Consider the following 114,546-nt stretch of genomic DNA (forward strand, 5'->3'; position numbering starts at 1 on the left):
CGCCCGCGAAGGCCATCAGCGGCAGCACGAGCCCCGGCACCGCCGACACCCCCAGTCCTGCCGCCACGAGACCGGCGACCGCGCTGATGTTGCGAGCCTCGATCGCGATGCGCGGCCGTTCGGTGGCGCCCGCGAGTGCGTGGTCGAGGTGCTGGCGGATGCTCGTGGTGCGGTCGAACGCGATGAACGGCTCACCGGCGAGCGCGGGCCACGGCACCTCTCCTCCTGCCTCGAACCGGTGCCCGCGCGGGAAGACGCACGAGAACCGGTCGGTGGTCACCGGCCGCACGTCGAGGTCGCCGAGCGGTTCGGTCAGCGCCGACACCACGGTCACCGCGAAGTCAACGGCGCCGGAGCGCACGCGGTCCAGCACCTCCGCCGACAGCGCGTCCTCGATGGACAGCTCCACCTCGGGGCGCTCGCGCTGGTAGGCCGACACCACCGGTGGCAGCAGGATCGCCGCGAGCGAGGGCAGCGTCGCGACCGACACGCGCCCGCGGTTGCCGTCGAGGAAACCGGTGAAATGCCGCAGGTTCGCGTCGAAGGTGTCCACAGTGGAGCGGGCGAGCGCCACGAACTCGCGGCCCTCCTCGGTGGGTACGAGCATCCGCGTGGTGCGTTCGAACAGCGGCACTCCGAGCTTGCGCTCGACGTCGAGCACCGTGCGGCTCAGTGACGACTGCGCGTGCAGCAGGGCCGCCGCCGCGGCCGTGAAGCTGCCCGCGTCGTGCACCGCCACCACCACGCGAAGCTGCTGCACCGTCAGGTCCATGCGCATAGTGCATCAATCTATCGGAAACCGATGTTTGACCGCGATAGGTGTGCCCCAGCAAGGTGAGCGCACCACACCACCGCAGTGAAGGCCACCTTCACTGCGGTCAACGCAGTGAAGGTGGCCTTCACTGCCATCCGGAGGTCAACGATGCTCGCCGCGAGTGGCTTCGTCATGATTGCCCTGTTCCTGCTCGCCGTCCTGTCCCGGCGGGTCTCCGTGCTCATCGCGCTCACCGCGCTGCCCGTGCTCGCCGCACTGGTCACCGGCCACGGCGGTGAGCTCGGCGGGCTGATCGCCGAGGGACTCACCACGGTCGCGCCGGTCGCGATCATGATCACCTTCGCCGTGCTGTACTTCAGCCTCATGGTCGACGCGGGCCTGTTCGACCCCGCGGTCGCGAGGGTGCTGCGCTGGGCCAAGGGCGACCCGCTCAAGATCACCGTCGGCACCGCGGTGCTCACCGTGCTCGTCGCGCTCGACGGCGACGGGGCCTCGACGTTCCTGATCATGGTCTCGGCCATGTTGCCGATCTACCGCAAACTCGGCATGCGGCCGCTGGTGCTCGCCGGCGTGGTGTGCCTCGGCGCGGGCGTCATGAACATGGTGCCGTGGGGCGGTCCGACCGCGCGGGCGATGGCCGCGCTCGACCTCGACAGCGGCGACCTCTTCGTGCCCGCGATCCCCGCCATGATCGCCGGGATCCTGTGGGTGATCTTCGCGGCGTTTCTCATCGGCCGCGCCGAGCGCAGGCGGCTCGGGCCCATCGAGCTGGACGAGACCATCGGCCCCGACCTGCCGCGGCGGACGCGCGCGGAGAGCGTACGCTTCTGGTTCAACGTCGTGCTCACGCTCGCGCTCGTGGTGGTGCTGCTGCTCCAGCTCGCCGACCTCGAGGTGGTGTTCGTCCTCGCGTTCGTGGCGGCGCTGCTGGTGAACCGGCCGAGCTGGCCGCGGCAGCAGGAGCTGTTCGAAAAGCACGGGCACAACGTCGTCCTCGTGACCACGATGATCTTCGCGGCGGGCGTGTTCACCGGAATCCTCGGCGGCACCGGCATGATCGAGGCGATGGCCCGCGCGCTCGTCGGCGTGATCCCCGAGGGCGCGAGCGGGATCCTGCCGGTCGCCGTGGCGATCACGAGCATGCCGCTGAGCCTCGTGTTCACCCCGGACGCCTACTACTTCGGCGTGCTGCCCGTGCTCGCCGAGACGGCGGCGGCCTTCGGTGTCGACCCCGCCGAGATCGGCACCGCCGCGATCCTCGGGCAGATGACCACCGGCTTCCCGTTGAGCCCGCTCACGGCGTCGACGTTCATCCTCATCGGCATGACCGGGGTGAGCCTCGGCGCGCACCAGCGGTTCATCTTCAAGTGGGCGTTCGGGACCACGCTGGCGATGACCGCGGTCGCGCTGCTCACCGGCGCGATCTCGTTCTGACGAAAGGACACGTGTGACCACCAGGATCGGCAGCGGAGCGGGCTTCGCGGGCGACCGGATCGAGCCCGCCGAGGACCTGCTGCGCCGGGGCGGGCTCGACGACCTCGTGCTGGAGTGCCTCGCGGAGCGCACGATCGCGCTCGGCCAGCAGCGCCGCCTCGCCGACCCGCGCGCCGGCTACGACCGGCGCCTGCCCGCCCGTTTCACGCGGCTGCTGCCGCTCGCCGTCGAGCACGGTGTGCGCGTGGTGACCAACATGGGGGCCGCCAACCCGCTGGAGGCCGGCCGCGTCACGCGGGAGCTGCTCGACGGCCTCGGCGCGACGGCGACGGTCGCCGTGATCACCGGCGACGACGTGCTCGCCGAACTGGACCTCGACGCGCCCGCGTGGGAGACGGGCCGCCCGCTGCGCGAGCACGGCGAGCTGGTCTCGGCCAACGCCTACCTCGGCGCCGACGCGATCCTGCCCGCGCTCGAGGCGGGAGCACAGGTGGTGCTCACCGGCCGGGTCGCCGACCCGTCGCTGTTCCTGGCGCCGCTCGCGGACCGCCTCGGCTGGGACCTCGCGGACCCCTCGGCCGCGGCAGCGGGCACGCTCGTCGGGCACCTGCTCGAATGCGCTGGTCAGCTCACCGGCGGCTACTTCGCCGACCCCGGCCACAAGGACGTGCCCGGCCTGGCCGAACTGGGCTTCCCGTTCGCCGACGTCGCCGCCGACGGCACGGCCGTCCTTGGCAAGCTGCCCGGCACCGGCGGTGTGCTCAACCGGGCGACGGTGTGTGAGCAGCTGCTGTACGAGATCACCGATCCCGGCGGCTACCTCACCCCGGACGTGACGCTCGACCTGTACGGCGTGCGCGTCGACGAGCAGGGCGCCGACCGGGTGCGGGTGCGCGGTGCGGCGGGCGGGCCGAGGCCAGGGGAGCTGAAGGTGAGCGTCGGCTACCGCGCGGGCTCCAAGGTCGAGGCGGAGATCTCCTACGCCGGGCCAGGGGCCGGCGCGCGGGCGGCGCTGGCGGGGGAGATCGTGACCGCCCGGCTCGCCGGCACGGCGTTGCGGCCCCGCGTCGAGGTGCGCGGCGCCGACGACGACTGCCGCCTTCGCGTCGCCGCCGCGAGCCACGACATCGCGTTGCTGGAGGCCGTCGGCGACGAGGTGGAAGCCTTGTACACCAACGGTCCCGCGGGCGGAGGCGGAGTCCGCGTGCACCTGTCCGAGGTGATCGGCATCGTCTCGACCCTCATCCCACGGGCCCGCGTGCGCGCGGGCGTGACCCTTCTGGAGGCAGGCCGTGCCGGTACCGCTTCGTGAGCTCGCCCATTGCCGTGCCGGGGACAAGGGCAACCTGGCCACGCTCTCGGTGTTCCCTTACGACGACGCGCTGTTCGGCGTGCTGCTGCGGGAGGTGACGGCGGAGCGCGTGCGCGGGCACCTCGCGGAGTGGCTCGACGGCGAGGTGCGACGCTACGAACTGCCGCACCTGCCCGCGTTGCAGTTCGTGTACGAACGGACGTCGGGAGCGGGAGTCACCACCTCGCTGGAGCTGGACACGCACGGTAAGACGCTGGGCACCCTGCTGCTGTCGTTTCCTGTCCACCTTGGACACGGGTGACGTTTTTCAGCCTTTCAGGTTGGGATCGCCCTGTGGTTTTTCCGCCGTCTCGTCGGGTATATCAAGATCATCGGTTTTTCTGGTGTGAAAGGAGCCCGTGATGCGGAGCCCCGATACCGAGCGACAGGCCGAGAGCGTCGAGACCGTCACGGCCGGCGCTCACGGCGGGGCGGGAGATTCCTCGGGCAACCTGCGTGTTCCCCTGCCCCGTGAGGACGAAGACGAACTGGAGCCCACCATCGTCCTCGGTCGCGAATAGTCCGGTTTCCCCTTCGCGCCCGATTGGTGTAGCGTGCTACGCAGTCACTGTGGGGTTCGAAGGGGTACCGACATGATCCGCCGAGACCGCGAGCTGCTCGCCCGGCTCTCCGCTGTGAACACCCATCTCGGCGAGGCCGTGGTGGAGCTGCTGCACCGCCAGGACGGCGGCCAGTTGCCCGCGGACGGCCTTCGCCTGCTCGGCAAGCATCTGCAGGAGCTGACCACGGACCTGATCGCCCGCGCCGACGAACTCGACGCGATCGAGAGCGAACCGCGCGTCCCCAGGCTCCACTGAGCCGGCCCACCCATCCGCGCCGGCGCCACCCATCCGCAGTGAAGGCCACCATGCCTGCGCCCACCCGTCTCCCGCCACCACCCAAACGGAGGCGCTCCGCGCCGCTGTGCCCGATTCCACGTAGTGAAGGTGGCCTTCACTGCAGTTGGCGCACGGGTTTGCCTCGGCGGGCGTGGGTACCCGGAGGCCATGACCACGCCACCACCTGATCCGGACCCGGCCTGGACGCCCGGACTCGAGGAGGGCGGCGGCGTCCGGCCTGGCGACACCCCGCCCGAATCCGGCCAGACGTCCGGCCTTTCCCATCGCGAGCCCCGGCAGTCGAAGGGGATGTCGATCGGATGGCTCGTGGTCGTCTTGGCGAGCATCGTGCTCGTCGCCGGATTCTTCATCGCCTACTTGGTGATTTACGTCAACGGTGGGTAGGAGGCTTCTCGCGTGTCGAAACGGATCGTGATCGTCGGCGGCGGCTACGTCGGGCTCTACGCCGCGTTGCGCCTGCAGCAGCGGCTGCGCAGCGGCGAGGCGCAGGTGACCGTGGTCAACCCGGAGAACTTCATGGTCTACCGGCCGCTCCTGCCCGAGGTCGCCTCAGGCACGCTCGAACCCCGGCACGCCGTCGTCCCGCTGCGTGCGGTGCTGAGCGGGACGCGCTTCGTCGCGGGCAGGCTCACGGGCGTGGACACCCAGCGCAGGGTCGCGTCGGTGGCGCCTGAGGCGGGCCCCGAACTGGAGCTGGAGTACGACGAGCTGGTGCTCGGCGTGGGGGCCATGTCGAAGCTGCTGCCCATTCCGGGGCTCGCCGACTGCGGGATCGGGTTCAACTCGCTGGCCGAGGCGGTGCACCTGCGTGACCACGTGCTGCGCCAGCTGGAGATCGCCTCCGCCACCAACGATCCCGAGCTGCGCCGCTGCGCGCTGACGTTCGTGTTCGTCGGCGGCGGCTACACCGGCGTCGAGGCGCTCGCCGAGCTGCAGGACATGGCCGTCGACGTGCTGGAGGGCTACCCCGAGCTCGACGTGTCGGAGATGCGCTGGGTGCTCGTGGAGGCGATGGACCGCATCCTGACCACCGTGAGCGAGGATCTCGCCGAGCGTGCGGTGTCCGAGCTGCGTGCCCGGGGTATCGACGTGCGCCTGAGCACGCAGCTGGAGTCGGCCGAGGGCGGACTGGTGCGCCTCAACGATGGAGACAGCTTCCGCGCGAGCACCCTCGTGTGGGTCGCCGGAACCAAGCCGCCGCCACTGGTCAAGGAGCTGGGGCTGCCCACCGACCAGCGTGGCCGGATCATCGTCGACGAGACGATGCGGGTCGAGGGACACCCCGACATCTGGGCGGCGGGCGACTGCGCCGCGGTACCCGACCTGGAAAACGGCGGCGTGTGCCCGCCGACCGCGCAGTACGCGGTGCGGCAGGCGCGCAGGCTCGGTGACAACCTCGCGGAGCGGCTGCGGGGTGGAGAACTGAGGCCGTTCCACTACAAGAGCAAGGGCGAGTTCGTGACGCTCGGCATGAACAAGGCCGTCGGTGAGATGCTGGGCCGGAAGGTGCACGGCAGGCTGGCGTGGGCCGCTCGCCGCGCGTACTACGCCACGCAGATTCCCACGTGGAACCGCACGATCCGGGTGCTCGGCGACTGGCTCGTCGGCATGCCGTTCGGGCACGATGTGGTCAATCTGGATTCCCGCGAGGAGCCGCGTGGCGCCTTCCAGGAGGCGGCAGGGCGGCGTGGGTAGCCCATGCTTGGTTCTACACAACCTTGACGCGGATGCGGTCAGGCGTAGAAACTTGGCAGGGTGACCGCCAACGATGTCGAGGACACCGCAGAGCCCACCACCGTGTCGTTCGACCGGCACCCGGACTCCTACCGCCATTGGAGACTCCGGGTGGACGGCCCGCTCGCGTGGCTGATGCTCGACGTCGACGAGCAGGGCGGGCTCGTCCCCGGTTACGAGCTGAAGCTCAACTCCTACGACCTCGGCGTGGACATCGAGCTGTACGACGCCGTGCAGCGGCTGCGCTTCGAGCACCCCGGTGTGCGGACGGTCGTGGTCACCAGCGGCAAGGACAACGTCTTCTGCGCGGGCGCCAACATCCGGATGCTCGCGGGCTCACCGCACGAGTGGAAGGTGAACTTCTGCAAGTTCACCAACGAGACCCGCAACGGCATGGAGGATGCCACCGAGTTCTCCGGGCAGACCTACCTTGCCGCCGTGAACGGAGCCTGCGCGGGCGGCGGTTACGAGCTGGCGCTCGCGTGTGAGCACATCGTGCTGGTGGACGACAATTCCTCCACCGTCGCGCTGCCGGAGGTACCACTGCTGGGCGTGCTGCCCGGCACGGGCGGGCTCACGCGCGTCGTCGACAAACGGCGCGTGCGCAAGGACAGGGCCGACGTGTTCGCCACGCGCAGCGACGGCGTCAAGGGCAGGACCGCCGTCGACTGGGGCCTTGTCGACGAGCTGGCGCCGCGCCGGGAGTTCACCGAGACGGTCACCCGCCGTGCCGGGGAACTGGCCGAGCGCAGCACCCGGCCCTCGGACGCCACCGGCGTCGAGCTGACCCCGTTGCGTCGCGAGGAGACCCCGGAAGGGCTGGAGTACGATCACGTCTCGGCCCGCTACGACCGCGGCGCCGGCACGGTGGAGCTGACCGTGCGCGGACCGTCGGCGGAACCGGGCGACCCGCACGAGCAGGGCGCCGGGTTCTGGCTGCTGGCCCTCACGCGGGAGCTGGACGACGCGATCCTGCGGCTGCGCACCAACGAGCCCGAGCTGGGCACGTGGGTGCTGCGTACCCAGGGTGACCAGGAGCTCGTGCTGAGGCACGAGGCCGTGGTGCTCGCGGGCGCCGGCGACGACTGGCTGTGCAACGAGATCCTCCACTACTACAAGCGGACCCTGAAGCGGCTCGACGTCACCAGCCGGAGCCTGATCGCCCTGATCGAACCGGGCTCGTGCTTCGCGGGTGTGCTCATGGAGCTGGCGCTCGCGTGCGACCGGCAGTACATGTTGGACGGTCCTCCCCCGCCGGCTACGCCCTCATTGGCGGGGGCACCCCCACAGATCGAGGACGAGGACAGCGGCGAACGCGCCTCGATCACGCTGTCCGACGCGAACTTCGGGCCGCTGCCGATGGGCAACGGGCTGACCCGGCTCGAGTCCCGGTTCTACCGCGAGGACGACCACCTCGCCTGGCTCGCCAAGGAACGCGGCCGCGCGCTGGCCCCCTCCGACGCCGTGGAGCTCGGGCTCGTCACCGACGCACCCGACGACATCGACTGGGAGGACGAGATCCGCCTGGTGATCGAGGGGCGCAGGAGCCTCTCGCCGGACGCGCTGACCGGCATGGAGGCCAATCACCGCTTCGTGGGGCCCGAGACCATCGAGACCAAGGTGTTCGGACGTCTCTCGGCCTGGCAGAACTGGATCTTCAACCGTCCCAACGCGGCGGGGGAGCAGGGCGCGTTGCGCCGCTACGGCACGGGACAGAAAGCCGTCTTCGACCGGAAACGGGTGTAGAGCATGCCGGAAAAGATCGACTACGACGCCAAGATCCCGAACAACGTCGACCTCTCGTCCAACCGGCGCCTGCAGCGGGCGCTGGAGGGCTGGCAGCCGAGGTTCATGAACTGGTGGGCCGAGATGGGACCCACCCTGGAGACCCACGGCGTGTACCTGCGCACGGCGGTCAGCGTCGGCCGCGAAGGCTGGGCGCACTTCGACCACGTGGTGCCCGAGGAGTACCGGTGGGGCATCTTCCTCGCCGAGCGCGACGCCGACCGCACCATCGGCTTCGGCGAGCACAAGGGCGAGCCGGTGTGGCAGCAGGTGCCCGGCGAGTACCGCGCCGACCTGCAACGGCTGATCGTGATCCAGGGCGACACCGAACCCGCGAGCGTCGAACAGCAGCGGCTGCTCGGCCTCACCGCGCCGTCACTGTACGACCTGCGCAACCTCTTCCAGGTCAACGTGGAGGAGGGCAGGCACCTGTGGGCGATGGTGTACCTGCTGCACGCCTACTTCGGCCGCGAGGGCCGCGAGGAGGCCGAGGCGCTGCTGTACCGCAACTCCGGCAGCCCCGACTCCCCGCGCATCCTCGGCGCGTTCAACGAGGAGACCGCCGACTGGCTGGCCTTCTACATGTTCACGTACTTCACCGACCGCGACGGCAAGTACCAGCTCGGCACGCTCAAGGAGTCGGCGTTCGACCCGCTGTCGCGCACGTGCGAGTTCATGCTCAAGGAAGAGGCCCACCACATGTTCGTGGGCACCACCGGAGTCGACCGAGTGGTCACCCGCAGCGCCGAGCTGATCCGTGAGCACGACACCCTCGACATCGCCTCGCACGGCGGCATCCCGCTCGACATCATCCAGAAGTACATCAACTTCCACTACAGCGTCTCGCTGGACCTGTTCGGCAGCGAGACGTCCACCAACGCCGCCAACTACTACACGTCCGGGCTCAAGGGCCGCTGGCTGGAGAACCGCCGCAAGGACGACCACAAGCTCACCGACGACAGCGCGCTGCTGGAGAAACCGCGCGACGACGGCACGTGGACCCAGGAGGAGCTGCAGGCGATCCTGCTGCTCAACCTCGACCTGCGCACCGAGTACATCTCCGACTGCCGCAGCGGGCTCAAGCGCTGGAACAAGATCCTCGCCGACAACGACATCGACCACCGCCTGTACCTGCCGCACCCCGGGTTCAACCGGCAGGTGGGCATCAACGCGGGCTACCACGTGACCCCCGACGGCACTATCGTCGACGAGCAGACGTGGCAGGCAGGCAGGGACAAGTGGTTGCCCACCAGCGAGGACCTCACCTTCGTCCGTTCGTTGATGAAACCGGTCTACGAACGTGGCAAGATCGCGAGCTGGGTAGCACCTCCGACCAACGGCATCAACGGCAAGCCCTTCGACTACGAATACGTCTACCTGACCTAAGGCGGGGCCCATGTCAGCGCTGACCGCTCCTCCCACCACCTTCAACGCCACCGAGTACCTCGTCGGCAGGCATGTCGCCGCCGGTGACGGGGCACGCACCGCCGTCGTGTCCAACACGCGCACGCTCAGCTACGCCGAGCTGGACGAGGAGGTCCGCAGGGTCGCGGGCGGGCTGCACGCGCTGGGCGTGCGGCCGGAGGAACGTGTGCTGATGTGCATGGCCGACGAGGTCGAGCTGTTCACCGCCATCCTCGCGGCGATGTACCTCGGCGCCGTCGCCGTCCCGTGCTCGACCATGCTCACCGCCGGCGAGCTGGGCAAGCTCGTCGCCGACTCGCGCACCCGGATCGTGCTCGGCTCCAGCGCGTTCGGCGACGTCGTGCTGGCCGCGGTCGAGAAGGCGGGAGAAGTGCAGACCGTCGTCCTCACCGACGACTGGCACCGCATGCGCGACGCGGGGGAGCGGGAGCGGCCGTACGCGACGTGGGCCGACTCGCCCGCGCTGTGGCTCTACACCTCGGGCACCACGGGCACGCCGAAGGCGGCGATGCACCGGCACGACGACATCCGGTTCGTGGCCGAGACCTACGGCCGTCAGGTACTCGGCATCACCCGTGACGACCGGTGCCTCTCGGTCGCGAAGCTGTTCTTCGCCTACGGCATCGGCAACTCGATGTTCTTCCCGCTGTCGGTCGGGGCGACGGCGCTGCTGGAGTCGGCGCGGCCGACGCCGCAGCTCGTCGCCGCGCGCGCGATGACCGACCGGGCGTCGCTGCTGTTCGGCACCCCGAGCTTCTGGGGACCGCTGCTGGCGAGCGACGTGCCGCGCGACGCGTTCTCCTCGGTGCGCCAAGGGGTTTCGGCCGGGGAAGCGCTGCCGGCGCGGATGTTCCACGGCATGCGCGACGAGTTCGGCGTCGAGGTGCTCGACGGCATCGGCTCCACCGAGATGCTGCACATCTTCATGTCCAACCGGCCAGGCGAAGTCCACCCGGCGTCGTCGGGTGTTCCGGTTCCCGGCTACGACGTGGAGATCCGCGACGAGCACGGTGCCGTGATCTCGGAGGCAGGCAAGCCGGGCGAGCTGTACGTGCGCGGTGCCAGCGCGGCCATCGGTTACTGGTGCCGGGCGGAGACGACGCGCAAGGTGTTCCTCGGCGAGTGGATGCGCACCGGCGACACGTACGTGCGCAACGAGGACGGGACGTACTCGTGCCTCGGCCGGTTCAACGACATGATCAAGGCGGGCGGAATCTGGGTCACGCCCAGCGAGGTGGAGGAGCGACTGCTGGAGCACCCGGACGTCGCCGAGGCCGCGGTGGTCGCGGTGCCCGACTCCGACGAGCTCGACAAGCCCGTCGCCTGCGTGGTGCCGAAGCCGGGCAGGCACGTGGACGGCGACGCGCTGATCGCGTGGTGCCGGGCGGGGCTCGCGTCGTTCAAGCGCCCGCGCGCGGTCGTGGAACTCACCGAGCTGCCCAAGACGGCGACCGGCAAGATCCGGCGCAACGTGCTGCGTGACCTCGTGCGGACCGACGCCGTGCCGGTCGCGGAGGCTCCGCCGGTCGAGGCGGTCACGTGATCGACGGCTACCCCGTGGTCGACGCGCACGTGCACGTGCCGCGGCTGTCGACCCTCAAACCGGCGTGGCTGGAGTGGGCGCGGCGGTTCTCGGGGCCGCACCCGTGGCGTTCCGTCTACGACTCCGACGGCGATCCCGTGCCCGAGCGGCTCGACGCGCTGTTCGAGGAGGAGGGCGTCGACCGGGCGCTGCTGTTCTGCGAGTACAGCCCGAGGGCCACTGGGATCCAGCCGATCGAGGACAACCTGCCGTTCGTGGAGTGCAACCCGCAGCGGTTCCGGCTCGTCGCCAACGTGAACCCGCACCTGCACCATCCGCTGGGGTCCGAAGTGGAGCGGCAACTGGACCTGGGCGCGGTGGCGCTCAAGCTGCATCCGGTGCACGGTGGGTTCTCCCCGGCCGACAAGGAGCTGTACCGCGCGTACCACGTGTGCGAGGAACGCGGCATCCCGGTGATCCTCCACTCGGGCACGAGCAGCTTCCCCGGCGCGAGAACGATCTTCGGCGATCCCCAGCTGCTCACCGACGTGGTGGAGGACTTCCCGGACGTGCGGTTCGTTTTCGCGCACGGTGGCCGTGGGTGGTGGTATGACGCGGCGGCGTTTCTGGCGCTGGCCAAGGACAACGTGTGGCTCGATCTGGCGGGCTTGCCGCCGAAGAAGCTCCCCGAGTACTACGCGCGGTTCGATTTCGAAAGGCTGGCGACCCGTTTCGTCTTCGGTACCGATTGGCCTGGGGTGCCGGGCACGGCCCGCAACGTCCGCGCCCTCGCGGCACTCGGGCTCCCCGAGGAGGTACTGCGTGACGTCCTGGCCGGTAACGCGGCGAAGCTGTACCCGGGGCTGGCGATCTGACGCAGGCTGACGCGCGAGTCGTGCGTTCCGGTTCGCGAGTCGTGCGTTCGGGTTCGCGAGTTGTGCGTTCCGGTTCGCGAGTCGCTCGCTCAGGCACGGCGTTTTCTGTTCGGGCACGCGAGGGCCCCGTACCGGCGCTCGAGTCGCGGCGAGGCTCGGGCCGAACGCACAACTCGCGATCGGGAGCGCACGACTCGCGGTCGGGAGTGCACGACTCGCGGTCGGGAGTGCACGACTCGCGAGTGAGGGGTCAGGCGGCTTCTCCGGCGGCCAGGCGTTCGTCCCAGCGGAGCTGGGCGGAGGGGCGCCATTCGGCATGCCTGCGATGGAAGAGCTCGGCCGCCTTGGCTCCGCTCCAGCCCGTCGGCAGGAGGGCAGTCGGAAGCTGGGGGTCCAGGAAGGGGAATCGGCGCCATTCGTGCACGAGACGGGTCTGCGCGTCGAGCACGGCATCCCCGTCGGCAGGCTCCAGCGCCGCGAAGGCGCCCACGAACTCCTCGTACCGCGTCTCCAGGTTCCGCAGGTCCCACGCACGGGAGACCATCGTGGCCTCCTCGCCGATGCGGCCGTACGGACCGGTGAACGACAGCGCGTCGCCGAGGCCCAGACCGGTGAGGATGTCGAGCGCCTCCGCCTCGCGCGAGGTATGGGGCGTGACCCACACGCCCGGGTCGGGCGAGCCGAAGCCCGCCCACGTCAGCTTGGTGCGCAGCTGGTGCCGAAGGTCCCGTTTGGCCTCGGGCACGGACACGAGCACCACGAGCCATTCGCCGTCCCACGTGCGCTCGGTGCTGCCGAAGTCGTAGATCCGCCGCGCGCCCTCGGTGAGTAGCTTGCGCCCCGGCTGCGTCAGCGACCACCGCACGCGCCTGCCGACGCGCTCCGACTCCAGCCAGCCCTCGGCGGCGGTGCGGGCCAGCGCCTGGCGCGCCGACTTCTCCTCCACGTCGAACATCGCCAGCGCGTCCACCAGCATGGACGTCCACACCGGACGATCACGGGGAAGCACGAACTCGCCGAGCAACGTCATGAGCAACGACCGCGCGCTCATGTGGCTGACCTCGCGCCGTCTGCTCAGCACCGGTCTGCCGCGCCGCCCCTCCGCCGCCGGCATCGCGTCACCACCCTCATCGCTGATCCTGCGTGCCACTGGGCAGGGTAGCGTTACCCGCCCTGCCAGTCGCGCACGGCGGTGACCAGCGCGTCCGTCCACGCCCCGAGCCGTGCCTCGCCCTCGGCCGCGGACGCTCCCGTGGGGTCGCCGAGAACGCCGTTTTCGCTGACGCTGCGCACACCACCGCTGACCAGCCGGTCCATCAGCGCGGGCAACGGTGACGTGTTGCCGGGGACGCCGGGCAGCACGTCGCCGGGCCGCAGGTGGAGCAGCACCGACGTTTCCGTTCGCCCGGCGTGCGTGTCGTCGGGCGGCCCGCCGGGTGCCCACGCGAGCACGCGCCTGCCCTCCGAGCGCAGCAGGCGCACGGCCCTGCGCAGGGGTTCGAGGTTGCCGCCGTGCCCGTTGACGAACACGACACCGGCGAAGTGGTCGGCGGAGCGCGCCAGCTCGACGAGCACCAGCTCCAGCGCCTCCTGCCCGATCGACAGCGTCCCCGGGAAGCCCGCGTGTTCACCACTCGACCCGTACGGCAGCGCGGGCGCCACGACCACGCCAGGAACCTGGGAGGCGAGCCTGCGCGCCAACTCCTCGGCGACGGTGGTGTCGGTGTCGAGCGGCAGGTGCGGACCGTGCTGCTCGGTCGCTCCCAGCGGCACGGCCAGCAGCGCGCGCGGCACCTCGGGCCAGCGCAGGCCCGACAGGGCCGTCACCGCAGTGCACCCTCGGTGAACGCGGGCAGCAGCGGTGCGGGCGTGCGCTCGCGGAGGCTGCCCGTCCACACGCCGGCGCCGTAGGCGAGGTCGTCGGCGATCCGCAGTGCGAGCCAGGCCGGTGAGTGCCCGAGCGCTTCGGCGGCACACGGGACCAGCGCCGCGAGCAGCACGCGACGGCCCCGGCGGGTGAGCAGCGCGGCGGGCCACCACGCGCGGCGGGTGGCCTCCGCGAGCAGCCTGCCCGCGCCGAGATGCCCGAGCGCGGCGAGCCGCAGCGACTCCGGCACCGGCACGCCCCGGCCCCGCAGCTTGCGCGGCAGCAGCGCCGTCGACCCTGCGGCGAGCGCGAGGGCGAGCCACGGCCTGCCGAGCGCCAGCAGCGCCCACGCCGCCGCGCTCCACGCCGACAGCCGCGCGGGGCTCAGCTTGCCGGGATGCCGCCGCGACAGCGGCGCCGCCGACGTGCCGTACTCGAACCGCTGCCGTAGCCACGGGCGCAGCGCGGCCCTCGGCTCGTGCGTCACCACGGCGGCGGGCTCGTAGCGCACGGCGCCGAATTCGAGCAGCCGCCACACCAGGTCGACGTCCTCGCCGAAGCGCAGGCCCGTGTCGAAACCGTCCACAGCGGACAGCGCGGAGCGGCGGACGACGAGCGCCGCGCTCGGCACGTAGCTCACGCGGCTCATCGGGCGCACCGGTGCGGGGCGGGAGCCGAGGTCGAGGCTCGACCGGTCCGCCTCGTACTGTGCGAGTGCGCCGTCGCCAGGAATGCTGCGGATCCGGGGCGCCACCGCAAGCACGGTCGGGTCGGAGAACTGCGGCAGCAGCGCGTCCAGCCAGCCCGGCTCGGGTTCGGTGTCGGAGTCGAGGAACGCCACCAGCTCGGTGCCCGCGAGCCGCCATCCCGCGTTGCGGGCGGCGGCGGGTCCGCCGGGCCGTTCGTGCCGGACGCGGGCGCCGGGCAGCGGCTCGCGGGAGCCGTCGTCGACCACGATCCGCTCGGCCACCCCGTCCGTCGCGTCGAGCACCCGCTTGACACCGCCGGGGTTGTCCCTGACGGGCACCACCACGGTCACGTCCGCCGTGGTCAGCAGCGGCGGCGGACTCGGGTGCACGAGCCCGGCGTCGAGCAGCCTGCGCGCGAGCCGTTCCTCCGACGGACCGTCACCCAGCGGCTCGCCCGCGAGCCACCGGTCGAGCAGCCCGGTGCCCGCCTTGCCGAGCCGCACCAGGCGCAGCGGCGAGCCGCCGATGAGCAGGGGGCCGCGCCGGCGCACGGAGTCGTCGAGCGTGAGCCGCGTACCGGGCTTCACGACGTGGGACCTCCCTCCGGACGTACGACTCGCGGCCGGGAGCGCACGACTCGCGGTCGGGAGTGCACGACTCGCGGTCGGGAGTGCACGACTCGCGGTCGGGAGTGCACGACTCGCGGGGCGGGCTTCATGGTGCGAAGCCTCCGTCCGCGTGCACGACGGTGCCCGTGATGGCTGAGGACTCCGGCGAGCACAGGAAGCACACCGCCGCCGCGATCTCGTCGGGTTCCAGCAGCCGCTCCACCAGCTGGTGTGAGGCGAACTCCTCGACGTCACCGAGGTCGTAGAGGCGTGCCGTGGCCGTGAGCATCTCGGTGCGGGTCGACCCCGGCGACACCGCGGTCGCGCAGATGCCGGTGCCGCGCAGGTCGGTGGCGAGCCCTTTGACCAGGCCCACCACCGCGTGCTTGGCCGCGTTGTATCCGGCGAGGTGCCACAGGCCGTGGTGCGCGGCGGCCGACGCGAGCGCCACGAACCGGCCCTGCCGCGGCTCGGGGCGGCGCAGCAGGGCGGGGATCGCGGCGCGCGCGAGGTTGGCGACCCCCGTGACGCCGACGGAGAACAGCGCGTCCCATTCGGTGTCGTCGCTCTCCCACAGCGGCCGCCCGCCCGCGATGAGCGCGGCGGCGGCCACCGCGGCGTCGAGCCCGCCGAAGCGGTCCTCGGCGAGCGCGACCGCCGAGCGCAGCGCGGCCGGGTCCTGCACGTCGGCTACGACGTCGAGCACGGCGTCCGGGTACGAGGCGGCCAGCGCGGCCAGCTCCTCCCTGGTGCCGAGCGGGTACGGCACGCGGGGGTCGTCGGCGCAGCGGTCGACGGCCACCACCTGCCAGCCCGTGGTGGCCAGGCGCCGGACCACCGCCGCGCCGATTCCGCGGGCGGCACCGGTGACCAGCGCGACGCTCACAGGTAGCCCTTGCCCCGCAGGTACTCCAGCAGCTCGTCGGCCGCCTCGGCCGGGTCGTCGGTGACGACGACGCGGGGCGGTTCGCGATGCTCATGCGCACCGGTGAGGCGCAGCAGCCGCAGCCGGGGGTCGGCCTCGGGTGGCGGGGGAAGCTCCTTGGCCCTCGGCCGGAACGGGCGCGCGGCGTGCGCGGTCACCGGTTCGGCGGCCACGGCGCCCGCGACCACCGGGATCTCGGCCCTGCGGGCGGCGAGCGTGGACGGCAGCGCGGCCCTGCGCAGTCGCACCCCGGCGGGTTCGACCGAGCACACGGCCGGCAGCGGCACGGCGAGCCGTTCCCTGCGGCCCCGGTCGAGCCTGCGCAGAGCCAGCAGCTCACCGTCGGCATAGGACAGTTCCACGAGACCGAGTGCCTGCGCGCAGCCCAGCTCGGCGGCGAGGAACGCGGGGGTGCTGCCGGTGCCCCGGTCGGCCGAGTGGTCGCCGGTGAGCACGAGCGACGGCTCGCCGAGTTCCGTCCTGATCGCGTGTGCGAGCGCCCGCGCCGTGGTGGCACCGGAGTCGGGGACGCGGGAGTCCCACGACGGCACGTCCACGCGCAGCACGGCGTCCGCACCGCAGGCGAGCGCGTCGCGCAGCATCTCCTCGGCCGGTTCCGGGGCGAGCGTCACGGCGGCACAGCGGCCACCCGCGGCCTCGGCGATGCGCAGCGCGTGCTCCAGCGCGCACCGGTCCGCCTCGCTCGGGCCCGCCCCGCGCGGGTCGGTCTCGACCTCGCCCGAGAGCGGGTCGATCCTGGCGCGCGCGTCGGTCCAGCGCAGGAGGGCGACGATCAGCGGCATGAGCGATTCAGCCATGACGGAACACCACGCCCTGGCCGCCGTCGGGGTAGCTCCAGCTGATCGCGTCGCCGCCGTCGCACATCAGGTAGCACGTGCCGCACTCGAAGCACTGCTCGTAGTTGAACAGGATCCCGCCCTCGGCGGTGGGCACGAACAGGTTCGCCGGGCACGCGTGCACGCACGTCTTGGTGGTGCACGACCGGCACACGTCGGTGTCGACGACGATGTGCGGCTGCTCGGCCACCCGGAAGTCCACATGCGACATCCGGTCCTCGAACGAGACGTCGCTGTAACGCTGGTTCACGGGCACCTCCTAGCTGCAGTGAAGGCCACCATGCCTGCGCCCATCCGTCTCCCGCCACCACCCAAACGGAGACGCTGCGCGCCACTGTGCTTGATCCATGCAGTGATGGTGGCCTTCACTGCGGATGGTTGGCTCATGGGGACACTCCTCACCCGAACGACCGCAGGCCGGTGAGCGCGTCCCTGGCCAGCTCGCGCATCTTCACGCCGTTGCGCTTCGCCGACGCGCGCAGCAGCTTCCGCACCCCGGGCTTGGGCCGGGGGTTCTCGACGGTGAACATCCCCTCGACCAGGTCGCACACCAGGCCCGGGTAGCGCTGCTGGACGCGTTCGGAGAGCACCAGCTCCGGCGCCTTGCGCAGCTTCTTGTGGTCGGCGAGCACGAACGACGACTCCAGCAGGGTCCGGTACGCGCGCAGGTCACCGAGGTCGCCTGAGGTCAGCGCCTTCGACGCCGCCCTGCCCGCGTACATCCCGGAGCCCATCGCGAAGTTCACGCCCTCCAGCCAGATCCCGGCCGCGAGGCACATCGCCGCCGCGTCGCCCGCGACGAGCAGGCCGTCGCCGACGAGCTGCGGCATGGTGTCGTAGCCGCCCTCGGGGATGAGGTGCGCCGAGTACTCCACCAGCTCGGCGCCGCGCACGAGCGGCTGGATCGACGGGTGCCGCTTCAGCTCGGCGAGCACCTCCTCGGGCCGCTTTCCGGCCTTCGCCAGCCCCTTCAGCCCCAGCACGAGCCCGACGCTGAGGGTGTCGTAGTTCGTGTAGAGGAACCCGCCACCGGGGATGCCCTGCGTGCAGCCGAGCATCTCGATGTCGACGCCCTCGTGCCCGCTGACGCCGAACCGCTCGTCGATGGTCCGCGCGGGCAGCGCGAGCGTCTCCTTGACGCCGAGCGTGGTGTGCTCGGCCTGGTCTCCGGGGAAGAGCCCGGCCTGCTTGGCGAGGAACGAGTTCACACCGTCGCACGCGATCACGACCTTCGCGGTGAGGTCGCCGTCGGGGCGGTCGGTGCGCACGCCCACGACCCGGCCCCGTTCCGTGCACAGCAGCCGCGTGGCCACGGTGGACGGGACGAGCACCGCGCCCGCCTTCTGCGCGTGCCCCGCGAGCCAGTCGTCGAACTCGGCGCGGTAGGTCGTGGCGCCGTTGTACGGCGCGCGACCCCAGTTCTGGCTGCGGAAGTCCACGGTCATCGAGCGCTCGCCGTCGAGCAGCATGGTCTGCCGCCGTGTGATCCAGCGCTGCACCGGCATCTCGTCGTACCAGCCGGGGATCAGCTCGTCGAGGATCCGGCCGTACACCACACCGCCGTAGACGTTCTTCGCGCCGGGGAACGGTCCGCGTTCCAGCAGCGCCACCGAATTCCCCGCGCGGGCCAGCTCCAGTGCCGCAGCCGAGCCCGCGGGGCCCGCGCCGACCACGATCGCGTCGAACTGCGGGCGCTCCGGTTCCGCCACGGTCACCGCGGAGCTCGCGGGTCCTGCCCTGTCACGCATCCTTGCTCCCGGGAGTGTCCAAGCGGCGAGCCAGTTCCCGCAGCAGCTCCTGCGCGTCGGTGACCAGCCCGAGGTCGGCCATCGCCGTCATGGGCGAGCTGCCGTCGGTGTTCACGGACACGACGTGGCGCGGGTTGCCGAGACCGCCGGTGTGCTGGGTGGCGCCGGAGACCCCGAACGCCACGTACAGATCCGGATCGACGACCACGCCGGTGGTGCCGATCTGCCGTTCGTAGGGCGCCCAGCCCGCGTCGGTGACCACGCGCGTCGCGCCGACGGACGCGCCCAGCGCCGAGGCGACCTCGCCGAGCAGCGCGAGCGACTCCGGCCCGGTGAGGGCACCCCTCGCCAGGCCGGCGCCCGCACCGAGGATGCGCGGGGCCTCCGCGAGGTCCGCGGTCGCCGGGTCGGGGTCGAGCACCTCGAGCACACGCGCGTCGGGAGAGTCCGGGACGTCCAGGTCGACGTGGGTGACCTCGGGCGTTCCCTCCGCGGGGGCGCTGCCGCGCACGCCGGGCACGAGCGTCGCGACGAACGGCCCCGACGTCTCCACGGTCACCGAGAGCCTGCCGTCCCAGCGGGCGAGGTCCGCGCAGCTTTCGCCGATCCGCACCGCACCGGCCAGCAGCGGCCGGTCGAGCTCGGCGGCGAGGCGGGGCGCGAAATCCCTGCCGTCGGCGGAAGCGGGCAGTACGACACGGCGCACGTCCCGCAGCAGCGGCGCGAGCGCGCTCGCCCACGCCCCCGCGGCGAAGTCACCGGCCTCGACGCACCACGCGCGCCGCAGCGGCAGTTGGCCGACAGCCTCGGCACATCCGGAGCCGACGAGCAGCGCGTGCCCGTCCGCCTCGGCCACGGCCTCGTCCCCGCCGAGCGGGGGCACACCACGGCGGATCACCAGCAGCGCAAGGGAGTTCACGTTCACAATGCCACCGCCACCCGGTGTCCCTCGACCACGGCGGCGTGGGCGCGGCGCGGGGCCACGCAGTCACCGGCGCGGTACACCTCGAACTCGGCCGAGCCCGAGAGCTCGTGCCACAGCCCGTCCTCCGGCGCCTGGTGCGTCGCGCACACCACCCAGTCACAGCGCACGTCGGTGGTTGATCCGGTGGTGTGCGTCAGCACCTGCAGCCGCACACCACCGGCGTCCTCCTCGGCACCCAGCACGACCTCGTCGGTGGTCTGGGTGATCCCTTTCGCGGCGGCCCGCACGTTGAAGGTCTCCATGTCCAGCGTCACGCCGAGGTCCTGGCCCACGACCATGCCCGACGTCGAGATCCGCACGGTGCAGCCACGGTCGGCGAGCAGCTCGGCCACCGACGTCGCCTGGTGGAAGCCGAGGTCGTCGATCACCACGACCTCGCCCTCGGGGGTGACCCGGCCCTCCAGCACGTCCCGCACGTCGACGATCCGCTCGATGCCGCCCGCCCACCACGGCGCCTGCGGTTTCGCGCCGGTCGCCAGCACCACGACCTCCGGCTTCAGCGCGCGGATCTCGTCGGCGGTCGCCGTGACACCCGTGCGCACGTCCACGCCGTAGCGGTGGCACTCCGAGAGCGAGTTGCGCACCACGTCGAGGAACTCGGCTCGGCTCGGCACGCTCGCGGCCTCACTCACCTGCCCGCCCGTGGTCTGGTTGCGCTCCAGCAACGTCACCTCGTGCCCGCGTTCCGCGGCCGTCGCCGCGGCCTGCAGCCCGGCGGGCCCACCGCCCACCACCACGACCCGGCGGCCCCGCCGCGTCGGCATCGGCAGCGCGACGCTCTCCTTGCCCGTGCGCGGGTTCTCGATGCAGCCCAGCCAGCGGTTGAGACCCATGCGGCCAACGCATTCCTGGTTGCACGACAGGCACGTGCGGATCTCCGTGGCGTGGCCCGCGCGGGCCTTGGCGACGAAGTCGGCGTCGGCGATCTGCCCGCGCACCACGCCGATCAGGTCCGCGTGGCCCTCGGCGAGCGCGCGGTCGGCCTGCAACGGGTCCTTGAACCGGCCGACGCCCACCACCGGCAGGTCCACCGCCTTGCGCAGCGCGCTCGGGATGAACATCGCGTAGCCGGGCGGGATGCTCATCGACGCCTCGATCATGTACAGCGTCGACGTGGCGACCCCGATCGAGGTGTTGATGTAGTCGACGTGCCCGCTCGCCTCGACCCACCTGGCGACCTCGACGGCCTCGTCGATCGTGGTGCCGCCCTCGATCAGCTCGTCGCCGCAGAGCCGCACGCCCAGCGCGAGGCCGGGCCCGATCGCCTCACGCACCGCGGCCACGAGCCGCAGCAGGATCCGCGCGCGGTTCTCCAGCGAACCGCCGTAGTCGTCGGTGCGGACGTTGGTGGCGGGGGAGAGGAAGCCGCGCACGATCGAGGAGTGCGAGCACTGCAGCTCCACGCCGTTGAACCCGCCCGCCCGGCAGTGCTCGGCGACCTTCGCGTACCCGGCCACGATCTCGTCGATCTCGGCGACCGTGACGGCCTTCGGCACCTCGCGGAACAGCGGGTCGGGCACGGGCGAGGGTGCCCACACCGGCAGCCGCGAGTACATGCTCGACGCCTGCCCGCCGTTGTGGTTGAGCTGGGCGAAGATCGGCACGCCGTGCGCGTGCACCGCCTCGGTGATCCGCCGGTAGCCCGGAATCACCTCGGGGTGGAAGCCGTGGATGAGCTTCTCGTACGGCCAGTCCGTCGGATGGGTCGAGTGCTCCTCGGTGATGATGAGCCCCGCGCCGCCCTTGGCGCGCGCCGCGTAGTAGGCCGCGTGCTGCTCGCTCGGCAGCCCTTCCTTCGCGTAGTTCGTCAGGTGTGCGGAGAACACCACGCGGTTGGCCAGCGTCACCGGGCCCAGCCGCAGCGGCGAGAACAGGTAACGGTAACGGCTCGTTGCGCTCATCGGTGCACCGCCAGTGGTTTCGCGGCGAACGCCAGCGCGGCCCTGCGGCCCTCCAGTACGGCCTCGTGCACCGATCGCGGGGCCACGCGGTCGCCCGCCTCCACCATCCCGGCCGGAACCGGGGTGGGATCGGGCAGCCGGTGTCCACAGTGGATCAGGGTGGCGCACTCGAGCTCGGTGGCCGTGCCGGTGTAGGCGTCGGTGACCACCACGTGACCCGCGTGCACCTCGCGCAGCAGGCTCCGCTTCGCGAGCCGCACCCCCGCGCGCTGCAGGCGCGCGTTGGCGTCGGCGAGGTCGCCGGTGAGCGCGAGCTGCGTGCCCACCACCTGGTCCTGCGTGATGATCGTGGTCGGCCTGCCCGCGGCAGCGGCCAGCTCGGCGATGCCGACGCCCACGGCGTCGCCCACCGGGTCGTAGACCGCGACCGGCCCCTCCGGCAGGCGGTCGGGCGCGGTGAGCAGGTCGACGACGTCGAGCACGAACCCGCCGTCGCGCACGGTGTACCTGCGCGGTCCGGCGACCGATCCGGTCGCGACCACGACGTCGCCGGACAGCTCCGCCAGGTCGGCCTCGGTGTTCACCGCGACCTCCACGCCGAGCCGGTGCACCTCGGCCACGAGCCAGCGCGCGAGGTTGCCAAGACGGTCGCGGCCCGGCACGCGGGCGGCCAGGGTAAGCATCCCGCCCAGCGCGGCCTCCCGCTCGACCAGGCGCACCCGGTGCCCGCGCAGGGCGAGCACGCGCGCGGCCTCCAGCCCGGCAGGGCCGCCGCCGACGACGAGCACCGACCGCGCGGGATCGGTGCCGGCAGTGCCGTCGACGGGCGCGTCGCCGGTCTCGTGCCCGCTGCGGGGGTCGCCGATGCAGCTGACGATCGGGTTACGGTTGTCGCGGACCCTGCACTTCTGGTTGGTGAGCGTGCACGGCCGCACGGGCTCCGCCGTGCCGAGCTTGCGCACCAGCTCCGCGTCCGCGATCTGCGCGCGCGTCATCTCCACCAGGTCGGCCACGCCGTCGGCGAGCGCCTGCTCGGCCTGCCCGGGCTCCACCACCGAGCCCTGGAGGATCACCGGCGCCGCACCGGCCACCGCCTCGCGGATGCCGCGGCACAGCTCGGTGTTGAAGCCCGGCTCGGTGTGCGAGTCGGGGCGCGTGGCCGAGGTGCCCATCGCGGAACCGCGCACCACGACGAGGTAGTCGACCCCGCGGGCGAGGTCCTTCGCGACCTCCCGCGCCTGTTCGGGCGTGATCCCCGCCCACGGCGCCAGCTCGTCACAGGAGAGGCGCAGGCCGAGCACCCGGCCGTCGCCGATGCGGGCCCGCACCGCGGCGAGCACCTCACGCAGCAGCAGGGCCTTGTCGGTGCCGTAGGCGTCGCCGCGCTGGTTGGTCAGCCCCGAGAGGAACTGCCGCAGCAGCGCGTGCTGGCCCGCGTCCACCTCCACCCCGTCGAGGTCCGCTTCCACGGCCAGCTCGGCGGCGCGCGTGAACCCGGCCACCACCGCGCGGATCTCGGCGGCCTCCATCTCCATCGGCATCTCGCGGCTCGCCACGTCCGGCACCCGCGAGGGCGCCCACAGCGCCTGCTGCGAGAACGCCGACGAGCCCTGCGAGCCCGCGTGGCCGAGTCCCGCGAGCACGAGCGTCCCGTGTGGACGGCAGGCCTGCACGACGGACGCCCAGCCTTCACCGCAGTCGGCGGCGAGCGGGGCCCGCTCGTAGGGCCAGTCCGAGTCGTGGACGCTGGCCGTCTCGGTGACGATCAGCCCCGCACCGCCGGCGGCGCGGCGTTCGTAGTAGGCCACGTGGGCCGCCGAGATCGCCCTGCCGCGGGCGAGGTTCGTCTCGTGTGGTCCGAAGAGCACGCGCGACGGTGCGCGGCGACCGGCCAGCGTGACCGGTTCGGTGAGTTTCACGGCCGGAAACCTGCCAGCGGGCTCGTGTCGCACGCGCGGTCAGGCAGGCGGTCGGGCTCCGGTGGGCCCCAGCCGATGCTGACGCCGACGCGCTTGGTCCGGTTGGGCTTGGAGTGGTCCTTGTCCGGCTTCGGCTTCTCCGAGCCGCCGCCGACGAGGGCGAGCGCGCGCTCCCCGTTGCCCTTGACGCATTCGGGATCGGGGCCGTCGAGCGGAAGGCCCGTGAAGAACTTGGCGGCCATGCAGCCGCCCTGGCACGAGTCGTAGGCGGAGCAAGACGTGCACGCGCCACCGGTCTGCGGGGCGCGCAGCCGCTCGAACAGCTCGGATGTGCGCCAGACGGACGTGAACCCGCCCTCGTCACGCACGTTGCCCGCGAGGAACTCGTCGTGGATCGCGAACGGGCACGCGTACACGTCGCCGATCGGGTCGATGAGGCACACCACGCGCCCCGCACCACACAGGTTCAGGCCCGGCAGCGGGGTGGAGCCGAGCGCGTTGAGGTGGAAGAACGAGTCGCCGGTGAGCACGTTCTCGCCGTGGTCGATCAGCCACTCGTACAGCTTGAGCTGCTGGTCGGCCGTGGGGTGCAGCTCGTCCCACGTGTCGGCGCCCCGGCCCGACGGCCGCAGTCGCGTGATGCGCAGCTGCGCCCCGTATTCGTCGGCGATGCGCTTGAACTCGTCGAGCTGGCCGACGTTGTGGCGCGTCATCACGACGCTGATCTTGAAGTCCTTGAAGCCCGCGTCGCGCAGGTTCTCCATCGCCCGCATGGTGGTGTTGAACGAGCCCGGCCCGCGCACGTAGTCGTTGACCTCGGCGGTGGCGCCGTCGAGCGACAGCTGCACGTCGACGTAGTCGGTGCCGGCGAGCCAGCGGGCCCGCTCCGGGGTGATGCGCACGCCGTTGGTGGAGAACTTCACGCCCACGTTGTGCGCGACGGCGTAGTCGACCAGCTCCCAGAAGTCGGGCCGGATCGTGGGCTCGCCGCCGCCGATGTTGACGTAGAACACCTGCAGGCGCTGCAGTTCGTCGATGACGGCCTTGCATTCCTCAGTGGACAGTTCGCGCGGGTCGCGGCGGCCCGACGAGGAAAGGCAGTGCACGCAGGAGAGGTTGCAGGCGTAGGTCAGTTCCCACGTGAGGCAGATGGGGGCGTCCAGCCCGTGCTGGAAGTGCTCGACGAGTTTCATGAGGTCCCTCTTGCTTCGATCGTGCCCGCGGACAGCAGCCCGGCGAGCGCGTCGAGATAGCGCTGCTGCTCCGCCTCGGGTACCTCGGCGGAGAGGAGCGCGGAACGAGCGTCGGGCTGGTTCTCGAGTTCCCGGACGACGTTCACCAGCAGCTGCGTCTTGAGAAACGAGAGCTTGCGCGTGGTGAAGTCGTAGACGAGAGCGCCGAACGGTTCCGGCCGTAACGCGACTGAGGAGCTCAGCCGGTACGGCCGGTCCGGGGCGAACTGATCAGTAGACACCGCACATGCCGTCGATCGACACCTCTTCGACGAGCAGGTCTTCCTCGACGGTGACCTCGGTGGCGGCGGATTCGTTCATGGCAAGCTACTCCTCACTGAGCAGGTTGTTGTGACCGACGGCACGAGCATAATGGCACCGGGTGCCAAATGGAAGGGATCGGGGCGAAAGCGGTGGCGGAACCATCCGTTCGGCCAGGTAGACGCCGGTCGACGAGTCAGCACGAGCTGGAGGCCGTGGCCTTCGAGCTGTTCGAGCGCGAGGGCTTCGACGCCACCACCGTCGACGCGATCGCGAAGAGCGCGGGTATCGGCAGACGCACGTTCTTCCGGTATTTCGAGTCCAAGAACGACGTGGTCTGGGGGTCGTTCACCGAGCAGCTCGACCACATGCGGGAACGGTTCGCGCAGCGGCCGGCCGACGAGCCGCTCATGGAGTCCGTGCGCGCCGTGGTGGTGGAGTTCAACCGCGTCGACCCCGCCGAGGTGCCCAAGCACCGCAGGCGCATGGAGCTGATCCTGCGTGTCCCGGCGCTGCAGGCCCATTCGACGCTGCGGTACGGCGACTGGCGCGCCGTGGTGGCCGAGTACGCCGCGCACCGCCTGGGCGAACAGCCGAGCGCACTGCGACCGCAGGCGATCGCGTACGCCGCGCTGGGGGTCTCGCTCGCGGCGTACGAACACTGGCTCGCCGAGTCCGGACTGCAGCTGTGTGACGTGCTCGACGAGGCGTTGTCCGAGCTGGCCAGAGGCTTCGTGCTGGGCTGAGCACGTTTAGCGACGGCCCAGACGGGGACCCTCTGCGGCGTGAAGAACATCTTCGTACTCGCCCTCGACGAGGAGAACACGCGCACCCTGCATGGCATCCGGAACGCGGACCAATACGCGTTCCACGGCCTGCTCACGGTCGACGAGACGCAGGTAGGGGAGATCGACTTCGAGCAGCTGCTGGACAAGGCACAGTCGCAGCTGGACGCGTTCGACGGGTCGATCGACGCCATCGTGGGCTACTGGGACTTCCCGGTGTCCACGCTGCGCGCGATCCTCTGCGATCGCTACGGCCTCCCCGGACCGTCGCTCGCGTCGATCGTCAAATGCGAGCACAAGTACTGGAGCAGGCTCGAACAGCAGAAGGCCATCGACGAGTACCCGCGCTTCGGCATCGTCGACCTCGACGACGAGCAGCCGCGGCCGCCGGACGGCGTGAACTACCCGATGTGGCTCAAGCCCGTGAAGTCGTACTCCTCCGAGCTGGCCTTCCTCGTCCGCGACGAGGCCGAGTTCGACAAGGCCGTCACGGAGATCCGCGAGGGCATCAGCCGGGTCGGCAAGCCCTTCGAGCACGTGCTCGGCATGCTGGAGCTGCCGCGCGAGATCGCCGAGGTGGGTGGGCAGGCGTGCCTCGCGGAGGAAGCGCTCTCCGGCGTGCAGTGCGCCACCGAGGGGTACGTGTACGACGGCGAGGTCGTGGTCTACGGTGTGCTGGACTCCATCGACTACGAGGGCCGGTCGTCGTTCCTGCGCCACCAGTACCCCTCCCAGCTGCCGAAGGTCGCCGTGGATCGCATGGTCGACGTCTCCCAGCGCATCATCAGCCAGATCGGGATGGACAACTCGACGTTCTCCATCGAGTTCTTCTGTGAACCGGAGAGCGGAGACGTGGCCCTGCTGGAGATCAACCCGAGGCACTCGCAGTCGCACGCCGAGATGTTCGAGTGCGTCGACGGCATGCCCAACCACCACGCGATGGTGATGCTCGGTCTGGGACAGGACCCCGCGCTGCCCGACGACAAGGGCGAGTACGGCATCGCCGCGAAGTGGTATCACCGGCGCTTCTCCGACGCGCTCGTGCGGAAGGTGCCTTCGGCGGCGGAGATCGAGCGCGTGCAGCGGGAGATCCCCGGCGTGCTCATCGACATCGTGCCCGAGGAGGGCCAGCGGCTGTCCGACCTGCCTGGCCAGGACAGCTACAGCTTCGAGCTCGCCCACATCTTCGTCGGTGCCCGCGACGAGGCCGAGCTGGAGGACAAGTACGAGCGTACGGTGGAGGCGCTGAACTTCGAGTTCGCCGAGGAAGGGCCCGAGAAGGAGGGATAGCTTGCTCCGCGCGGTCGGATCGCTGCCGTGTCAGACCACAGAGGACGAACACGTCTGGATCCCCGTCTCGGACGGCACCAGGCTCGCCGCCAAGATCTGGCGTCCCGTGTCGTCGGACGACCAGCCCGTGCCGGGGATCCTGGAGTACATCCCCTACCGCAAGAGGGACCTGACCGCCGTTCGTGACTCGATCCACCACCCGTACCTGGCCGGGCACGGCTACGCGTGCGTGCGCGTGGACATCCGGGGCACCGGCGAGTCCGAGGGCGCGCTGACCGACGAGTACCTGGAGCGGGAGCAGCGCGACGCCGAGGACGTGCTGGAGTGGATCGCGAACCAGCCGTGGTGTGACGGCCGCACCGGCATGATGGGCATCTCCTGGGGCGGCTTCGCCGCGCTGCAGGTCGCCGCCCGCAAACCGGAGTCGCTGCGGGCGATCGCGATCGCGTCGTTCACCGACGACCGCTACTCCGACGACTTCCACTACATGGGCGGCTGCCTGCTGTCGGACAACCTGGCCGAGGCCGGCACCATGTTCGCGCACGCGACGCTGCCGCCCGATCCGGCGCTCGTCGGCGACCGCTGGCGCGACATGTGGCGTGAGCGCATCGAGGCGAGCGGGCCGTGGGTCGACACGTGGCTGGCACACCAGCGCCGCGACGACTACTGGCGGCACGCGTCGGTGTGCGAGAACTATTCCGGCGTGCGCTGTCCCGTGCTCGCCTCCAGCGGCTGGGCCGACGGCTACTCGAACGCCGTCGCCCGGCTGCTCGCGAACCTGGACGTGCCCCGCAAGGGACTCGTCGGCCCGTGGTCGCACAAGTACCCGCATCTCGGCGAGCCCGGTCCGGCGATCGGCTACCTGCAGGAGCTCGTGCGCTGGTGGGACCACTGGCTCAAGGACGCCGACAACGACGTCATGGACGGGCCCATGCTGCTCACGTGGATGCAGGACAGCGTGCCGCCGTCCACGTCCTACGAGGACCGGCCGGGCCGCTGGGTGGGGGAGCCGAGCTGGCCGTCGCCGAACGTGCGCGACGTCGAGCTGCCGCTGTCCCGGCATCGCATCGGCAGCCCCGGCGAGGAGGTGGCCGACGAGCCGCTGACCGTGCAGTCACCGCTGTCGGTGGGGCAGTTCGCCGGCAAGTGGGCGTCGTACAACGCGCCCCCGGACATGCCCTACGACCAGCGTGAGGAGGACGGCGGGTCGCTCGTCTTCGAGACCGACCCGCTGCCGGAGACCTGCGAGATCCACGGCGCGCCGAGGGTGCGGCTGGAGATCTCGGCCGACAAGCCCGTGGCGATGGTGGCCGTGCGCCTTTCCGACGTCCTCCCCGACGGCAGGGCCACACGGGTGACCTACGGCGTGCTGAACCTGACCCACCGCGGCGGGCACGACACCCCGAGGCCGCTGGAGCCCGGCAGGCGCTACCAGGTGAGCTTCGATCTCAACGTGGTCGCGCAGGCGTTTCCCGCTGGGCACAAGATCCGGCTGTCGCTGTCGTCGTCGTACTGGCCGCTCGTGTGGCCGTCGCCGGAGCAGACGTGCCTGACCGTCCACACCGGCGGCAGCGGCCTGCGGCTGCCGCTGCGCACGGCCGGCGAGGAGCAGGTGTCCCGTCCGTTCGGTGAGCCGGAGGGGGCGGAGCCGATCACGGTGACGCAGGTGGAGCCAGGTGAGCACCGCTGGACCGTCACGCGCGACCTCGTGGACTACGAGTCGGCGCTGGAGATCGTCAAGGACAACGGCACCGTCCACTACGAGGACATCGACCTCGACGTCGGCAGGAGGGCGTACGAGCGGTACAGCTCGGTGGCCGACGACTTCTCGTCCCCGCGCGCCGAGACCGAGTGGACGATGAGGTTCGCCAGGGGCGAATGGTCGGCCACCACCGTGACGCGAACGGTACTCACGTGCACCAGCACGGAGTTCCGCCTGCACGCGACGCTCGACGGCTACGAGGGCGAGAAGCGCCTGTTCTCCCGCAACTGGCAGCGCACCATCCCGCGAGACTGCGTCTAGGTCCCCTTCCGACCGCAGTGAAGGCCACCTTCACTGCGTTGAACGCAGTGAAGGTGGCCTTCACTGCGGCTGGCGCGTGGTTTACCGCGCTACTGGCCGCATTCGCCGTTGAGTTTGTGCTCGGAGAACGCGTTGGGGTTGGCAGACTGGAGCGCGCGCAGCGAGCTCTGGTCGGAGTGGGAACCGAAGCCGGGCGTCTGGCCGATCGGATCCGCGACGTCGCCGAGCGGGTGGTGTTCGAACGCGTTCTCGTTGGCGCAGTCGAACGATTCGACAATGGGATGAATTGTCGCCGACGCGATGCCGGACATCAGTCCGAATGACAACGCGAGCGCTGCGAAAAACGCGAAAATCTTACGCTTCATCGGGGGCCTCCCGGGCTTTCTCGGTGGTGAGGCTCGTCACTATCCGCCCGGAAGCCGTTGTTTTCAAGCACAGAATATTCACCCGGCAATTCTCGGGATCTCACGAATTGCCGGGTGTGGCGGTTATTCATGAATTGCGGGGGCCTGTTGAAACCCCCGTTCCGGCTCAGGCGGGGGGCTTCAGCTTCACGATCTCCGCGGAGACCTCGCCGGCGGGGGTGCGGTAGGTGATCGTGTCGCCCTTCTTGTGCCCCGCGATCGCCTTGCCCAGCGGGCTGTCGGCCGTGAGCGTGGACGCGTCGTCCTCGTCGGCCTCCTCGGTGAAGCCGACCACCACCATGTCCTCCACGCTGCCGTCGCTGAACTTGAGCGACACCTTCGTGCCCGAGCGCAGCGCGGACTCGGAGTCGGCGGCAGGGCCGCCGTGGAGCAGGTCGTACACCTCGGCGATGCGGCGGTCCAGCCGCGACACGACCTCGGCACGCTCGAGCAGATCGGCCTGGTCGGCACTGTCGCCCAGGGGGTCCTCGCCGAGCCGTGGCGCCAGGGACTCGCGCTGTTCGCGTAGGTTTTCGAGCTCCTTCTCGAGCCGCGCGCGGGTGGCCGGGCTCAAGCCTCCGGTGGACGTCATTGACCCATTGTCGGGCTTGACCGCCCGGCCCGCCACGTCATTCGCCGAGGTCACCCCCCGGCGGCGACCCCGTCAGCGACCGTAACCGGCCTTGCGCAGGGCGTCCGCCATCGCACCGCCCGCGGGCGCCTGGCGCTGCCTGCCCTGGCCCTGCCGCTGCTGCGGCTTGCCGCCACGACCGCGCTGGCCTCCACGTCCGCCGCCCTGGCCGGACTGGCGCTGTTCCCCGCCACCGGGCTTGGCCTCGTCGTCGAGCCGCAGCGTCAGCGAGATCCGCTTGCGCGCCACGTCGACGTCAAGCACCTTCACCCGCACGACGTCACCCGGCTTGACCACCTCGCGCGGGTCCTTCACGAAGTTGCGCGACATCGCCGACACGTGGACGAGGCCGTCCTGGTGCACGCCGATGTCGACGAACGCGCCGAACGCCGCGACGTTGGTGACCACGCCCTCCAGCCGCATGCCCGGCGTCAGGTCGGTCATCTTCTCCACGCCCTCGGCGAAGGTGGCCGTCTTGAACTCGGGCCGGGGGTCGCGGCCGGGCTTCTCCAGCTCGGCGAGGATGTCGGTGACGGTCGGCAGGCCGAAGGTGTCGTCGACGAACTTCTCCGGCTTCAGCGCCCGCAGCGTGCGCGCGTCGCCGATCAGCTCCCGGATGCCGACGCTCGTCTCGTCAAGGATCCGGCGCACCACGGGGTACGCCTCGGGGTGCACGCTGGAGGCGTCGAGCGGGTCGTCGCCGTCCGGGATCCGCAGGAAGCCCGCGCACTGCTCGAACGCCTTAGGGCCGAGCCGGGCGACCTCCTTGAGCGCGGTCCTGCTGCGGAACGGTCCGTTGTCGTCCCGGTGCGCCACGATGTTCTCGGCGAGCGTCGTACCGATGCCCGACACGCGGCTGAGCAGGGGAACCGAGGCGGTGTTGAGGTCCACCCCCACGGCGTTCACGCAGTCCTCCACCACCGCGTCGAGCGAGCGCGAGAGCTTCGACTCGGCGAGGTCGTGCTGGTACTGGCCGACGCCGATCGACTTCGGGTCGATCTTCACCAGCTCGGCCAGCGGGTCCTGGAGCCTGCGCGCGATCGACACCGCGCCGCGCAGCGAGACGTCCAGCCCCGGCAGCTCCTGCGCCGCGTACGCCGACGCCGAGTACACCGACGCGCCCGCCTCCGAGACCACGATCTTGGTGAGCTTCAGCTCCGGCCTCAGCTTCACGAGCTCGCCCGCGAGCTTGTCCGTCTCCCGCGAGGCGGTGCCGTTGCCGATGGCGATGAGCTGCACGTTGTGCTCGCGCGCGAGCTGCTCCAGCTTCGCCAGCGACTGGTCCCACTGCGACTGCGGCTTGTGCGGGTAGATCGTGTCGGTGGCCACGACCTTGCCGGTGCCGTCGACGATCGCGACCTTCACGCCCGTGCGGTAGCCGGGGTCGAGACCCATCGTCGCGCGCGTGCCGGCCGGCGCGGCGAGCAGCAGGTCACGCAGGTTCGCTGCGAACACGCGCACGGCCTCGTCCTCGGCGGCCTGGCGCAGGCGCATCCGCAGGTCGATGCCCAGGTGCAGGAGGATCTTCGTGCGCCACGCCCAGCGCACCGTGTCGTTCAGCCACTTGTCCGCGGGCCTGCCCTGGTCGGAGATGCCGAACCGCTCGGCGATGCGGATCTCGTAGTCGCTCGGGCCGCGCTTCGGCTCGGCGTCGGGAGCCGGGGGCTCCTCCGGCTCGGTGCTCAGGTCGAGGATCTCCTCCTTCTCGCCACGGAAGAGTGCGAGGATGCGGTGGGAGGGCAGCTTCGTGAACGGCTCGGCGAAGTCGAAGTAGTCGGAGAACTTCGCGCCGTCGGTCTCCTTGCCCTGGCGGACCTTCGACGTCACCCAGCCGCGGGTCCACATGCGCTCGCGCAGCTCGCCGATCAGGTCGGCGTCCTCGGCGAAGCGCTCCACGAGAATGGCCTTGGCGCCGTCCAGCGCGGCGGCGGCGTCGGCGACGCCCTTCTCCGGGTCGACGAACACGGCGGCCGCCGCCTGCGGCTCGGTGGCCGGGTCCGACAGCAGGCCGTCGGCCAGCGGCTCCAGCCCGGCCTCCTTGGCGATCTGCGCCTTGGTGCGCCGCTTCGGCTTGTACGGCAGGTAGATGTCCTCGAGGCGGGCCTTCTCCTCGGCCGCCATGATGCGGGCCTCGAGCTCGGCGTCGAGCTTGCCCTGCGAGCGGATCGACTCGAGGATCGTCGTGCGCCGCTCCTCCAGTTCCCGCAGGTAGCGCAGCCGGTCCTCCAGCGTGCGCAGCTGCGTGTCGTCGAGAGCCCCGGTCACCTCCTTGCGGTACCGGGCGATGAACGGCACGGTCGAGCCCTCGTCGAGCAGGGTGACGGCCGCCCGCACCTGTGCCTCGCGGACACCCAGCTCGTCGGCGATCTTCTGATGAATCGACACCTTCTCAGCCACGAAGGGCATTGTGCCCTGTCTGAATTGAGGCATCATCGGCCCATGGCCGACTACGACATCAAGCCGCGCAGCAGGGCGGTGACCGACGGGATCGAACGGGCCGCCGCACGGGGCATGCTGCGGGCCGTCGGCATGGGCGACGACGACTTCGCCAAGCCCCAGATCGGCATCGCGTCCTCCTGGAACGAGATCACCCCGTGCAACCTCTCGCTCCAGCGGCTCGCCGAGGCCAGCAAGAAGGGCGTGCACGCCGGCGGTGGGTTCGCGATGGAGTTCGGCACGATCTCCGTCTCGGACGGCATCTCGATGGGACACGAGGGCATGCACTTCTCCCTCGTGTCCCGCGAGGTCATCGCCGACTCCGTGGAGACCGTCATGGAGGCGGAGCGGCTCGACGGCGCCGTGCTGCTCGCCGGGTGCGACAAGAGCCTTCCCGGCATGCTCATGGCCGCCGCCAGGCTCGACGTCGCCGCCGTATTCCTCTACGCGGGCTCGACCCTGCCCGGCACGGTCGACGGCCGCGAGGTGACGATCATCGACGCGTTCGAGGCCGTGGGCGCGTGCGCGCGCGGGCTCATCACCCGCGAGGACGTCGACAAGATCGAGCGGGCGATCTGTCCCGGCGAGGGTGCGTGCGGCGGCATGTACACGGCCAACACGATGGCCTGCGTGTCGGAGGCGCTCGGCATGTCGCTGCCCGGCTCGGCCAGCCCGCCCTCGGTCGACCGCCGCCGCGACGGGTTCGCGCGCGCCAGCGGTGAGGCGGTGGTGGAGCTGCTGCGCAAGGGCATCACCGCGCGCGACATCCTCACCCGCGAGGCGTTCGAGAACGCGATCGCCGTGGTCATGGCGCTCGGCGGATCCACCAACGCCGTGCTGCACCTGCTCGCGATCGCCAACGAGGCGCACGTGGAGCTCACCCTCGACGACTTCTCCCGCATCGGCGACCGCGTGCCCCACCTCGCCGACGTCAAGCCGTTCGGCAGGCACGTGATGACGGCCGTCGACCGCGTGGGCGGTGTGCCAGTGGTGCTGAAGGCCCTGCTCGACGCGGGCCTGGTGCACGGCGACTGTCTCACGGTCACGGGCCGGACCCTGGCGGAGAACCTCGCCGAGCTGGGCCCGCCCGAGCTCGACGGCGACGTGCTGCGCAAGCTCAGCGACCCGATTCACCCCACGGGCGGCCTGACGATCCTGCACGGCAGCCTCGCGCCCGAGGGCGCGGTGGTGAAGAGCGCGGGCTTCGACGCCAGCCGCTTCGAGGGCACGGCGCGCGTCTTCGACGGAGAACAGGCCGCGATGGACGCGCTCGGCGAGCTGAAGGCAGGCGACGTGGTCGTGATCCGCAACGAGGGTCCGCGCGGCGGGCCCGGCATGCGCGAGATGCTCGCCGTCACCGGCGCGATCAAGGGCGCCGGGCTCGGCAAGGACGTCCTGCTGCTCACCGACGGCCGCTTCTCCGGCGGCACGACGGGCCTGTGCATCGGGCACGTCGCGCCGGAGGCAGCGCACGGCGGGCCGATCGCGTTCGTGCGTGACGGCGACCCGATCGTGCTCGACCTGGCCGCCCGCACGCTCGACGTCGGCATCGACGAGGCCGAGCTGGCGCGGCGCAGGGAGGGCTGGGAGCAGCCCCCGCCGCCGCGGCGGACGGGCGTGCTCGCCAAGTACGCCAAGCTGGTCGGCTCGGCGGCGCAGGGCGCGGTGTGCTCGTGAACGGCACGGCGCTCGTCACCGGGGGCACCGGTGGACTCGGCGTCGCGGTGACGAGGCGGCTGCTGGGTGACGGCTGGCGTGTCGTGGTGCCGTGGATCGCCGAGGCGGAGCTGGAGCGCCTGGAACCCGCCGAGGGGCTCGAGCTCGTGCGCGCCGACCTCTTCGAGGCCGCGGACGCGCGCCGCTGTGCCGAGCAGGCGGCCGGCGCGACGTGGGCGCCGCTGCGGGCGGTGGTGAACCTCGTCGGCGGGTTCGCCGTGGGGGAGCGAGTGGCCGAGACGCCCGTGGAGGACTTCGAGCAGCAGCTGCGGCTCAACCTCCGCCCCACCTACCTCGTGTCGCAGGCGGCGGTGCCGCACCTGATCGAGGCGGGCGGCGGCGCGATCGTGTGCATGTCCAGCAGGGCCGCGCTGCACCCGTTCCCCGGCGCGGCGGGGTACGTGACGTCCAAGGCCGCCGTGCTGGGCCTGGTGGGCGCGCTGGACGCGGAGTACTCGCGCCGCGGCGTCCGCGTCAACGCGGTACTGCCGAGCATGATCGATACTCCCGCGAACAGGGCGAGCCAGCCCGAGGCCGACCGTTCCCGCTGGGTCTCGCCGGAACGCATCGCGAAGGTGATCGCCTTCCTGTGCGGCGACGACTCGGGTGTCGTGAGCGGAGCCCACGTCCCGGTCTACGGCTGACGCCGACCGCGAGTCGTGCGCTCCCGACCGCGAGTCGTGCGCTCAGGACCGCGAGTCGTGCGCTCAGGACGCCGAGTTGTGCGTTCCAGACGGTTTACGCCACCCGCGCGCCGTCGCTAGATTGCGGCATGCGATTCGAGGTGGTCCGGCACATCGACGCGACACCGGACGTGGTGTGGGCCGCGCTCGCCGATGTGGAGCGCTGGCCGGAGTGGACGGACTCGGTGACGTCGGTGCGCAGGCTCGGCACCGGTCCGTTCCAGGTCGGCAGCGAGGCGCGCGTGAAGCAGCCGAGGCTCGCCCCGCAGGTCTGGCGGGTCACCGAGCTGACCGAGGGCCGGAGTTTCACGTGGGAGGCGCGAGGTCCCGGGCTCACCACGGTGGGCGGGCACGTTCTGACCGAGAACGCCGACGGAGCGGTGACGGCGACCCTGTCGCTCGAACAGCGCGGCCCGCTCGCACCCGTGCTCGGTCTCGTGCTCGGCGGCATGGTGCGTCGCTACGTGACGATGGAGGCCGACGGCCTCAAGCGCGTCTCCGAACGCGCCTGACCCGCGCGCGAGTCGTGCACTCCCGACCGCGAGTCGTGCACTCAGGACGCCGAGTCGTGCGCTCCCGACCGCGAGTCGTGCGCTCCGGGCATCAGCGGACCGGGAGGATGGCGCACGTCGTGGTGGCGTGCGCGTACAGCTTCCCGTCGTCCACGCCCTCCAGCCGCGCCTCCGCGGTGCCGATCGTGCGACCGACGTGCACGGCGTTCGCCGTGGCGCGCAGCGTGCCGGTCGCGGCCGTCGCCGGGCGCAGGAGGCTGACGTTCAGCTGCACCGTCGTGTACGTCCTGCCCTCCGGCAGCTTCGACATCACGGCGCACGCCAGCGCGGAGTCGAGCAGCGTCGCGAAGTAGCCGCCGTGCACGGTCTGGGCCGGGTTGTAGAGGTGCTCGCCCGTGCCACCCTCGAACACCGCCCAGCCGTCGCCGACGTCGACGAGCCGGAAGTCGAGCGTCTTGCCGATGCCCGCTGGCGGGAGGTCGCCGCGCAGTAGCGCGCGCAGTGTTTCCAGGCCGGTCATACGAGTCACCGTATTCCGCCCGTTCGGCGGGACAAGTACGAAATCCGTACCTCTAGGGTCGGTCGCATGGGCGGTTACGGGCAGTTCTGCGCGGTCGCGAGGGCACTCGAGATCCTCGGTGAGCGCTGGACGTTGCTGGTCGTACGAGAGCTCCTGCTCGGCGAACGGCAGTTCAACGACATCCGGCGGGGGATTCCCCGCATCTCCAAGACGATGCTCTCGGCGAGGCTGAAAACGCTAGAGAAGCACGACATCGTGTCCCGCCAGGACGGCGGCTACCGGCTCACCGACGCGGGCAACGACCTCGCGGGCGTCGTGCGGGAGCTCGGCGGGTGGGCCATGCGCTGGAACCGCAGGGAGCTCGGCCCCGACGACCTCGACGCGAGCGCGCTCGTCTGGGACATCCGCCGCCGCATCGTGCCGGAAGCCCTTCCTGCGCGACGAACCGTGGTGCAGCTGCGGTTCCGCGAGCCGGACACCGCCGTGTTCTACCTGTACGTGCGCCGCCCCACGGTGACGCTGTGTCCCGAGGACATCGGCCTTCCCGTCGCGCTCACGGTGGACGCCGATCTCGGCGCGCTGACCCGTTACTGGATCGGCGACCTCGGCTGGGCGCAGCTGGTGCGCTCGGGCGCGGTGGAGCTGACCGGGCCGAGCGCATTGCGCCGGGCGTTCCCGACGTGGTTCTCCGGCTACGTCCTGCGCGACGCGTCCTGAATTGTCGGTGGCTCCTGTTAGACAGATCCGGACGGAGAAGCCAGGGGGGAAGGAGCCCGTGATGGTCAAGGTTCTGGTCGCGACGTCGCAGACCCAGGGTGTGCGTGCCAGCGACTACCACTGGTGTGTCGACGGCGAGCTGGTGTGGATCGCGCCGATCTGCGGTAAGGACTGGGAAGATCCGGACGGCGGTTGCGGGTGCGCGCGCGGTTTCGCCGGGCTCAACTCGCATCGCGCCACCACCACGGCGATGGTGCGCACGCTGGCGCTGGACCGCGACGACTACGTGGAGGCGATCCGGTCCAGTTTGGACTCCCAGGGCTACGACACGATGCTGTCGCCGGAGATCGCCGACGCGCTGCTGGAGCTGATCAGCGATCTGCCCGACGGCGCGGTGGTGGAGCATCGCGCCGAGTACGTGCAGGTCAGGGAGAGGGCGCCCTGACCTCGTCGGTGCTGTCGAGCGCCGGAAGACCGTCGATGCTCTGCGCGTTCTTCTCGGCCCAGTAGGCGGTGAGGTCGTCGTCGGTGCGCCGGGAATGCCTGCGCAGCAACAGATCCCGGTCGCCGGTGTGCTCCATAAGCGGGACGGAGAAGCCGCACGAATCGCTCACGCGCTCCACGGCCACGTCGATGATCGAGCGCGCGCCGTGTTCCTGCTCGGGCCGGAAATGCGAGAGCAGTCCCGGGTACTCCGGGCTGCCCTGCGGCACGACGCGGCCGTGGCCGTGCAGCCGCACGATGTTCGGCGGGCCGCTGAACGCGCAGAACATCAGCACGATGCGGCCGTTGTCGCGGAGGTGGGCGATGGTCTCGGCGCCGCTGCCGGTGTAGTCGAGGTAGGCCACCCGGTGCTCGCCGAGCACCGCGAACGTGCCTGCCATGCCCTTGGGTGACACGTTCACGTGGCCATCGACCGACGTCGGCGCCGTGCCCACGAAGAACACGGGCTGGGCGAGGATGAACTCGCGGAGCCTGCCGTCGATGGCCTCGTGCAGCTTCATCCGTCAGCTTCCTTCCAGATCCCCCTCGACACGGAGGTACACCTCACGCATCTTGTCCAGCAGCTCCGGATCGGGCTGCTCCCACAGTCCGCGGTCCGCGGCCTCGTTCAGGCGCTCGATGATCCCGCGCAGTGCCCACGGGTTCGCCTGCGCCAGGAACTCCTGGTTCTCCTTGTCGAGGACGTAGGACTCGGAGAGCTTCTCGTACATCCAGTCGTCGACCACGCCCGCGGTGGCGTCGAAGCCGAACAGGTAGTCGACGGTGGCGGCGAGCTCGAACGCGCCCTTGTAGCCGTGCCTGCGCATGGCCGCGAGCCAGCGCGGGTTCACCACGCGGGCGCGGAACACGCGCGCGGTCTCCTCGCCGAGCGAGCGTGTGCGCACGGCGTCCGGCGTGGTGCTGTCGCCGACGTACGACGCCGGCGCGGTGCCCGTGAGTGCGCGGACGGTGGCGATCATGCCGCCGTGGTACTGGAAGTAGTCGTCGGAGTCGGCGATGTCGTGCTCGCGGGTGTCGGTGTTCTTGGCCGCCACCACGATGCGCTTGTACGAGCTCTCCATGTCCTCACGGGCGGGTGCGCCGTCGAGGTCGCGGCCGTAGGCGTAGCCGCCCCAGACGGCGTAGACCTCGGCGAGGTCGGAGTCGTCGCGCCAGTTGCCGGAGTCCATCAGCGGCAGCAGGCCCGCGCCGTAGGTGCCGGGCTTGGAGCCGAAGATGCGCGTCGTGGCGCGGCGTTCGTCGCCGTGCGCGGCGAGGTCGGCCCGCACGTGCGCGCGCACGAAGTTCTGGTCCTCGGGTTCGTCGAGCCCGGCGACGAGCCGGACCGCGTCGTCGAGCAGGTCGATCACGTGCGGGAAGGCGTCGCGGAAGAAGCCGCTGATGCGCACGGTGACGTCGACGCGTGGCCTGCCCAGTTCGGCGAGCGGGATCGGCTCGATGCCGGTGACGCGGCGCGACGCCTCGTCCCACACCGGCTGCACGCCGAGCAGCGCGAGCACCTCGGCGGCGTCGTCGCCGGACGTGCGCATCGCCGACGTGCCCCACACCGACAGGCCCACCGAGCGTGGCCAGTCGCCGGTGTCCTCGCGGTAGCGGCGCAGCAGCGAGTCCGCGAGCGCCTGCCCGGTCTCCCACGCGAGCCTGCTGGGGATGGCCTTCGGGTCCACGGTGTAGAAGTTGCGCCCGGTCGGCAGCACGTTGACGAGCCCGCGCAGCGGCGACCCGCTGGGCCCGGCCGGGATGTAGCCGCCGTCGAGGGCGTGCAGCACCGCGTCGATCTCGCCGTCGGTGCCCGCGAGCCTCGGCACGATCTCGGTCGCGGCGAAGCGCAGCACCTCCGCGGCGGCCGGGGTCTCGGCGCACACGCCGTCCACGGCGTCGACCGCCCACGCGCGCTCCTCCATCGCCTCGACGAGCGCGCGGGCGGTCTGCTCCACGGCGTCCACTTCGGACATCGGCGCGTCCTCGGCGAGCCCGAGCGCGCTGCGCAGGCCGGGCACGGCGCCCTGCTTGCCGCCCCACATCTGCTGGGCCCGCAGCATCGCCAGCACGAGGTTCACGCGCGCCTCGCCCGTCGGCGCCTCGCCGAGGATGTGCAGGCCGTCGCGGATCTGCGCGTCCTTGACCTCGCACAGCCAGCCGTCGATGTGCAGCAGGAAGTCGTCGAACTCCGCGTCGTGCGGCCGTTCCTCGACGCCGAGGTCGTGGTCGAGCTTCGCGGCCTGGATGAGCGTCCAGATCTGCTGGCGGATTGCGGGCAGCTTCGCCGGGTCCATCGCCGCGATGTTGGCGTGCTCGTCGAGCAGCTGCTCCAGCCGCGCCATGTCGCCGTAGCTCTCGGCGCGCGCCATCGGCGGGATCAGGTGGTCGACGATCGTCGCGTGAGCGCGGCGCTTGGCCTGCGCGCCCTCGCCGGGGTCGTTGATGAGGAACGGGTAGATCAGCGGCAGGTTGCCCAGCACCGCGTCGGGAGCGCAGGACGCCGAGAGCCCCGCCGTCTTGCCCGGCAGCCATTCGAGCGAGCCGTGCTTGCCGAGATGCACCACCGCGTGTGCGCCGAACTCCTCCTCCAGCCAGCGGTAGGCGGCGAGGTAGTGGTGGCTCGGCGGCAGGTCCGGGTTGTGGTAGATCGCCACCGGGTTCTCGCCGAACCCGCGCGGCGGCTGGATCATCAGCAGCACGTTGCCCGCCTGCAGCGACGCGAGCACGATATCGCCGTCGTCGACGTACAGCTCGCCAGGCGGCGGGCCCCAGTGCTCGGTCATGTCCGCGCGCAGCTCCTTGGGCAGCGCGTCGAACCACTCGCGGTAGCGCGCGGCCGGCACGCGGATGGGGTTGCCCGAGAGCTGCTCCTCGGTGAGCCATTCGGGATCCTGGCCGCCCGCGGCGATCAGCGCGTGGATGAGCGCGTCGCCGTCGGGCTGGTCGGTGCCGGTGGGCACCACACCGGGGAACGCGTCCTCGCCGAGGTCGTAGCCCTGCTCCCGCATGCGGCGCAGTAGCTTCACCGCCGAGGCCGGGGTGTCCAGTCCCACGGCGTTGCCGACGCGCGAGTGCTTGGTCGGGTACGCCGAGAGCACCACGGCGATCCGGCGCCGCTCCGGCGGGGTGTGCCGCAGGCGCGCGTGGGCGAGCGCGATGCGGGCGACCCGCGACGCGCGCTCGGCGTCCGGCACGTAGCGCGGCAGGCCGTCGGCGTCGAGCTCCTTGAACGAGAACGGCACCGTGATGAGCCTGCCGTCGAACTCCGGCACGGCCATCTGGTTGCCAGCGTCCAGCGGGGACAGGCCCTCGTCGTTGGCCTCCCACGCCTCGCGGTCGCTGGTGAGGCACAGCGCCTGCAACGTCGGCACGTCGAGCGCGGCCAGCTCGGCCACGTCCCACGACTCGTCGTCGCCGCCCGCCCCGGCCTCCGCGGGGCGCGTCCCGCCCGCGGCGAGCACGGTCACCAGCAGCGCGTCCGCCTTGCGCAGCTCGGCCATCATCTCCGGCTCGCGCGAGCGCAGCGACGCGCAGTAGATCGGCAGCGCCCGGCCGCCCGCGGCCTCCACCTGTTCGGCGAGGGTCTCGACGAACGCCGTGTTCCCGGAGAGGTGGTGGGCCCGGTAGTACAGGATCGCCACGACCGGACCGTCCCCGCCGGGACGTTCCAGCACGCCCCAGGACGGCTGCTCGGCCGGCGGCTCGAAGCCCTCGCCCGAGAGCAGCAGCGTGTCGGAGAGAAAGCGGTGCAACTGCGTGAGGTTCGCGGGTCCGCCGTGGGCGAGGTAGGCGTGTGCCTCGGTCGCGATACCCGCGGGCGTCGTGGACAGCGACATCAGCTCGGCGTCGGGCGTCTGCTCACCGCCGAGCACCACCACGTGGGCGCCGCTCTCGCGCACGATGCGCAGCCCTTCGGCCCAGGTGCGCTCGGTCCCGAGGATGCGGACCACGACGATCGGCGCGCCCTCCATCAGCGCGGGCAGGTCGGCGAGGTCGAGCCGCGCGGGGTTGGCGAGCCGGTAGTCGGCGCCGCTCGCCCGGGCGCTCAGCAGGTCGGTGTCCGACGTGGACAGCAGCAAGATCACAGGTGGCCTCCTCGAATTCTCACCCTGGAGGGCGCGAGGTGGCGGCGTCAAGGTGATCTCGGGCGAGACACAGTGCACACCGATCACGCCTCGGCACCTTTTACAGTGGGTCGGTGCCCGCCCCGACGAGACTCCGCGCCGACGCCTGTCCCGGTGTCTTCGCGACGCACGACGCCGCCGACGGCACGCTCGCGCGGATCCGCCTCCCCGGCGGCGCGCTGAGCAGCGCGCAAGCGTTTGTTCTCGCCGCGGCCGCCGGGGAACTGGGCGACGGAACGGTGCACCTCACGTCGAGGGCGAACCTCCAGCTGCGGGCGGTGCGAGACGCGGACGAGCTGGTCAGGCGGCTGTCGGCGGCCGGGCTCCTGCCCGCGCCGAGCCACGAGCGCGTGCGCAACATCCTCGGCTCGCCGTTGTCCGGTTTGTCCGGCGGGCTCACCGATGTCCGGCCGCTCGTCACCGCGCTGGACCACGCGCTGTGCGCCGTTCCCGGGCTCGCTCACCTGCCCGGCCGGTTCCTGTTCGCGCTCGACGACGGCCGCGGCGACGTCGCGGGCGAGGGCGCCGACGTGTGCTGGCAGGCGCTGCCCGGCGGCGAGGGCGCGCTGCTGCTCGACGGTGCCGACACCGGCGTGCGGGTCCCCGTGGAGAAGGCGGTGCCGGTGCTGGTGGAGCTGGCGGAGATGTTCGCCCGCGTGCGCGGCTCCGCGTGGCGGGTGAAGGAGATCGATCCCGCTCCGCTGGTGGACGCCGCGCTGCGCCGCGGCAACCGGGAGCGTCCCGCCGCGCTGCCGCGCACCGGCCCTGCCCCGGTCGGCAGGCTCGCCGAGGACGTCGTCGTGGCCGCGCCGAGGTTCGGCGAACTGCCCGCCGGCATCCTCCGCTCGCTCGGTGACGTCGTGGTCACGCCGTGGCGCACGCTCGTGCTGTCGCGCACGCCCCAGGGCCTGGTCACCGACCCCGCGGATCCCGGCCTCGGCATCAGCGCGTGCGTCGGGCGGCCCGGCTGCGCCAAGTCCCGCGCCGACGTGCGGGCCGACGCCCTCGCGGTGCTGGAAACGGGCGTGCGCGCACACCTCGCCGGGTGTGAACGCCGCTGCGGCAAACCGCGCGGCGCCCACCTCGACGTCGTCGCCACCGGCGAGGGCTACCTCGTCGACGGAACACCGGTCTCCACTGCCCGGCTCGCGGAGGAACTGAAAGGACGCCAGTGATCGACTACATCCGGGACGGGGCGGAGATCTACCGCCACTCGTTCGCCACGATCCGCGACGAGGCGGATCTCGCGATCCTGCCCGACGACATCGCCGGCGTCGCCGTGCGGATGATCCACTCGTGCGGGATGGTCGATCTCGTCGACGACCTCGCCTACACGCTCGAGGTCGTCGAGGCGGGACGGGCCGCGCTGGAGGCTGGCGCGCCGATCCTGTGCGACGCGAACATGATCGCCAGCGGGGTCACGCGCAAACGGTTGCCCGCGAACAACGAGGTGCTGTGCACGCTCTCCGACGAGCGCGTGCCCGGCCTCGCCGAGCGCCTCGGCACCACTCGCTCGGCCGCCGCGCTGGAGCTGTGGCGCGACCGGCTGCCCGGTTCCGTCGTGGCGATCGGCAACGCCCCCACGGCGTTGTTCCGCCTGCTGGAGCTGCTGGAGGAGGGCGTCGGGGCCCCGGCCGCGATCATCGGCGTGCCCGTGGGCTTCGTCGGCGCCGTCGAGTCGAAGGAGCTGCTGATCGAACGCGCGCCCGCGCCGTACCTGGTGGTGCGCGGCCGTCGCGGCGGCAGCGCGCTCGCCGTCGGCGCCGTCAACGCGATCGCCTCGAAGGAGGAGGTGTGAGCACCGGCGTGCTGTACGGCGTCGGGCTCGGCCCCGGCGACCCCGAGCTGCTGACCGTCCGCGCCGCGCGGCTCATCGGTGAGGCCGACGTGATCGCCTACCACTGCGCCCGCCACGGCCGCAGCATCGCGCGTTCGGTGGCCGAGCCGTACCTGCGCGAGGGTCAGGTCGAAGAGAAGCTCATGTACCCGGTGACCACGGAGACCACCAGCCACCCCGGCGGCTACGAGGGCGCGATCGCCGAGTTCTACGAGCTGTCCGCGAAGCGGCTCGCCGAGCACCTCGACGCCGGGCGCAGCGTGGTGGTGCTGTGCGAGGGGGACCCGTTCTTCTACGGCTCCTACATGTACATGCACGAGCGGCTCGCCGACCGCTACGAGGCACAAGTGGTGCCCGGGGTGACGTCGGTGAGCGCGGCCTCGGCCGTGCTGGGCAGGCCGCTCGTGCAGCGCGACGAGGTGCTCACGCTGCTGCCGGGCACGCTGCCGGCGCCGGAGCTGGCGCGCAGGCTTGCCGACACCGAATCGGCGGCGGTGCTCAAGCTCGGCCGCACCTTCGGCTCCGTGCGCGACGCGCTGGCCGAGTCGGGCAGGCTCGACGACGCGTTCTACGTCGAGCGCGCGACGTGGCAGGCGCAGCGCGTGGAGCCGTTCGCCGAGGTCGACCCGGAGACGGTGCCGTACTTCTCGCTCGCCGTGGTGCCGAGCCCGGCGTACGCCTCCCGCAAGTCGGGCGAGCCCGAGCCGGAGGCCCCCGCCCGCACGGGCAAGGGCGGGGGAGAGGTCGTGGTGGTGGGCCTCGGGCCCGCGGGCCCGGAGTGGCTCACGCCGGAGGCCGAGCAGGCGCTGGCCGAGGTCGAACACCTCGTCGGCTACGGCCCGTACCTGGCGAAGGTGCCACAGCACGAGGGCCAGCGCCGGCACGCGTCCGGCAACCGCGTGGAGGCCGAGCGGGCCGTCGAGGCGCTGGAGCTGGCCTCCGGTGGCGCGCGGGTCGCCGTCGTCTCCTCCGGTGATCCCGGGGTGTTCGCGATGGCCTCCGCGGTGCTGGAACAAGCCGAGCGGCCGGAGTGGGCGGGTGTGTCGGTGCGGGTGCTGCCCGGGCTGACGGCGGCGCAGGCCGCCGCGTCCCGCGTGGGCGCCCCGCTCGGGCACGACTATTGCGTGCTGTCGCTGTCCGACCGGCTCAAGCCGTGGGAGGTCATCGAGCGCAGGCTCGACGCGGCCGGTTCGGCTGACCTCGTCGTGGCGATCTACAACCCAGCCTCCCGCAGCCGCACGACCCAGCTCGGGGCGGCGAGGGACGTGCTGCTGCGGCACCGCGCGCCCGAGACGCCCGTGGTGATCGCGCGCGACGTCGGCGGCCCCGAGGAGTCCGTGCGCGTTGACACCCTCGGCGGGTTCGACCCGGCGACCGTGGACATGCGCTGCCTGCTCATCGTCGGCTCGTCCCGCACGAGGGTCCGTGAACAACCCGGCGGAGCCCCCATCGTCTGGACGCCCCGCAGCTACGCCTGAACGTCCCCCAAGGCCACCTTTGTTGCGTTGAACGCAACAAAGGTGGCCTTGGGGGCCGGTAGCACAGCCGGGTCAGCGGGTCGGCTGGTTGCCGTCGGGCTGTTGCGGGCCGGGGCCGGGGGACCACCAGCCGGGGCGGACCTCCTCACCGCGGATGATCGTCGGCGCCCTGCCCTGCGAGTACGGCTCCACCTGCTCCAGCGTGCCCCACTCCTGGCCCTCTGCGCCGAGCAGGAAGCTGGGTACCTCGGGCTGCTCCGCCAGCTCGTCGAGGATGCCGTTGGGGCCGCCGGCCTTGCTCTCCGCCCATTCGCCCTCGGTGGCCAGCGAGGCCGCGGTCAGGTGGTAGGCGGGCACGTCCATGATGCCGTCGCGCACCTTCACCGGGTTCAGGCACGGGAACACGAACGACGTCGGCCAGTCCATGTACACGGGCTGGTTGCCGACGCGGTCGGTGAGCGTCGTGAACGTCGGCACGCGGGGTGCGGTGACGGCGACCCAACCGTCCTCGGTGAGGTCGTCGTCGGTGGCCGCGACGCGCACCGTCCTGGCGTTCTCGGGCACCTGGTCGAGGTCGATGCGCACGTCGATCCAGTCGCCGGTCCCGGCGCCCGGCTCCAGCGCCGCCTTGCGGTCCACCACCTTGATGCCGTCGGGCGACTGTTCGCCGAACTGCACCTCGACGCCGGTGGCCTTGCCCGGCGGCGAGAACACCGCCAGCACGACCTGGCCGCCCTCCGGCCGGTTGCGCAGGTCGTACCAGTCGGTGCGCAGCCGTCCGGTGGGGTTCGCGGTCTCGTTGTAGCTGCTCCACATCGCCACGGTGCTCGGCGTGAAGCCGTGCGGCGGCTCGGCGAGCGGGTCGCCGGTGAGCAACGGCTGCGCGTGGAATCCGGCCTGCGTCGGCCCGTTGCCCTCGTCGGCCTGTGGCAGCCCGCCCGGCGTGGTGGTCTTCTCGTCCTCGGCGGTGCGCTGCATTCCGGCGGGCAACGGGGTGAGCATGCTCGACACCGGGTCCCGCTCCACCATCACGTGGTCGCCGAGGCCGCAGTTCGGCCCGAAGAGCTGCTCGATGTTGGCGGCGCCGAGGCTGTAGGTGTCGCGCTGTTTGTGGATGGCCTTGGCCATGCTGCCGAACTCGGCGACGGCGACGAGGCCGCACACCACCACGAACGCGAGCGAACCCCGCCACAGCGCGAGGCCCCTGCGTTCCGGCTGCGGCGGAGGCAGGCCGGGGCGTTGTGCACGGATGTTCTCGATGAACGCGATCACCGCGAACACGGCGGCGGCCAGCAGGAGCACAGTGGACAGTCGTATGCCGAACAGCTGTGGCGGCATGTTCCACCACGGCACGCCCATGCGCGACACGTACCAGTACGCGTTGGGGCCGGTGATGGCGAGCGCGGCGACCACGAGCAGTCCCGAGACGAACGCGGCGCGGTTGCGTTTGGACCGCAGCACCGACGAGCTCGTCGCGAGCGCCGTCAACGCCGCCATGGCCGCACCGACGGCGGCGAACGCGCCGAAGTGGTGGGTCCACTTCGTCGGCGTCAGCGCCATCATCAGGAAGAACAGGGCGACCGTGCCGATGAGCCTCCGGCTCGGCCCGAGCGCCGCACCCGGGATGCGGCCGCGGCGCAGCAGCACCACGAGACACGTCCCGACGCACAGCAGGAGCAGCAGCACGGGGAACCGCCGCGACGCCGAGCCGTCGACGGTGGAGCTGAACAGCTGCTGATAGCGGATCAGCTCCTGGAACCACGACAGGCTCGGGCCGACCTCGTTGCGGATGCGCGTCGCCTCGGCGACCGTCGCGTACGTCTGGTCGGCGAACACCACCAGCAGCACCAGCACGCCCGAGGCGACGATCGGCGCCAGCACGTGGGTCCAGCCCGCCTCGCGCGCACGCTGGCGCAGCAGCTGGAACAGCGGCCGGGCGGCCACGAGGAACGGGGCGACGGCGATGAGTCCGGTCGGCGTCGCGGCGAGCGTGAACGCGGCGGCCAGCAGGCCGAGGCACACCGGCAGGAGCCTGCGCGTCACGAGCGCGCGCTCCACCGCGCACAGCGCGAGCAGCGAACCGACGGCGGCGACCGGCTCGGGGCGGGTGCCGTTGTTGTAGGGCATCCACCAGACGAGGAACACCACGGCGGCGGCCCAGCCCGCGGCACGGCTGGAGCGGACGGCCTTGCCGAGGCGCGGCATGACCTCCCTGCTGATCAGCATCCAGCTCAGCACGCCGAGCAGGAACGACGGCAGGCGGATCCACGGCGCGACCACGCTGACGTGCGCCATCGCCTGGTAGACGTGGTAGAACCAGCCGAACGGGGCCTCGGCGACGCCGAACCAGCGGTGATAGTTGGCGAGGAATCCCGCGTCCTCGGTGACCCTCGCCATCGACAGGATGTAGCCGTCGTCCGACGTCACGGGTCCGATGAAGACCCACGCGCCGAGCGCGCCGATCACCGTGAGGTCGCGCCCGGTCAGCCGCCACCAGCCCACGGGCGCCCAGCGCGGGGCGCGTCTGGCGTAGCCGCGGTCGAGGCGGTTCACCGCGAACAGGCAGCCGATCATGGCGAGCACGCCGAGCACACACACGAAGAGCTTCAGCGTGGTCGGCGACGACTGGTAGCGCGTGTCCGGGGTGATCGTGACGCCGAGGCCGTCGATCGGATCCTGACCGTTCTCGATCGTCGTGTAGATGCCGATGACGCGGGGGCGGACGTCGCCGTCCTGCTGGTAGACCGGCGTGCCGCCCACCGACAGCGACGTGCCGTGGGCGTTGGAATGGAACAGGACGTCACAGCCGGAGGGCGGCAGGGGCTGGCGCACCACCTGCTCGCCGCGGTTGTAGGCGACCAGCAGCCCGTCGTCGACCCGCAGCTGCATGCCGGCGCCGTTGCCGAGGCGCGCGGCGGGCACGGTCGACATCAGCAGCGCGTCACCGGCGGTGCGCCCGTCGACGGACTGCACCGTGGGGCACGGGATCTCCATCCGCAGGTCCTGCGCCCAGTACCCCGCGAGCGGAGCGTTCACCTGCGTGGTGTCGCCGTCGGTGGGCCATTCGATGCGCGCGGTGTCCTGCACGACGGGCAGGAACGGGAACGCGAACGCGCACGCGGCGGCCACGAGACCCAGGAACAGCGCGAGTCTGCGCCACATCCGCGTCCGGTCCCGCGCGCTCGCGGCGGTGTCGGCAGGGGCTTCCGGCTCCCTGTCGGGATCTTGGGTGCGAACATCGGTGGCGGGCCGCATTGCACGTCACGCTAGCGGGAAGCGGAGAGTCGGCGCCCCCGGGGCTGGCCGAGTGTTGCCTCCCGAGCCGGATCGCCGCGCAGTGAAGGTGGCCTTCACTGCGTGAGCCCGCCGATCACCCGTCCGAGTGTCCACTCCAGAGCGGTGCCGACGTCGGCGACGGTCGGTACCGGTGGCCGGGGCGGTCTGCGCACCACCACGACGGGTACGCGCAGTCGCCGCGCGGCCACGAGTTTCGCCTCGGTCATGGAGCCTCCGCTGTCCTTCGTGACGAGTACGTCGATCCGGTGGGTGCGCATCAGCTCGGTCTCCTCCTCGACGCGGTAGGGCCCTCGGCTGAGCAGCACCTCCAGCCTGGGCGGAAGCGGCGGTTCGGGCGGATCGACGCAGCGGGCGAGGAACCACAGGCCGGTCAGGTCCGCGAACGCGGTGAGCCCCTGCCGCCCGCTCGTGAGGAACACGCGCGTGCCGAGGCGGGGCAGCAACTCCGCCGCGTCGCCGAGCGTGTCCGCCCAGTGCCAGTCGTCCCCAGGCGAGGGTTCCCAGCCCGGGCGTTGCAGCCGCAGCAGCGGAACGCCCGCTCGCGCCGCACCGGTGGCCGCGGAGGTGCCGATCCGCTCCGCGAACGGGTGCGTCGCGTCGACGACGGCCTCGATGCCGTGCTCGGTGAGCCACGCCGCGAGCCCGTCCGGACCGCCGAACCCGCCGATGCGCACCTCGCCTTCTGGCAGCCGGGGCCGCGCGACCCGGCCCGCGAGCGACGAGACGACGGGCACGTCACGCGCCACGAGACCGGCCGCGAGCGCCCGCGCCTCGGAGGTGCCGCCGAGGACCAACACGCGCGGGGCGATACTGCCCTTGTTTCCCATGGAGTAGATGGTGACTGAACTTCGTTACGGCTGGACCACGGGCGCCTGCGCCACCGCCGCCACCACGGCAGCGTGCACGGCGCTGCTGACCGGTGAGTTCCCCGACCCGGTCGAGGTGCTGCTGCCCAAGGGAAAACGACCGAGCTTCGCGCTCGCCACCGAGGAACTGGGCGACGGGTTCGCCAGCGCGGGCGTCATCAAGGACGCCGGGGACGATCCGGACGTCACGCACGGTGCCTTGATCGTCTCCACCGTGCGGGCGGGCGAGCCGGGCACCGGCGTGACCTTCCGGGCCGGTCCCGGGGTCGGCACGGTGACCCTGCCCGGGTTGCCGCTGCCCGTCGGCGAGCCCGCGATCAACCCGGTGCCCAGAAGGCTGATGACCGAGGCGGTCGAGCGCGTGTGTTCCGCACACGGCGGCACCGGCGACGTCGTCGTGGAGATCTCCATCCCGCACGGCGAGGAACTGGCCCGCCACACGTGGAACCCGCGCCTCGGCATCCTCGGCGGGCTCTCGGTCCTGGGCACCACGGGCGTCGTGGTGCCGTACTCGTGCTCGGCGTGGATCGACAGCATCCGGCGCGGCGTCGACGTCGCGAGGGCACTAGGGCACCGGCACGTCGCCGGTGCGGTCGGCAGCACGTCCGAGCGCGTGGTCATGCAGCTGTACGGCCTGCCGGAGACGGCGCTGCTCGACATGGGCGACTTCGCCGGGGCGGTGCTGAAGTATCTGCGCGCGCACCCGGTGCCCCGGCTGACGATCGCGGGCGGGTTCGCGAAGCTCTCCAAGCTCGCCGCCGGCTACCTCGACCTGCACTCCAAGCGGTCACAGGTCGACCTCGGGCTGCTCGCCGAACTGGCCGAGGGCGCGGGGCACCCGGCGCTGCGCGGACCGATCGAGGAGGCCAACACCGCGCTGCACGCGCTGGAGCTGGCGCAGGCCGAGGGGCTCGCACTCGGTGAGCTGGTCGCGGAGCGAGCCCGCGCGGTCGCGGCGGACGTCCTCGGCGCCGCGCCCGTCGACGTCGACATCGTGGCGATCGACCGGGCCGGGACGATCGTCGGCAGGGCCTACCCCCGCGGTCGCCCCGCCGAGTAGAGGAAGCTGTCCGGGAAGCTCTCCGCGGCGAGCACCTTGCCGACGAAGATCATGGCCGCGCGGGTGATCCCGGCGTCGCGCACCTGCTGCGCGATGTCGCCGAGCGTGCCGCGCAGCACCCGCTCGCCGTCCTGGCTCGCCTGTGCGACCACGGCGGCTGGGCAGTCCTCGCCGTAGTTCGGCAGCAGTTCCTCCACCACCTGCTCGATGCGGTTGACCGCGAGGTGCAGGGCCAGCGTCGCACCGCTCGCACCGAGCGTGGCGAGGTCCTCGCCGTCGGGCATCGACGTCGAGCGCGCCTGCGCGCGCGTGATGATCAGGCTCTGCCCGACCGTCGGCACCGTCAGCTCCCGGCCCAGCACCGCCGCCGCGGCGGCGAACGCGGGCACCCCAGGCGTCACGTCGTAGGGCACCCCGGCGACGTCGAGCCGCCGCATCTGCTCGGCGACCGCGCTGTAGACGGCGGGATCGCCGGAGCACAGGCGCGCGATGTCGTGACCCTGCTCGTGGGCGGCCACCAGCTCGGCGACGATCTCGTCGAGCGTCAGGTTCGCGGTGTCCACCAGGCGCGCGCCGGGCCGGCAATGCGCGAGCAGGTCGGTCGGCGTGAGGCTGCCGGGGTAGAGGCACAGGCCGCAGCGCCCGAGCAGCTGCTGCCCGCGCACGGTGATGAGGTCGGCGGCACCCGGCCCGGCGCCGATGAAGTGCACTGTCACTGCTTGGTCACGCTCCACTGGGTCACGGTCCTTGCCGGCGTCCAGCCGGTGAAGCCGCCGAGCGGTGCCGCGTGCTCGACGGACAGTCTGGTCAGCTCCCCGCCGTGCGCGGCGTAGGCGCGCGCGAGGGCCTGCTCGGCGTCGAGGGTCACGCCGTTGGCGACAAGCCTGCCGCCCGCCCGCAGCGCCGCCCAGCACGTCTCCAGCACGCCCGGCGCGCTGACGCCGCCGCCGACGAACACGGCGTCGGGCGGCTCGAGTCCGTGCAGCGCCTCGGGTGCCCGGCCGGGCACCACCCGCACGTCGGGCACCCCGAGCCTGCGGGCGTTGCGCCCGATCCGCTCGGCCCGCTCGGCGTGGGATTCGACCGCGAGTACCCGGTTCGCCGGGTGCGCCCGCGCCCATTCGATCGCGATGCTGCCCGCGCCCGCGCCGACGTCCCACAGCAGCTCACCGGGCGCGGGAGCCAGGCGGGCGAGGCTGCTCGCGCGCACGTCGCGCTTGGTGAGCTGGCCGTCGTGCTCGAACGCGTCGTCGGGCAGGCCCGCCAGCAGAGGAAGCGCCCTGGGTCCGGAACCCTCGATCGCGAGCACGTTCAGCGGCGCGACCTCGGGATAGGGCCAATCACGAGCCGTGCCGCCGAGGCGTCGCTCCGCGGGCCCGCCCAGCTCCTCCAGCACCGTGAGCGTGCTCGCGCCGAATCCGGCATCGGTGAGCAGCGCCGCGACCACGCCGGGGGTCGAGCCGTCCGAGCTGAGCACGAGCACCCGCCGTCCCGGTCCGACGGCGCGCAGCACGCGGTGTGCGTCGCGGCCCACCGCGCTCACGACCTCGGTCTCCTCCGCGGACCAGCCGAGCCGCGCGCGGGCGAGCGTGACCGACGACACGGAGGGCACCACGCGCACGCGGTCGGCGCCGAGCCTGCGCACGAGGGTGGTGCCGATGCCCGACAGCAGGGGATCGCCGCTGGCCAGCACGCATATGCGGCGGCCTGCGTGCTCGGCGAGCAGCCCGTCCAGCGCGGGCAGCAGCGGGCTCGGCCACGCCACCTTCGCGGCGGGCCCGTCGGGCACCAGCTCGAGGTGGCGCCGGCCGCCGAAGAGCACGTCACAGAGCTCGATCTCGGCCCTGGCCGGGTCGGTGAGCCCGGCCCAGCCGTCCGCCCCGATCCCGACGACGACGATTGTCACAAAAGGGCACCGTAGCCGAGAGGTGTGCGATGATCGGGCCCGCGGTCGTTCGTGGAACCCGGTGCGAATCCGGGACGGTCCCGCCACTGTGACTGGTCGAGCTGGCCAGGAGTCAGAGCTTCGGCGGCCGCCTTCGGTTGCTGACGAGACGTGGGCGAGGACACCCACCCGTAGCGAAGGAGCTTCGATGCGGCCCTATCCCTTCACGGCGATCGTCGGCATGGCGGAGCTCCGGCTCGCGCTCGTGCTGTCGGCGATCTCACCCGCGATCGGCGGCGTGCTGGTGCGCGGGGAGAAGGGCACCGCGAAGTCGACGATGGTGCGTGCGCTCGCGGGCCTGTTGCCCGGCGTGGACGTGGTGGAGGGCTGCCGGTTCTCCTGCGACCCCGCCGCCCCGGATCCGGCGTGCCCCGACGGGCCGCACGCCGCCGACGTGGCCGCCCATCGCCGTCCCGCACGGCTCGTGGAGCTGCCGGTCGGCGCGGCGGAGGACCGCGTGGTGGGCTCGCTCGACCTGGAGCGCGCGCTGAGCGAGGGCGTCACCGACTACCAGCCCGGCCTGCTCGCCGGGGCGCACCGGGGCCTGCTCTACGTCGACGAGGTCAACCTCCTGCACGACCATCTCGTGGACACCCTGCTCGACGCCGCCGCGATGGGCCGCGTGACCGTGGAGCGCGAGGGCGTGTCGGTGTCGCACGCGGCCCGGTTCGTGCTGATCGGCACCATGAACCCCGAGGAGGGCGAGCTGCGGCCGCAGCTGCTCGACCGGTTCGGCCTGACCGTGGAGGTCGCCTCCAGCCGCGACGCCGCCCAGCGGGTCGAGGTGGTGCGACGGCGGCTGGCCTACGAGGCGGCTCCCGACGACTTCGCGGAGGGCTACGCCGACGCCGAGGCGGCGCTGGCCGCCGACATCGCGGCGGCGCAGCGGCTCGTGCCCTCGGTGACCCTGTCGGACGACGCGCTGTTGCAGATCGCCGAGGTGTGCGCCGCGTTCGAGGTCGACGGCATGCGCGCCGACATCGTCACCGCGCGCACGGCCGCCGCGCACGCCGCGTGGTGCGGCCGCGACACGGTGACCACGGAGGACATTCGCGTCGCCGCCCGGCTCGCGTTGCCGCACCGGCGCAGGCGCAACCCGTTCGACGCGCCCGGCATCGACGAGGAGCAGCTGGAGCAGGCGTTGCGCGACGCGGAGCCGCCCGAGCAGGGTCCGCCGGACGACGAGGGTCCCGACGACGACGGTCCTGGACCCGGTTCGGGCGGTGAGCCGGAGCCTTCCGACGCGGACGGGCAGCCCGCCAATGGGCAGGGCGGCTCGGCGGGGGAGCGTCAGGTGGGCGCCGGAAGCCCTTACCGCGCAAGGCTGTTCACCGTCGACGGCACCGGATCCGGCGCGCACGGCCGCCGGTCGCGGGCCGTCACCGACAGCGGTCGCACGGTCGGCGTGCGGCCCGCGGGGGTGCGGGACGGCGGTGCGCACCTGCTCGCCACGGTCCGCGCCGCGGCGCCGCACCAGCGTTCCCGGGGCCGTTCGGGTCCTGGGCTGGTGGTGCGCCCGCACGACGTGCGCTACGCCCTGCGCGAGGGCAAGGAGGGCAACCTCGTGCTGTTCTGCGTCGACGCGTCCGGGTCGATGGGCGCGCGTTCGCGCATGCGTGAGGTGAAGTCGGCGGTGCTGTCGCTGCTGCTCGACGCCTACCAGCGGCGCGACAAGGTGGGGCTCGTGACCTTCCGCGCCGCGCAGGCCGAGGTCGCGTTGCCGCCCACGATCAGCGTGGACGCCGCGGCGTCCCGGCTCCAGGCGCTGCCCACCGGGGGCCGGACCCCGCTCGCGGAGGGCCTGCTGCGTGCGGCGGAGGTGCTGCGCGTCGAGTCGCTGCGGGACCCCCGTAGGCGACCGCTGCTGGTCGTCGTCACCGACGGCAGGGCGACGAGCGGACCCGACGCGGTCGCCCGCGCGCACACGGCCGCGGGCCTGCTCGCGGGCACGGGCGTGACGAGCGTGGTGCTCGACTGCGAGACCGGCCGCATGCGGCTCGGCCTCGGCGCCGAGCTGGCGGCCCATCTCGGCGGTGAGCACGTCGCACTGGGCGACGTGGCGGCCGAGACGTTGACGCGCGAGGTGAAACGGAGGGCGGCCTGAATGACCGTTGCGAAGCCCTCGTCAGGACGCCCGACCGGGTGCGGGTGTCCCGCAGAGCACAGGAGGGCGGCCTGATGCCGAAGGGTCAACCGGAGGTCGTGCCCAACGACGGGCTCACCACGCGACAGCGCCGCAACCGTCCCATCCTCGCCGTCCACACGGGACCGATGAAGGGCAAGTCCACGGCCGCGTTCGGTATGGCGCTGCGGGCGTGGAACCAGGGCTGGTCGATCGGGGTGTTCCAGTTCGTCAAGTCGGCGAAGTGGCGCGTCGGCGAGGAGGCCGCGTTCCGCGCGCTCGGCGAGAGCGGCCAGGGCGGCCCCGTCGAGTGGCACAAGATGGGTGAGGGCTGGAGCTGGTCGCGCAAGCAGGGCTCCGAGGAGGACCACGCCGAGAACGCGCGCGAGGGCTGGGCGGAGATCAAGCGCAGGCTCGCCGACGAGCGGCACGACTTCTACGTGCTCGACGAGTTCACGTACCCGCTGCACTGGGGCTGGCTCGACGTTGACGACGTGGTGACGACCCTGCGTGAGCGGCCGGGCCGCCAGCACGTGGTGATCACCGGCCGCAACGCACCCGCGGCGCTGCTGGACGCCGCCGACCTCGTCGCCGAGATGACGAAGGTCAAGCACCCGATGGACGCGGGTCAAAAGGGTCAGCGGGGCATCGAGTGGTAGCCCGCGTCGTCATCGCGGCGCCGGGTTCGGGACACGGGAAGACCACTGTCGCGACCGGGCTCATGGCCGCGCTGCGTGCGCGGGGAACGGCCGTGTCGGGGCACAAGGTGGGTCCCGACTTCATCGACCCGAGCTACCACGCGCTCGCGACGGGCTGCCCTCCGCGCAACCTGGATCCGTTCCTGCATGGCGAGGACCGGGTGGTTCCGCTGCTGCTGCACGGTTCCCGTGCCGCGGAGATCGCCGTGATCGAGGGCGTGATGGGTCTGTTCGACGGTGCACTGGGCACGGAGGGCTACGCCTCCACCGCCCACGTCGCGCGGCTCGTGCAGGCTCCGGTGGTGCTGGTGGTCGACGCGAGCGCGGCCAGCCGCAGCGTCGCCGCGACCGTGCTGGGGTTCGCGCGCTACGACCCGGAGATCGAGCTCGCCGGGGTGATCCTCAACAAGCTCGGCTCACAGCGGCACGAGGACGAGATCGTCTCCGCGCTGGCGCCGACGGGCATCCCGGTGCTCGGCGCGCTGCGCCGCACGGACGACATCCACGCCCCGAGCAGGCACCTCGGTCTCGTTCCCGCGGCGGAGCGGGCGACGGAGTCGCAGGCGCTGTTGCCGAAGCTCGCCGCGTGGATCGCCGAGGGTGTCGACCTCGACGCCGTGGTGCGCGTGGCCAGGGCGGCGCCCGCGCTGAGTGGTTCGCCGTGGTCGCCGGACGCGGCCTACTCGGGTCCGCGTGCGGTGGTGGCCGCGGCGGCGGGGGAGGCGTTCACGTTCCGCTACACCGAGACGACGGAGCTGCTCGCCGCGCACGGTGTCGACGTGGTGGACGTGGATCCGTTGCGGGACAAGACGTTGCCGCCGGGGTGCGCGGGCCTGTACTTCGGTGGTGGGTTCCCCGAGGTGCACGCTGAGGAGCTGTCGGCCAACGTCCCGTTGCGGGAGGAGCTGGCCGCCGCCCTGCGGGCGGGGATGCCGGTGGTCGCCGAGTGCGCGGGTCTGCTGTATTTGTGCCGGGAGCTCGACGGGTTGCCGATGGTGGGCGCGCTCGCGGCGTCGGCTCGCATGACGCGGCGTGGTGCGCTGGGCTATCGCACCGCGACGGCTCCGTCGGCGAACCTGCTGGCTGAGGCGGGTGCGCGGGTCACGGGCCACGAGTTCCACCGCACCGTGGTGGAGCCGCGTGGCGGGGCCCGGGCGGCGTGGGAGTGGAACGGCGAGCCCGAGGGCTTCGCCACGGCCACACTGCACGCGTCCTACCTGCACGTTCACTGGGCGGGTCATCCGGAAGCGGCCCGGCGGTTCGCTCAGGCGGTCCATCGTGGACGGTGAGTACGACCTGCTGCACCACGGCGACCGCGAGGTGGGCGACGGCCTCGTCGATCTCGCGGTGAACGTGCGGCTGCCGGAGCCGCCGGAGTGGTTGCGCCGTGAGCTGGCGGCCTGTCTCGCCGATCTCGCGGCGTACCCGGATGCCGGCCGGGCCATCGAGGCGATCGCGGCGCGGCACGGGCGCGACCCGGCCGACGTGCTGCCCACGGCGGGGGCCGCGGAGGCGTTCACGCTGCTGGCGACGGCGTTCGGCGCGCGGAACGCGGCCGTGGTGCATCCGCAGTTCACGGAGCCGGAGGCGGCATTGCGCGCGGCGGGTCACCGGGTGCGCAGGGCCCAGTTGTCGGCCGCCGACGGGTTCGTGCTGAAGCCGGACGCGGTGCCGGCGGACGCAGGGCTGGTGTTCGTCGGCAATCCCACCAACCCCACGTCGGTGCTGCACCCGGCCGCGACGCTGCGGCAGCTGTGCGCACCCGGCAGGCTGCTCGTGGTCGACGAGGCGTTCCTCGACGCCGTTCCCGGCGAGCCGGAAAGCCTTGCGCCGCAACGGCTTCCGGGCGTCGTGGTGGTTCGCAGCCTCACCAAGACGTGGGGTATCGCCGGCCTGCGCGCGGGGTACGTGCTCGCGGAACCCGAGGTGATCGCCCGGCTGCGTGCGGTGCAGCCGCCGTGGTCGGTGTCCACGCCCGCGGCGGTGGCGATGGTGGCGTGCAGTTCTCCTCGCGCCGTGGAGGAGTCCTCGCGGCTGGCCGGCGCCGGTGAGCGGGATCTTGCGGCGCTGGTGAGCGGGTTGCGGGAGCTCGGGGTCGAGGTGGCTGGTGCGCCGAGGGCTCCGTTCGTGCTGGTGCGGGTTCCCGATGGTGCCCGGGTGCGCCTCGCCCTGAGGGAGGCCGGTTACGCGGTCCGGCGCGGCGACACCTTTCCCGGGCTGGATGGTGACTGGTTCCGGATCGCCGTGCGTCATGACATGTCGGGGTTTCTCGCCGCACTGTGTGACCTGTTGTAGCCGGCTACTTCACTCGAACGTGTCTCGAACATGTGTTCGAACATGGCTACGGTGGAGGCATGACCACAACACTTCCGCTTCAGTCAGCCGCTCAGTACCAGCAACGTCGCCGTCGCCGAGGCTTCCACGCACGCGCCGAGCACGTCGCCCGTGATGCCGCCCAGGCGTCGCACGCACCGGGCCAGCAGCGCGCCCGCCACCACGAACCCCGCGAGCACCGACGCTGGCCCCTGCCACCACGGCAGCCCGAGCGCCAGCGCGGAGACCCCGGCGACTACGAGAAAACACAGGCACGTCAACGAGATCGGGGTCGTACCGGCGACGGCGTCGCCCAGCCCGCCGGGGCGCGCGGACGGCACCCCCCGCGCACAGCACAGGGAAAGCGCGGCCCTGCTCGCGAACACGGCGACGACCGCCGCGGCGGGCCCGTGGCCTTCGGCGACGGCACCGCCCAGCGCCGCGCACTGGACGACAAGCACCAGCACGAGGGTCGCGATACCGGCGGGCCCCGAGTCGCCCCCGCGCATGACCTCCAGCGCCCGTTCACGCCCGTCGGAGCCGGGGGAGAGCCGGGTCTTCGCGGCGACGCCGAGGCCGTCGGCGGTGTCGGCGAGGCCGTCCAGGTGCAGGCCCCTGGTGCCGAGCGCGACGGCGCCCACCGCGAGCCCCGCCGTGACGAGCGGCGGCAGCCCGGCGAGGTCGCCGAGCAGCACCATGCCGAGAGCGAGCGCGGCGAGCGGCACGGCGGCGACCGGTGCCAGGAGCATCGCGGTGCCCGCCACCCGGCGGTCGATCCGGCGGGGTGCGGGCACGGGCAGCGCCGTCAGCGTGCCCAGCGCCATCCGGAGGGCGTCAGGCAAGGTCGGCGAGCCGCCCCATCTCGGCGAGCACCGCGCGTGCCCCGCGCAGCACCGGCACGGCCTGCACGGCACCGCTGCCTTCGCCGAGGCGCAGTCCCAGGTCCAGGATCGGTTCCAGCCCGAGCGCCTTGAGGGCGAACGCCTGCGAGGGCTCGGTCGAGCGGTGACCAGCGAGCCACCACTGTGCGGCCTCCGGAGCGATCTCCCTGGCGACGAGTGCTGCGGCGCCGGAGAACACGCCGTCCAGCAGCACCGGAACCCCGCGGACGGCCGCCTGCACGAGGAACCCGGCGGTCGCGGCGGCACACGCGCTGCCGAGCGCGGTGAGCAGTTCGAACGGGTCCCGCACGCGCTCGCCCGCGCGGGCGAGGGCCGCCTCGATCACCGCGATCTTGCGGGCCCGGCCGTCGTCGTCGACGCCCGTTCCGGTGCCGACCACGTCGGGGACGGGCACGCCCAGGGTTGCGGCGACGAGCGCGGACGCGATCGTGGTGTTGCCGATGCCCATGTCGCCGGGGATGAGCAGGTCGGCGCCCGCGTCGATCTCCTCGTCGGCGACGGCGCGGCCGACGGCGAACCCGCGTACCGCCTCGCCGGGGGCGAGGGCGTCGGTGGTGTCGATGGGCTCCGAGCCGCGGCGGACCTTGAACGCGCGGACCTCGGAGGGAACGTCGTCGAGGTCGCCGTCCACGGCGATGTCGAGCACGCGAACGTGCGCGCCCACCTGCCGGGCGAGCACGCTCACGCCGCTGGTTCCGGACAGGAACACCCGCACCATCGCGGCGGTGATCTCGCGCGGGTAGGCGGACACGGCGGCCGATGCCGACACCCCGTGGTCGCCCGCGAAGACGACCACGCGCACGTCGTCGAGCGGGCGGGGTGGGACGGTGTTGTGCGCGGCGCACAGCCAGGCCGCGAGGTCCTCGAGCCTGCCGAGCGCGCCGAGCGGCTTCACGAGGCCGTCGATGCGCTCACGGGCGAGCTGCCGCGCGCTTTCGTCGAGCGCGGGAATGCGTTGGATCTCGGGGGAATCGGCTGTTGCCACGGTGGTGTCTCCTATCTCAGGTCCAGTGCCCGGCCGGCCACCACGAGACGCACGGTGTCCGAATGCGCCGCGACAGCGGTATTGAGGGCGCCGAGCACGTCTCGGAAGATCCGGCCGGACACGGTCGGCGGGACGACTCCGCTACCGACCTCGTTGCTCACGGCGACGACGGGGACCGTCGTGCCCTGCCACACGTCGACGAAGGTCTGCAGGCGTTCGTCGAGGCGTGCCTCCCAGCCGTCCTCCTGCTGCCAGGCGCCGACCTCGTCCAGCACGCGGCTCACCCACGTGCCGAGGCAGTCGATGAGCACCGGCGACCTCGCGTCCCGGAGAGCGCCTGCGAGGTCGGCGGTCTCCACGGTTCGCCACGACACCGGTCGGCGCGCGCGATGCGCCGCGACCCGCGCGGCCCATTCGGGGTCGTCATCGCTAGGAGGGAGGCCTGCCGCGACATAAACGACGTAGGGGTGTCGAGCCATGAGCTGCTCGGCGTGCCGGGACTTGCCCGAGCGGACCCCGCCCAGGATCAACGTCCTGCCGTTGCCCTGGACGCGGCGCCCGTAGCGGCGCAGCAGTGCGGCTCCGGCCTCGAGCCGCGCTGCCGCGGCCTCGGTGAGCCGCCGCCTCGGATCGTTCATCATGGTCGGCATTCTTGCCGACGGGCTAGGGTTCGCGCTGTGCTCCGTTCCCAACATGTCACCGCAGCCGGGATCGTCGCAGGTTACGCGGCTGACGCGATCTTCGGCGATCCGCGGCGAGGTCATCCCGTGGCCGTTTTCGGCCGGGCCGCCGATGCGCTCGAACGGCGCATGTGGGCGGATTCCCGGCAAAAGGGACTCGTGTACGCGGGGGTGTGTGTGGGTGCCGCGGCCGGTGCCGGGGCGGTCGCACAGGCCCTGACCGCCCGCAGGCCGCTGGCCCGCTTCGCCGTCACGGCCGCCGCCACGTGGGCCGTGCTGGGCGGGCGAGGGCTGGCCGCCGAGGGCGAGGCGATGGCGGGCCTGCTCGACTCCGGCGACGTTCCGGCGGCCCGTGTGCGCCTGTCGCACCTGTGCGGGCGCGACGCGACGGAGCTGGACGCCGGCGGGCTGGCGAGGGCGGCGACCGAGTCGATCGCGGAGAACACGTCCGACGCGGTGGTCGCGCCACTGGTGTGGGGCGGCCTCGCCGGGGTGCCGGGCCTGCTCGGCTACCGGGCGCTGAACACGCTCGACGCGATGGTGGGGCACCGCTCGTCCCGGCACGTCCGCTTCGGGTGGGCGGCGGCGCGGGCCGACGACGTCGCCAACCTCGTGCCCGCGCGGCTGAGCGCGGTGGCCGCCGCGGCCGCAGCGCCGCTCGTCGGCGGGCGCCCCGCGCGGGCGCTGCGAGCGTGGCGCCGTGACGCGGCGCGGCACCCGAGCCCCAACGCGGGACCGGTCGAGGCCGCGTTCGCCGGGGCGCTCGGCGTGCGCCTCGGTGGCACCAACAGCTACGGCGGGAGGAGCGAGAACAGGGGCACGCTCGGCGACGGACCCGCGCCGGGGCCCGCGGACCTGCGGCGGTCCGTGCGCCTGTCGCGGCTGGTCGGCTTCGCCGCGCTGGGGTTCGCCGCCGCGGTGGCTGCTCGTCACTGACCTGCCCGCGCGGCGGCCGCCTCGGCGGGCGCGGGGGCGGCCCCGGGCCGCAGCACCCGCTCGGCCAGTGCGCCGAAGGTCAGGCCCAGTGCGGTCCACAGCACGAGCTGCGTCGCCAGCGACGCGGTGCGGAACGTCCACAGCGTCGAGCCGGGGAAGCCGTCCGGCACCTCGTCGATCACCGGCATGAGCCCGGCGGCGACGGCCATCACCACCACGTAGCCGCCCATCGCCAGCAGACCGCCTCGCCACGCGCCGAGCCGGCCCGCGAGCGCGTTGCCGACGCCCACGGAGATGAGCGCGACGGCCAGCGACAGTGCCACGAACGCGAAGTACAGGTTCGTGCGGTCGCCGATCGTTCCGCTCTGGCCGACCGCGGGCGGATTCGCCGGGTACTTCAGGAACGGCACCAGCACCACGACCACGAACCCGCTCGCGGCGAGTAGCGCCGACGTCAGACGTGGCCGGAGCGCGCCGACGCGGCCGTGGAGCACGGCGAACGCGATCGCGAACAGCCCGCCCACCGCGAGAGCGTACGCGCCGACACCGGTGAGCAGGCCGATCGTGCTCTGCGTGCCCCGGCTGACGACTGCCTCCTCGTCGCCGTGGCTGTGCCCGGCGTCGGCGGGTTCACTGTGCTCGTGGCTGTGGGCCGACGTCCCGGCTTCCTCGATGGCGATCGCGGCGTCCACCGAGGGCTCGCCGAAGAAGTAGGCGAAGCCCGTCGCGAGCACACCGGCGACCAGGCCCGCGAGCAACCCGCGGACCAGCAGGGTCCTCATCATGGCCGGCTGCCGTCAGTGGCAGGGGAAGGCCAGCAGGTGCCTGCCGTCGTGCACGAACTCATGGATCAACCCGTTGGTGCCGAACAACTCCACGGCACCGGCCTCCGTGCTCACGAAGAACAACACGAGGAGGGCGAGCACGCCGGCGAAGATCGCCCACGGAGCGATCTCCCGCAACGGGATCCTGGGCTGAACGGGACGCGGGGTGGCGACACTCGCCTGCGACATCGGAAACCTCCTCGGGCTACATGCGGCCCTTCGTGGAACGGTTGCGACGGCGGTGGGTCTGACTCCCGGGCGTACCCGGTCACAGTGGCGCGACCGTGCCGGAATCTCACCGGCTTCCATCCGCCATCGCGCAGCCCACCGAGGTTAAGTTCGGGGGCTCTCCCGTGTCAACGTGATGTGAAAGGCCGCCATCGCCTCACAGATTTCGCAAGAATGCCAAGGAGGGCATGAAGAAGTACTCGCCGCCCTTCATCGTCACCGCCTGTGCCGCCGGGTCCGCGGGCGTTGCTCCGTTCCGGCCCCACGATGGTGCGTACGTGGTCTCCGCGCGTGGTCCCTGTCCGATCACGAGGTCGAGTCCGGGCGGTTTGGTGCCTTCCGGCACGCGCGGGAACTCTGTGTTGTTCGCCCAGATCTGCTGCGTGAACTCGAACTGGTCGCCGAGGTCGGAGTTGAACGCCATGAACAGCAATCCGACGCCGCCCGTCGGCCTCGCCGAGATCGGCTCGTCGCCGTTCGGGTCGTCGGAGCGCTCGCCGTAGGTCTGGCCCCGCCGCGCCATGAGGTGCCCGCGCTCCTCGGCGGGATCCTCGAACCCGCCCGAGCCGCGCGGGTTCGTCTTGCGGATATGCGCGTGGAACGGGCACTTCTGACCCAGATCGTCGCTGTCGTAGCTGAAGTCGTTGCCGACGGGGCTGTGCGAGCCCGGCCCGCTGTTGGACGTGACCGGCGTGCCGTCCTCGAAGCGGCCGACGAGCATGGCACCGGCGCGCTCACGGTCGTCGCCGGTCAGGCCGAGAGCGTCGGCGAGATCGGACTCGGCCTGCTTGAACCTGCGGACGTTCTGCTCCAGCTTGCGGAACACGAAATAGCTTCCGAAGTGGACAGATGGGTCCGGTGCCGCCGGGTCGGAGACGAGCACCTGCCCGAGCGGCGCCGCGGGATCCCACTCGTTGATGCCGTCCGTCGTGTGCTTCTCGGCGTCGATGTCCTCGGTGAGGAACAGCGGCTGGCTGCGGCCGTCGACGTAGCCGAAGTGCTCGATGCCCTCGCCGCGTTCGTTCACTCTGGACAGCCCGGTCTCCTCGCCCAGCACGGTGACCGAGTCGGGCACCAGCCGCAGCACCTCGTTGCGCCGCGCCGTCAGCGCCGCGTCGGTGTCCGCGCCGACGAGCACCACCGCGTCGACCCGGTCCCGGTAGGCGACGTCCCAGCTCGACCGTGGTGGATCGGCGAGTTTCTCGCGGGTCAGCGCGTCGCGCATGCCGCGGCGGAACGACGGGTCGGCCGGTGCGGTGGCGATGCCCAGCGCGTCGTAGCCGGTGCGTGACAACCCCACGCCGACGTAGGGCGTGCCGCGGGCGTGCGCGACCTTGAAGGTCTCCACCTCCACCAGATGTTCTTTCGCCGACTTCATCAATCCGGCGAGGGCGCACAGGAAGCCGCGCGCCTCGCGGGCGTCGTCGAACCGGACAAAGAGGACGGACAGGTGGTCGCGGACGTGTGGCTTGACGATGTTCGGCTGCAGCTCCGCCAGCACGGTCGCCTCGTCGCCCTGGGCGGTCTTCCACGACAGCGGCTTGGTCAGCTCCACGGGCACGGTGAAACTCCCCCTCCCCAGTAACGCGGCGTGCCTGGACTCCCCCCAGAGCGGAAACACCGCGCCTCTGCCGGAAGTCGCACCGGTGCCCGTGGTCGTGTGCCTCAGCGCACGTTTTCACCCGGATGTCGTACTAGCGGGCCGTGAGGAACTGATTCGGCCGCAGCGCTCTCGCCACGATGCGGGTGTCGCCGATCCAGCCGTAGAAACCCTGGCCGTAGCGCTCGGCGAACTGCGTGCCGCCGATCGCGAACGGCTTGCCCAGCGTGGTGATGCCCCTCGACCGCTCCGCCGCGTTGCGGGCGATGCGCGAGCCGTCCACGTAGAGCACCGTGTGCCTGCCATCGTTCACCACCGCCACGTGCATCCACCGCCCGACGGGCACGGCGTGGCTCCACGACGTCGGGTCCGCGTCGACGTCGGTGGGGTAGACCACGAACTGCAGGAACCGCTCGCCGGAGAGGTTGAGGCTGCACGTCGGCTCGTCGTCCGACCAGCCGCTGGTCTTGCCCGCGTCGCCCGCGCGGCCCTCCCAGCTGAGGATGCCCATCCACGCATGGTCGCCCTCGAACGGCTCGGGCAGCTTGAGGAACGTCTCTATCGTGTAGCCGGACTCGAACGTCATCGAGTTGATCGGCGCGTTCGGCGCCGCCCGCAGCACCGCGCCGCGGTCGGGACTCTTCCCGCCGTCGAAGCGCAGGCTCGCGTGCGCGGGCTGGTCGTGATGGTGCTCGGCCGACCACGTGAGCACGTCCGCCGGGCTCGCGTGCAGGCGCTCGGCGGTCAGGTCGTTGCCGTTGCCGGTGAGGTCGCGGGCGACCGTGCCCGGCGCGACCGGCCCGCCGTCGGAGCCCGCCGAGGGCAGGCCCGAGGTGTCGAAGCGCCAGTACGCCACGGTTCCCTTCACGAGCACGTCCCGCGCGGGCCGCGACGGCGGCGGCACCACGGGCGCGAACGACGCGAACCGCTGCTCGAAGTCGATCTCGACGCTGAACCGCTCGCGTTCGTCGGTCAGCTCCACGGTCTCGGCCTCGAGCGGCGTGCGCCCGCGCGCGTCCTTGCCGAGCAGCCACGGCGAGTACGTCGTCACGTCGAGCATGCCGCGTGCCAGGTCGAACGAGTACAGCCGGATCATGCCGGCACCGCCGTAGTAGCGGTCCTGGTAGTTCGTGAGGTGCAGGTGCACGGGGTTGCCGTGGTCGTTGGTGAGCGTGGTCCGCCCGGTCGGCCAGTAGTGCCCGCCGAGTGCGAGGAAGATCTGGTCGTTGCCCCTGATCAGCCCGTCCCACAGCCGCTGCCCGTGCCCGGAGAGCCGGGCCCCGCCGTCTTCCTCGCCCCACACGAGATCGTGGGTGGTGAGGATGGCGGGCAGCTCCGGGTGCCTGCCGAGAACCCCGTGCGCCCAGCGCATCGTCGTGTCGGAGACGCGCCAGTCGAGGGCGAGCAGCAGCCAGCGGCGGCCGCCGCCGGAGAACACGTGGAAGCTGTTGTAGCCGTCAGGCGAGGAGCCGCCGTAGGTGCTCATGCGCGCGAACCGGCGCGGGCCGAACGTCCGCAGGTACGGGGTGTCCCCGCGCTCGTCGTCGGTCCCGCTCACATCGTGGTTGCCTCCGAGCACGCTGTAGGGCAGCTTGCCGTGGATCGCGTCGAAGACGTGGTCGGCCGTGCGCAGCTCGGCCTCGGTGCCGTGCTCGGTGACGTCGCCGAGGTGGGCGAGGAACACGATGCCCGCGTCCTGACGGGTACGCACCACGTGCCGCAGCGCCTCCCGCACGGGCTCGGGGTCCGAGCCGCCCTCGTCGATCAGGTACTGCGTGTCGGGAAGGACGGCGATCGCGAAGCGGGGCACGGTCGCGTCGGCGGGCGCGCCGCCCGCGGCCTCGGCGGGTGTCGCGCCCAGCGACGCGGTGGCGGCGAGGGCGACCGGGGTACCGACGGCGGCCTGCAGCAGCAGGCGGCGGGAGACGTCGGGCGTTCCAGAAGTGGGGTTCACGTCGCCAGCTTCATCACGTGCGCTGGCGCCGCGGTGACGCGCCGCGGAACGAACGGCCACGAACGGGTGATCATCGGGCGCGCCGGAACCCGAGCGTGCTGCCGCACGACTTGCTCGGGCGTCGGACCACACCGGGCCGGTCCGCCCCGCATCGCCACCGGCCCGGTGTCCGCCGACATCCCGGAACCCGCTCTTCGAGGAGGCTTACATGGCCCAGCACATCGCCACGTTCTGCGGCAACTGCAACTGCGGCTGCCCCGAGCTGTTCGTCGACCATGAGGCACCGGAGGACAAGCGCGTCGTGATCACCGACGACTTCGGCCAGCGCATCCAGATGAGCCTCGACCAGTGGCAGGACCTGGTGGCCTCGGCCAAGGCGGGCACGCTCGACCTCCAGCCCCTCCCGGCGTAGCCCCGACCGCAGTGAAGGCCACCTTCACTGCGTTGAACGCAGGCATGGTGGCCTTCACTGCGATTGGGGAAGGGGTTACGCGATCGGGCGGTCCGTGGGGGCGATCGGCCTCGGGAGCACATCGCGGCCCGTGAGCTGGGCGTCCACGCCCGCGGCCGCGGAGCGGCCCTCCGCGATGGCCCACACGATCAGCGACTGCCCTCGGCCCATGTCGCCCGCCACGAACACGTTGTCCACGCTCGTCCGGTACGACGCGTCGCGCTTGACGTTGCCGCGCTCGTCCAGCTCCACGCCGAGCTGTTCGAGCAGGCCCTCGCGCTGCGGGCCGACGAAGCCCATCGCCAGCAGCACCAGCTGCGCGGGCAGCTCCCGCTCGGTGCCCTCGACGGGCACGAACTTCCCGCCCTCGTTGCGCACCTCCACGAGCTTCAGCGCCCGCAGGTTGCCCTCGTCGTCGGCGAGGAACTCCTGCGTGTTCACCGAGTACAGCCGCTCGCCGCCCTCCTCGTGCGCCGACGACACCCGGTAGATCATCGGGTACATCGGCCACGGGTGAGCGTCCGAACGCGACTGCGGCGGCTTCGGCATGATCTCCAGCTGCGTCACCGACCTCGCGCCCTGCCGGTGCGCGGTGCCGACGCAGTCGGCGCCGGTGTCACCGCCACCGATCACCACGACGTCCTTGCCCTCGGCGGTGATCGGCGGGGCGTCGAGCGTGCCCGCCGCGACGCGGTTGGCGAACGGCAGGTACTCCATCGCCTGGTACACCCCGGCCGACTCGCGGCCCGGGATCGGCAGGTCGCGCCACGCCGTCGCGCCGCCGGCCAGCACCACGGCGTCGTACTCGGACCGCAGCTGCTCGACCGTGACGTCCTCGCCGACGTTCACGCCCGCGCGGAACTCCGTGCCCTCGGCCCGCATCTGGTCCAGCCTGCGGTCGAGGCGGTGCTTCTCCATCTTGAACTCGGGGATGCCGTAGCGCAGCAGGCCGCCGATCGCGTCGGCCCGCTCGAACACCACCACGTCGTGTCCCGCCCGGGTCAGCTGCTGCGCCGCCGCCAGCCCCGACGGGCCGGAGCCCACCACGGCGACCTTCTTGCCGGTGCGGGTCTCGGGCACCTGCGGGGTCACCCAGCCCTCTTCCCACGCGCGGTCGATGATCGAGATCTCGACGCGCTTGATGGTCACCGGGTCGTCGTTGATGCCCAGCACGCACGCGGTCTCGCACGGCGCGGGGCACAGGGTGCCGGTGAACTCCGGGAAGTTGTTCGTGGCGTGCAGCCGCTCGATCGCGTCGCGCCAGTCGTCGCGCCACGTGAGCGTGTTCCACTCCGGGATCAGGTTGCCCAGCGGGCAGCCCTGGTGGCAGAACGGGATGCCGCAGTCCATGCAGCGGCCGGCCTGGTCCTTGAGCTTGGTCCGCTCGAAGTCCTCGTAGACCTCACGCCAGTCCTTGATCCGGATGTCGACCGGGCGCGACTTCGGCGTCTCCCGCTTCGTGGTCAGAAAACCCTTGGGGTCAGCCATGTGCCGCCTCCATGATCGCTTCGTTCACGTCCCTGCCGTCGCGCTCGGCCGCGGCCTGCGCCTGGAGGACCCGCTTGTAGTCCTTGGGCATCACCTTCCCGAACCGCGACAGTGCGGACTCCCAGTCGGTGAGCAGCTCGCGCGCGACGGCCGACTCGGTCTCGGCGTAGTGCCGCTCCACGGCCTCCCGCAGGAAGTCCGCGTCGGCCTGGTCGAGCTCGTCGAGGTCCACCATCTCGCGGTTGACCCGGCCCAGCTTCAGGTCCAGCACGTAGGCGACGCCGCCCGACATGCCGGCCGCGAAGTTGCGGCCCGTCGCGCCGAGCACCACGACCTTGCCGCCGGTCATGTACTCGCAGCCGTGGTCGCCGACACCTTCGACGACGGCCAGCGCGCCCGAGTTGCGCACGCAGAACCGCTCACCGACCTTGCCGCGCAGGAACAGCTCACCGCTCGTGGCGCCGTAGCCGATCACGTTGCCCGCGATGATGTGCTCCTCGGCGGTGATCGGCGACTCCTTCGGCGGGCGCACGATGATGCGGCCACCGGAGAGGCCCTTGCCGACGTAGTCGTTGCCGTCGCCGAACAGCCGCAGCGTGATGCCCTTTGGCACGAACGCACCGAACGACTGCCCGGCCGTGCCGGTGAAGGTGATGTCGATCGTGTCGTCCGGCAGGCCCTCGCCGCCCCAGCGCTTGGTCAGCTCGGAGCCGAGCATCGTGCCGACGGTGCGGTTGACGTTGCGCACCGGCAGTTCGAGCCGGACCTTGTCGCCGGAGGACAGTGCGCCCTCGGCGAGCTGGATCAACGTGTTGTCCAGTGCCTTGTCCAGGCCGTGGTCCTGGCCGACCACCTGGTGCCGCGCGGCCCTCGGCTCGAGCTCGGGCACGTGGAAGATCGGCGAGAGGTCGAGCCCGGACGCCTTCCAGTGCTCCACGGCCTTGCGGGTGTCGAGCAGCTCGGCGTGGCCGACGGCCTCGGCGACGGACCGGAAGCCCAGCGCCGCCAGGTACTCCCGAACCTCCTGCGCGATGAACTCGAAGAAGTTCACCACGTATTCGGCCTTGCCGGAGAACTTCTCCCGCAGCTTGGGGTTCTGCGTCGCGACGCCCACCGGGCACGTGTCGAGGTGACACACGCGCATCATGATGCAGCCCGAGACCACGAGCGGCGCGGTGGCGAAACCGAACTCCTCGGCGCCGAGGAGCGCGGCGATCACCACGTCGCGGCCGGTCTTGAGCTGGCCGTCGGTCTGCACGACGATGCGGTCGCGCAGGCGGTTGGCCAGCAGCGTCTGCTGCGTCTCGGCCAGTCCCAGCTCCCACGGGCCGCCCGCGTGCTTGATTGACGACAGCGGCGAGGCGCCGGTGCCGCCGTCGTGCCCGGAGATCAGCACCACGTCCGCGTGGGCCTTCGAGACACCGGCGGCGACCGTGCCGACGCCGACCTCCGACACCAGCTTCACGTGGATGCGGGCGCGCGGGTTGGCGTTCTTCAGGTCGTGGATCAGCTGCGCCAGGTCCTCGATCGAGTAGATGTCGTGGTGCGGCGGCGGGGAGATCAGCCCCACGCCCGGCGTCGAGTGCCGCGTCTTCGCGATCCACGGGTACACCTTGCCGCCGGGCAGCTGCCCGCCCTCGCCGGGCTTGGCGCCCTGCGCCATCTTGATCTGGATGTCGTCGGCGTTGACGAGGTACTCGCTCGTAACCCCGAACCGTCCACTCGCGACCTGCTTGACGGCGCTGCGGCGCTCGGGGTCGTAGAGCCGCTCCGCGTCCTCGCCGCCCTCACCGGTGTTGGACTTGCCGCCCAGCCGGTTCATGGCGATCGCCAGCGTCTGGTGCATCTCCTGCGAGATCGAGCCGTAGGAGATGGCGCCCGTCGCGAACCGCTTGACGATCTCGGAGACCGGCTCGACCTCCTCGATCGGCACCGGCGGCCGCACGCCCTCCTTGAAACCGAACAGGCCCCGCAGGGTCATCAGCCGCTCGGACTGGTCGTCGACGGCCTTCGTGTACTCCTTGAAGATCTCGTACTTCCCGCTGCGCGTGGAGTGCTGCAGCTTGAAGACGGTCTGCGGGTTGAACACGTGCGGCTCGCCCTCGCGGCGCCACTGGTAGTCGCCGCCGGTCTCCAGCTCCCGGTGCGACGCGCGGACGCCGTCGCTGGGGAACGCGCGGCGGTGCCGCTCGGCGACCTCGCGGGCCAGCAGGTCGAAGCCCACCCCGCCGAGGCGGGAGGTGGTGCCGGTGAAGCAGGTCTCGATGACCTCCTCGCCGAGCCCGATGGCCTCGAAGATCTGCGCGCCGGTGTAGGAGGCGACGGTGGAGACGCCCATCTTGGACATCGTCTTGCGCACGCCCTTGCCGAGCGCCTTGATCAGGTTGCGCGTGGCCTCCTTGGCGCTGATGCCGGGGATGCGGCCCTGCTCGGCCATCTCCTCGACCGTCGCCATCGCCAGGTACGGGTTCACCGCGGCCGCGCCGTAGCCGATCAGCAGCGCGATGTGGTGCACCTCCCGGGCGTCGCCCGCCTCGACCACGAGCCCGACCTGCGTGCGGCTCTTCTCCCGCACCAGGTGGTGGTGCACGGCGCCGGTGAGCAGCAGCGACGGGATCGCCGCGTGCTCGGCGTCGGTGCCCCGGTCGGACAGCACGATCAGCCGGGCACCGCCCGCGATCGCCTCCGACACCTCGGCGCGGATCTCGTCGAGCCTGCGCACCAGCGCCTCGCCGCCGCCCGCGACCTCGTAGGTGCCGTGCACGGTGTGGGCCTGGAACTCCGGCAGGTTGCCGTCGTCGTTGACGTGCACGAGCTTGGCCAGCTCGTCGTTGTCCAGCACCGGGAAGGGCAGCACGATCTTGCGGCAGTGCTCGGGCCCGGCCTCCAGCAGGTTCGGCTCCGAGCCGAGCTGCGTGCCGAGCGCGGTGACGAGCTCCTCGCGGATCGCGTCCAGCGGCGGGTTGGTGACCTGTGCGAACAGCTGGATGAAGTAGTCGAACAGCTGCCTCGACCTGCTGGAGAACGGCGCCAGCGGCGAGTCGTTGCCCATCGAGCCGATCGGCTCCGCACCGGAGCGGGCCATCGGCTCCAGCAGGACGTCCAGCTCCTCCTCGGTGTAGCCGAACGCCTGCTGCCTGCGGACCAGCGAGGAGTGCGTCGGCACCTCGCGCTCGCGCTCGGGCAGGTCCTCCAGGCGCAGCACGCCCGCTTCGATCCACTCGTCGTACGGGTGCTGCGAGGCCAGCTCGCTCTTGATCTCCTCGTCCTCGACGATCCGGCCCTCCGCCGTGTCGACGAGGAACATGCGGCCCGGCTCGAGCCTCCCCTTCCGGACGATCGCGGACTGGTCGAGCTCCAGTACACCGACCTCACTGGCCAGCACCACGAGCCCGTCCTCGGTGACCCAGTAGCGCGCGGGGCGAAGGCCGTTGCGGTCGAGCACGGCGCCGATCTGCGTGCCGTCGGTGAACGACACGAGCGCGGGGCCGTCCCACGGCTCCATGAGCGTGGCGTGGAACTCGTAGAACGCCCGGCGGGCGGGGTCCATCTCCTCGTGGTTCTCCCACGCCTCCGGGATCATCATCAGCACCGCGTGGGGCAGCGACCGGCCGCCGAGGTGCAGCAGCTCCAGCACCTCGTCGAACGAGGCGGAGTCGCTCGCGCCGCGAGTGATCACCGGGTAGATCCGCTGCAGGTCGCCCGGAATGAGGTCGGTCGCGAGCTGCGACTCGCGGGCGTCCATCCAGTTGCGGTTGCCGCGCAGGGTGTTGATCTCGCCGTTGTGGGCGACGTAGCGGTACGGGTGCGCGAGCGGCCAGGACGGGAACGTGTTGGTGGAGAAGCGCGAGTGGACCAGGCCGATCGCGCTGGTCACGCGCGGGTCGGTGAGGTCGGTGAAGAACCGCTCGACCTGCGGCTCGGTGAGCATTCCCTTGTAGACGATGGTGCGCGCCGACAGGCTCGGGAAGTAGACCTCCTGCTCGGCCAGCGCGTGCTCGGCACGCTTGCGCACGCAGAACGCGGCGCGCTCCAGCGCCAGGCCGGTCACCTCCTCGCGCTGCGGGGCGAGGAAGACCTGGGCGAAGTGCGGCATGGTCGTCGCGGCGGTGGGGCCGACGTGGTCGGTGTCCACGGGCAGGTCGCGCCAGCCGAGGACGCGCATGTGCTCTTCGGCGGCGATGCGCTCGATGGTCGACATGGCCTTGCCACGCGCCTCGTTGTCGACGGGCAGGAACGCCGTGCCGACGGCGTAGGCACCCGCCTCGGGCAGCTCGAAGTCGACGACCTCGCGGAAGAAGGCGTCCGGGACCTGGATCAGGATTCCGGCGCCGTCCCCCGTCTCGGGCTCGGCTCCACGGGCACCGCGGTGCTCGAGATTGCGCAGGGCGACGAGGGCCTTGCGCACGATCTCGTGGTCTCTGCGGCCGGAGAGATCGGCGACGAAGGCTACGCCGCAGGCGTCGTGCTCGTACTGCTTGTCGTACAAGCCCTCGCTCGGCTTGTGCGGTGCGTGGCGGGTCACGGCTTGCCGCCCTCCTTGGCTCGGCACGACCGGGCCGGGCTGTCAGCCGGATGGGTGAGTCCCATCCGGCTAACGGTCCGGCCCGGAATCGCGATGGTCAGTCAGGGGAGTGGCGATGGCGTTCAGCCCGTAGTGGGCGCGCATATCGCCGGTTTTCGACCACACTCCTTTGTGCGGCTCGCGTCGAGCAGCGCGGCGCGGAGGCAGGGGTTTCTCCCGCCAGTTCCGGCGCGCGCCAAATGCTCCCGGGTTCGCCGGTCTTATGACAGTAGTGTGAAATCGCCGTTATCGGGATAGGGCGAGCGTTGCACGTGGGAAACAACACTGGAGGATTGACGAGGGCCCTCCCAGGTGTCCTTCCCTGCGGTGCGGTCGTGACCAGCGACGACGTCGCGGTCTTGACCTTCCGTTTACCGTCTCCCCGGCGCTCGCCGGATCAGGCGGCGACGGTGGGTGTGCGCGCGAGATCCAGTGCCTCGCGGCCCGCCTCGGTGAGCACGGCGGGCACACGCTGGCCCGGGCGTCCCGTGATCGCGGGGGCGACGAGACCGCGCTTGGCGAGGCTGTGCGCGGTGGCCTGATCGCAGCAGGCGAGGCCGTCGATGAAGAGATCCGGCTCGCAGCTGCTGGTCATCTCCGCGCCGCCCTGGGCCACTGCCTGCAGGGTGGCGCGCTCGCGATGATTCAGGTCTGAGTCACTGCTGTCGTGAGGCATCCTGCCTCCTCGGTCGAACTGGCCCGGCCCCTATACCGGGTGGTTGCCCGTAATTCAACCCCACGACACGTCGAAGTCAGCGGAAGTTGTGGAGAAGGTCTCATTCGGGCGTGTCGAAGACAGCGGTGACGCTGCCCAGCCCGGACATGGTGGCGACCACCGTGTCGCCGGCGGCGACCGGGAAGGCCCTGGTCATCGACCCTGGCAGCACGACGTGGCCGGCTTCGAGGGTGACGCCGTGGGGGCCGAGCGTGTTGGCGAGCCACACCAGGGAGTTGAGCGGCGAGCCCAGCACCGCGCCGCCCGCGCCCGTGGCGACGAGCTCGCCGCGCTGGTGCAGCGTGCACCCGACCAGCCGCAGGTCCACGGCGGACAGCGGGGTCGGCTTGCTGCCCAGTACGACGCCGCCCGAGGAGGCGTTGTCGGCGATCGTGTCGACGATCGAGATCTTCCAGTCCTGGATGCGCGAGTCGACGATCTCCAGCGCGGGCAGCACGAACTCCACCGCCCGTGCCGCGTCGGCCACGGTCACCCCAGGACCGGACAGCGGCTTGCCGAGCACGAACGCGATCTCCGGCTCGATGCGCGGCTGCAGGAAGCCGGCCGTCCGGATCGGCTGCTGCTCCAGGTGGAACATGCCACTGAGCAGGTGCCCGTAGTCCGGCTGGTCCACGCCCATCTGTTCCTGCATGGCCGCCGACGACAGGCCCACCTTGTGGCCCTTGACGACCTCGCCGCCCGCGAGCCACGTGCGGACCTGTTCCTGCTGGATGCGGTAAGCGTCACCGACCGTGGCGCCGGGGTGGCTCTCGATGATCGGCGGCATGGGCTTACCGGTCTCGTAGGCCTGCAGCAGCTGGGCAGCGACGTCGCTCACCGCGTTCGTTTCCATGTCGTGCACCTTCGCGGGGTCAGGGGGAGCGGGCAAGGGAGGTGTTCCGGTCAGCGGGACGAGTCGGTGATCGCGCGGTCGAGCACCTGCGCCAGGTGCAGCGCCTCGCGTTCGGTCAGCTCGCCGATCTGTGTGCGGCAGCTGAACCCGTCGGCGAGCACGAGTGTGTCCTCACTGGCGGCATTGACCTCCGGCACCAGCACCCGATTGGCCGCGGCCACCGACACCTCGTGGTGCCCGCGCTCGACGCCGAAGTTGCCGGCAAGCCCGCAGCAGCCGGAGTCGAGCGTGCGGTTGCCGACACCCACCTTGGCGAGCAGCCGCTCCTCGGCCGCGTTGCCGAACACCGCGTGCTGGTGGCAGTGCTGCTGTGTGATCGCCTTCGCATCGACGGCGGGGAACTCGACCTCCGGTGCGCGGGTCTCCAGGAAGCCGGCGAGCGTCGTCGCGTCGAGCTTCGGGGCGTCGTCGAGCAGGTCGTGCACGTCGTGGCGCAGCACGGCGAGGCAGCTCGGCTCCAGCCCCACGATCGGCGTGCCCGCCGCGATCTCCGGCTCCAGCGCCTTCAGCGTCCGGCGCAGGAGCCTGCGCGCGATGCCCAGCTGACCCGTGGAGATCCACGTGAGGCCACAGCACACCGGGCCCTTCGGCAGCACCACCTCGAACCCGGCGTACGCCAGCACCCGCACCGCGGCCGTGCCGACCTCGGGGGAGAGGAAGTTCGTGAACGTGTCCGGCCACAGCACCACCCTCGGCCGGTCCCCGGCGGGCTTCGGCCGCTTCCTCAGTTCCTTGCGCAGCGACGTCGGGGCGAACTCGGGCAGGGAGCGCTCCGGCGTGATCCCGCCGAGCCGCTTCACCAGCGGCGCCAGGCGCGAGCCGAGCACGCCGTTGGCCACGCGCGGCATCGCCGAGGCGAGCCGTGCCCACAGCGGCAGGAACCCGAGCGAGTAGTGGCTCGGCGGGCGCACGCGCCGTGCGTAGTGCTGGTGCAGGAACTCGGCCTTGTACGAGGCCATGTCCACATTGACCGGACAGTCGGAGAGGCAGCCCTTGCACGCCAGGCACAGGTCCAGCGCGTCGCGCACCTCGGTGGAGCGCCAGCCGTCGGTGATCGTCTCCCCGCGCATCATCTCGAACAACAGATGCGCGCGCCCGCGCGTGGAGTGCTCCTCCCGCCGGGTGGCCATGTAGCTCGGGCACATCACGCCCGTGGAGGTGTCGACGCACTTGCCGACACCGACGCAGCGCCGCGTCGCCGTGGCGAGGCTGCCGCCGTCGTGCGGGTACTTCAGCGTCACCGGCAGCTGCCGCAGCGGGCCGTCGAACCGCAGGTCCGCGTCGAGCCTGCGCGGGTGCACGAGATTGCCGGGGTTGAGCAGGTTCTCCGGATCCCAGATCTCCTTGAACGCCTCGAACAGGCGCAGGATCTCGGGGCGGTACATGCGCGGCAGCAGCTCGGCCCTCGCCTGCCCGTCACCGTGCTCGCCCGACAGCGAGCCGCCGTGGGACACCACGAGATCGGCGGCGTCCTCCATGAACGACCGGAACCGCCGGATGCCCTCGGCCGTGGTGAGCGGGAAGTCGATGCGGACGTGGACGCAGCCCTCGCCGAAGTGGCCGTAGGGGATGCCGCGCAGCCCGTGTTTCTCCAGCAGGGCACGGAAACCGCGCAGGTACGAGCCGAGCTGCTCGGGCGGCACGGCGGCGTCCTCCCAGCCGGGCCACGCCTCCGAGCCTCCCCCAGCCCCGGGGGGCTGGGAGGTGCCCCCAGCCATCCGTGTCGCGATGCCGGCCGACGCCTCGCGGATAGACCACAGTCCCCGCATGTCGGCGGGGTCGCTCGCGATGACCGTGGTAGCGCCGGTTTCGACGCCCAGCGTCTCCGCGACCTCCTCGGCCCGCGCGAGCGTGCTGTCCGCGTCGTCGCCACCGATCTCGATGAACAGCCAGCCGCCGCCCTCGGGCAATCGGTCGAGCGCGGGCGTGCGCCTGCTCCGCACCAGGAGCGTGTCGATGAGGTCGGCGCCCATGCCCTCGATCGTCAACGGCCGCAACGGAAGCACGTGCGGCACGGCATCGGCCGCGGCGACGTCGTCGGCGTACCCGGCGACCACGAGCACCCGGGACGCGGGCGACGGGACGAGCCGCACGGTCGCCTCGGTGAGCAGCACGCACGTGCCCTCGGTGCCTACGAGCGAGCGCACCACGTCGAACCCGTTCTCGGGCAGCAGCGCGTCGAGGGCGTAACCGGACACCCTGCGGGGCAGCGCAGGAAAGCCCGTCCGCAGCAGTGCCAGGTTGCCGTCGACGAGCTCCCGCAGCCGCTCGCGCAGCCCGGCGTCGTCGAGCGAGGGGCCGATCGTGAGCCGCTTGCCGTCCGCGGTCAGCACCCCGAGCGAGACGACGTTGTCGGCGGTGCGGCCCCACGCCACGGAATGCGAGCCGCACGCGTCGTTGCCGATCATGCCGCCGAGGGTGCAGCGGCTGTGCGTGGACGGGTCGGGGCCGAACGTGAGCCCGTGCCGCGCCACCTCCGTGCGCAGCGTGTCGAGCACGACCCCGGGCTGCACCCTGGCGGTGCGGTTCACCGGGTCGATCTCCAGCACGCGGTTGAGGTGGCGGCTGTAGTCGAGCACCACGCCCTCGCCGAGCGCCTGCCCGCCGATGCTCGTGCCCGCGCCCCTCGCCGTGATCGGGACCCCGTGCGCTCGGCACACCCGCAGCGTGGCCTCGATGTCCTCGGCCGAGCGCGGGAACACCACCGCGCGCGGGACGTGCCGGTAGTTCGAGGCGTCCATGCTGAACACCGCACGCGCGGTGCGGTCGCTCTCCACCTCGCCGGTGACGGCCTCCGCGAGTTCCGCGGCGAACGTGCTCACCAGTTCTCGATCGAGTCGGCGAAGATCGCGGCGATCTCCTCTTCCCGCACTGCCCTCGGTGCCACGGCCAGTAGCCGTTGCTGCTGCATGGTGCCCTCCACGAGTGCGTCGATGTCACCCTCGCCGTAGCCGACGCCGCCGATGCCGTTCGGGATGCCGATGTCGCGCATGAGCGATGACAGCACGTACGGCAGCTGCTCGCGCTCACTGGACTGCCTCGGTGCGTGCGGGTCGAGGATGCGCGCGGCGTGGACGTGCTTGGCGGGGTCGGTGGGGTAGGTGAACCGGAACGCGGCGGGTGCGGTGAGGGACACCGATTCGCCGTGCGGCACCAGCGCCTCCTCCTGTGGGTAGTTGTTCGGCCGGTACTCCCGCACCCGTCCGGCGATGGGGTAGGCGCACGCGTGTGGAATGTGCACGCCGGCGTTGCCGAAGCCCATGCCGGCGAACGTCGCCGCGAGCATCATGTCGGTGCGCGCTTCGAGGTCGCCGCCGTTCAGCACCGCCTTGCGGAACGAGCGCGCGAGCAGGTGCAGTGCCTGCTCGGTCCAGGCGTCGGAGATGGGGTTGGAGCCGTTGTAGGCCACCCGGTTCTCCGGCTTGTGCCGGGCGAACGACGTGTAGGGCTTCGCGGTGTAGGACTCCAGCGCATGACAGAGCACGTCCATGCCGCTCGCGGCGGTCACCTCGGGCGGCATCGACAGCGTCAGCAGCGGGTCGACCACGGCCATGCTCGGGCGCAGCCGCGGATGGCTGATGCCCGACTTCACCTTGAGCCCGAGGAAGTCCATGATGCACACGGGCGTGGTCTCCGAGCCCGTGCCCGCCGTGGTGGGGACCGCGACGAGCGGCTTGAGCGGACCGGCGGGTGCCTTGCCCTGGCCGATGGGCTTGTTGACGTAGTCGAAGAGGTCCGCGGGGTAGGTCGTCATCAGGTTGATGGCCTTGGCGGTGTCGATCGACGAGCCGCCACCGACCCCGATGAAACCGTCCCAGCTGGACTGGCGCGCGAACTCCACCGCCTCGGTGATGCTCACGTCGGTGGGCTCGACATGCACCTGGTCGTAGACCTCGACGGTGAGCCCGCCCGCCTTGGCGGCGTCGGCGACCCGCTGTGGCACGCCGGTCGCGGCGACGCCGGGGTCGGTGACGATCAGCACGCGCTCGGCGCCGAGCTGGGCCAGGTCCCAGCCGATCTCGTCGACGGCTCCCGCGCCGAACTTGAGCGGCGTCGCTCCCCAGGTGAAGACGGTCTCGTTCAGGTACTCGGTCATGTGCGCCTCCTCGCGCAGCGCGGGAACCCCGACGCCCAGACAGTGGCATGTAGCATGCCACTGGTCAAGTCCCCCATCCGCAGTGAAGGCCACCTTCACTGCGGACGGGGTTGTGCCGGTCAGCCCGGGAAGTTCGTCCAGTCGAGGTTGAGCTCGGGCAACGGCGTGTCGCCGGTCCCGCCCGCGGCCGCCTCCTGGCCGAGCAGGAGCTGGGCGGTGTGCAGCAGGTGCGCGCGCATCGACTCCGCGGCCTCGCGGGCCTTGCCGTCCTCGATGAGATCGAAGATCACCTCGTGCTCGCCGAGGATGTCGTGCATCGTTCGGGAGCGGTCGACGGTCGAGTTGCCGCGCACGAGCACCATGTCGCGCAGCGAGTCGATGTAGTGGGCCAGCCGCAGGTTGCCCGACGCGGCGTTGATGGTCTGGTGGAAACGCCGGTCGGCGGCCATGAACGCGGCCTCGTCGTGCTGCCCGGCCGCGGTCCGCATGGCGGCGAGGTGCCCGCTCAGCTCCTCGATCCAGCCCGGCGGGCGCTGGCCCGTCGCCCGGAAGGTCGCGGGAACCTCCAGCAGCAGCCGGATCGCGAAGACCTCCTCCAGGTCGTGCAGCGACGTCTGCAGGATCCGGATGCCGCGGTTGCGCTCGAACCGCACCATGCCGCGCTCGGAGAGCTGGATCAGGGCCTCCCGGACGGGGGTGCGCGAGACGCCGAGCCTGGCTGCGAGGTCGTGAACCGAGTACAGGGCGCCGGGGGTCAGCTCCCCGCTCACGATCGCGCCCCTCAGCTCGTCGAAGATCTCCTTCGCGAGGTTGCGGTCGGTGTCGATCTGGCGCATCGGGTCATTTTCGCACGCGTGCAACCCGCCCGGGGCGCGCTTCCGTCCAGTGCGGCATGAGACCACGGGCTGTGGGTGTGCTGGCCGTCGTGTGCGCGTTCGCGCTCGGATCGTGTGGTGTTCCCGATGCCGGGACGACGACACCGCCGAGGGCCGCGCCGGCGGAGCTGGTGGCGTTCGACTCGTGCGACGCCGCGCTGGAGCAGTTCAGGGCCGCGGCGCTGGCCGAACCGGCGGAGCAGGCCGAAGCCCTGCCGGACGTGCGCGTCAACGAGGCCGCGCCCGCCGGGGCGCCCGCCGCCGCTCCGGACGTGGCGGCCAAGGAACAGCACTCCGGTACCAACAACCACGAGGCCGGGGTGGAGGAGCCCGACCTCGTGCAGACCGACGGCCGCCGCGTGGTCACCGTCGCCGACGGGCGCCTGCGGGTGATCGACGTGGCGAGCAGGCGCGTCACGTCCACAATGGATCTCCCGGGCGGCTGGGCGGGCGAGCTGCTGCTCGACGGCGACCGCGCGCTCGTGGTGGGGCAGCGCGCGCTGACGCTCGTCGACCTCACCGGCGCGGCACGCCTCGTCGGTACGCTCGCGGTGGACGGCGAGTACGTCGACGCGCGGCTCGTCGGCGGCAGGGCCCGCGTGGTCCTGCGCTCGCAGCCGAAGCTGCCGCCCGTGACGCCGCAGGCGGTGCGGGTCACGACCATCGACGACTGGCTTCCCGCCTACGACCTCACCACCGCGCAGGGCGCCCGCTCGCAGGGCAGGCTCGTCGACTGCGACAACGTGTACCACCCGCCCGAGCCCGGCACGTCGCTGCTCACCGTGCTGACGTTCGAGCTCGGTGGACCGCTCGGCACCGGCGATCCCGTGGCGATCGCCGCCGACGGCACCACCGTCTACGGCTCGGCCGCGAACCTCTACGTCGCGCACAACGCGCCGCAGGGCACCGCGATCCACCAGTTCGACATCGCCTCGGCAGGCCCCGCCCGGCACGTCGCCTCCGGGTCCGTTCCCGGTGCGCTGCTGAACCAGTACTCGATGTCCGAACACGACGGTCACCTGCGCGTGGCGACCATGACCGGCGCCGACAACACGGTGACCGTGCTGGCGCGCAAGGGAAGCACGCTCACCGACGTGGGCACGCTCGGCGGTCTCGGCAGGGGCGAACGAATCTACGCCGTGCGCTTCCTCGGCGCCGTCGGCTACGTGGTGACCTTCCGGCAGACCGATCCGCTGTACACCCTCGACCTGGCCGATCCCGCGCGACCGCGCGCCGTGGGGGAGCTGAAGATCACGGGCTACTCGGCGTACCTGCATCCCGCAGGCGAGGGGCGGCTGATCGGCGTCGGGCAGGAGGCCGACCTCCAGGGCCGGGCGCTCGGACTGCAGGTGTCGCTGTTCGACGTCGGCGACGCGGCGAAACCGGTGCGGCTGGCCCAGCACCGGCTGTCCGGCGGCATGGCGCAGGTCGAGGCCGACACGCACGCCTTCCTCTACTGGCCGCCCACGGGCCTGCTGGTGCTGCCCACCGACGCCGACGCGCTCGTGCTGCGGGTCGGCGACGGCTCCATCACGGCGCTCGGGCGGATCGGCGGCGGCTCGCCGGTGCTGCGCTCGCTGGTACTCGGCGACGAGCTGTGGACGGTGTCGCAGTCGGGAGTGCTCGTCCACGACGCGGCGACGCTCAACCCGATCGGTTCGGTGCCGTTCGCCTGACCTTGTTGAGCTCCGCCTCGTGACGCACGGCCCAGTCGGCGAGCGCCGACAGCGGTTCGAGCAGGCTGCGGCCCAGCGGCGTGAGGCCGTACTCGACGCCGGGCGGCACCGTCGGGTGCACCTCGCGCCACACCAGCCCGTCGGCCTCCAGGCCGCGCAGCGTACGGGTCAGCATGCGCTGGCTGATGCCTTCGACGGCCCGGTGCAGCTCGTTGTACCGGTGCGGGCGCGTGCCGAGGAGGATCACCAGCAGCATGCTCCATTTGTCGCCCACTCGGCGGAACACGTCGCCCACCGGGCATGCGGCGAGCTCGTCGGGCGGCACCGGGCGAGGCAGGTCGTGGGCGAGTACCGAGGGAACACCGGTGTTCGTTCCGGACATCAAACTGCCTTCTTTCGGTCCGCGGCGGGACGGCCGACGATGAGTCGGTCGATGTCGAGCCTAGGGAGGAAGATCGTGCCGAGCCAACCACCGAGGACCGTGGTCATCAGCGGTGGAACCGACGGCATGGGGCGCGCGACCGCGCTGGAACGGCTCTCGCGGGGCGACCACGTCACCGTGATCGGCAGCAGCGACGCCAAGGGCCGCGCGCTGCTGGACCACGCCGCGAACCCGAATCTCCGGTTTCTGCGGGCGGATCTGTCGTCGATCGCGGAGACGGAACGGGTGATCGCGCGGATCGGCGAGGAACACGAGAGCGTCGACGCGCTGGCGTTGTTCGCCAACCGCGTCAACCCGAAGCGGCGGGAGACCGAGGACGGCCTGGAGGCCACGTTCGCCCTGTACTACCTGAGCCGCTACCTGCTCAGCCACGGGCTGCGCCCGCTGCTCGACGCAGGCACCGACCCGGTGATCGTCAACGTCGCCGGGGTGGGCAACACCGCGGGGCGGATCCACTGGGAGGATCCCCAGCTCACTCGCGGCTACGGCCAGGTGCGTGCTCAGCTGCAGGCGGGTAGGGCGAACGACCTGCTGGGTGTCTGGTTCGCCGAGCAGGCGGCGAGCAAGGCGCGCTACGTGCTCTACCACCCCGGGTTCACGCGCAGCGGGGTCGACGGTCACCCGAACCCGGTGGTCCGGCGAGCGCTCGGGCTGCTCGCGAAGGCCTTCGCCCGTCCGGTGGCGGACTCGGTGCGGCCGATCGTGGAGTGGATCGACCGGCCGCCGGCGGAACCGCTGTCCGCGATCGACCGGGGCACACCCGTCGGCAGTTCGCTGAAAACCCTCGATCCCGGCGCCGCGGCCCGGCTGGCCGCCTACACCGAGAAGGTGCTCAGCGGCCGAACCACGTGAGCGCGTCGAGCGTCGGTGCCGTGGGCAGCCCGCGCCGGCAGCCGTTCAGGTTGGAGTCTCGGCCGCACCCCGCATCGCGGGGTGCGGCGTCGATGAGCCCCGGACGATGTCCGGTCCGAGGTGGACAGTGGCGGCCAGGCCGTGTCCAGGCTTTCTCCTGGCACACGGCGGGCGAGCCTGCCGTCGGTGAGCCCCGGAGAAGCGGCGGAGCTCACCGCTGAGCCCCAGCTTCGCGCACAGTCCGGCCACGGGGAAGGTCTGCACCCGGCCAGACCGTAGGGACTCCGGGGCGGGGCGGTCGAGCGATTACCGCGCCGTACCCGCGACCACGCCGTGCTCGGTGACGACCGCGGTGATCAGGTCGACGGGGGTGACGTCGAAGGCCGGGTTGAACACGGCGGCGTCCTTCGGCGCGACCGGGTTACCGGCGACGTGGGTGACCTCCTCGGGGGCGCGTTCCTCGATCACGATCGCGCCGCCGTCGGGCAGGCTCGCGTCCACTGTCGACGACGGGGCCACGACCACGAACGGCAGGCCGTGGCGGGCGGCGGCGAGCGCGAGGCCGTAGGTGCCGATCTTGTTGGCGGTGTCGCCGTTAGCGGCGATGCGGTCGGCTCCCACCACGACGCCGTCGACGAGCCCGCGGGCCATCGCGGCGGCAGCGGCGGCGTCGGGCAGCAGCCGGTAGGGGATCGCCTCCTCGGCCAGCTCCCACGCGGTGAGGCGGGCGCCCTGGAGCAGGGGGCGGGTCTCGTCGGCGAGCACGTACTCCAGCTCTCCCTCGGCGTGCAGGTGGCGGACGACGCCGAGCGCGGTGCCCCAGTCGACGGTGGCGAGGCGGCCGGTGTTGCAGTGGGTCAGCAGGCGCAGCGGGCGGCGGGCGCAGGTGCCCAGCAGCAGCCGCGCGGCGTGTGCGGACGCCTCGCGGTTGACGCGCTCGTCCTCGTCGAGCATGGCCAGCGCCTCGGCGAGCACGGCCTCGGCGCCGCCGGGCAGCTTCGTGAGCGCACGCTCGACGCCCCAGCGCAGGTTGACGGCGGTGGGCCTCGCGGTGGCGAGGCGCCCGGCGTCGGCGTGCACGGCGGCGGTGTCGGCGCCGTGCCGGTGAGCGGCGAGTGCGACCCCCAGCGCGCCGGCGGCGCCGAGCGCGGGCGCGCCGCGCACGGCGAGGCGCTGGATGGCGCCGATCAGCTCGTCGACCGTGGCCAGGCGCAGCAGCCGGTGCTCGGCGGGCAACGCGCACTGGTCCACGATCACCACGGTTCCGTCGGCCCAGTCGATCGTTCGTCCCACGTGACCCATTCTCCCGGTCCGCTCTCCGCAGTGAAGGCCACCTTCACTGCGTTCAACGCAGTGAAGGTGGCCTTCACTGCGGCTGTCACCCACAAGAACCTCATGGCTCACTCTGTTGCGAAGCAAGGGAGCTTTACTACCGTTTTCCGGGAGCAAAGGTCCCTTGCTCCCTTCTCGCTCAGCCCTTGCCTTGGGAGGCGCATCATGGCCGGCCGCACGAAGTACCTTCTCGACGAAGACGACCTGCCGACCCAGTGGTACAACGTCGTGCCGGACCTCCCCGAGCCGCCTCCACCACCGCTGCACCCCGGCACCCGCGAGCCGGTCGGCCCCGACGACCTCGCCCCGCTGTTCCCGCAGGCGCTCATCGCGCAGGAGGTCACGACAGATCGCTATGTCGACATTCCTGGCGAGGTGCTCGACGTCTACCGCCTCTGGCGGCCCTCGCCGCTCTACCGCGCCCGCCGCCTGGAGAAGCTGCTCGACACCCCCGCCCGCATCTACTACAAGTACGAGGGCGTCAGCCCCGTCGGCTCCCACAAGCCCAACACGGCCGTCCCGCAGGCGTTCTACAACGCCGCCGAGGGCGTCACCCGGCTCACCACCGAGACCGGCGCCGGGCAATGGGGCAGCGCGCTCGCCTTCGCATGCGCCACCTACGGCCTCGACTGCGAGGTGTGGCAGGTCCGCGCCTCCTACGACCAGAAGCCCTACCGCAAGATCATGATGGAGACGTTCGGGGCGACCGTGCACCCGAGCCCCTCCGACCTCACGCAGGCCGGCCGCAAGGTGCTCGCCGACCACCCCGACTCCACCGGCAGCCTCGGCATCGCCATCAGCGAGGCCGTCGAGCAGGCCGCGGGCGACCCGAACGCGCGGTACGCACTCGGCAGCGTCCTCAACCACGTCCTGCTGCACCAGACCGTCATCGGCGAGGAGGCGATCAAGCAGTTCGAGCTCGCCGAGGACACTCCGGACGTGATCGTCGGCTGCACCGGCGGTGGATCCAACTTCGGCGGGCTCGTCTTCCCGTTCCTGCGCGAGAAGCTCGCCGGGCGCATCTCGCCGGAGATCCGCGCCGTCGAGCCCGCCGCGTGCCCCTCGCTCACTCGCGGCCGCTACGCCTACGACTTCGGCGACACCGCGGGCCTCACCCCGCTGCTGAAGATGCACACGCTCGGCCACGAGTTCATCCCGGACCCCATCCACGCCGGCGGCCTGCGCTACCACGGCATGTCCCCGCTGCTGTCGCACATCTACGAGCTGGGACTGCTGGAGGCCATCGCCGTGCCGCAGCAGGAGTGCTTCTCCGCGGGCGTCCGCTTCGCCCGCACCGAGGGCATCATCCCCGCGCCGGAGCCCACCCACGCGCTCGCCGCGTGCGTGCGGGAGGCGCTGCGCTGCAAGGAGACGGGCGAGGAGAAGGTGATCCTGACGGCGCTGTGCGGGCACGCGCACCTCGACCTGCCCGCCTACAACGCCTACCTCACCGGCCAGATGGTGGACAACGACCTCGCGCAGGACACGCTGGAGACCTCGCTCGCCGGAATCCCGTGACGAGGGTGTGCCTCTACCGCGCCGGAGGCCGGACCGCGGAGCCGTGAGCCAGGCGCGGGAGCCGCCCCGCCGCCCGGTGCCGTGGACACCCGGCACCGCACCACCGCGGCGGGACTGTCCTCACCCGGGCCGTCACGGCACCCGTCCCTGCCCGGCGGCCCCGGTCGCCGGGCAGGGCGCCCTGCTCAGGCGGTTCCCGCCGCGCGTGAGCAGTACCGCAGCCACGGCCGCGGGGGCACGACTACCCTGGACAGGCGATGACCTATCTCGACCACGCGGCGACCACCCCGATGTTGCCCGACGCCGTCACGGCGATGAGCGAAGCGCTGTCCACCGTGGGCAACGCTTCCTCCCTGCATTCCTCGGGGCGCAGGGCGCGACGCGTGGTGGAGGAGGCCCGAGAGGCCGTCGCCGAGGCGCTGGGCGCCCGCCCCTCCGAGGTGATCTTCACCGCCGGGGGCACCGAGAGCGACAACCTCGCGGTCAAGGGCATCTACTGGGCCCGCACCAAGGCCGACCCGGCCCGCCGCCGCGTGCTGGCAGGCGCCGTCGAACACCACGCCGTGCTCGACGCCGTGAGCTGGCTGGCGAGCCACGCCGATGCCGAGGTCACGTGGCTGGAGGTCGACGCCACCGGCCGCGTGCTGCCGGAGACGCTGCGTGCCGCGATCGAGTCCGGCCCCGGCGACGTCGCGCTGGCCACCGTGATGTGGGCCAACAACGAGGTCGGCACGATCAACCCGCTGCCGGAGCTCGCCGCCATCTGCGCCGAGTACGACATCCCGCTGCACACCGACGCCGTGCAGGCCGTCGGCGCGGTCGAGGTCGACTTCGGCGCCAGTGGTGCGAGCGCGCTGACCCTCACCGGGCACAAGCTCGGCGGGCCGTACGGCGTCGGGGCGCTGCTGCTCGACCGCGACACCCCGTGCGAGCCGCTGCTGCACGGGGGCGGCCAGGAGCGCGAGGTCCGCTCCGGCACGCTCGACGTCCCCGCGATCCACGCCTTCGCCACCGCCGTGCGCTCCAGCGTGCGCAACCGGCAGGCCACGTTCGACGACATCGGCAAGCTGCGTGACGACCTCGTCGCCGCCGTGCTGCACGAGGTGCCGGACGCGATCCTCAACGGCGTGCCCGCCGACGACCCTGCGGGCCGCCTGCCGGGCATCGCCCACTTCACGTTCCCCGGCTGCGCCGGCGACAGCCTGCTGATGCTGCTCGACGCCAAGGGCATCGAGTGCTCCACGGGCTCCGCGTGTACCGCGGGCGTCGCCGAGCCGAGCCACGTGCTGCTGGCGATGGGCGCCGACGCCGCGTCGGCACGCGGCTCGCTGCGGTTCTCCCTCGGGCACACCTCGACGCGCGACGACGTCGACGCGCTCGCCCGCGAGCTGCGCGGGGTGGTCGACCGGGCGAGGCAGGCGGGGCTCGCCGGCATGCGCAAGCACAAGCAGGAGGTGTGAACGGTGCGGGTACTGGCCGCGATGAGCGGGGGAGTCGATTCGGCGGTGGCCGCCGCACGGGCCGTCGAGGCGGGACACGACGTGGTGGGCGTGCACCTCGCCCTGTCGGCGAAGCCCGGAACGCTGCGCACCGGATCGCGGGGCTGCTGCACGATCGAGGACGCGCACGACGCGCGCCGCGCCGCCGACATCCTCGGGATCCCGTTCTACGTCTGGGACTTCGCAGAGCGGTTCACCGAGGAGGTCGTGGAGACCTTCGTCGGTGAGTACGCGGCCGGGCGCACGCCCAACCCGTGCGTCACGTGCAACGAGAAGATCAAGTTCGAGGCGCTGCTCGACAAGGCGATGGCGCTCGGCTTCGACGCCGTGTGCACCGGTCACTACGCGCGCCTGTCCGTTGTGGACGACGTGCCGCAGCTGCGGCGCAGCGCCGACGAGGGCAAGGACCAGTCGTACGTGCTCGCGTCGCTCACACCCGAGCAGCTGCGGCACGCGATGTTCCCGCTGGGCGGCTCCCGCAAGCCCGACGTGCGCGCCGAGGCGGCCGAGCGGGGCCTGTCCGTGGCGCAGAAGCCCGACAGCCACGACATCTGCTTCATCCCCGACGGCGACACCAGGAAGTTCCTCGAGTCCCGGCTCGGCGAGCGGCCCGGCGACCTGGTGGACGCCGAGACCGGGGCCGTGCTGGGCAGGCACACGGGTGTGCACGGGTTCACCATCGGCCAGCGCAAGGGGCTCGGCATCGACGCACCCGCCCCTGACGGCAGGCCCCGCTACGTGCTCGCGCTGGAACCCGTCTCGGGCACCGTGAAGGTCGGCTCGTCGCGCGACCTCGGCGTCGAGCGGATCGAGGCCGACCGCCCCGTCTGGCCGGGCGCGCCGCTCGAAGGCCCCACCGAATGCGTGGTGCAGGTACGCGCGCACGGCGGCACGGCGCCCGCGGTCGCCGAGGCCGTCGAGGGTGGCGTGAGCATCAGGCTGCGCGAGCCGCTGCACGGTGTCGCGCCGGGACAGGTCGCCGTGCTCTACCGGACCGATGCCGCCGCTGGCGACCTCGTGCTCGGGAGTGCGAAGATCGCGTCCACGGCGTAACGACCCTCGGACGCCGCGGGAGGTTCTCCATGACGAGCACGGTCAGGTCCAGCACGGTCTCCGACGTCCTTCGCCGCAGCGCCGCGCGCGTGCCGGGCCGGGTCGCGCTGCGGTTCGCCGACCGGCAGTGGACCTACGCCGAACTGGACGCGGCGGTCACGCGCGCGGCCGCGCACCTGCTGTCGCTGGGCCTGGGCAAGGGTGACCGGGTGGCCGCCTACGGCAAGAACTCCGACGCCTACCTGATCGGCTTCCTCGCGTGCGCCAGGGCCGGGCTCGTGCACGTCCCGGTGAACTACAACCTCGCCGGAGCCGAGCTGGCGTACCTGCTGGAGCAGTCGGGCAGCACCGTCGTGCTCACCGACCCCGCGCTGCGGGAGGACCTCGACGCGCTCGCGGCGCCCCTCAAGCACGTGCTGCCGCTGCGCGACGCCGAGGGCTCGCTGCTCGCCGCCGCCCGCACGGGCGAGGTCCCCGAACTCGACGCCGAGGTGGACGAGGGTGACCTCGTGCAGCTGCTCTACACCTCCGGCACCACGTCACGGCCCAAGGGCGCGATGATGACCCACCGCGCGCTGCTGCACGAGTACCTGTCGTGCGTGGTCAACCTCGACCTCACCGAGAACGACCACCCGCTGCACGTGATGCCGCTGTACCACTCGGCGCAGATGCACGTGTTCCTCGTGCCGTGGCTGATGGTCGGCGCCACCAACACGCTGCTGGAGGTGCCCGACCCCGCCGAGATCCTGCGCAGGCTGGCCGCCGACCGGCACCGCGCGTTCTTCGCCGCGCCGACGCTGTGGGTGGCGCTCGCGAACAACCCCGAGTTCGGCGACTTCGACCTCTCGGCGCTGCGCAAGGCCTACTACGGCGCGTCGATCATGCCGGGCCCGGTGCTGGAGCGGCTGCGGCAGGCGATGCCCGAGCTGGGCTTCTACAACTGCTTCGGCCAGTCGGAGATCGGCCCGCTCGCCACGGTGCTGCGGCCGGAGGAGCACGCGGCCCGGCCCGACTCCGCGGGCCGCGCGGTGCTGTTCGTGGAGCTGCGCGTGGTGGACTCCGAGGGCAACGACGTCGCGCCGGGGGAGCTGGGTGAGGTCGTCTACCGCTCGCCGCAGCTGTGTCTCGGCTACTGGGACAAGCCCGAGGAGACCGAGGAGGCGTTCCAGGGCGGCTGGTTCCACTCCGGCGACCTCGTGCGCATCGACGAGGAGGGTTACATCTTCGTCGTCGACCGCCTCAAGGACGTGATCAACACCGGCGGCGTGATGGTCGCCTCGCGCGAGGTCGAGGACGCGCTGTACACGCACCCGGCCGTCGCCGAGGTCGCCGTGGTGGGTCTGCCCGACGAGAAGTGGATCGAGGCCATCACCGCGGTCGTGGTGCGCAGGGAGGACGTCGGCGCCGACGAGCTGCTGACCCACGTGAAGGGCACGCTCTCGGCGTTCAAGGTCCCCAAGGCCGTGCACTTCGTCGACGACCTGCCGCGCAACGCCTCCGGCAAGATCCTCAAGCGGGAACTGCGCGACCGCTTCGCAGACTGACCCTGCCCGCCCACCCGACTGCAGTGAAGGCCACCTTCACTGCGTTCAACGCAGTGAAGGTGGCCTTCACTGCGGCTGGGGTGGCGGTGCTCAGGGAAGGGTGTAGTGGCGGACGCCGTCGAGGTCGGTTGCCGCGAGCTTTCCCTGGTACACCAGCAGGTCCAGGTGCGCGCCGGTCTCCAGCACCGCGAGCATCTGGTTGAACGGGTCCAGCTCGGTCAGCACCCGCTCGCGCCGGGTCCACGTCAGCTTGAGCGCCGACTCGTACGCCGTCTGGGCTCCGCTCGCGACGGTCTCACCGGTCTCGGCGAGCCGATGGTCGTGGTGGGCGAGCAGCTCGTCCACCCGCGCGTGCACGCTCGGCGACACGGGGCCGTGCGCGGGGAGCATGCGCATGTCCGGAAGCTCCCTCACCACGCGCAGGGAACCGAGGTAGTCGCGCAGCGGGAGCTCGGCCGGCGCGGGCTGGAAGCCGATCGACGGCGTGATGTGCGGCAGCACGTGGTCGCCCGAGAACATCAGCCCGGCCGCGCCGTCGGTGAACACGACGTGTCCCGCCGTGTGGCCGGGGGTGTGCACGATGTCGAGCTCGCGGCCGGGCAGCACGGTGCGCCTGCCCGGCGTGAGCCACTCGTCCGGCGCCTCCCAGAACGTGCTCTCGGTGCGCTGTCGTTCCTTGAACGCCTTGGCCAGTTCGTCGACCACCGAATCGGCGCCCGCCCGCCGCAGCAGCCGCACCTGCGCCTTGATCGGCTGGGCCTCCGGATCCGAGGTGATCCGCAGCGACGGCTCCTCCAGCAGGCCCAGCGCGATCTTGCTGCCGAACTTGCGGCGCAGCGCCACGGCGAGCGTGTAGTGGTCGCGGTGGACGTGCGTCACCAGGAACTGGCCGACGTCACCGAGCCCGGCGCCCAGCCCCTTGAGTCCCGCCTCCAGCTGCTCGTGTGCCGCGTCGAGCGCCCAGCCGGAGTCGATGAGCACGAGCGAGTCGCCGTGGACGAGCACGTAGACGTTCACCGCCCGCAGCGCGTCGTTCGGCAGTGGCAGCGGAATCCGGTAGACGCCTGGCGAGACCGTGTAGACCCCCGGCTCGGTCCAGTGCCTGCTGTTGTCGTCCTCGAGCGGTTCCACGTGCGACCTCACTGTCCTGAAGAGTCCGAACCTCGATCAGAACAGCAGCGTCGCACGGGAGCCAGCCACCTGAGACACACCTCACCAAGCGGCCGCTTACTTCAGCGTGGCGAGCTGGATCAGGTTGCCGCAGGTGTCGTCGAGGACGGCGGTGACCACGGGCCCCAGGTCGGTCGCCTCCTGGGTGAACTGGACGCCGAGCCCCTTGAGCCGCTCCACCTCGGCGTACACGTCGTCGACGGCGAACTGGGTGAACGGGATGCCGTCGGCGACGAGTGCCTTCTTGAACGGGCCCGCCGCCGGGTGGCCGTCCGGCTCCAGCAGCAGTTCGACGCCGTCCGGGTCGGCGGGGGAGACCACGGTGAGCCAGCGGTACTCGCCCGCCGGCACGTCCGTCTTCTTGGTGAATCCCAGCTTCTCGGTGTAGAAGGCCAGCGCCTTGGCCTGGTCGTCCACGAGCACGCTGGTGATGTTGATGCGGATCACGGGTCGGATTCCTCTCGGTCGATGGGCCACCGCTCGACGATCGACCGCAGCGGGCTCGTGTCGATGTGGTGGAACTTGTACCGGCCCTGGCGCCGGGTGTGCACCAGCCCGGCTTGTTCGAGCACCGCGAGGTGTTGCGAGACGGCCTGCCGTGAGGAGGCCAGCCCGTGCTTCATCGTCAGCCTGCCGCAGATCTCGAACAGCGTCTGACCGTCCTTCTCGGTCAGCTCGTCCAGGATGGTGCGTCGCGTCGCGTCGCCGAGGGCCTTGAACAGGTCGGGCGCTGCGTCCACACCCACGGTTATAGGCAAGTCGCCGCTTGCCTGTCAAGGATGACCAGGCTTTTTCAGTCGCTGCCACTCTCGTTGATGAGGCGCTCCAGCTCGCGGCGCAACAGCCCGAGGCGCGCGTCGGCCAGCAGCGGGATCTCCCGGCGGCGCCTGCGCACCGCCGAGGTGTCGATGTCCACCACCAGGAGCGACTCCTCCCAGTTCGGCGCCGTCGCCACCGCCGAGCCCCACGGGTCGAGCACCCGCGAGCCACCCCAGAACCGCACCCCGGCCTCGTCGCCGACGCGGTTGACGAACACCACCCAGCACTGCTGCATGCGCGCGGTGAACGTGAGCAGGTCGTGCCAGTACTCGGCCGGGTCGAACGAGCCGCCCGTGAGCTTCGCGGCGCTGTTGGTGGGCACGATCAGCAGCTCCGCGCCGTCCTGCGCGGCGAGCCACGGCAGCATCGGCTGCCACGCGTCGTTGCAGATGAGCGTCGCGAACCGGCCGTGCCGCGTCTCGAACGCGCGCATGTGCTGGCCTGGGCTGGCGTGCTTGCGTTCCTCCCAGATGAGGTAGTTCGGCAGGTACAGCTTGCGGTGGTTGTGCACCAGCTGACCGTTCGACAGGTACAGCGCGGAGTTGTGCCTGCGGATCCGGCCGTCCTCCAGCAAGCCGATCACCACGTCGGGCCCGTGTCGTGACAAATCGGCGAGACGCGAGTCGTCGGGCCACAGCGAGATGTCGTCGGCGAGCTGGCCGAGTGCGTAGCCCGTGAGGCTGAGCTCGGGAAAGACCACCAGGTCGGCGTGCTGCGCTGCCGCGTCCTTGATGATCCGTTCGGTATCGGCGAGGTTCCCGTCAACGTCGCCGAGCCGGCAGTCGGTCTGCGCGAGTGCCACTCTCATGCGTCTCACCTCCTTTGTTCGCAGGGGTTTCGATACGAAGAAGGTACCTGGAGAACAATGTCGGGCGTGACCGAGCAAGCATGGCCCCACGGCGTCGGAACGGGCATCGGCTCCATGCCGGGAACCGACGCGGCCGAAGCCGCCACGATCGTCTTCGGCGAGTTGCCCGAGTTCCCTCACCTGCCCGAACTTCCGGACCGGGGGCTCGGCGCGGATCTCGTCGGCCGCACCGCGGGACTGCTCGTCGACCTCGCCGTCGAGGTGGTGCCGAGCGGCTACCGCGTCACCGCCAGGCCGGGTGCGCACCACCGGCGCGCCGTGGACCTGCTCCGGTGGGACGTCGACGCGTTCTCCGACGCCGCCGACCGCGCGGGCGCGCGCCCCGCCGTGGTGAAAACGCAGGTCGCGGGACCGTGGAGCCTCTCGGCGGGGGTCGAGCTGGCGCGCGGGCACCGGGTGCTGACCGACCGCGGCGCCACGCGCGACTTCGCCGAATCGCTGCTGGAGGGCCTCTCCGGGCACGTCGCCGAGCTGACGCAGCGGACGGGCGCGGGCGTGGTGGTGCAGCTCGACGAGCCGTCGCTGCCGACGGTGCTCGCCGGCGCGCTGCCCACCCCATCGGGTTACGGCACCGTGGACGCGGTGCCCGAGCCGGAGGCACGCGAGCTGCTCGCGACCGTGGTGGCCGGCGTCGAGAAGCTCACCGGCAACCCCGTGATCGTGCACTGCTGCGCGTCGCGCCCGCCCGTGGCGCTGCTGCGCGCGGCGGGGGCCGGTGCGCTCGCGATCGACGCGACGCTGCTCGACGGTGCGCCCGGTTCGCTGCTCGACGAGCTCGGGGAGGCGTGGGACGCGGGCACCGAGCTGCTGCTCGGCCTCGTGCCGGCGGAGGCACCCGCCGTGCCGCCGGGCCTGCGCGACGTGGCGGGTCCCGCGCTGCGGCTGGTCGACCGGCTCGGGTTCAACCGATCGATACTCGCCGAGCGCGCCGTGCCGACGCCGACGTGCGGGCTGGCCGGAGCCCGGGGCGAGTGGGTGCGCCGCGCCCTGTCGCTCACCCGCGATCTGGGCAAAGCGTTCATCGAGCCGCCCGAGGGCTGGTAGGACTGCACAGGTGAGTTGGTTCCGGCGCAAGCGCCGCGATGAGGACGAACCGCCAGACCCGCGCACGCCGTGGCCCGACGAGCCCGTGCCCGCCGATCCGGCTGCCGCGGCCGAGGAGTTCTGGCGGCGCTGGGACGAGCTGCTGCCCGAGATCAGCGCGGCACTCGGCGAGGGCGAGCCGCACCGGGTGGAGACGCTGCTGCTCGACGCCGTCGCGCGCGTGCACCCCGCACTGCAGTTCTCGCTGGAGCGTGGGCACCGTTCGATCTACGCGCTCGTCGTGAGCGGGCAGGAGGACCCCGCCCTGCGGCCCTACACCGACGCGTGGAAGGCCGCCGCGCCGCCGGACGACGCGCTGTGGGAGTACCACGACTCGGTGCCGCCGGTGCCCGATCCCGAGAAGGTCACCGTGAACCTCGGCGAGCACCGCATCGCCCTTGCCGACGTGCGGGTGGTCGCGCAGGTGGACGAGGCCGAGCACGTGGTCGACGTCGCCGTGCACCACCCCGCGATGGCCGAGCTGGCCGAGGCGGCGCGCAGGGCGATGACGTTCCTGCCGCTCGACGCCGCGCTGGGCGAGCGGCTCGCCGCCGAGCGGTTGCGCAGGGTGGAGACCGCGGTCGCGGAGCCCACGGGCACCATCAGTCTCGTCGAGCTGCGCGAGCTCGTGCGCGGCCTGGGCGGCGCGGACGGCTGGCACGACACTGTCGGTGGTAGCGCATAGGCTTTGCGGCTGTGAGCAGTGAGGACCTTGCAGCGGATCAGGTAGCGGAGGCGCCCGAGGGCACGCAGGCGGCCGAGGACATCGCCGACGTCCCCGCCGACGCGCGCGAGCGGCACACGGCGCTGGCCGAGGAGGTGCGCGGGCACCAGTTCCGCTACTACGTACTCGACTCGCCGACGATCAGCGACGGTGAGTTCGACCGGCTGCTGCGGGAGCTGGAGGAGCTGGAGGAGCGCTTCCCCGGCCTCGCCACGCCCGACTCGCCGACGCAGCGGGTCGGCGGCATGTTCTCCACCGAGTTCACCGCGCACGACCACCTCGAGCGCATGCTGAGCCTCGACAACGCCTTCGACCTCGAGGAACTGCGCGCGTGGGTCGACCGTGTCGAGCGCGAGGTCGGCGGGCAGACGCGGTACCTGTGCGAGCTGAAGATCGACGGTCTCGCGGTGAACCTGCTCTACGAGAGGGGCAGGCTCACGCGGGCGCTCACGCGCGGCGACGGCCGCACCGGCGAGGACGTGACGCTCAACGTCCGCACCCTCCAGGACGTGCCCGACCGGCTGACCGCGAGCGACGGCTTCGCCGTGCCCGACCTGGTGGAGGTGCGCGGCGAGGTCTACTACCGCGTCGAGGAGTTCGCCGAGCTCAACGCGCGGCTGGTGGAGGCGGGCAAGCCGCCGTTCGCCAACCCCCGCAACGCCGCGGCGGGCTCGCTGCGGCAGAAGGACCCGAAGGTCACGCGCTCGCGCCCGCTGCGGCTGATCTGCCACGGCCTCGGCAAACGGAACGGGTTCGACCCCGAGCGGCAGTCGGAGGCGTACGACGCGCTCGCGGCGTGGGGCCTCCCGGTCTCGAGCTACAGCAAGGTGATCGAGACGGCCGAGGGGCTCGTCGAGCACATCGAGTACTGGGGCGAGCACCGCCACGACGCCGAGTACGAGATCGACGGCGTGGTGATCAAGGTCGACCAGGTGTCCCTGCAGCGCAGGCTCGGTGCCACCTCGCGGGCCCCGCGCTGGGCCATCGCGTTCAAGTACCCGCCCGAGGAGGCCACCACCACGCTGCTCGACATCCGCGTCAACGTCGGGCGCACCGGCCGCGTCACGCCGTACGCGGTGATGGAGCCGGTGAAGGTCGCGGGCTCCACGGTGGCGATGGCGACGCTGCACAACGCCGAGGAGGTCAAGCGCAAGGGCGTGCTCATCGGCGACCGTGTGGTGATCCGCAAGGCGGGCGACGTGATCCCCGAGGTGCTCGGCCCGGTCGTGGACGTGCGCACCGGCTCCGAGCGTGAGTTCGTGATGCCCGCCCACTGCCCCGAGTGCGGCACCCGGCTGGCGTACCAGAAGGAGGGCGACGTCGACATCCGTTGCCCCAACTCGCGCTCGTGCCCCGCGCAGCTGCGTGAGCGCCTGTTCCACCTCGCCGGGCGCGGCGCGTTCGACATCGAGGTGCTCGGCTGGGAGGCGGCGGGCGCGCTGCTGCAGGCCGGGGTGGTGGCCGACGAGGGCGACGTCTTCGAGCTGAACGAGGAGAAACTGCTTCAGGTCGAGTTGTTCGTCACCAAGGCGGGTGAGCTGTCCGCCAACGGCGCCCGGCTGCTCGCCAACCTCGACTCCGCCAAGGATCGTCCACTGTGGAAGGTGATCGTCGGCCTTTCGATCAGGCACGTCGGCCCCACCGCCGCCCAGGCGTTGGCGAGGGAGTTCGGCTCGATCCAGCGCATCGACGACGCGAGCGAGGAGGAGCTGGCCGAGGTCGACGGCGTCGGTCCCACCATCGCCACGGCGGTCCGCGAGTGGTTCGCCGTGGACTGGCATCGCGAGATCGTCGAGAAGTGGCGCCGCGCGGGTGTGCGGATGGAGGAGGAGCGCGACACCTCGATCCCGCGCAACCTGGAGGGTCTGTCGATCGTCGTCACCGGCTCGCTGGAGACGTTCTCCCGCGACGAGGCCAAGGAGGCGATCATGGCCAGGGGCGGCAAGGCGGCGGGCTCGGTGTCGAAGAAGACCGCCTTCGTGGTGGTCGGCGACGCGCCGGGGTCGAAGTACGACAAGGCCGTGCAGCTCAAGGTGCCGGTGCTGAACGAGAACGGCTTCCGCGTGCTGCTCGCCGAGGGCCCCGACGCCGCGCGCGAGGTCGCCGAGGTGACGGGTGACGCCGATGAGTGAGATCACGGTCCGGCGTGCGCTGCCCGGCGAGCTGGCCGAGCTGGGGGAGCTGACGGTCGCGGCGTACCAGGCGGACGGCCTGCTCGGCCACGACGCGGGCGAGTCCTACGCCGGTGAGCTGCGCGACGCCGCCCACCGGGCCGAGCACGCCGAGCTGCTGGCCGCGGTCGACGCCTCGGGATCGCTGCTGGGCACGGTCACCGTGGCGGCCCACGGCTCCCACTACGCGGAGATCTCCCGCGAGGGCGAGCTGGAGTTCCGGATGCTCGCGGTGGCCGAGCGGGCGAGGGGCCGAGGCGTCGGCGAGGCGCTGACCAGGGCCGTGCTCGACCAGGCCCGCGAGCTGGGCGCGTCGCGGGTGGTGCTGTGCAGCCTGGCGGCGATGAAGACGGCACACCGGCTGTACGAGCGGCTCGGCTTCCGCCGCCTGCCGGAACGCGACTGGACCCCGGTTCCGGGCGTGACCTTGCTGGCCTACGCCCTCGAACTCTGAGCCGCATACACCACGCGTGTGTATCCTACGTGTATGAGCCGGACGAACATAGACATCGACGATGAGCTGGTCGCCGAGGTGATGCGCCGGTACGGCTTGGACACCAAACGGGAAGCCGTGGACTTCGCTCTGCGCAAGGTGAGTCCGACGATCACGCCTGAGGACATCGAGTCGTTGCGGGGCATCGGCTGGGAAGGTGACCTCGAGGAGATGCGCCGCGGCACCGATCCGGAGCACAAGTGGCAGTCCACCTGATCGACGCAGGTGTGTGGATCGACTGGATGCGCGACCGGGACAGCAAGGCGACGGCACGCTTGGCCGAGCTCAAGGAATCGCCTGCCTACCTCGCGACCACGCAGCCGGTGGTCATGGAGGTCCTGCAGGGTGTTCATTCCGCGGCTGTCGGCCGAGTCGAGCGGGTCTTCGACGGGCTCGTGCGGCTCGACGTCGACCCGCAGCTCGACTTCCATCAGGCGGCTCACCTGTACCGAGCCGTCCGCGAGTCGGGCCACACCGTGCGGTCGTCGATCGACACGCTGATCGCCGCCGTCGCCCTGCGGCGCGGCGCGGTCCTTGTTCATCGCGATCGCGACTACGACCGCATTGCCACCGTCGCTCCCAAGCTGCGCACGGAACCGCTGCTCGACAGCTGAACCCGTTGGCTCAGCTGTCGAGCACTACCGCGACGATCCCGGCGAGGTGGGCGAGCCGGGCGACCTCGGCGGCGCGGAACATCGGCCCGCCGGGGCGGCCCACCAGCAGCGCCCGGTCCGGCTTGCCCAGCGGTGTCGCGGCCAGCTCCGTGCCCAGCTCCTGCCAGGTCGCGGGCACCCACGACTCCTCGCCGTCCAGCACGGTCGCGCGCTCCAGGGGCAGCCACGGCATGTCCTTGATCGCCGTCTCGGGGGCCGCGCTGGACGAGGCGAGCGGCTCGACGCCGTCGTCGCTGTGCTGCACGACCACGGACCAGCCCGCCCGGATGATCTTCGGCACGCCTTCGGCGAGCAGGTCCAGGCCCGTGGCGGGCTGCGCGGCGATCTCCTCGACGAGCTCGAGCTCGCGGTGGGTGTCCAGCACCCCGGCGTAGGGGCGCACGGCGTCGACCTCGACGCCCTCGACGCTCTCGGCCGCGGTGATCAGCGCGTCGGGCAGCCTGCCCGAGGGCAGCTCCACCACCAGGTCGTCGATGGCGATGCCGTTGCCGCGTTCGACCACGTCGACGCTGAGGATGTCGGCTCCGGCGAGGCCCAGCGCGGTGGCCACGGCCCCCAGCGTGCCCGGGCTGTCGGGGAGCTGAACCCTGATCAGGAACGACACCCTGGGCCCCTCTCGGTCCTCGTCCGGCCACAGGTAGTGCCGGTGCGGGTCCCGGACAGCTTCCTCACCTCATTCAAGCAGCTCACCGCAGCTTTCAGACCTGTCGTCTCCTCGGGCACTCCCTCCTTGCCGTGGAGCGCGTATGCCGGCCGATGATTGTGACAGAACGCGGACGGCGCGTGCAGCCACCGCCGGCGTGGCCACGTGCACAGTGTGCCCCGGCCGGGCGAACAACCCGGTCGAGCCCGGTCCGCCGCACGCCATAGACTGCCCGGAAGGAACACCCGAATCCCCTTCCGGAGTCACCCGCGTGTCGAATATCTCCCGCGACGAGGTCGCGCACCTCGCCAAATTGGCCAGGCTGGCCGTCACCGAGAAGGAGCTGGACGTCTTCGCAGGCCAGCTCGACCAGATCCTTGACGCGGTGGCCAAGGTCGGTGAGGTCGCGGCGGACGACATCCCGCCGACCTCGCACGCCGTGCCGTTGACCAACGTGTTCCGCGCCGACGAGATCCGGCCGAGCCTGAGCCAGGAGCAGGCGCTCTCCGGCGCGCCCGCGGCGGAAGAGGGCAGGTTCCGGGTACCGCGCATTCTGGGGGAGGAACAGTGACCGACCTGACCAGGCTCACCGCGAGCGAGCTCGCCGCGAAGATCCACAAGCGGGAGATCACCTCCGTCGAGGCGACCCAGGCGCATCTCGACCGCATCGCCGAGGTGGACGGCGCCGTCAACGCGTTCCTGCACGTCGACACCGAGGGCGCGCTCGCCGCCGCCCGCAAGGTCGACGGCGACCTCGCCGAGGGCCGCGAGCCCGTGTCGCCGATCGCGGGCGTGCCGCTCGCGCTCAAGGACGTGCTGACCACCAAGGGCGTGCCCACCACGTGCGGGTCGAAGACGCTCGAGAACTGGCTGCCGCCCTACGACGCCACGGTGACGCGCAGGCTGCGCGAGGCCGGTGTCGTGATACTCGGCAAGACGAACATGGACGAGTTCGCGATGGGCTCCTCCACCGAGAACTCGGCGTACGGGCCCACCCGCAACCCGTGGGACCGCGAGCGCATCCCCGGCGGCTCCGGCGGTGGCTCCTCGGCCTCACTGGCCGCGTTCGAGGCGCCGCTGGCCATCGGCACCGACACCGGCGGCTCGATCCGCCAGCCCGCCGCCGTCACCGGCACGGTCGGCGTGAAGCCCACCTACGGCGGCGTCTCCCGCTACGGGCTCGTCGCGTTCTCGTCCTCGCTCGACCAGGCCGGTCCGTGTGCGCGCTCGGTGCTCGACGCGGCGCTGCTGCACGAGGTGATCGCCGGGCACGACCCGATGGACTCGACGTCGATCGACGCGCCCGTGCCGCCCGTCGTCACGGCCGCGAGGGCCGGACTCAAGGGCGACCTCACGGGCGTGAAGGTCGGTGTGGTCGCGGAGTTCTCCGGCGAGGGCTACCAGCCGGGCGTGCAGCGCTCCTTCGAAGCCGCGGTCGCGCAGCTCAAGGACCTTGGCGCCGAGGTGGTCGAGGTGTCGTGCCCGAACTTCACCTACGCGCTGCCCGCGTACTACCTCATCGCGCCGAGCGAGTGCTCCTCCAACCTGGCGCGGTTCGACGCCATGCGCTACGGACTGCGGGTCGCCGACGACGGCACGCACAGTGCCGAGGAGGTCATGTCGCTGACCCGCGAGGCCGGGTTCGGCGCCGAGGTCAAGCGCCGCATCATGCTCGGCACCTACGCGCTCTCGTCGGGCTACTACGACGCCTACTACGGCTCTGCGCAGAAGGTGCGCACGCTGATCACGCGTGACTTCACCGCCGCGTTCGAGAAGGTCGACGTTCTCGTGTCGCCCACCACGCCCACCACGGCGTTCAAGATCGGCGAGCGCGTGGACGACCCGCTGGCGATGTACCTCGCCGACCTGTGCACCATCCCGGCCAACCTGGCGGGCAACGCCGCGATGAGCGTCCCCAGTGGACTGTCCGACGAGGACGGCCTTCCCGTGGGCCTGCAGATCATGGCGCCCGCGCTCGCCGACGACCGGCTCTACCGCGTCGGCGCGGCCTACGAGGTGGCGCGTGGACCGTTGCTGGACCGGATTCCTGAACTGAAGGGGGTCTCGGCGTGACCGCCGTTGTCGACCTGATGGACTACGCCGAGGTCGTCGAACGCTACGACCCGGTGCTGGGGCTCGAGGTGCACGTCGAGCTGTCCACGAAGACCAAGATGTTCTGCGGCTGCCCCAACCTGTTCGGTGGCGAGCCCAACACCCACGTCTGCCCGACGTGTCTCGGCCTGCCCGGCGCGCTGCCCGTGGTCAACGGCAAGGCGGTGGAGTCGGCGATCCGGATCGGGCTGGCGCTGAACTGCGAGATCGCGGAGTGGTGCCGGTTCGCCAGGAAGAACTACTTCTACCCAGACATGCCGAAGAACTTCCAGACCTCGCAGTACGACGAGCCGATCGCCTTCAACGGCCACCTCGACGTCGTGCTCGACGACGGCGAGGTGGTGCGCGTCGACATCGAGCGCGCGCACATGGAGGAGGACACCGGCAAGTCGCTGCACGTCGGCGGCGCCACCGGCCGCATCCACGGAGCAGAGCACTCGCTGCTCGACTACAACCGCGCGGGCGTGCCGCTGATCGAGATCGTCACCAAGCCGATCGCGGGCATGGGCGAGCGCGCTCCCGAGGTGGCCCGCGCGTACGTGACCGCGCTGCGGGACCTGCTGCGGGCGATGGACGTCTCCGACGTCCGCATGGACCAGGGTTCGCTGCGCTGCGACGCGAACGTGTCGCTCATGCCGAAGGGCGCGAGCGAGTTCGGCACCCGCACCGAGACGAAGAACGTCAACTCGCTGCGCAGCGTCGAGCGCGCCGTGCGCTACGAGATGACGAGGCAGGCGGCGGTGCTGGCCTCCGGCGGCACGGTGACCCAGGAGACCCGGCACTTCCAGGAGGCAGACGGCAGCACCTCGTCGGGCCGCACCAAGGAGACCGCCGAGGACTACCGGTACTTCCCCGAGCCCGACCTCGTGCCGATCGCGCCGACCCGGGAGTGGGTCGACGAGCTGCGCACGACGATCCCGGAACTGCCGTGGGAGCGCCGCAAGCGCATCCAGGCCGAGTGGAACCTCACCGACGAGGAACTGCGCGACCTCGTCAACACGGGTGCCGCCGACCTCGTCGCCGCGACGGTCGACGCCGGCGCCGAGCCGGGCGAGGCCCGCAGCTGGTGGGTGCAGTATCTGACCCAGCAGGCCAACGCCCGCGAGGTGGAACTGGCCGACCTGCCGATCACCCCGGCCCAGGTGGCCCGCGTGATCGAGCTGGTGAAGTCCGGCGAGCTGACCAACAAGCTCGCCCGCGAGGTCGTGCAGGGCGTGCTGGCCGGTGAGGGAGAGCCGGACGAGGTGGTGGACAAGCGCGGCCTCAAGGTCGTCTCCGACGACTCGGCCCTGCTCACGGCGGTCGACGAGGCCCTGGCGGCGCAGCCGGACGTCGCGGAGAAGATCCGCGGCGGCAAGGTGCAGGCGGCCGGCGCGATCGTCGGCGCCGTCATGAAGGCGACCAAGGGACAGGCGGACGCCAAGCGCGTGCGCGAGCTGATCCTCGAGCGCGTGGGCTCCTGATCGCGTTGTCCCGCGTCACCTGGCGCGAGTGGCTCGGCCTCGGTGCCGGGCTGCTCGCGCTCGTCACGTTGTTCCTGCCGTGGACCGTGCTCAGCGCGGACAACCCCGAGGTGCAGGCGGCGCTGTCGTCGCTGCCGGGCGGCGACGTGTCCCGCTCGGCGTGGAACTCGACCTTCTTCGCGTGGTTCCCGCCGCTGCTGCTCCTGCTCACGGGGCTCGCGGTCGCCGCGTTCGGCCGGGTGCCCTCGGCTCGGACGGGCGGGCTGCCGCACTTGTGGCTGGTGGCCTCGGCGGTGGCGCTCGTGTCGTTCGTGCTCGGCTGGGTGCTCATCGACTGGCAGTTCGGCGGCGAGGAGCGTGCCCTGCTGGCCGAGAGCGGGGTGTCGGTGGCCGCCGGACTCGGCCGCTGGCTCGCCGCACTGGCGGTAGCGGCCTCACTGGTGGCGGCGATCCTGGACCTCCGAGCCGCCCGAACCGAGTTGCGCAAGCCCCACAAGCCCCAGCGACCCCGTTAGCCCCACATGCGGTGAAGGTGGCCTTCACTGCAACCGGGTGTGGGGGTCGTCAGTCGCGGCCGGAGCCGGACGCGGGCTGGCGGACCACGAGTACCACACGGTCGTCGCTGGACACCGGCGTGCCGCCGTCCTTGTTGATCGTGCCCGCCACCGCGACGTCGGGCGTCACAGGGTCGAGCGCGCCGAGCTTGCCGTAGCTGGTCCCGTTGTTGCCGTCCATCGTGACCTGCGGCTTTCCTCCCACCGAGCCGTCCTCGGTGAGCGGCAGGTTCTGCACGTTCGCACCCGTCGAGGTGGCCACGGCGAGCACGTCTGTCCAGTCCGTGCAGCCCGTGACGCCGGGCTGGTCGGGCCACGTCCACGCGGGCACGCTCAGGTCGCTGCCCGGCTGGATGCGGTACAGCGCGTCCTTCTCGGGGCCCTGGTCGGTCACCCACAGCCGGGAGCCGTCGGTGGTCTTGCACATCCCGCCGGGGTTGTGCAGCCCGCTCGCCAGTACGGGGGAATCCGGCCTCGGGTTGCCCTCGGCGGGCAGGCCGGCCGGGGTGATCCGCAGGACCTTGCCCGCGAGCGAGCCCGGGTCGGCCGCCGCGGCGGCGTTGCCGGCGTCGCCCGTGGCGACGAGCAGCGAGCCGTTGCCGTCGGTGAGCAGGGCGCCGCGGTTGCCGGTCTGGCCCTTCGGGATGCCCGTGAGCACCGGTTTCGGCGGCTGGCCTTGCGCGAAGCGGACGACGCGGTTGTCGGTCGGCGTGGTGACGTAGGCGAACACGAGCCCGTCCTCGCCGTAGGTCGGTGACAATGCGAGGCCGGTGAGCCCGCCGTCGCCCTGTGCCACCACGTCGAGTGTCGCGAACTCCGACTTCTCCGCCTCGGCGCCGACGAGGAACACGCGGCCGCTCTTGCGCTCGGCGGCCAGCGCGCCGATGGTGGAGCCGTCCGTGGGCAGTGCGGCGACCGCCGACACCGTGTCGAGGCACGTCGCGATCACGGCCTTGTCGAAGTCCTTGCAGCCGTCCGGGGGCGGAATGGGCGTCTGCGACGTCGGGGGACCGCTGGGCACGGCGGGGGTGCCCGCCTCGGGCAGCTCGGGCTGAGGGCCCGCCTCAGGGGTCAGCTCGGGCGCGGGCTGCCAGTTCTGGCCCGCGGCGCTGTCGTCGAACTCGGCGCAGCCGGACAGCAGTAATGCGCCGCTGGCCAGCAGGGCCAGCGGCCACGACCTTCTCCGGGGCCGGATCAGCACAGTCTCCGAGACTAGGCGGCACACCGTGAACCGCGGGTAAGCGGGTCGGCGGCGATGCGCCACGATGGGTCCTGTGACGATCACGGTGCTGGTTCCCGACGACGACGGTATGCGCGCTCTCGCGGAGGTCGCCGGTGTGCGGCCGGTCCGCTACGACGCCGGAAAGCCGCTGCCACCCGAGGCGGCCGAGGCCGAGGTGCTCATCCCAGGACCCGGCGCGGCTCAGCGCGCGGAGTCGCTGCTCGCCGGGCTGCCGAGGCTGCGGTTGATCCAGCTGCTCACCGCGGGCGCCGAGACCTGGGTGAACGTGCTGCCCGACGGCGTGCTGCTCGCGACCTGCCGCGGCGCCCACAGCGGCGCGACGGCCGAATGGGCGGTGGCGGCCCTGCTGTCGATGTACCGCGAGCTGGACGCGTTCGCCCAGGCCCGTGGCGAACGGGCGTGGGCGCCGAGGAGCACCGACAGCCTGCAGGGCAAGCGGGTGCTCGTGGTCGGCGCGGGCGACGTGGGCCGCGCGCTGCGCCGCAGGCTGGAGCCGTTCGACGCGCGGGTTACGATGGTCGGCCTTTCCGCGAGGGAGGGTGTGCACGGTGTCGACGAGCTGCCGGGGCTGTTGCCCGACGCCGATGTGGTGGTGCTGCTGGTGCCGCTGACCTCGCGTACCCGGGGCATGGTCGACGCGGCGTTCCTCGCGGCGATGCCCGACGGCTCGATACTGGTGAACGCCGCGCGAGGCCAGGTGGTGGACACCGAGGCGCTGCTCACCGAACTGAAAACGGGCCGCCTGCGCGCGGCGCTCGACGTCACCGACCCGGAACCGCTGCCCGAGGATCATCCGCTGTGGACGGTGCCGGGGGCACTGATCACGCCGCACGTGGCGGGCTCGGTGAGCGGTGCGCGCCGCAGGTCCTACGCGGTGGCGGTGGCGGAGATCGAGCGCTACGTCCAGGGAGGGCTGCCGGACAACCTGGTGCACGGCGAGTACTGAGCCTCAGCGTCGACCCGTCTGCAGTGAAGGCCACCTTCACTGCGTTCAACGCAGGCAAGGTGGCCTTCACTGCAGAGAGGCGGGCAGTCCTCGAGAACCGGTCGCGCGGTCGGTCGCGCTTCATGATCGAGCCGCCGAAGTGGTCGTCGTCCTCCGGATCGCCGCCGGGCCGCGACGGGTGTGGCTCGCGCGGCGGTGGCGATCGGCGGGCCGCCCGGCTCGATGATGTCGTCGAGCTCGTACCCTTCCTGGATCATCGTGTACGCCTGGCTCATGCCCTCGACACCGCCCTCCAGCGCGTTGCGCACCTGAGGGTCGTCGAGGAACCGGCCGGCCGCGATGTCGTTCCAGGACAGGTCACCGCGGTCGATGCGCTCCGCAGCTCGCGCAGCTCCCTCGGCGCGATCGGGCCGCGGGCGTGCTCCTCGATCTGCTCGATGTCCTGTTGCGACAGTCCCGTCCCGCGGAACCTGCCGCTCCAGCTGTTTGGCGTTGGCGATGGTCTGGTCGAGGCCGACCTCGGCCTCCTCCAGCTTGGCCGGGGCCTCGCGGAGCCGCGGCGTCTGCCACCAGTCCGGGGACAGGAATCCCCGCCGCGAGGGCCGCCGGACCAGCGCCCACGGCAGTGCGATGGCCCCTGGTCCCGTGATGCACACGTAGCACGACCCGTCCTCGCCGAGCCGGCCGACCGCCTCGGCCTTGTCGCGCGACGCCCGTTCCGTCCTGTCGAGACTCTCGTCCGCCTTCGCGTCGACGCGGATCTGCGGCCGGACGGCCAGGTTGGCGACCGACCGGGTGGCCGTCTCGGGCGTCGTGCCGTGCACGTCCGCTGCCTCGCCGAGCACCGCGAAGCAGGGTGGAAGTGGCCACTTGGCGGGTTGTTCCGTGAAATTCGCGAACGCTTCACGCGGAATCGGGGACAATGCTCTACTCTGCCCGCGCATGAGTACTCACGACGATGAGCTCGACCCCCCGACGACGCGGATCAGCGCCGACCAGTACGACAACAGCGGGTTCTCCGCTGACGGCGGGTACGGGCAGACCACGACCCTGGCGCCGGAGCTCGACGACACCGACGACGTGAGCGAGGACCGCAACCGCTGGCACGGCGGGCTGGACTTCGGCCTGCTGATCGTGCGCCTGCTGCTCGGCGGTACGATGATCGCCCACGGTCTGCAGAAGTTCGGCCTTTTCGACGGTCCGGGACTCGGGGGCTTCGCGGACGCCCTGTCGAACTTCGGGTACACGAGCCAGACGACGCTGCTGTCGTGGATCACGGCGATCGCCGAGGTCGGTGGCGGTGCACTGCTGGTGCTCGGCCTGTTCACGCCGCTCGGAGCCGCGGCGATCCTTGGCGTCACCGCGAACATCATCTACGCCAAGTATGACGCGGGCGGCCGGTTCTTCACCAACGACGGCAGCGGCTTCGAGTACGAGCTGCTGCTGGCAGGCACGGCGTTCGCGCTGCTCTTCACCGGTTCCGGGAGGGCGGCGATCGACGTGCACACCCCGTGGCGGCGCAAGCCGCTGCCGTACGCGCTGCTCGGCCTCCTGCTCGCCGCGGCCGCGTCCGTCGTGGTGATCCTGCTCTTCCGTTAACCCGTTCAGCCCCGTCCCCACCGGCCCCGAACAGAGAGCAAGGGAGCTTTACTACCGTTTTCCGGTAGTAAAGCTCCCTTGCTCGTTTTCTGGGCGCTACGGTGTGTTACTTGTTCGGGTCGCGGACGGCGCCGGTGTCGGCCGAGGTGGCCATGCGGGCGTAGGCGCGCAGCGCCGCGGTGACCTGGCGCTGCCGCTCGGCGGGCTGCCACGGCCGCTCGCTGGCCTCCATTTTCGCCCTGCGTTCGGCGAGCACCGCCTCGTCCACCAGCAGCTCCAGTTTGCGCTCGTGGACGTCGATCAGGATGCGGTCACCGTCCTGCACGAGCCCGATCACGCCGCCCGCCGCGGCTTCCGGCGAGATGTGCCCCACCGAGATGCCTGACGAGCCGCCCGAGAACCGGCCGTCCGTGATCAGCGCGCACACCTTGCCGAGGCCGGCGCCCTTGAGGAACGCCGTGGGATGCAGCATCTCCTGCATGCCGGGACCGCCCGCGGGCCCTTCGTAGCGCACCACGAGCACGTCGCCGGGCTGCACCTGCTTGCCGAGGATGGCCGACACCGCCTCCTCCTGGCTCTCCACCACGCGCGCGGGACCCTCGAAGTGCCACAGCTCCTCGTCGATGCCCGCGGACTTGATCACCGCGCCGTTCTCGGCGAGGTTGCCGCGCAGCACCGCGAGACCGCCGTCGGCGGTGTAGGCGTGGGCGATGTCGCGCACACAGCCCTGCTCCGCGTCGGTGTCCAACGAGGACCAGCGGTTCGACGTCGAGAACGCCTCCGTGGTCCGCACACCGCCCGGGGCGGCGTGGAACAGCTCGACGGCCTCCTCCGACGGCGACTCCGACCGGATGTCCCAGGTGGACAGCCACTGTTCCAGCGAGGGGGAGTGCACGGCGTGCACGTCGGTGTTCAACAGTCCCGCGCGGTACAGCTCGCCGAGGATGGCCGGGATTCCACCGGCCCGGTGCACGTCCTCCATGTGGTAGTCGGAGTTCGGCGCCACCTTGGACAGGCACGGCACGCGCCTGCCGATCGCGTCGATGTCGGCGATCGTGAAGTCGATCTCGCCCTCCTGCGCGGCGGCGAGGATGTGCAGCACCGTGTTGGTGGAGCCACCCATCGCCATGTCCAGCGCCATCGCGTTCTCGAACGCCTTCCGGTTGGCGATCGAGCGCGGCAGCACGCTCTCGTCGTCCTCGCCGTACCAGCGCTTCGCGATCTCCACCACGGTGCGGCCCGCGTTGGAGAAGAGCTCGCGTCGTGCCGCGTGCGTGGCGAGCGTCGAGCCGTTGCCGGGCAGCGAGAGGCCGAGCGCCTCGGTGAGGCAGTTCATCGAGTTGGCCGTGAACATGCCGGAGCAGGAGCCGCACGTCGGGCACGCGGACCGCTCGACCTCGGCGAGGCCCTCCTCGTCGACGGATGCGTTGGCCGAGGCCGAGATCGTGGTGATGAGGTCGCTCGACGGATGCGCGACACCGTCGAGCACCACCGCCTTGCCGGCCTCCATCGGCCCACCCGACACGAACACGGTGGGGATGTTGAGGCGCATCGCGGCGTTCAGCATGCCCGGGGTGATCTTGTCGCAGTTGGAGATGCACACGAGCGCGTCGGCCTGGTGCGCGTTCACCATGTACTCGACCGAGTCGGCGATGATCTCGCGCGAGGGCAGCGAGTAGAGCATGCCGCTGTGGCCCATCGCGATGCCGTCGTCGACGGCGATGGTGTGGAACTCGCGCGCGACGCCGCCGGCCTCCTTCACGGCCTCGGCCACGATGTCGCCGAGGTCCTTGAGGTGTACGTGCCCTGGCACGAACTGGGTGTAGGAGTTGGCGATCGCGACGATCGGCTTGCCGAAGTCGCTGTCGGTCATGCCGGTCGCCCGCCAGAGGGAACGGGCCCCCGCGGCGTTGCGGCCATGAGTCGTGGTACGGGAACGCAGAGCAGGCATGACGCTCAGGTTACGCCCGGTCGATCACCGTCCCACGTGGTGGCGGGGAACTACTGCTTCTCGGCCGCGGCGGGTGCCTCGTCGGCCTTCTCCGCCGGCCCGGTCTCGGGCTCGTCGGCCTGCTCGTCCTCGCCCGGCTGGTCCAGCACCCCGGACGGGTCGGCGATCACGCCGTCGCTGACGAGGGACAGCACCGGGATGTGGCGGGTCCGCACGCTCGGCAGCGCGACCTTGGTGCCGTCGTTCAGCACGGCCTGCACCTTCGACTTCGGTGTGATGGCGAGGCCCTTGAGGTCGCTCCAGGCCAGCTCGCGCGTCTGGAAGAGGGACCGGACGGCGAGCCCCTGCCGGGTCGCGGTGGTGCGGTAGCCGACGACCAGCACGATGACGGCGATCGGCAGGATGTACAGCGCCTGCAGGCCCGGGGCCGCGAACGCGGCCGGGGTCACGCAGAACAACAGGATCGGGATGCTGAGCAGTGCCGTCGGCGGCACCCGGAAGACCGCGCGCCTGCCCTCGGCCTGCGGTGTCTGCTGCTCACGCGGTTCGTCTGCCACCCTTCGATGGTGCACCCAGCGGCCTCGCGCGCGGAAAGCGGGGGAGTCCAACTGTAGGAGTGTCCAGTATCCGGAATCACGATCCCGCAGAGTTGACACTGTTGACGCGCAGCGATTAACGTCCTCGGCGTGACACCGCAGATCGGTCTCGTACTTCCCAAGCGCGTCGACGCTTAGGAAGCAATTCTGCGTCGACGCGCGACCCTCGTACGGCCCTATGGTCGGCGAGGGTTTTTTAGTGCCCGGAACAATAGAAGAGCCCACCACCAGCAGCACCGACAACCCACGAGGCAGAACCGATGACAAGCGCGACCTCGCGATCGGAAACGAACGCCGGGCCCACGGCCCCGGCGTCGTCGAGTCAATCAGGAGCACGGCCGAAGCCGGCGCCGCCCGCAGGGACACCCGTCAGGGTGACCGGGGCGCAGTCGCTCGTCAGGTCGCTCGAGGCGGTCGGCGTCGAGGTGGTGTTCGGTATTCCGGGCGGCACCATCCTGCCTGCGTACGACCCACTTCTCGACTCCACGAAGGTGCGGCACGTCCTCGTCCGCCACGAGCAGGGCGCCGGCCACGCGGCCACCGGCTACGCGCAGGCCACCGGCAAGGTCGGCGTGTGCATGGCGACGTCCGGCCCCGGCGCGACGAACCTCGTGACGCCGCTGGCCGACGCGAACATGGACTCCGTGCCGGTGGTGGCCATCACGGGCCAGCAGACCCGTGCGCTGATCGGCACCGACGCCTTCCAGGAAGCCGACATCTGCGGCATCACGATGCCGATCACCAAGCACAACTTCCTCGTCACCGACCCCGTGGACATCCCGAGGGTCATCGCCGAGGCGTTCCACCTGGCGAGCACCGGCCGTCCCGGCCCGGTCCTGGTGGACATCCCGAAGGACGTGCTCCAGGAGGCCACCTCGTTCTCGTGGCCGCCGGAGCTGCACCTGCCCGGCTACCGGCCCACGCTGCGCCCGCACGGCAAGCAGGTGCGCGAGGCGGCGAGGCTCATCACGCAGGCCCGCAGGCCGGTGCTCTACGTCGGTGGCGGCGTGCTCAAGGCGCAGGCGTCCGAGCAGCTGCGTGAGCTGGCCGAGCTGACCGGCATCCCCGTGGTGACCACGCTCATGGCGCGGGGTGCCTTCCCCGACTCGCACCGGCAGCACCTCGGCATGCCGGGCATGCACGGCTCCGTGGCCGCGGTCGCGGCGATGCAGCGGGCCGACCTGCTGGTAGCGCTGGGTGCCCGCTTCGACGACCGCGTGACGGGCCAGCTGTCCTCCTTCGCGCCCGACGCGGCCGTGGTGCACGCCGACATCGACCCGGCGGAGATCTCGAAGAACCGCAAGGCCGACGTGCCGATCGTCGGTGACTGCGCCGAGATCATCGGCGAGCTGATCGCGGCCGTGAAGGCCGAGACCGAGCGCGACGGCAAGGCCGACCTCACGCCGTGGTGGACGCAGGTGGACTCCTGGCGCGAGACGTTCCCCGCCGGCTACGAGTGGCCCGCCGACGGCACGCTCTCGCCGCAGTACGTCATCGAGCGCATCGGCGAGATCGTCGGCCCTGACGCGATCTACGCGGCGGGCGTCGGCCAGCACCAGATGTGGGCGGCGCAGTTCATCAAGTACGAGAACCCGAGGACGTGGATCAACTCGGGCGGGCTCGGCACGATGGGCTTCGCGGTGCCCGCCGCGATGGGCGCGCAGTTCGGTGCCCCCGGCAAGCAGGTGTGGGCGATCGACGGCGACGGCTGCTTCCAGATGACCAACCAGGAGCTGGCCACGTGCGCCATCGAGGGCGCGCCGATCAAGGTCGCCGTGATCAACAACGGCAACCTCGGCATGGTCCGCCAGTGGCAGAACCTCTTCTACGCCGAGCGCTACTCGAACACCGACCTCGGCACCCACAAGCACCGCATCCCCGACTTCACCCTGCTCGCCGAGGCGCTGGGCTGCGCGGGCCTCCGCTGCGAGACGAAGGAGGAGGTCGACGACGTGATCCGCAGGGCGATGGAGATCAACGACCGGCCCGTGGTGATCGACTTCGTCGTCGGCAAGGATGCCCAGGTGTGGCCGATGGTCGCCGCGGGCACCGGGAACGACGAGATCATGGCCGCACGCGGCATCCGGCCCCTTTTCGACGACGACGAGGTGTCCCAGTGAGCGCTGGCGACCGGAGGGAGCAAAACGCTCATGAGTAACCACACGCTCAGCGTTCTGGTCGAGAACGTCCCCGGCGTGCTCGCCCGCGTGTCCGGCCTGTTCTCCCGCAGGGGCTTCAACATCGAGTCCCTCGCCGTGGGACCTACGGAGAATCCCGAGGTGTCCCGCATGACGATCGTGGTCGCCGTCGAAGAGCTACCGCTCGAACAGGTGACCAAGCAGCTCAACAAGCTCGTCAACGTCATCAAGATCGTGGAGCTCGACCCGGCCAGCTCGGTGCAGCGCGAACTGCTGCTCGTGAAGGTCAGGGCCGACGCCACGGTGCGCAGTCAGGTCCTGGAGACCGTGCAGCTGTTCCGTGCCAAGGTCGTTGACGTCTCACCGGAGGCGCTCACCATCGAGGCCACCGGGACCAGCGACAAGATCGGTGCGCTCCTGCGCATGCTGGAGCCGTACGGTGTGCGTGAGCTGGTGCAGTCGGGCATGGTCGCGGTCGGTCGCGGCGCCCGGTCCATCACCGCGACCTCCACTCGCTAAGCAGCAGAGAAAATCCGAAAGGAAGTACCACCCCTCATGTCAGTCGAAATCTTCTACGACGACGACGCCGACCTCAGCATCATCCAGGGCCGCAAGGTCGCCGTCATCGGTTACGGCAGCCAGGGTCACGCGCACGCCCTGAGCCTGCGTGACTCGGGCGTCGACGTCCGCATCGGTCTGCCCGAGGGGTCGAAGTCGCGCTCCAAGGCCGAGGAGGAGGGCCTGCGCGTCCTCACGCCCGCCGAGGCTTCGAAGGAAGCCGACGTGATCATGATCCTCGCGCCGGACACCAAGCAGCGCACGATCTACACCGAGGACATCGAGCCGAACCTGAAGGACGGCGACGCGCTGTTCTTCGGCCACGGCTTCAACATCCGCTATGAGCTGATCAAGCCCCCGGCCAATGTGGACGTCGCGATGGTGGCCCCCAAGGGCCCCGGTCACCTCGTGCGCAGGCAGTTCGTCGACGGCAAGGGTGTGCCCTGCCTGATCGCGGTGGAGCAGGACCCGAGCGGCAACGGGCAGGCGCTCGCGCTCTCCTACGCGGCCGCCATCGGTGGCGCGCGTGCGGGCGTCATCAAGACGACGTTCAAGGAGGAGACCGAGACCGACCTGTTCGGTGAGCAGTCGGTGCTCTGCGGTGGCGCCTCGGCGCTCGTGCAGACCGGTTTCGAGGTGCTCACCGAGGCGGGCTACGCGCCGGAGATCGCCTACTTCGAGGTGCTGCACGAGCTGAAGCTCATCGTCGACCTCATGTACGAGGGCGGTATCGCCCGGATGAGGTATTCCATCTCCGACACCGCGGAGTACGGCGACCTGACCCGCGGCCCCCGGGTGATCACCCCGGACGTCAAGGAGAACATGAAGGCGATCCTGGCGGAGATCCAGGACGGCACCTTCGCCCGCGAGTGGGTCGGCGAGGACGAGGCGGGCCGCCCGAACTTCCGCAAGCTGCAGGAAGCCGGCGAGCAGCACCCGATCGAGGAGACCGGCAAGAAGCTGCGCGGCCTCATGTCCTGGGTGGACCGGCCGATCACCGAGACCGCCTGACGCGAGGATTTTTCAGAAAGCCCCCAAGGGCACCGAGGTGCCCTTGGGGGCTTTCTCGTCGTGGCTTACCGTGGCGGTCCATGAGCAAGGATTCCTCGGCCATCGTCGACGACAAGGCCGGTCTGCGGGGGGCGCTGGATCTGAGCGACGCCGAATGGCGCCGCGTGCAGCCGGAGGGCGACACGGTCGAGTACACGTTCGTGCCGCACACGGACGGTGTCACCTATGTCGCCTTGCGTCAGTCGTCCGATCCCGGCGGCGTCGTTCTCGTCTTCACACCGTCCGAATGGGACGCGTTCCTCGCCGGCGTGCGCGACGGGGAGTTCGACCGGCCCGAGTGAGGGCGGTGAGTGAACGGCGTTGACCCTCGACCGTCCGGCACCGGACGGTCGCGCTCGGCACGCCCCGAGGGGTTCGGGACATCGCGGAAAGCGCCGTGAACGCTCCGTTCGCGCCCGCATCTTGCGTTGTGGACGGATGTCCGCCACGTTAACGCCTGGAGCTAGACTGCGGGCGCCCCGGCACAGCGCCGTGCCCCCGAGCGCGTCTGCGACACCGAACCGAGCTACGAAAGGCGCATCGTGACCAATTCCAGCCAGCCCGTCGTTCTCCTCGCCGAGAAGCTCGCGCCGTCCGCGGTGAGCGTCTTCGGGGACGAGGTCGAGGTCCGGCACGTGGACGGCACCGACCGCCCCGCGCTGCTGGACGCGGTGAAGAACGCCGACGCGCTGCTCGTCCGTTCCGCGACCAAGGTCGACGCCGAGGTGCTGGGAGCCTCCAGCAGGCTCAAGGTCGTCGCGCGCGCCGGGGTGGGCCTGGACAACGTCGACGTGCCCGCCGCCACCGAGCGCGGCGTGCTCGTGGTCAACGCGCCCACCTCCAACATCGTCTCTGCCGCCGAGCACGCCGTCGCCCTGCTGCTCGCCGTCGCCCGCCGCGTGCCCGCCGCCGACCAGAGCCTGCGGGGCGGCGAGTGGAAGCGCAGCTCGTACACCGGCATCGAGCTCAACGGCAAGACCATCGGCGTGGTGGGCTTCGGCAAGATCGGCCAGCTGTTCGCGCAGCGGCTCGCCGCGTTCGACACGCAGCTGATCGCCTACGACCCGTACACCTCGCCCGCCCGCGCCGCGCAGCTCGGTGTCGAGCTCGTCTCGCTCGACGAGCTGCTCGCTCGCGCCGACGCGATCTCCATCCACCTGCCCAAGACGCCGGAGACCAAGGGCCTCATCGACGCCGCGGCGCTCGCCAAGACCAAGAAGGGCGTGCTGATCGTCAACGCCGCCCGCGGTGGCCTCATCGACGAGGAGGCGCTCGCGAACGCGGTCCGCGACGGTCACGTCGGCGGCGCCGGCATCGACGTGTTCGCCGCCGAGCCCACCACCTCCAGCCCGCTGTTCGGCCTGCCCAACGTCGTGGTGACCCCGCATCTCGGCGCCTCGACCGCAGAGGCGCAGGACCGCGCGGGCACCGACGTCGCGCGCTCGACGCTGCTGGCCCTGCGCGGCGACTTCGTGCCTGACGCGGTGAACGTCGCCGGTGGCAAGGTCACCGACGACGTCCGGCCGTACCTGTCGCTCGCACAGAAGCTCGGCACGGTGCTCTCCGCGTTCAGCACCAATGCCCCGTCGTCGGTCGCCATCGTCGCCAAGGGCGAGCTGTCGGGCGAGGACGTCAGCGTGCTGCAGCTCGCCGCACTTCGCGGCGTGTTCTCGGGCGTGGTGGAGAACCAGGTCACCTTCGTCAACGCGCCCCGCCTCGCCGAGGAGCTCGGCGTGCAGGTGAGCGTGAGCACCGAGCCGGAGAGCACCAACTACCGCAGCCAGCTCACGGTGCGTGCCGTGCACGCGGACGGCACCGTGCACACGGTGTCGGGCGCGGTCACCGGCAAGGACGAGGTCGAGAAGCTCATCGAGGTCAACGGCAGGCACTTCGACATCCGCGCCGAGGGCAACATGCTGCTGCTCGAGTACCCGGACCGTCCCGGGATCATGGGCCGCGTCGGCACCCTGCTCGGCGAGGCCGGCATCAACATCGAGGCCGCGCAGATCAGCCAGACCACGGACCGCTCCGATGCCGTGATGCTGCTGCGGGTCGACCGTGCCGTGGACGCCCACCTGCTCGACCCGATCGGCGCGACCGTCGACGCGCGCATGATCCGCGCGATCACCTTCGCCTGACACCTCCCGCCCTCCACAGTGGACGCCGCGCGCGGTCACATGGAGTGACGGACATGGCGGTGCTCGCCGACCGCGAGGTCGGTCGGCACCGTCATACCCGTTTGAAGATCATCTTGGGTAGCATCGTGCCACCATCGGGTGGCACGATGTGCTGCGCACTGCGGCGTAAGGGTGGTACTGCTTCGGGCTTTTGTCGACGGCGGGTAACCTGCCGACGCTGGAGTTCGATGCGAATGGGGCAATCGGGACGCCGGTCGCCCGACTGACGGAGGTGTGTGGATGCGGCTCGCTGTGATCCCCGGTGACGGGATCGGGCCCGAGGTGGTGACCGAGGCTCTCAAGGTGCTGGCCGAGGTCGTCCCGAACGCCGAGACGACCAACTACGACCTCGGCGCCACCCGCTGGCACGCGACCGGCGAACTGCTTCCCGAGTCCGTTCTCGGCGAGCTCCGCCAGCACGACGCGATCCTGCTCGGCGCGGTCGGCGACCCGACCGTTCCCAGCGGCATCCTGGAGCGTGGCCTGCTGCTGCGCCTGCGTTTCGAGATGGACCACCACGTGAACCTCCGCCCCGCTCGGCTGTACCCGGGGGTGCGCGGACCGCTCGCCGACCCTGGCGACATCGACATGGTCGTGGTCCGTGAGGGCACCGAGGGCCCCTACGCCGGCAACGGTGGCCTGCTGCGCAAGGACACCGAGCACGAGATCGCCACCGAGGTCAGCGTCAACACCGCGTTCGGCATCCGCCGCGTGGTGGCCGACGCGTTCAAGCGCGCCGAGGAGCGGCCCCGCAAGCATCTGACGCTGGTGCACAAGACCAACGTGCTGGAGCACGCCGGTTCGCTGTGGTCGCGCATCGTCGAGGAGGTCTCGCTGGAGCACCCCGACGTGACGGTGGCCTACTCGCACGTCGACGCGGCGACGATCCACCTGGTCACCGACCCGAGCCGGTTCGACGTGCTGGTGACCGACAATCTCTTCGGCGACATCATCACCGACCTCGCCGCCGCCGTCACCGGTGGCATCGGCCTCGCCGCGAGCGGCAACCTCGACATCACCAGGCGCAACCCGAGCATGTTCGAGCCGGTGCACGGCAGCGCCCCGGACATCGCGGGGCAGAACCTCGCCGACCCGACCGCGGCCGTGCTGTCGGTGTCGCTGCTGCTCGACCACCTCGGTGAGAAGGAGGCCGCGCGCCGCATCGAGGCGTCGGTGGCCTTCGACCTCGCCACCCGCGACCAGGCGTCCCCTGGCGCCACGCAGGCGATCGGCGACCGCCTCGCCGCGCTCGTCTCCTCCAACACCAGGCAGGCGGGCTGACCGGCGCCGCACGTGTGTGAAGCACCTCCCGGGGGAACCCTCCCCAGGGAGGTGTTTTCACATGTGGACATGGCTGCGCACGTTGCTGGCCCGCAGGGAGCCCGCCGAGTCGACCGCGCCCGAGGCGGACGCGGCGACCGATCCCGCCGTGGCCAAGGCCAGGCCCAAACGTTCCACCGGGACGTTCGTCGGGAGGACCGCGCGCGACGACGAGGGCTACGCGGGGGAGACAGGAGCCGAACGCAGGCAGGAGGAGACGTGAGCGCCCGGTAGGTGAAACCGGTCGCTCACGGGTTGGACATCGCCCGCCGCTGTGGCATGATGCCCGGCATGAACACGTCTCGCGTGATCATTATCGCCAAGCGCGCCGGATAGGGCTTTCGACGAAAGCAGCCGGCGCGCAGACCTCT

The 114,546-nt window shown here is 71.6% G+C and carries 103 protein-coding genes and 2 riboswitches (1 of these 105 running past the window's edge); of the genes, 54 read left to right on the forward strand and 49 right to left on the reverse strand.

The window, feature by feature from the left end; all coding sequences use genetic code 11:
- Positions 1-778 carry the 5' portion of a LysR family transcriptional regulator gene (locus BA062_RS28350; protein WP_110341969.1) on the reverse strand. Its footprint begins 137 nt before the window's first position, so only the first 778 of its 915 coding nucleotides appear in the window; the start codon lies at positions 776-778; its stop codon lies beyond the left edge, outside the window.
- A gap of 144 nt (positions 779-922) precedes the next feature.
- Between BA062_RS28350 and BA062_RS28355 the strand changes: the two genes are divergently transcribed.
- The 11 genes from BA062_RS28355 (at position 923) to BA062_RS28400 (ending at position 11,761) form a co-directional block, all read left to right on the forward strand.
- A complete protein-coding gene (locus BA062_RS28355; RefSeq protein WP_110342620.1) occupies positions 923-2,209 on the forward strand; it encodes a CitMHS family transporter in 1,287 nt (428 codons plus the stop codon).
- A 13-nt stretch (positions 2,210-2,222) separates the two neighbouring features.
- The gene (locus tag BA062_RS28360; protein WP_110341971.1) at positions 2,223-3,521 is read left to right on the forward strand and encodes an acyclic terpene utilization AtuA family protein; all 1,299 of its coding nucleotides are present in this window, start codon (positions 2,223-2,225) and stop codon (positions 3,519-3,521) included.
- Positions 3,502-3,822 (forward strand): AtuA-related protein, encoded by a 321-nt coding sequence (locus tag BA062_RS28365; protein WP_110341973.1) that lies wholly within the window; start codon positions 3,502-3,504, stop codon positions 3,820-3,822. The genes BA062_RS28360 and BA062_RS28365 overlap by 20 nt, the downstream gene beginning before the upstream one ends.
- A gap of 100 nt (positions 3,823-3,922) precedes the next feature.
- Positions 3,923-4,081, forward strand: a complete 159-nt coding sequence (locus BA062_RS39975; protein ID WP_168214121.1) for a hypothetical protein — start codon at positions 3,923-3,925, stop codon at positions 4,079-4,081.
- Between the two features lie 72 nt (positions 4,082-4,153).
- Positions 4,154-4,378, forward strand: coding sequence for a hypothetical protein (locus BA062_RS28370; protein ID WP_110341975.1), 225 nt, complete (start codon positions 4,154-4,156; stop codon positions 4,376-4,378).
- Between the two features lie 189 nt (positions 4,379-4,567).
- Positions 4,568-4,804 (forward strand): DUF6480 family protein, encoded by a 237-nt coding sequence (locus tag BA062_RS28375; RefSeq protein ID WP_110341977.1) that lies wholly within the window; start codon positions 4,568-4,570, stop codon positions 4,802-4,804.
- A gap of 12 nt (positions 4,805-4,816) precedes the next feature.
- A complete protein-coding gene (locus BA062_RS28380) occupies positions 4,817-6,115 on the forward strand; it encodes an NAD(P)/FAD-dependent oxidoreductase (RefSeq protein WP_110341979.1) in 1,299 nt (432 codons plus the stop codon).
- A gap of 60 nt (positions 6,116-6,175) precedes the next feature.
- Positions 6,176-7,900, forward strand: coding sequence for a 2,3-epoxybenzoyl-CoA dihydrolase (boxC, locus tag BA062_RS28385; protein ID WP_110341981.1), 1,725 nt, complete (start codon positions 6,176-6,178; stop codon positions 7,898-7,900).
- A gap of 3 nt (positions 7,901-7,903) precedes the next feature.
- On the forward strand, positions 7,904-9,325 hold the full coding sequence (boxB, locus tag BA062_RS28390) for a benzoyl-CoA 2,3-epoxidase subunit BoxB (RefSeq protein WP_110341983.1): 1,422 nt from the start codon (positions 7,904-7,906) through the stop codon (positions 9,323-9,325).
- 10 nt (positions 9,326-9,335) lie between these two features.
- On the forward strand, positions 9,336-10,907 hold the full coding sequence (locus BA062_RS28395) for a benzoate-CoA ligase family protein (RefSeq protein WP_110341985.1): 1,572 nt from the start codon (positions 9,336-9,338) through the stop codon (positions 10,905-10,907).
- Complete coding sequence (locus BA062_RS28400) at positions 10,904-11,761, forward strand: amidohydrolase family protein (protein ID WP_110341987.1); 858 nt, start codon at positions 10,904-10,906, stop codon at positions 11,759-11,761. Before BA062_RS28395 ends, BA062_RS28400 begins: the two co-directional genes overlap by 4 nt.
- Positions 11,762-12,011: 250 nt before the next feature.
- On the opposite strand, the gene BA062_RS28405 is transcribed toward BA062_RS28400, so the two are convergent.
- From BA062_RS28405 to mftA, 13 genes are all read right to left on the reverse strand, one after another.
- Positions 12,012-12,875, reverse strand: a complete 864-nt coding sequence (locus BA062_RS28405) for a PaaX family transcriptional regulator (protein ID WP_210407022.1) — start codon at positions 12,873-12,875, stop codon at positions 12,012-12,014.
- A gap of 50 nt (positions 12,876-12,925) precedes the next feature.
- Positions 12,926-13,588: a mycofactocin biosynthesis peptidyl-dipeptidase MftE gene (gene mftE, locus BA062_RS28410; protein ID WP_110341989.1), complete on the reverse strand. Its 663-nt coding sequence runs from the start codon at positions 13,586-13,588 to the stop codon at positions 12,926-12,928.
- Entirely contained in the window at positions 13,585-14,904 is a 1,320-nt protein-coding gene (mftF, locus tag BA062_RS28415) for a mycofactocin biosynthesis glycosyltransferase MftF (RefSeq protein WP_110341991.1), read from the reverse strand. Before mftF ends, mftE begins: the two co-directional genes overlap by 4 nt.
- 127 nt (positions 14,905-15,031) lie before the next feature.
- Complete coding sequence (locus BA062_RS28420) at positions 15,032-15,811, reverse strand: mycofactocin-coupled SDR family oxidoreductase (protein ID WP_110341993.1); 780 nt, start codon at positions 15,809-15,811, stop codon at positions 15,032-15,034.
- Positions 15,808-16,668 (reverse strand): mycofactocin-associated electron transfer flavoprotein beta subunit, encoded by an 861-nt coding sequence (locus BA062_RS28425; RefSeq protein WP_110341995.1) that lies wholly within the window; start codon positions 16,666-16,668, stop codon positions 15,808-15,810. The genes BA062_RS28420 and BA062_RS28425 overlap by 4 nt, the downstream gene beginning before the upstream one ends.
- Entirely contained in the window at positions 16,661-16,957 is a 297-nt protein-coding gene (locus tag BA062_RS28430) for a ferredoxin family protein (protein WP_245960050.1), read from the reverse strand. Before BA062_RS28430 ends, BA062_RS28425 begins: the two co-directional genes overlap by 8 nt.
- A gap of 148 nt (positions 16,958-17,105) precedes the next feature.
- Positions 17,106-18,455, reverse strand: a complete 1,350-nt coding sequence (locus BA062_RS28435) for an FAD-dependent oxidoreductase (protein WP_110341997.1) — start codon at positions 18,453-18,455, stop codon at positions 17,106-17,108.
- Positions 18,448-19,380: a mycofactocin-associated electron transfer flavoprotein alpha subunit gene (locus tag BA062_RS28440; protein WP_245960051.1), complete on the reverse strand. Its 933-nt coding sequence runs from the start codon at positions 19,378-19,380 to the stop codon at positions 18,448-18,450. Before BA062_RS28440 ends, BA062_RS28435 begins: the two co-directional genes overlap by 8 nt.
- Complete coding sequence (locus tag BA062_RS28445) at positions 19,377-21,341, reverse strand: mycofactocin system FadH/OYE family oxidoreductase 2 (RefSeq protein ID WP_110342001.1); 1,965 nt, start codon at positions 21,339-21,341, stop codon at positions 19,377-19,379. The genes BA062_RS28440 and BA062_RS28445 overlap by 4 nt, the downstream gene beginning before the upstream one ends.
- On the reverse strand, positions 21,338-23,260 hold the full coding sequence (locus tag BA062_RS28450) for a mycofactocin system FadH/OYE family oxidoreductase 1 (protein WP_110342003.1): 1,923 nt from the start codon (positions 23,258-23,260) through the stop codon (positions 21,338-21,340). Before BA062_RS28450 ends, BA062_RS28445 begins: the two co-directional genes overlap by 4 nt.
- A complete protein-coding gene (gene mftC, locus BA062_RS28455) occupies positions 23,257-24,453 on the reverse strand; it encodes a mycofactocin radical SAM maturase (RefSeq protein ID WP_110342005.1) in 1,197 nt (398 codons plus the stop codon). The genes BA062_RS28450 and mftC overlap by 4 nt, the downstream gene beginning before the upstream one ends.
- Positions 24,450-24,734, reverse strand: coding sequence for a mycofactocin biosynthesis chaperone MftB (gene mftB, locus BA062_RS28460; RefSeq protein ID WP_110342007.1), 285 nt, complete (start codon positions 24,732-24,734; stop codon positions 24,450-24,452). The genes mftC and mftB overlap by 4 nt, the downstream gene beginning before the upstream one ends.
- Positions 24,724-24,813, reverse strand: a complete 90-nt coding sequence (gene mftA / locus BA062_RS28465) for a mycofactocin precursor MftA (protein ID WP_110342009.1) — start codon at positions 24,811-24,813, stop codon at positions 24,724-24,726. The genes mftB and mftA overlap by 11 nt, the downstream gene beginning before the upstream one ends.
- 68 nt (positions 24,814-24,881) lie before the next feature.
- Between mftA and mftR the strand changes: the two genes are divergently transcribed.
- Genes mftR through BA062_RS28480 form a run of 3 tightly spaced genes read left to right on the forward strand, consistent with a single transcriptional unit; the run spans position 24,882 to position 28,851 of the window.
- Positions 24,882-25,499 carry a mycofactocin system transcriptional regulator gene (mftR, locus tag BA062_RS28470; RefSeq protein WP_110342011.1) on the forward strand — a complete coding sequence of 206 codons (618 nt, stop codon included), beginning with the start codon at positions 24,882-24,884 and terminating at the stop codon, positions 25,497-25,499.
- A 39-nt stretch (positions 25,500-25,538) separates the two neighbouring features.
- Entirely contained in the window at positions 25,539-26,828 is a 1,290-nt protein-coding gene (locus BA062_RS28475; RefSeq protein ID WP_110342013.1) for an ATP-grasp domain-containing protein, read from the forward strand.
- A 1-nt stretch (position 26,829) separates the two neighbouring features.
- Positions 26,830-28,851 (forward strand): CocE/NonD family hydrolase, encoded by a 2,022-nt coding sequence (locus tag BA062_RS28480; protein ID WP_110342015.1) that lies wholly within the window; start codon positions 26,830-26,832, stop codon positions 28,849-28,851.
- A gap of 89 nt (positions 28,852-28,940) precedes the next feature.
- On the opposite strand, the gene BA062_RS28485 is transcribed toward BA062_RS28480, so the two are convergent.
- From BA062_RS28485 to BA062_RS28495, 3 genes are all read right to left on the reverse strand, one after another.
- The gene (locus tag BA062_RS28485; protein WP_146240101.1) at positions 28,941-29,162 is read right to left on the reverse strand and encodes a hypothetical protein; all 222 of its coding nucleotides are present in this window, start codon (positions 29,160-29,162) and stop codon (positions 28,941-28,943) included.
- Positions 29,163-29,382: 220 nt separating this feature from the next.
- The gene (locus tag BA062_RS28490) at positions 29,383-29,847 is read right to left on the reverse strand and encodes a GreA/GreB family elongation factor (protein ID WP_110342019.1); all 465 of its coding nucleotides are present in this window, start codon (positions 29,845-29,847) and stop codon (positions 29,383-29,385) included.
- Positions 29,848-29,919: 72 nt separating this feature from the next.
- Entirely contained in the window at positions 29,920-32,292 is a 2,373-nt protein-coding gene (locus BA062_RS28495) for a Tex family protein (RefSeq protein WP_210407023.1), read from the reverse strand.
- 33 nt (positions 32,293-32,325) lie between these two features.
- Between BA062_RS28495 and ilvD (BA062_RS28500) the strand changes: the two genes are divergently transcribed.
- From ilvD (BA062_RS28500) to BA062_RS28510, 3 genes are all read left to right on the forward strand, one after another.
- Complete coding sequence (gene ilvD, locus BA062_RS28500; RefSeq protein WP_110342021.1) at positions 32,326-33,999, forward strand: dihydroxy-acid dehydratase; 1,674 nt, start codon at positions 32,326-32,328, stop codon at positions 33,997-33,999.
- Positions 33,996-34,682 carry an SDR family NAD(P)-dependent oxidoreductase gene (locus BA062_RS28505; RefSeq protein ID WP_110342023.1) on the forward strand — a complete coding sequence of 229 codons (687 nt, stop codon included), beginning with the start codon at positions 33,996-33,998 and terminating at the stop codon, positions 34,680-34,682. Before ilvD (BA062_RS28500) ends, BA062_RS28505 begins: the two co-directional genes overlap by 4 nt.
- A gap of 128 nt (positions 34,683-34,810) precedes the next feature.
- Positions 34,811-35,233 carry an SRPBCC family protein gene (locus tag BA062_RS28510; RefSeq protein ID WP_110342025.1) on the forward strand — a complete coding sequence of 141 codons (423 nt, stop codon included), beginning with the start codon at positions 34,811-34,813 and terminating at the stop codon, positions 35,231-35,233.
- A 91-nt stretch (positions 35,234-35,324) separates the two neighbouring features.
- Here the strand turns inward: BA062_RS28510 and BA062_RS28515 are convergent, their stop codons facing one another.
- On the reverse strand, positions 35,325-35,753 hold the full coding sequence (locus BA062_RS28515; protein ID WP_110342027.1) for a PaaI family thioesterase: 429 nt from the start codon (positions 35,751-35,753) through the stop codon (positions 35,325-35,327).
- Positions 35,754-35,819: 66 nt separating this feature from the next.
- On the opposite strand from BA062_RS28515, the gene BA062_RS28520 reads away from it, so the two are divergent.
- Both BA062_RS28520 and BA062_RS28525 read left to right on the forward strand, forming a co-directional pair.
- Positions 35,820-36,470, forward strand: a complete 651-nt coding sequence (locus BA062_RS28520; RefSeq protein WP_110342029.1) for a winged helix-turn-helix transcriptional regulator — start codon at positions 35,820-35,822, stop codon at positions 36,468-36,470.
- A gap of 61 nt (positions 36,471-36,531) precedes the next feature.
- Positions 36,532-36,915, forward strand: a complete 384-nt coding sequence (locus tag BA062_RS28525) for a DUF7715 family protein (protein ID WP_110342031.1) — start codon at positions 36,532-36,534, stop codon at positions 36,913-36,915.
- Here BA062_RS28525 and BA062_RS28530 read toward each other — a convergent pair.
- On the reverse strand, positions 36,896-37,474 hold the full coding sequence (locus tag BA062_RS28530; RefSeq protein ID WP_110342033.1) for a pyridoxamine 5'-phosphate oxidase family protein: 579 nt from the start codon (positions 37,472-37,474) through the stop codon (positions 36,896-36,898). The two genes, BA062_RS28525 and BA062_RS28530, sit on opposite strands and share 20 nt — an antisense overlap.
- A 3-nt stretch (positions 37,475-37,477) precedes the next feature.
- Positions 37,478-41,041 carry a cobaltochelatase subunit CobN gene (gene cobN, locus BA062_RS28535; RefSeq protein WP_110342035.1) on the reverse strand — a complete coding sequence of 1,188 codons (3,564 nt, stop codon included), beginning with the start codon at positions 41,039-41,041 and terminating at the stop codon, positions 37,478-37,480.
- Between the two features lie 113 nt (positions 41,042-41,154).
- On the opposite strand from cobN, the gene BA062_RS28540 reads away from it, so the two are divergent.
- From BA062_RS28540 to BA062_RS28550, 3 genes are read left to right on the forward strand one after another with little or no spacing between them, the layout of a single operon-like run.
- Entirely contained in the window at positions 41,155-42,255 is a 1,101-nt protein-coding gene (locus BA062_RS28540; protein WP_110342037.1) for a precorrin-3B synthase, read from the forward strand.
- Complete coding sequence (locus tag BA062_RS28545; protein WP_110342039.1) at positions 42,252-42,878, forward strand: precorrin-8X methylmutase; 627 nt, start codon at positions 42,252-42,254, stop codon at positions 42,876-42,878. Before BA062_RS28540 ends, BA062_RS28545 begins: the two co-directional genes overlap by 4 nt.
- A complete protein-coding gene (locus BA062_RS28550; RefSeq protein WP_110342041.1) occupies positions 42,875-44,395 on the forward strand; it encodes a precorrin-2 C(20)-methyltransferase in 1,521 nt (506 codons plus the stop codon). Before BA062_RS28545 ends, BA062_RS28550 begins: the two co-directional genes overlap by 4 nt.
- Before the next feature lie 72 nt (positions 44,396-44,467).
- Here the strand turns inward: BA062_RS28550 and BA062_RS28555 are convergent, their stop codons facing one another.
- Both BA062_RS28555 and BA062_RS28560 read right to left on the reverse strand, forming a co-directional pair.
- Complete coding sequence (locus BA062_RS28555; protein WP_110342043.1) at positions 44,468-47,650, reverse strand: arabinosyltransferase domain-containing protein; 3,183 nt, start codon at positions 47,648-47,650, stop codon at positions 44,468-44,470.
- A gap of 95 nt (positions 47,651-47,745) precedes the next feature.
- Positions 47,746-48,519, reverse strand: coding sequence for a cobalt-precorrin-6A reductase (locus BA062_RS28560; protein ID WP_110342044.1), 774 nt, complete (start codon positions 48,517-48,519; stop codon positions 47,746-47,748).
- 10 nt (positions 48,520-48,529) lie between these two features.
- On the opposite strand from BA062_RS28560, the gene BA062_RS28565 reads away from it, so the two are divergent.
- Positions 48,530-49,618 (forward strand): cobalt-precorrin-5B (C(1))-methyltransferase, encoded by a 1,089-nt coding sequence (locus tag BA062_RS28565; protein ID WP_245960052.1) that lies wholly within the window; start codon positions 48,530-48,532, stop codon positions 49,616-49,618.
- On the opposite strand, the gene cobM is transcribed toward BA062_RS28565, so the two are convergent.
- Together cobM and cbiE are read right to left on the reverse strand one after the other, a co-directional pair.
- Positions 49,591-50,334, reverse strand: coding sequence for a precorrin-4 C(11)-methyltransferase (gene cobM, locus BA062_RS28570; protein WP_110342048.1), 744 nt, complete (start codon positions 50,332-50,334; stop codon positions 49,591-49,593). The two genes, BA062_RS28565 and cobM, sit on opposite strands and share 28 nt — an antisense overlap.
- Entirely contained in the window at positions 50,331-51,524 is a 1,194-nt protein-coding gene (gene cbiE, locus BA062_RS28575; protein WP_110342050.1) for a precorrin-6y C5,15-methyltransferase (decarboxylating) subunit CbiE, read from the reverse strand. Before cbiE ends, cobM begins: the two co-directional genes overlap by 4 nt.
- Before the next feature lie 53 nt (positions 51,525-51,577).
- Positions 51,578-51,638, forward strand: a riboswitch (cobalamin riboswitch).
- Between the two features lie 73 nt (positions 51,639-51,711).
- Between cbiE and BA062_RS28580 the strand changes: the two genes are divergently transcribed.
- From BA062_RS28580 to cobC, 4 genes are all read left to right on the forward strand, one after another.
- Positions 51,712-53,667: a putative cobaltochelatase gene (locus BA062_RS28580; protein WP_110342052.1), complete on the forward strand. Its 1,956-nt coding sequence runs from the start codon at positions 51,712-51,714 to the stop codon at positions 53,665-53,667.
- 74 nt (positions 53,668-53,741) lie between these two features.
- Entirely contained in the window at positions 53,742-54,344 is a 603-nt protein-coding gene (gene cobO, locus BA062_RS28585) for a cob(I)yrinic acid a,c-diamide adenosyltransferase (RefSeq protein WP_110342054.1), read from the forward strand.
- The gene (locus tag BA062_RS28590; protein WP_110342056.1) at positions 54,338-55,672 is read left to right on the forward strand and encodes a cobyrinic acid a,c-diamide synthase CobB; all 1,335 of its coding nucleotides are present in this window, start codon (positions 54,338-54,340) and stop codon (positions 55,670-55,672) included. The genes cobO and BA062_RS28590 overlap by 7 nt, the downstream gene beginning before the upstream one ends.
- Positions 55,662-56,678, forward strand: a complete 1,017-nt coding sequence (gene cobC, locus BA062_RS28595) for an Rv2231c family histidinol phosphate aminotransferase CobC (RefSeq protein WP_245960053.1) — start codon at positions 55,662-55,664, stop codon at positions 56,676-56,678. The genes BA062_RS28590 and cobC overlap by 11 nt, the downstream gene beginning before the upstream one ends.
- A gap of 83 nt (positions 56,679-56,761) precedes the next feature.
- Here the strand turns inward: cobC and BA062_RS28600 are convergent, their stop codons facing one another.
- The 3 genes from BA062_RS28600 to BA062_RS28610 are packed head-to-tail and all read right to left on the reverse strand — an operon-like array spanning position 56,762 to position 59,224.
- Entirely contained in the window at positions 56,762-57,520 is a 759-nt protein-coding gene (locus tag BA062_RS28600) for an adenosylcobinamide-GDP ribazoletransferase (protein ID WP_110342058.1), read from the reverse strand.
- Positions 57,521-57,530: 10 nt separating this feature from the next.
- The gene (cobT, locus tag BA062_RS28605) at positions 57,531-58,550 is read right to left on the reverse strand and encodes a nicotinate-nucleotide--dimethylbenzimidazole phosphoribosyltransferase (protein ID WP_168214137.1); all 1,020 of its coding nucleotides are present in this window, start codon (positions 58,548-58,550) and stop codon (positions 57,531-57,533) included.
- A gap of 44 nt (positions 58,551-58,594) precedes the next feature.
- Positions 58,595-59,224: a bifunctional adenosylcobinamide kinase/adenosylcobinamide-phosphate guanylyltransferase gene (locus tag BA062_RS28610; RefSeq protein ID WP_110342626.1), complete on the reverse strand. Its 630-nt coding sequence runs from the start codon at positions 59,222-59,224 to the stop codon at positions 58,595-58,597.
- 36 nt (positions 59,225-59,260) lie between these two features.
- Here BA062_RS28610 and BA062_RS28615 point away from each other — a divergent pair, with 36 nt between their 5' ends.
- On the forward strand, positions 59,261-60,199 hold the full coding sequence (locus BA062_RS28615) for a cobalamin biosynthesis protein (protein ID WP_110342060.1): 939 nt from the start codon (positions 59,261-59,263) through the stop codon (positions 60,197-60,199).
- On the opposite strand, the gene BA062_RS28620 is transcribed toward BA062_RS28615, so the two are convergent.
- The 4 genes from BA062_RS28620 to BA062_RS28635 form a co-directional block, all read right to left on the reverse strand.
- Positions 60,193-60,984, reverse strand: coding sequence for a CbtA family protein (locus BA062_RS28620; protein WP_110342062.1), 792 nt, complete (start codon positions 60,982-60,984; stop codon positions 60,193-60,195). The genes BA062_RS28615 and BA062_RS28620 overlap by 7 nt on opposite strands.
- Positions 60,985-60,996: 12 nt before the next feature.
- Positions 60,997-61,212, reverse strand: a complete 216-nt coding sequence (locus BA062_RS28625; RefSeq protein ID WP_110342064.1) for a CbtB domain-containing protein — start codon at positions 61,210-61,212, stop codon at positions 60,997-60,999.
- 43 nt (positions 61,213-61,255) lie between these two features.
- Positions 61,256-61,342, reverse strand: a riboswitch (adenosylcobalamin (AdoCbl) riboswitch).
- 66 nt (positions 61,343-61,408) lie between these two features.
- Entirely contained in the window at positions 61,409-62,812 is a 1,404-nt protein-coding gene (locus BA062_RS28630; protein WP_110342066.1) for a Dyp-type peroxidase, read from the reverse strand.
- Positions 62,813-62,945: 133 nt separating this feature from the next.
- Positions 62,946-64,805 carry a LamG-like jellyroll fold domain-containing protein gene (locus tag BA062_RS28635; RefSeq protein ID WP_210407026.1) on the reverse strand — a complete coding sequence of 620 codons (1,860 nt, stop codon included), beginning with the start codon at positions 64,803-64,805 and terminating at the stop codon, positions 62,946-62,948.
- 208 nt (positions 64,806-65,013) lie between these two features.
- Here BA062_RS28635 and BA062_RS28645 point away from each other — a divergent pair, with 208 nt between their 5' ends.
- Entirely contained in the window at positions 65,014-65,217 is a 204-nt protein-coding gene (locus BA062_RS28645) for a hypothetical protein (RefSeq protein WP_110342070.1), read from the forward strand.
- A 75-nt stretch (positions 65,218-65,292) separates the two neighbouring features.
- On the opposite strand, the gene BA062_RS28650 is transcribed toward BA062_RS28645, so the two are convergent.
- The 7 genes from BA062_RS28650 to BA062_RS28680 all read right to left on the reverse strand — a co-directional run bounded on the left by BA062_RS28650 (position 65,293) and on the right by BA062_RS28680 (position 77,868).
- Positions 65,293-66,744 carry a glutamate synthase subunit beta gene (locus BA062_RS28650; RefSeq protein ID WP_110342072.1) on the reverse strand — a complete coding sequence of 484 codons (1,452 nt, stop codon included), beginning with the start codon at positions 66,742-66,744 and terminating at the stop codon, positions 65,293-65,295.
- Positions 66,737-71,269: a glutamate synthase large subunit gene (gene gltB / locus BA062_RS28655; protein WP_110342074.1), complete on the reverse strand. Its 4,533-nt coding sequence runs from the start codon at positions 71,267-71,269 to the stop codon at positions 66,737-66,739. The genes BA062_RS28650 and gltB overlap by 8 nt, the downstream gene beginning before the upstream one ends.
- A gap of 436 nt (positions 71,270-71,705) precedes the next feature.
- Positions 71,706-71,984 carry a hypothetical protein gene (locus tag BA062_RS28660; RefSeq protein WP_110342076.1) on the reverse strand — a complete coding sequence of 93 codons (279 nt, stop codon included), beginning with the start codon at positions 71,982-71,984 and terminating at the stop codon, positions 71,706-71,708.
- A 100-nt stretch (positions 71,985-72,084) separates the two neighbouring features.
- Positions 72,085-72,876: a 2-keto-4-pentenoate hydratase gene (locus tag BA062_RS28665; RefSeq protein ID WP_110342078.1), complete on the reverse strand. Its 792-nt coding sequence runs from the start codon at positions 72,874-72,876 to the stop codon at positions 72,085-72,087.
- A gap of 50 nt (positions 72,877-72,926) precedes the next feature.
- Positions 72,927-75,677, reverse strand: coding sequence for an FAD-binding and (Fe-S)-binding domain-containing protein (locus BA062_RS28670; RefSeq protein ID WP_110342628.1), 2,751 nt, complete (start codon positions 75,675-75,677; stop codon positions 72,927-72,929).
- A gap of 77 nt (positions 75,678-75,754) precedes the next feature.
- A complete protein-coding gene (locus tag BA062_RS28675; protein WP_110342080.1) occupies positions 75,755-77,032 on the reverse strand; it encodes a hydroxyacid-oxoacid transhydrogenase in 1,278 nt (425 codons plus the stop codon).
- A 119-nt stretch (positions 77,033-77,151) separates the two neighbouring features.
- Complete coding sequence (locus BA062_RS28680) at positions 77,152-77,868, reverse strand: GntR family transcriptional regulator (RefSeq protein ID WP_110342082.1); 717 nt, start codon at positions 77,866-77,868, stop codon at positions 77,152-77,154.
- A 56-nt stretch (positions 77,869-77,924) separates the two neighbouring features.
- Here BA062_RS28680 and BA062_RS28685 point away from each other — a divergent pair, with 56 nt between their 5' ends.
- Complete coding sequence (locus BA062_RS28685) at positions 77,925-79,583, forward strand: beta-propeller domain-containing protein (RefSeq protein WP_110342084.1); 1,659 nt, start codon at positions 77,925-77,927, stop codon at positions 79,581-79,583.
- Here the strand turns inward: BA062_RS28685 and BA062_RS41080 are convergent.
- Positions 79,552-79,965, reverse strand: coding sequence for a winged helix-turn-helix transcriptional regulator (locus BA062_RS41080; protein ID WP_110342086.1), 414 nt, complete (start codon positions 79,963-79,965; stop codon positions 79,552-79,554). The two genes, BA062_RS28685 and BA062_RS41080, sit on opposite strands and share 32 nt — an antisense overlap.
- 75 nt (positions 79,966-80,040) lie before the next feature.
- Between BA062_RS41080 and BA062_RS28695 the strand changes: the two genes are divergently transcribed.
- Positions 80,041-80,877, forward strand: coding sequence for an SDR family NAD(P)-dependent oxidoreductase (locus BA062_RS28695; RefSeq protein WP_110342088.1), 837 nt, complete (start codon positions 80,041-80,043; stop codon positions 80,875-80,877).
- 306 nt (positions 80,878-81,183) lie between these two features.
- On the opposite strand, the gene mtnA is transcribed toward BA062_RS28695, so the two are convergent.
- Positions 81,184-82,179, reverse strand: coding sequence for an S-methyl-5-thioribose-1-phosphate isomerase (mtnA, locus tag BA062_RS28700; protein ID WP_110342090.1), 996 nt, complete (start codon positions 82,177-82,179; stop codon positions 81,184-81,186).
- Positions 82,180-82,374: 195 nt separating this feature from the next.
- Here mtnA and BA062_RS28705 point away from each other — a divergent pair, with 195 nt between their 5' ends.
- The 4 genes from BA062_RS28705 (at position 82,375) to BA062_RS28720 (ending at position 87,823) form a co-directional block, all read left to right on the forward strand.
- Positions 82,375-83,727 (forward strand): TrpB-like pyridoxal phosphate-dependent enzyme, encoded by a 1,353-nt coding sequence (locus BA062_RS28705; protein WP_110342092.1) that lies wholly within the window; start codon positions 82,375-82,377, stop codon positions 83,725-83,727.
- Between the two features lie 257 nt (positions 83,728-83,984).
- A complete protein-coding gene (locus tag BA062_RS28710; RefSeq protein WP_110342094.1) occupies positions 83,985-85,187 on the forward strand; it encodes a cysteine desulfurase family protein in 1,203 nt (400 codons plus the stop codon).
- Between the two features lie 3 nt (positions 85,188-85,190).
- Entirely contained in the window at positions 85,191-86,279 is a 1,089-nt protein-coding gene (mnmA, locus tag BA062_RS28715; protein ID WP_110342096.1) for a tRNA 2-thiouridine(34) synthase MnmA, read from the forward strand.
- Between the two features lie 29 nt (positions 86,280-86,308).
- Entirely contained in the window at positions 86,309-87,823 is a 1,515-nt protein-coding gene (locus tag BA062_RS28720; protein ID WP_110342098.1) for an acyl-CoA synthetase, read from the forward strand.
- Between the two features lie 90 nt (positions 87,824-87,913).
- Here BA062_RS28720 and BA062_RS28725 read toward each other — a convergent pair whose 3' ends face one another.
- From BA062_RS28725 to BA062_RS28740, 4 genes are all read right to left on the reverse strand, one after another.
- Positions 87,914-88,954 (reverse strand): MBL fold metallo-hydrolase, encoded by a 1,041-nt coding sequence (locus tag BA062_RS28725; RefSeq protein WP_110342100.1) that lies wholly within the window; start codon positions 88,952-88,954, stop codon positions 87,914-87,916.
- Between the two features lie 96 nt (positions 88,955-89,050).
- A complete protein-coding gene (locus tag BA062_RS28730; protein WP_110342102.1) occupies positions 89,051-89,440 on the reverse strand; it encodes a VOC family protein in 390 nt (129 codons plus the stop codon).
- Positions 89,437-89,733 carry an ArsR/SmtB family transcription factor gene (locus BA062_RS28735; RefSeq protein ID WP_110342104.1) on the reverse strand — a complete coding sequence of 99 codons (297 nt, stop codon included), beginning with the start codon at positions 89,731-89,733 and terminating at the stop codon, positions 89,437-89,439. The genes BA062_RS28730 and BA062_RS28735 overlap by 4 nt, the downstream gene beginning before the upstream one ends.
- A 53-nt stretch (positions 89,734-89,786) precedes the next feature.
- Positions 89,787-90,620: a nitrilase-related carbon-nitrogen hydrolase gene (locus tag BA062_RS28740; protein WP_110342106.1), complete on the reverse strand. Its 834-nt coding sequence runs from the start codon at positions 90,618-90,620 to the stop codon at positions 89,787-89,789.
- Between the two features lie 57 nt (positions 90,621-90,677).
- Between BA062_RS28740 and BA062_RS28745 the strand changes: the two genes are divergently transcribed.
- Genes BA062_RS28745 through vapC form a run of 6 tightly spaced genes read left to right on the forward strand, consistent with a single transcriptional unit; the run spans position 90,678 to position 95,765 of the window.
- Positions 90,678-91,724, forward strand: coding sequence for a uroporphyrinogen decarboxylase/cobalamine-independent methonine synthase family protein (locus tag BA062_RS28745; protein ID WP_210407027.1), 1,047 nt, complete (start codon positions 90,678-90,680; stop codon positions 91,722-91,724).
- Positions 91,725-91,734: 10 nt separating this feature from the next.
- Positions 91,735-92,448: a hypothetical protein gene (locus tag BA062_RS28750; RefSeq protein WP_110342108.1), complete on the forward strand. Its 714-nt coding sequence runs from the start codon at positions 91,735-91,737 to the stop codon at positions 92,446-92,448.
- Between the two features lie 11 nt (positions 92,449-92,459).
- Positions 92,460-94,619 carry an NAD-dependent DNA ligase LigA gene (ligA, locus tag BA062_RS28755; RefSeq protein ID WP_110342110.1) on the forward strand — a complete coding sequence of 720 codons (2,160 nt, stop codon included), beginning with the start codon at positions 92,460-92,462 and terminating at the stop codon, positions 94,617-94,619.
- Positions 94,612-95,112 (forward strand): GNAT family N-acetyltransferase, encoded by a 501-nt coding sequence (locus BA062_RS28760; protein ID WP_110342630.1) that lies wholly within the window; start codon positions 94,612-94,614, stop codon positions 95,110-95,112. The genes ligA and BA062_RS28760 overlap by 8 nt, the downstream gene beginning before the upstream one ends.
- 33 nt (positions 95,113-95,145) lie before the next feature.
- Positions 95,146-95,367, forward strand: a complete 222-nt coding sequence (locus tag BA062_RS28765) for a type II toxin-antitoxin system VapB family antitoxin (RefSeq protein WP_110342112.1) — start codon at positions 95,146-95,148, stop codon at positions 95,365-95,367.
- Positions 95,352-95,765: a type II toxin-antitoxin system VapC family toxin gene (gene vapC / locus BA062_RS28770; RefSeq protein WP_110342114.1), complete on the forward strand. Its 414-nt coding sequence runs from the start codon at positions 95,352-95,354 to the stop codon at positions 95,763-95,765. Before BA062_RS28765 ends, vapC begins: the two co-directional genes overlap by 16 nt.
- 10 nt (positions 95,766-95,775) lie before the next feature.
- Here vapC and BA062_RS28775 read toward each other — a convergent pair whose 3' ends face one another.
- Complete coding sequence (locus BA062_RS28775; RefSeq protein WP_110342116.1) at positions 95,776-96,429, reverse strand: ACT domain-containing protein; 654 nt, start codon at positions 96,427-96,429, stop codon at positions 95,776-95,778.
- Between the two features lie 310 nt (positions 96,430-96,739).
- On the opposite strand from BA062_RS28775, the gene gatC reads away from it, so the two are divergent.
- Genes gatC through BA062_RS28795 form a run of 4 tightly spaced genes read left to right on the forward strand, consistent with a single transcriptional unit; the run spans position 96,740 to position 100,558 of the window.
- Positions 96,740-97,039 carry an Asp-tRNA(Asn)/Glu-tRNA(Gln) amidotransferase subunit GatC gene (gene gatC / locus BA062_RS28780; RefSeq protein ID WP_110342118.1) on the forward strand — a complete coding sequence of 100 codons (300 nt, stop codon included), beginning with the start codon at positions 96,740-96,742 and terminating at the stop codon, positions 97,037-97,039.
- Positions 97,036-98,541: an Asp-tRNA(Asn)/Glu-tRNA(Gln) amidotransferase subunit GatA gene (gatA, locus tag BA062_RS28785; protein ID WP_110342120.1), complete on the forward strand. Its 1,506-nt coding sequence runs from the start codon at positions 97,036-97,038 to the stop codon at positions 98,539-98,541. Before gatC ends, gatA begins: the two co-directional genes overlap by 4 nt.
- Complete coding sequence (gene gatB / locus BA062_RS28790; RefSeq protein ID WP_110342122.1) at positions 98,538-100,043, forward strand: Asp-tRNA(Asn)/Glu-tRNA(Gln) amidotransferase subunit GatB; 1,506 nt, start codon at positions 98,538-98,540, stop codon at positions 100,041-100,043. Before gatA ends, gatB begins: the two co-directional genes overlap by 4 nt.
- Positions 100,044-100,048: 5 nt before the next feature.
- Positions 100,049-100,558 (forward strand): hypothetical protein, encoded by a 510-nt coding sequence (locus BA062_RS28795; protein WP_342768965.1) that lies wholly within the window; start codon positions 100,049-100,051, stop codon positions 100,556-100,558.
- Between the two features lie 49 nt (positions 100,559-100,607).
- On the opposite strand, the gene BA062_RS28800 is transcribed toward BA062_RS28795, so the two are convergent.
- Positions 100,608-101,795: a PQQ-dependent sugar dehydrogenase gene (locus BA062_RS28800; RefSeq protein WP_110342631.1), complete on the reverse strand. Its 1,188-nt coding sequence runs from the start codon at positions 101,793-101,795 to the stop codon at positions 100,608-100,610.
- 76 nt (positions 101,796-101,871) lie between these two features.
- Here BA062_RS28800 and BA062_RS28805 point away from each other — a divergent pair, with 76 nt between their 5' ends.
- Positions 101,872-102,786, forward strand: coding sequence for a 2-hydroxyacid dehydrogenase (locus BA062_RS28805; RefSeq protein ID WP_168214122.1), 915 nt, complete (start codon positions 101,872-101,874; stop codon positions 102,784-102,786).
- On the opposite strand, the gene BA062_RS40720 is transcribed toward BA062_RS28805, so the two are convergent.
- Entirely contained in the window at positions 102,738-103,631 is an 894-nt protein-coding gene (locus BA062_RS40720; protein ID WP_245960056.1) for a hypothetical protein, read from the reverse strand. The two genes, BA062_RS28805 and BA062_RS40720, sit on opposite strands and share 49 nt — an antisense overlap.
- Positions 103,632-103,728: 97 nt before the next feature.
- Between BA062_RS40720 and BA062_RS28815 the strand changes: the two genes are divergently transcribed.
- Complete coding sequence (locus BA062_RS28815; protein ID WP_110342128.1) at positions 103,729-104,385, forward strand: DoxX family protein; 657 nt, start codon at positions 103,729-103,731, stop codon at positions 104,383-104,385.
- A 106-nt stretch (positions 104,386-104,491) separates the two neighbouring features.
- Here BA062_RS28815 and ilvD (BA062_RS28820) read toward each other — a convergent pair whose 3' ends face one another.
- Positions 104,492-106,336, reverse strand: coding sequence for a dihydroxy-acid dehydratase (gene ilvD, locus BA062_RS28820; protein ID WP_110342130.1), 1,845 nt, complete (start codon positions 106,334-106,336; stop codon positions 104,492-104,494).
- Positions 106,337-106,386: 50 nt separating this feature from the next.
- Positions 106,387-106,893 carry a PH domain-containing protein gene (locus BA062_RS28825; protein ID WP_168214123.1) on the reverse strand — a complete coding sequence of 169 codons (507 nt, stop codon included), beginning with the start codon at positions 106,891-106,893 and terminating at the stop codon, positions 106,387-106,389.
- A gap of 299 nt (positions 106,894-107,192) precedes the next feature.
- On the opposite strand from BA062_RS28825, the gene BA062_RS28830 reads away from it, so the two are divergent.
- The 7 genes from BA062_RS28830 to BA062_RS28860 all read left to right on the forward strand — a co-directional run bounded on the left by BA062_RS28830 (position 107,193) and on the right by BA062_RS28860 (position 114,398).
- Positions 107,193-109,052 carry an acetolactate synthase large subunit gene (locus BA062_RS28830; RefSeq protein ID WP_110342134.1) on the forward strand — a complete coding sequence of 620 codons (1,860 nt, stop codon included), beginning with the start codon at positions 107,193-107,195 and terminating at the stop codon, positions 109,050-109,052.
- Between the two features lie 30 nt (positions 109,053-109,082).
- Entirely contained in the window at positions 109,083-109,589 is a 507-nt protein-coding gene (ilvN, locus tag BA062_RS28835; protein ID WP_110342136.1) for an acetolactate synthase small subunit, read from the forward strand.
- Between the two features lie 36 nt (positions 109,590-109,625).
- The gene (gene ilvC, locus BA062_RS28840; RefSeq protein WP_110342138.1) at positions 109,626-110,639 is read left to right on the forward strand and encodes a ketol-acid reductoisomerase; all 1,014 of its coding nucleotides are present in this window, start codon (positions 109,626-109,628) and stop codon (positions 110,637-110,639) included.
- A gap of 80 nt (positions 110,640-110,719) precedes the next feature.
- Positions 110,720-110,980 (forward strand): DUF397 domain-containing protein, encoded by a 261-nt coding sequence (locus BA062_RS28845; protein ID WP_110342140.1) that lies wholly within the window; start codon positions 110,720-110,722, stop codon positions 110,978-110,980.
- A gap of 240 nt (positions 110,981-111,220) precedes the next feature.
- A complete protein-coding gene (serA, locus tag BA062_RS28850; RefSeq protein WP_110342142.1) occupies positions 111,221-112,816 on the forward strand; it encodes a phosphoglycerate dehydrogenase in 1,596 nt (531 codons plus the stop codon).
- 279 nt (positions 112,817-113,095) lie between these two features.
- The gene (locus tag BA062_RS28855; protein WP_110342144.1) at positions 113,096-114,136 is read left to right on the forward strand and encodes a 3-isopropylmalate dehydrogenase; all 1,041 of its coding nucleotides are present in this window, start codon (positions 113,096-113,098) and stop codon (positions 114,134-114,136) included.
- A gap of 61 nt (positions 114,137-114,197) precedes the next feature.
- A complete protein-coding gene (locus BA062_RS28860) occupies positions 114,198-114,398 on the forward strand; it encodes a hypothetical protein (RefSeq protein ID WP_110342146.1) in 201 nt (66 codons plus the stop codon).
- The last annotated feature ends 148 nt before the right edge of the window (positions 114,399-114,546 follow it).

This window comes from Prauserella flavalba (assembly GCF_003202235.1).
Classification (GTDB): Bacteria; Actinomycetota; Actinomycetes; order Mycobacteriales; family Pseudonocardiaceae; genus Prauserella_A; species Prauserella_A flavalba.

What these genes read in the sequence shown, in the direction of transcription:
- BA062_RS28355 (WP_110342620.1), top strand. Translation starts at nt 923, where the DNA reads ATGCTCGCCGCGAGTGGCTTCGTCATGATTGCCCTGTTCCTGCTCGCC.
- BA062_RS39975 (WP_168214121.1), top strand. Translation starts at nt 3,923, where the DNA reads ATGCGGAGCCCCGATACCGAGCGACAGGCCGAGAGCGTCGAGACCGTC.
- BA062_RS28370 (WP_110341975.1), top strand. Translation starts at nt 4,154, where the DNA reads ATGATCCGCCGAGACCGCGAGCTGCTCGCCCGGCTCTCCGCTGTGAAC.
- BA062_RS28375 (WP_110341977.1), top strand. Translation starts at nt 4,568, where the DNA reads ATGACCACGCCACCACCTGATCCGGACCCGGCCTGGACGCCCGGACTC.
- boxB (WP_110341983.1), top strand. Translation starts at nt 7,904, where the DNA reads ATGCCGGAAAAGATCGACTACGACGCCAAGATCCCGAACAACGTCGAC.
- BA062_RS28395 (WP_110341985.1), top strand. Translation starts at nt 9,336, where the DNA reads ATGTCAGCGCTGACCGCTCCTCCCACCACCTTCAACGCCACCGAGTAC.
- BA062_RS28405 (WP_210407022.1), bottom strand. Translation starts at nt 12,875, where the DNA reads ATGCCGGCGGCGGAGGGGCGGCGCGGCAGACCGGTGCTGAGCAGACGG.
- BA062_RS28425 (WP_110341995.1), bottom strand. Translation starts at nt 16,668, where the DNA reads ATGGCTGAATCGCTCATGCCGCTGATCGTCGCCCTCCTGCGCTGGACC.
- BA062_RS28435 (WP_110341997.1), bottom strand. Translation starts at nt 18,455, where the DNA reads ATGCGTGACAGGGCAGGACCCGCGAGCTCCGCGGTGACCGTGGCGGAA.
- BA062_RS28445 (WP_110342001.1), bottom strand. Translation starts at nt 21,341, where the DNA reads ATGAGCGCAACGAGCCGTTACCGTTACCTGTTCTCGCCGCTGCGGCTG.
- mftC (WP_110342005.1), bottom strand. Translation starts at nt 24,453, where the DNA reads ATGAAACTCGTCGAGCACTTCCAGCACGGGCTGGACGCCCCCATCTGC.
- mftA (WP_110342009.1), bottom strand. Translation starts at nt 24,813, where the DNA reads ATGAACGAATCCGCCGCCACCGAGGTCACCGTCGAGGAAGACCTGCTC.
- mftR (WP_110342011.1), top strand. Translation starts at nt 24,882, where the DNA reads ATGGAAGGGATCGGGGCGAAAGCGGTGGCGGAACCATCCGTTCGGCCA.
- BA062_RS28485 (WP_146240101.1), bottom strand. Translation starts at nt 29,162, where the DNA reads ATGTCCGGCATCGCGTCGGCGACAATTCATCCCATTGTCGAATCGTTC.
- BA062_RS28490 (WP_110342019.1), bottom strand. Translation starts at nt 29,847, where the DNA reads ATGACGTCCACCGGAGGCTTGAGCCCGGCCACCCGCGCGCGGCTCGAG.
- BA062_RS28495 (WP_210407023.1), bottom strand. Translation starts at nt 32,292, where the DNA reads ATGCCCTTCGTGGCTGAGAAGGTGTCGATTCATCAGAAGATCGCCGAC.
- ilvD (WP_110342021.1), top strand. Translation starts at nt 32,326, where the DNA reads ATGGCCGACTACGACATCAAGCCGCGCAGCAGGGCGGTGACCGACGGG.
- BA062_RS28510 (WP_110342025.1), top strand. Translation starts at nt 34,811, where the DNA reads ATGCGATTCGAGGTGGTCCGGCACATCGACGCGACACCGGACGTGGTG.
- BA062_RS28515 (WP_110342027.1), bottom strand. Translation starts at nt 35,753, where the DNA reads ATGACCGGCCTGGAAACACTGCGCGCGCTACTGCGCGGCGACCTCCCG.
- BA062_RS28520 (WP_110342029.1), top strand. Translation starts at nt 35,820, where the DNA reads ATGGGCGGTTACGGGCAGTTCTGCGCGGTCGCGAGGGCACTCGAGATC.
- BA062_RS28525 (WP_110342031.1), top strand. Translation starts at nt 36,532, where the DNA reads ATGGTCAAGGTTCTGGTCGCGACGTCGCAGACCCAGGGTGTGCGTGCC.
- BA062_RS28530 (WP_110342033.1), bottom strand. Translation starts at nt 37,474, where the DNA reads ATGAAGCTGCACGAGGCCATCGACGGCAGGCTCCGCGAGTTCATCCTC.
- BA062_RS28555 (WP_110342043.1), bottom strand. Translation starts at nt 47,650, where the DNA reads ATGCGGCCCGCCACCGATGTTCGCACCCAAGATCCCGACAGGGAGCCG.
- BA062_RS28560 (WP_110342044.1), bottom strand. Translation starts at nt 48,519, where the DNA reads ATGGGAAACAAGGGCAGTATCGCCCCGCGCGTGTTGGTCCTCGGCGGC.
- BA062_RS28580 (WP_110342052.1), top strand. Translation starts at nt 51,712, where the DNA reads ATGCGGCCCTATCCCTTCACGGCGATCGTCGGCATGGCGGAGCTCCGG.
- cobO (WP_110342054.1), top strand. Translation starts at nt 53,742, where the DNA reads ATGCCGAAGGGTCAACCGGAGGTCGTGCCCAACGACGGGCTCACCACG.
- BA062_RS28600 (WP_110342058.1), bottom strand. Translation starts at nt 57,520, where the DNA reads ATGGCGCTGGGCACGCTGACGGCGCTGCCCGTGCCCGCACCCCGCCGG.
- BA062_RS28610 (WP_110342626.1), bottom strand. Translation starts at nt 59,224, where the DNA reads ATGATGAACGATCCGAGGCGGCGGCTCACCGAGGCCGCGGCAGCGCGG.
- BA062_RS28620 (WP_110342062.1), bottom strand. Translation starts at nt 60,984, where the DNA reads ATGATGAGGACCCTGCTGGTCCGCGGGTTGCTCGCGGGCCTGGTCGCC.
- BA062_RS28625 (WP_110342064.1), bottom strand. Translation starts at nt 61,212, where the DNA reads ATGTCGCAGGCGAGTGTCGCCACCCCGCGTCCCGTTCAGCCCAGGATC.
- BA062_RS28645 (WP_110342070.1), top strand. Translation starts at nt 65,014, where the DNA reads ATGGCCCAGCACATCGCCACGTTCTGCGGCAACTGCAACTGCGGCTGC.
- BA062_RS28650 (WP_110342072.1), bottom strand. Translation starts at nt 66,744, where the DNA reads ATGGCTGACCCCAAGGGTTTTCTGACCACGAAGCGGGAGACGCCGAAG.
- BA062_RS28660 (WP_110342076.1), bottom strand. Translation starts at nt 71,984, where the DNA reads ATGCCTCACGACAGCAGTGACTCAGACCTGAATCATCGCGAGCGCGCC.
- BA062_RS28665 (WP_110342078.1), bottom strand. Translation starts at nt 72,876, where the DNA reads ATGGAAACGAACGCGGTGAGCGACGTCGCTGCCCAGCTGCTGCAGGCC.
- BA062_RS28670 (WP_110342628.1), bottom strand. Translation starts at nt 75,677, where the DNA reads ATGGACGCCTCGAACTACCGGCACGTCCCGCGCGCGGTGGTGTTCCCG.
- BA062_RS28675 (WP_110342080.1), bottom strand. Translation starts at nt 77,032, where the DNA reads ATGACCGAGTACCTGAACGAGACCGTCTTCACCTGGGGAGCGACGCCG.
- BA062_RS28680 (WP_110342082.1), bottom strand. Translation starts at nt 77,868, where the DNA reads ATGCGCCAGATCGACACCGACCGCAACCTCGCGAAGGAGATCTTCGAC.
- BA062_RS28685 (WP_110342084.1), top strand. Translation starts at nt 77,925, where the DNA reads ATGAGACCACGGGCTGTGGGTGTGCTGGCCGTCGTGTGCGCGTTCGCG.
- BA062_RS41080 (WP_110342086.1), bottom strand. Translation starts at nt 79,965, where the DNA reads ATGTCCGGAACGAACACCGGTGTTCCCTCGGTACTCGCCCACGACCTG.
- mtnA (WP_110342090.1), bottom strand. Translation starts at nt 82,179, where the DNA reads ATGGGTCACGTGGGACGAACGATCGACTGGGCCGACGGAACCGTGGTG.
- BA062_RS28705 (WP_110342092.1), top strand. Translation starts at nt 82,375, where the DNA reads ATGGCCGGCCGCACGAAGTACCTTCTCGACGAAGACGACCTGCCGACC.
- BA062_RS28710 (WP_110342094.1), top strand. Translation starts at nt 83,985, where the DNA reads ATGACCTATCTCGACCACGCGGCGACCACCCCGATGTTGCCCGACGCC.
- BA062_RS28720 (WP_110342098.1), top strand. Translation starts at nt 86,309, where the DNA reads ATGACGAGCACGGTCAGGTCCAGCACGGTCTCCGACGTCCTTCGCCGC.
- BA062_RS28740 (WP_110342106.1), bottom strand. Translation starts at nt 90,620, where the DNA reads ATGAGAGTGGCACTCGCGCAGACCGACTGCCGGCTCGGCGACGTTGAC.
- BA062_RS28745 (WP_210407027.1), top strand. Translation starts at nt 90,678, where the DNA reads ATGTCGGGCGTGACCGAGCAAGCATGGCCCCACGGCGTCGGAACGGGC.
- BA062_RS28760 (WP_110342630.1), top strand. Translation starts at nt 94,612, where the DNA reads ATGAGTGAGATCACGGTCCGGCGTGCGCTGCCCGGCGAGCTGGCCGAG.
- BA062_RS28765 (WP_110342112.1), top strand. Translation starts at nt 95,146, where the DNA reads ATGAGCCGGACGAACATAGACATCGACGATGAGCTGGTCGCCGAGGTG.
- BA062_RS28815 (WP_110342128.1), top strand. Translation starts at nt 103,729, where the DNA reads ATGAGTACTCACGACGATGAGCTCGACCCCCCGACGACGCGGATCAGC.
- ilvD (WP_110342130.1), bottom strand. Translation starts at nt 106,336, where the DNA reads ATGCCTGCTCTGCGTTCCCGTACCACGACTCATGGCCGCAACGCCGCG.
- BA062_RS28830 (WP_110342134.1), top strand. Translation starts at nt 107,193, where the DNA reads ATGACAAGCGCGACCTCGCGATCGGAAACGAACGCCGGGCCCACGGCC.
- ilvN (WP_110342136.1), top strand. Translation starts at nt 109,083, where the DNA reads ATGAGTAACCACACGCTCAGCGTTCTGGTCGAGAACGTCCCCGGCGTG.
- ilvC (WP_110342138.1), top strand. Translation starts at nt 109,626, where the DNA reads ATGTCAGTCGAAATCTTCTACGACGACGACGCCGACCTCAGCATCATC.
- BA062_RS28845 (WP_110342140.1), top strand. Translation starts at nt 110,720, where the DNA reads ATGAGCAAGGATTCCTCGGCCATCGTCGACGACAAGGCCGGTCTGCGG.
- BA062_RS28855 (WP_110342144.1), top strand. Translation starts at nt 113,096, where the DNA reads ATGCGGCTCGCTGTGATCCCCGGTGACGGGATCGGGCCCGAGGTGGTG.
- BA062_RS28860 (WP_110342146.1), top strand. Translation starts at nt 114,198, where the DNA reads ATGTGGACATGGCTGCGCACGTTGCTGGCCCGCAGGGAGCCCGCCGAG.